Raw genomic sequence first — 110,681 nt, 5'->3', positions numbered from 1 at the left:
GCGGGCAGGCGGGTGGCAATCCCTTCTCGGGTAATGTCACGGTCCAGCGTGCCGCGCCTCATCCCGTCACGGGCGATCTTTCGGTCAGAACGGCCGATCTCGCCTGGCTGGGAGACGTGATCTACGGGCCGGTGATCGACCCGGAGACCGGCGCGCTGAATGCAAAGCCTCTTGCCATGCCTGCATTCCCGCAGCTCAAGGCGTCGCTTGCCCTGAAAGCGGAAAGCTTCGAGGCTGGCCCCTTCGGCACGGTCACGGGCGTTTCGGCCAAGCTCACGCATGATGCGGGCAGTCTCTCGCTTGACGACGTTGCCGGCACCTTCATGGGCGGCAAGCTCGCCGGACGGCTTGCCATGTCCACGGGCGAGGGTGCGGGCATTTTCCGCAGCAAGATCGCTGTGACCGACGCCAATCCGGAACCGATCCTATGGGCCAATGCCAACGGGCCTGTGGCGACAGGCCGGGTCGCGATTGATCTCACGGCCGAATCGACCGGCAAAAGTGTCGGCGAAATGCTGAAATCGGCCGGTGGTTCGGGTGAAATCCGGGCGAGCGGGCTTGTGCTGAAGGGACTTAGTCCCGGTGCCCTGCCGCCGATCCTGCAAGCGGCCGATGGTTTGCAGCAGCCAATCGATGCGCCCAAGGTGCGGCCGCTGGTGGATCAGAGCCTGTGGCAGGGTGAAATTGCGCTCGGTGATGTGGCACTGCCATTTTCGCTGAATGGTGGTGCGCTTCATTTCAAGAATTTGCGAGCGGGCATCGATCCGGTGACCCTGACCGCCGATGCGACTGTCGACATTGCCGCTTCGACCGTAAATGGCGACCTCGATCTCCTGTTCAATCCCGGCACCGAAACGGTCGCGGGTGCTGAACCTTCCGTGCGTCTCAACTATAACGGCCCGCTTGCCGCGCCTGCCTTGACGACAGATGTCTCTGCGCTCAGCAATTACCTGTCTCTTCGGGCTTTCGAAAAGGAGCGGCGGCGGGTGGAGGCGATGCAGGCCAGCGTTCTTGAAAAGCAGCGCCTGCGCCGCGAAGTGGCGCTCTACCGCTCCCAGGCGGCAGAACGGCAGGCCGAGAAGGAACGGGCTGAGGCGGAAGCCAAGGCCAAGGCCGAAGAAGAGGCACGTTTGAAAGCCGCGGCCAAAGAGCGCCTGCGCCAGGAAAAGGAACAGCAGGAGCGGTTGCAGCAGCAACAGCAACAACAGCCGGCGCCCGAGCGACAGTCCGCACCGGCTCTGGTGGTTCCGCCGACGGAAGACGCCATCCGGCAGCTGGCGCCGGAAAATGCGCCCGCCACGCCGTAAGCTCAGGGACAGGAAAGCCGGTCGTTCTTCAGTTTCGTTGAAGATCGCGCCAAACTCTCCAACGTCATCAACTCTGTTGTAACAAGTCGTCCCTGAGCCTTGCGTTTATGGTCACGACGATCTTTCGCATGGTTGCGGCGATAGCGACGATGGGCGGTTTTCCGTTTCGGATGAGGCGTTCGTAGAAGGGGGCGAACTGTCCCTTTCCCTGTGCTGCACACATTGCGGGCATGAACAATGCGGTTTTGGCCTGGGGTCTTCCGCCGCGCTGTCGCCGTCGACCTTTGGCGTTTCCGCTTTCGCTGGGATGGGGAGCGGTTCCGGCAAGGGCTGCGGCCTGGCGGCGATGCAGGGAGCCGAGTTCCGGCAGCTGGGCGATCAGGTTTGCAGCGCTTAGGGTTCCGACGCCGCTGACCGTGGTGCAGATACGGATGCGCCTGGCAAGCCTGTCGCTTCTTTCGACGAGCGCTGCGATTTGGCCATCGAGGGCGTCGATCTGGCGCTGGATGGCACCGAGCATGGCCTTGAACGAGGCTGCGATAGCCTTTGCGCCAGGGGCTTTAGAGCGGTTCTGCTCGGCTACCCTGAGCGCCACCAGATCGGTCCTGCGCCGCACCAACACCTGCAATTCCACCTCATCGGCATCCGGCGCATGCCATAGCGGCAACCTCGCCCAACGCTCGCAGCCATAGGCAGCCATCTGTCTGGCGTCGATGGCGTCGCTTTTGCCAAGCGTTCCCAGCGAACGGATATAGGCTTTGAGCTTCATCACATCGGCGCGATGGCAGGCAATGCCCACTTTGAGGCATTCCTCCAGCAGCATGAGCTCGTATCCGCCGGTCGGTTCGCAGATGACGAAATCCGGCCGCATCGTCTTGAGCAGCGCGCGGACGCCGCAGCGGTTGTTGTCGACGGTCAGGATGCGGCTACCCTCGCTGGCGACGAGACTGTCCTTGGCGACATCGACACCGAGGCATCGAAGGGGTGGCGTGTGCAAAAAGTCCATAGGTCTGCTATCCTTTGCAGGCTTCGGATTGTTTGCGGGCGTGGCGATCAGCGGCCCAATCAACTCTCCAAGCGGTGAAGCAAAGGCGGCAGGGAACCTTGATGACGTCGGGCGTGATCCCGATCCTTGGACGGTCGCCCGCCGCCGGGACTGCGGGCTGTGAAGGGCCCGCAGTCCCGCACCGACAATACCCGGAAAGCAACAAACAATCCTTGAGCTTCTCCCTGTTATCTGCAACCGATTGATTTTATTCGACGTGATTAGATTCTCGGCACAGGGCCGAGGATGACGCCGAGGGGGTGTTTACCCGTCCCAACGGGCTTCAGGCGTCACTCAAAATTTAAACCTGATAGCAGTGGCTTTGCCTACGGATTGATGGCAATCGTCGTTTCCGGAGACGGCAGAAGCCATGTGTCGCCTCATGATGGAGGCGAGGACTAGACAGTCTGGGAACAATAGTGGGAGGCGAGGACTAGACAGTCTGGGAACAATAGTGGGAGGCAAGGCTACGCAATACGGGAATGCCTTGCAGCGCAGACTAGGCCGCCAATGTTTAATGAATGCTTTCACGGCGTTATGAGTTTTCGGCGGGAATTTTTGTAGTCGGATGAGGGCGCACCGTATCGCAGTCTGCGATCAATGTGACATGACGGCCGCGCCTGCCTGAATCAGCGGGTCTTCAGCCAGTTCAGTACGTAAACCCGCAGCGATGACGACAGATTGCTGTCGGCCGGGCGGCTGTCGTCTATTTCGGCAAGCAAGGCCGCGAAACTGACCTTGCGTCTTTCGGCGATGATTTTCAGCTCGTCCCAGAAGGCATCCTCAAGCGAGATGCTGGTGCGGTGGCCGTGCAAGGTCGCGGAGTGTTTGCGGATCATCAGATCGGTCTCCGGCGGGTCCGGTTGGAAATCTCGATCATGTCTCCCCGGCAAGTCCCTGTTTTGCGATTCTTTTTTCGAATCCCGAAATCCGCTGCGGTGAGTTGGTCCGTCAGTCTTTACCGGCCCCGTCATCGCCTTTTTCGAGCCGCCCCTGATCCAGCGCCTTTTCGGCTTTGTCGTTCAGGGCCGAGGTGAGGTTCTTTTCCGTCTTGGTGCGGCCGTGAGACAGGCGGTTCTGCTCCGCCTGTTTTTCTTTTTCGCTACGCGCCTTTTGTTTGCGAAACTGACGCAGATTGACGATATCGGCCGCCATGGGGATATGTCTCCTTGAGTTTCACGAGGCTGGGTTTCACGAAGCCCGGGCCAGAAGCCGTTATTGCTTCTTGCGGAAAGCATCCAGCGAAACGACGGAGCCTTCCTTCTTTTCCTCACCCGATTTGGGTGTTTCGGAAGCGGGCTTCGCCTCGTGGGAAACGGGGTAAGCGGTGATTTCCGCTTCTTCCATTTCTTCCTCTTCGGCCAGAGGCACATCGAACTCAAGCTCGAAATTGACGGAAGGATCGTAGAAGCCTCTGATGGCATTGTAGGGAATAACAAGCTTTTCCGGCGTATCGGAGAAGGAGAGGCCGATTTCGAATCCGGTTTCCGTCACCTTCATATCCCAGAACTGGTGCTGGATGACGATGGTCATCTGTTCGGCGTATTTCGACTTGAGGTGCTGGGAAATCCGCACTCCCGGCGCGCCGGTCAGGAATGTGATGAAGAAGTGATGGTCGCCGGGCAGGCGGCCGGTAGCGGCCACTTCACCCAAAACCTTACGAATAACGCCGCGAAGGGCATCCTGTGCGAGAATGTCGTAACGGATATGATCCTGCCCCATGCGGTCCTGTCTTTCCCTTATTCGAACGTCTTTTCATGCGTGGCGCGGCTTGCGCGCCCGGGACGCTGTAACACTTTGAATCTTCGCGCAATCCTTGAGCCGGGATCATTTTCGATCCTGACGGCTACGCGTTGTCCAAGTATACGCAATGTCCCGAACGGCAGCAACGGAAAAGCCGATGCCGTTTGCAAGTCAGCTATCATATAATCAATTCAGGCAAAATGGAGAAGGTGGAGGTTTCTGTTGCCAGGTACCTCCGAACCCCGCCTTACGGGGCTAACCGTAAGGACTTAGAGCGGAATTCCCGCACCGCCATTAGGCAGCGAGAGCGTATTCCTTAGCGTTGTTGTCATTTGCAACTACACTTGTGACCCGATAACGGCGGTATCATGCCGAGCAAAAGTTCGATCTTTACGCCCTTGTCGATCCTATTTCGCCCCCATCAAAAGCCGGCCTCATCTTGAGATCCCGCCGGTTTTTGGTGGAGGCGCCGGGTACCGCCCCCGGGTCCAATAGGTTTATTACACCGACCGTTTATCGCCATAGCCGGGTTGCCCCGGCAAGGCTTATATAGGCGTTTCGCCGGCCTTAGAAAAGGGGGGTGATGACAATTCCATGAAAAGGTTTCGTCATTGTGGTCCGTAATTTAGACTATTCTTGACGACGGGAGATTGCTGTCCCATTCTCCTGCAACCGGTCACCAGAAGTAACGTTGCGCCGGGGACACACGAAGGAGTTGATATGACCGACTATCTCGCAGATGTGAAGAAATACGACGCAGCAGCCGACGAAGCCGTGGTCGGCAAGATCGTCAAACATCTCGGCATTGCCCTGCGCAACCGGGATTCGTCTCTGGTGTCCGCTTCCGATCCAGAAGAGCTTGCGCGCGTGAAGGCTAGCTGGTGCGGCAAGAAGCTCGGGGTCACCGACGACAGCGCGGACAAGGCAATCGCCACTGTCGCAAAAGCCATGGCTGCGGATCGCTCCAAGTCTCGCGTGACCTTCTATTATCTGGTGGCCAAGGAACTGGGCAAGCTTCAGTCGCTTTGATCTGAGCCGGGGATAAACCCGCATTAGGTGATTGGTTCTGCCGCCCTGTGCTATTATATTCCCTTGATATCAGGGAATCGGCGGCAGAACGCATGAAACAATATCTCGATCTTCTCCGGCATGTGATGGAAACCGGCTCCGACCGCGGAGACCGCACCGGCACCGGCACGCGTTCGGTATTCGGTTACCAGATGCGTTTCGACCTTTCCGAAGGTTTTCCGGTTCTCACCACCAAGAAACTGCATCTGCGCTCCATCATCCATGAGCTGCTGTGGTTCCTGAACGGCGATACCAATATTGCCTATCTCAAGGAAAACGGTGTTTCCATCTGGGATGAATGGGCCGATGAGAACGGCGATCTCGGTCCGGTCTATGGCGCGCAATGGCGGTCCTGGCCGGCGCCTGATGGCCGCCATATCGACCAGATCGCGCTTCTGATCGAGGCGCTTAAAACCAATCCCAATTCCCGCCGCCATATCGTTTCGGCCTGGAACCCGGCGTTGGTGGATGAGATGGCGCTGCCGCCCTGCCATTGCCTGTTCCAGTTCTATGTGTCTGATGGAAAGCTCTCCTGCCAGCTTTACCAGCGCTCGGCCGATATTTTCCTCGGCGTGCCCTTCAATATCGCGTCCTATGCGCTGCTGACGCTGATGGTGGCGCAGGTCGTGGGCCTCAAGCCCGGCGATTTCGTTCATACGCTTGGTGATGCGCATATCTATGCCAACCATTTCGAACAGGCGCAGCTGCAGATGACGCGTACGCCGAAGGCCTTGCCGACCATGCGCCTCAACCCTGACGTGAAAGACCTTTTCGGCTTTAAGTTCGAGGACTTTACGCTGGAGAATTACGAGGCCGATTCAAGCATCAAGGCACCGATCGCGGTATGAGTGAGCCGCGCGTCACCATCATCGTTGCGGTCTCCGAGAACGGCGTCATCGGCCGCGATCTCGACATGCCATGGAAGCTGTCGACCGATCTGAAGCGCTTCAAGGCGATGACGATGGGCAAGCCGCTCATCATGGGCCGCAAGACGTTTCTGTCTGTCGGCGAACGTCCCCTCCCGGGCCGTCCGCATATCATCGTCAGCCGCAATGCCGATTACCGGCCTGAAGGCGTCGACGTCGTTTCGTCGCTGGACGAGGCCGTGAAGCTTGCAAAAACGAAGGCTGTGGAACTGGGCGTGGACGAGGTTTTTGTCGCCGGCGGTGGCGAGATTTACCGTCAGGCCATGCCCTTTGCCGATCAACTTTCCGTCACCCATGTGGCGGTAAAACTCGAGGGCGACACTTTTTTTCCGGAAATTGATCCCGCCGTTTTTGAGAAAACCGAAGAAAAGGCCGCGCCCGCAGGGGAAAAGGACAATTATCCGGTTCTGTTTACCACTTATGTGCGACGAGCCGCGGCAAAGTGAACTATTTACCTCGATTGGGTATTTAGTTACCACCTCTGCGTTGAAACGGACGCTTCTCCTTCCTATAACGGGTCGATATTCCCGCCGCACGCGAGCAATCGCTTACGAACGGAATCGGGAGAGGCTTTTATAAAGAGGTATTGATGCCCTGGAGCAATCAGAATGGCGGCGGCGGCCCGTGGGGCGGCGGCGGTGGAGGAAACAACCAGGGCGGCGGTGGCGGCCCATGGGGGCAGGGGCCTAACCGGCCTCGCGGCGGTGGCGGCGGCAATGGCGGCCCACCCGATCTGGAAGAGATCATCCGGCGCAGCCAGGACCGTTTCAAAAATGTGCTGCCCGGCGGCTTCAATGGCGGCGTGGTCGCCATCGTGGTTCTCGTCGTTCTGGTTTTCCTCGGCATCCAGTCCATCTACACCGTCCAGCCGGACGAGCGCGGCGTCGAGCTGCGTTTCGGCCGTCCGAAGGACGAAATCTCGATGCCTGGCCTGCATTTCCATCTGTGGCCGATCGAGACGGTGGAAATCGTCAAGGTGACCGAGCAGCAGCAGAATATCGGTTCGCGCGCCTCGTCGTCTTCGTCGAGCGGCGTGATGCTGACCGGCGACCAGAACATCGTTAACGTTCAGTTCTCCGTGCTCTATACGGTCTCCGATCCGAAGTCCTATCTCTTCAACGTCGACGCCCCGGCGGAAACGCTGCAGCAGGTTTCCGAAAGCGCCATGCGCGAAGTCGTTGGCCGTCGTCCGGCGCAGGATATCTTCCGCGATAACCGTCAGGCGATTGCGGCGGATGTGCGCAGCATCATCCAGTCCACCATGGACGGTTATGGTGCCGGCATCTCCATCAATGCCGTGGCGATCGAAGATGCGGCTCCGCCGCGCGAAGTGGCCGACGCCTTCGACGAAGTGCAGCGTGCCGAACAGGACGAAGACCGCTTCGTTCAGGAAGCCAATCAATACGCCAACCAGAAGCTCGGTGCCGCACGCGGTCAGGCCGCGCAGATCGTCGAAGAGGCGAACGCCTACAAGTCGCGTGTCGTCAACGAGGCGGAAGGTGAGGCGCAGCGCTTCATTTCCATCTATGACCAATATCGCACGGCGCCTGAGGTCACCCGTCAGCGCATGTTCCTAGAAACGATGGAGCAGGTCCTGAAAGGTTCCAACAAGATCATCATCGACGAGAAACAGGGCGTGGTGCCTTATCTGCCTCTGAACGAGATCATGCGCAACAATCCGGGCGCAGCACAGCAGGGAGGCAATTGATATGGGTAACCGTCTTACGGCCGTTCTTGTCGGTCTCGCCGTCCTGCTTTTCCTCGGTTATTCGTCGATCTTCGTCGTCAACGAGCGCCAGCAGGCCATCGTCGTCCGCTTCGGTCAGATCCAGGATGTGAAAACGGCGCCGGGCCTCTATTTCAAGCTGCCCTTCGCCTTCATGGATGCCGACCGCGTGCAATATGTCGAGAACCGGGCGCTGCGCTTCGATCACGATAATATCCGTGTTCAGGTCTCCGGCGGCAAGTTCTACGAGGTCGATGCCTTCGTGGTCTATCGCATCACGGATGCGCGCCGCTTCCGGCAGACGGTCTCGGGTGACCAGATGTCGGCGGAATCGCGCCTGCGTACCCGTCTCGACGCATCGTTGCGCCGGGTCTACGGTCTGCGCGGCTTTGAATCCGCACTTTCGGATGCGCGTGCATCGATGATGCAGGAAGTGCGTGACGATCTGCGTCCCGATGCGGAATCGCTCGGTATCAGCATCGTGGATGTCCGCATCCGTCGTACCGATCTGACGCAGGAAGTGTCGCAGCAGACCTTCGAGCGCATGAAGTCGGAACGTCTTGCCGAAGCCGAACTTATCCGCGCACGCGGTAATGAGGCGGCGCAGCGTCGCCGGGCCGTTGCCGACCGTGAGGTGGTGGAACTCGAGTCCACGGCTCAGCGGCAGTCCGAAGTGCTGCGCGGTGAAGGCGATGCCGAACGCAACAAGGTCTTCGGTGTGGCTTTCCAGCGCGATCCTGATTTCTTCGAGTTCTATCGCTCCATGTCTGCTTACGCCAATGCGTTGAACGGTAACGGCACGACGCTGGTCCTGTCCCCGGATTCGACCTTCTTCCGTTATTTCAACAATATCAACGGTGCGCCACCTGCGGCTCCCGCCGCACCTGCGCCAGCGCCGGCGAACTGATAGCGGATCAACTGATTTGGGAGGGGCCGGTTTTTACCGGCCCTTTCTTTTTGAAGCGTGTGCACCGTGAAATTCATAAAATTGTGGGTCAACGACACTACTCTTCGGTTTTCACAATCTGGAAGAACGGAAGATGCTGCGCGCGCTTCGGCATGATAGAGACAGTTACTCAGTCGCCATTGTTTTCGCCGTACTTGGATTCGCAGCTTTTTCATTGATGGACGCTGTTTCCAAAATTCTCAGCAGTTCACACTCTCTTCCCCAAGTGCTTTTTTTCTCCGGTGTTTTTGCCGTCATCTTCAGCTTGTTGCTTTCCAGGCCGTTGGGTGGCTTTAAGATTCACTCGGCAAAGGGATGGGCAGTGGTGTCCGCCCGGGGTGTCATGTCCGCTGGCATGATATGGCTCACACTATATGCGATTTCGCGTATGTCGATTGCGGACGTTTATTCGATCCGCTTTACGAGCCCTATCATTACGATATTGCTGGCTTTGGTGTTTTTGAGAGAGCGTCCCATCAGCCTTCAATGGTTGTCTGCTGTTCTGGGTCTCGCAGGTGTCCTGATCGTTCTTCAGCCGAGTGGCGCGATGGACAGCCTAGCCGCTGTCATGGCCTTTGCTGCCGCTTTGGCGCACTCCGCATCGACAGTCATGGTGAGGCGGTGGAGGGCCCAGTCAACGCCGCTGGCAGATACCATGCTGCCTGTCGTCATCCTGGTTCTCATCACCGGAGCCCTTTTGCCCGAACGCTTTATTGCACCGATACCGATTGAGTGGCTGTTCTATGTCGGGGCAGGTGCTTTGCTTGCATTGGGAAGACTATGCCTGACGCTTTCGATTCGAATGGCGCAGTCCTCTTTCATCGCGCCGGTTCAATATACCCAACTGTTCTGGAGTTTATTATTCGGCTACCTATTCTTCTCCGCGCAGCCGACACTGGTGTCGTGGATGGGTTACGTTCTTGTTCTCGCAAGTGGTGTTGTTGGGATGATGGCGAGCAGGAAGGCGTCGCCCGAGCGATAGTGTCCCCATATTTTCAGCGTTCTTTCCTGGAAATGATCACAATTGACAATAGGTGTTTGCCTCGCTCACGCTTTTCTGTACGGCTTTGAGGCGCGCGAAGAGGTTCCGGAATCAATTGCCTGTTCACGAAAAGGTATTTTTACACTTCATCATTCCGCCTTATGCTTTGACGATATAAGCAGGGCATGACGATTTGAAACGCGAGGACGCTTATGGCCGTGACCCTTCTTTCGCCTTTTCGCAGCAGCATTGCCGCAGTTGCGGGCATCGCGCTTGTGGCGGGCAGCCTTTCGGCGCCGGTTGCGGCAAGAGCGCAGAGCCATGGGCCGGAATCGGTGGCTGATCTTGCCGAGCCGCTGCTCGATGCGGTGGTGAATATTTCGACGTCCCAGAACGTCAAGACCGAGGGCAAGGGTCCAGTTCCGCCGAAGCTGCCGGAAGGTTCGCCCTTCCAGGAGTTCTTCAAGGATTATTTCGACAGCCAGAAGCCGGAAGGCGGCGAAAAGGTCAATTCGCTGGGGTCGGGTTTCGTGATCGATCCGGCTGGCTATGTCGTGACCAACAACCACGTCATCGAGGGTGCTGATGCCATCGAGGTGATTTTCCCGAATGGCTCGAAGCTCAAGGCGACGCTGGTCGGCACCGATACCAAGACCGACCTTTCGGTCCTGAAGGTGGAGCCGAAAACACCGCTGAAGGCCGTGAAGTTCGGCGATTCGCGCAGCATGCGCATCGGCGACTGGGTGATGGCTGTCGGCAATCCGTTCGGGCTTGGCGGATCGCTGACCGTGGGCGTCATTTCCGCGCGCGGCCGCAATATCAATGCCGGCCCCTATGACAATTTCATCCAGACGGATGCGGCCATCAACAAGGGTAACTCCGGTGGCCCGCTCTTCAACATGAAGGGTGAGGTGATCGGCATCAATACGGCGATCATTTCGCCGAGCGGCGGTTCGATCGGTATCGGTTTCGCCGTGCCGACGGAGCTCGCCCAGAATATCGTGCAGCAGCTCATCGAATTCGGCGAGACCCGCCGCGGCTGGCTCGGCGTTCGCGTTCAGCCTGTTACTGATGACGTGGCAGCGAGCCTCGGCATGGAAAGCGCCAAGGGCGCGCTGATATCAGGCGTGGCCAAGGGCGGCCCGGTGGAGAACGGCCCGATCCAGGCCGGTGATGTCGTCCTGAAATTCGACGGCAAGGATATCAATGAAATGCGCGATCTTCTGCGCATCGTGGCGGAAAGCCCTGTCGGCAAGGAAGTCGATGTTGTCGTTTATCGCGACGGCAAGGAGGAGACCGTCAAGGTCAAGCTCGGGCAATTGCAGGATACGACCGACGAGAAGGCCTCGACCGACGACCCGCAGGGTGAAGACGGTGATGGCAGCATGGTCGCCCCCGACGATAAAGACAGTGGCGACGATCAGGCGCAGGACCAGACGCCTGAAGTGCGCGAAGCACCGCAGACCGTGCTTGGAATGAATCTGGTGGTGCTGAGCAATGAATTGCGCACGGAGAAGGGCATTGCCGAAAGCGTGGAAGGCGTGCTTGTCGCAAGCGTCGATCCCGGTTCTCCCGCCGAACAGAAGGGCATGAAGGCCGGTGACGTTATCGTCGAGGTGGGACAGGATTTCATGGAAGTTCCCGGCGACGTGCTGGTGCGTGTGAACGGCCTGAAGTCCGAAGGCCGCAAGAATGCGCATATGATGGTGGCCGATGCTCAGGGCAATCTGCGCGTGGTGGCGTTGCCGCTGGAATAAACGCTTTTCGCTCGATCCGTCAGGAATCGGGTGGTTGCGGCCCCGTCAGGTCCCTATCCCTTGGTCTCCATCAAACGGAGGCCAAGAATATGAAATTACTCGAAAACAAGGTTGCCATCATCACCGGCGCGTCATCCGGCATCGGCCGGGCGACGGCCATGCTGTTCGCCACGCAAGGCGCGGCAGTTGTCATCAATGCGCGCGGTGAAAAGGCGCTGCAGGAGGTTGCAGCCGACATTCGTGATGCCGGGGGCCGTGTCCACGCGGTTGCGGGCGATGCGGGTGTTGCGGAAACCCATTCCCGGTTGGCGGATGCGGCCGTGGGCATTTTCGGTGGCCTCGATATCGCCATCAACAATGCCGGGGCGGTGGGGGCCATGAAGCGGCTGGCGGAGATTTCGCCCGAGGAGTGGGATCATGTCCTCAACGTCAATCTCACCTCTGCCTTTCTGGGGGCGCGTTACCAGATTCCGCCGATGCTGAAGCGGGGCGGCGGTTCCATCGTCTTTACGTCAAGCTTCGTCGGCACCAGCGCCGGCATTCCTGGCATGTCGGCTTATGGAACCGCGAAGGCAGCGTTAATGGGGCTGGTGAAGGGCATTACCGCCGATTATGCGATCAATGGCATTCGCGCCAATGCCCTGCTCCCCGGCGGGGTCGATACACCGGCCGCAGGAGACGCGGCGCAGAAGGAATGGGCTGCCGGCCTGCATGCGATGAAGCGCATTGCCCAGCCAGAGGAAATTGCGCAGGCCGCTCTTTTCCTCGCAAGCCCTATGGCAAGCTTCGTCGCCGGAGCGGCGCTGTTTGCCGATGGCGGCAATGCCGCGGTGAAATGACTTTCGGAACTGACGGGTAGGCGTTTTATCGCGCCCGCCATTCCTCCAGCGTCAGCGCATAGGTGACGTGGGGCCGCAGATGCGGGTGCGTCTCTTCCGGCACGCGCGGGTGGTCGAAATCGCGGGAAGGATCACGCCTCAAGCCGATGCGTTCCATGACCGCCGTCGAACGATGGTTGTCGTGGACGGCGAAGGAGACGATTTCCGGCGTCTCCTTTTCATCGAAAGCCATGACGAGCAGCGATTGCGCAGCTTCGGTGACATAACCGTGCCCCCAGAAGCGAGTGGCGAGCCGCCAGCCGATTTCCATGGTGCCGATCGGGAAGGGCGGATCGAGGTTCATGACAGGCGATATGCCGCAGAACCCCATCACTTCACCGGTTTCTCGCAGCTCCATGGCATAAAAGCCATAGCCGCTGCCGCGGATCATGCCATTGATGGTTTCCAGCACCGCGTCCGCTTCCGCATGGCTGCGGCGGAAGGGGAAAAATTCCATGACCTTTTCGTCCGCGTTGATTTCGCGGAACAGGTCGCGGTCGCTCTCCTTCCATTCGCGCAGAATGAGTCTTTCTGTCTCACGAATGATCATGGAATGACAAAATCCGTCTTGCGATAGCCCTGGATGTAGAGAAGCGCGGTCAGGTCGCCATGGTCGATGCGCATCTGCGCTTCGGCGGCCACGGCGGGCTTGGCGTGCAGGGCAACGCCTGCACCGGCCACATGCAGCATGCCGAGATCATTGGCGCCATCGCCGACTGCCATCGCCTCTTCAGACGAAATGCCGAGCTTTGCGGCAATATCGTTCAGCGCGTCGACCTTGGCCTGTTTACCGAGAATGGGTTCGGCAACGGTGCCGTCAAGTTCGCCATCGGCTTCGCCGAGCAGATTGGCGCGGTTCTCGTCGAAACCGAGCATCGCAGCGACGCGGTTGGTGAATACGGTGAAGCCGCCGGAAACGAGGGCGGTGTAATAACCCTTCGCTTTCATGGTGGCGATCAGCTCCTTGCCGCCTGATGTCAGCGTGATGCGCTTTTCGATGACGTCATCGATGACAGAGACCGGCAGGCCCTTCAGCAGCGCCACGCGCTCACGCAGAGCCGGTTCAAAAGCGATCTCGCCATTCATCGCACGGGCGGTGATGGCGGAGACCTTGTCCTTCAGCCCGACTTCGGCCGCCAGTTCGTCGATGCACTCCTGGCCGATCATAGTTGAATCCATGTCGGCGATCAGCAGCTTCTTGCGCCGCTGGTCCTGTTCCTGGATGACGATATCGATGGGTTTTCCGATAAGCGCGGCCGCAATAGCGCTGCGCGCCTGTTCGGCTGCGGTGCCCAGGGGCAGGGCTATATCGCAGGCGATGCCGTCGGCCAGCCAATAAAGGCCCGATGCATTGACCGCCTTTGCGGCGGCTTCGCCGAAGGCTGGTGTCAGAACAGGATTTGACGGATTGGCGATAAGCGTGGCAACCAGAGCCATGATGAAAAACCTTGATCAGAATTTTGATGCGATCCTGATAACCGGCCCGACGGCAAGCGGCAAGTCCGCGCTTGCGCTTCGTCTGGCGCGGGAGCGGAACGGTGTGGTCATCAACGCCGACAGCATGCAGGTTTACGACACCTTGCGGGTGCTAACCGCCCGGCCTTCCGATGAGGAAATGGAGGGCGTGCCGCATCATCTCTACGGCCATGTGCCTGCTAACAGCGCCTATTCAACCGGTGAATGGCTGCGGGATATTTCCGGCCTGCTTTCGGATCTGCGCGGTGAGGGGCGTTTTCCTGTTATCGTCGGTGGTACGGGGCTTTATTTCAAGGCGCTGACTGGTGGCCTCTCCGACATGCCCGCGATTCCCGATGGCATTCGCGAGGGGCTGCGCGCCCGGTTGATCGAAGAGGGAGCGGCAAAGCTACACGCCGAATTGGTGAGCCGCGATCCGCCCATGGCGCAGATGCTGCAGCCGGGAGATGGCCAGCGTATCGTCCGGGCACTGGAGGTGCTCGAAGCGACGGGGAAATCGATCCGCGATTTCCAGCGTGCCAGCGGCCCGATGATCGTCGATCCCGAGCGGGCGCAGAAATTCATCGTCCTGCCGGAGAGACCGGTGCTGCATGACCGTATCAACCGCCGTTTTGAGGCGATGATGGACAGTGGTGCGGTGGAGGAGGTCCAGGCGCTTCTTGCGCTCAATCTAGCGCCCGATGCAACGGCGATGAAGGCGATTGGCGTTGCTCAGATCGCCGATATGCTGGCCGGGCGCATGGGTGCGGCGGAGGTGATAGAAAAATCGGCGGCTGCGACCCGCCAATATGCCAAACGGCAGATGACCTGGTTCCGCAACCAGATGGGGGATGACTGGACGCGCATCCAGCCGTGAAAGGGGCCTAATCCTTGCGGTAGAGGCTGCCGAGCGGTTTTTTCAACAGGCTTTCGCGCAACGAGGGGCGCGTCTCACCGGGCGGCGGGCCATTCTGCGCCTGCATCTGGAAACCCGCCTTGCGCAGATCGTTGACGGCGCCGGCGGTGGGGTCCATTGACGCCGCATTGGATGGCACAGGCGGTGTGCGTCCGGGCAGCATATCCGGGCGGTAGGGTTCATATCCCTCCGTTGCGGGCGTTCCCAATTCTCGCTTCCAGCGATCGATATCGTCTGCCGTCTGGAATACGGCCGGTTCCGGCTGGTCGGAAAAAGCCGCTTCCACGCTTTGCTGGAAGCCGGTGATAACGGGTTTGGCCGTGGCGCGCATGCGGGTGACGATGCTGTTCAGGTCGACCGTGTCAGGGGTTTCATGGTTCATATGGCTGGACGTGCCGCTCGCCTTCGGCAGCTTGGCCGTGGTGACACGGTCGAAGCGCATGCGCATCGGCACATTCACGGCCTCACCGAAGGCGATGGCTTCGCCATTGCCGATGGAGGAGAGAAAGCTCGTAGTCGAGGTCGAGGCGTTCGGCACGGCGGAGAGAATGATCTTCTGGTCGATCTCGTTCGACAGCCGCATGGCGAACACGGTCGAGCATTGCGACAGGATGGTCTGGTCCAGCTCGCTTGGCCGCTGACTGATGACGCCGAGGGAGATGCCGTATTTGCGGCCTTCCTTGGCGATCTGGGCGATGGATTGCCGGGTGGGGAAAAAGCCGCGCTCGGGATCAGCCGGAACATAACGGTGCGCTTCCTCGCAGACGATAAGCATATGCAGCGAACCGCGCGCCAGCACCGCCAGTTCGAAGGACATGCGGCAGAGCACCGAGACCACCGAATTCACCACTTCGGAGGGGATGCCTGACAGTTGGAAAACCGAAATCGGCTTGCCTTCCCCGGGGATGCGGAAGATATGCGCGACCGTCTCGAGAATGTTGTCGTTGATCGTATTGCTCGAGAACATGAAATTATAGCGCGTATCGTTGACGGCCGAGAGGATGCGGCCCTTCAGCGTGCGCAAGGCGGGTTTTTCGCCGCGGCCTTCCAGTCGGCCGATACGTTCGTCGATGAGGGCGAGAAGATCGGCGATGCGGTATGGCACCGGCGTATCCGGCGTGATCGCGCTCTTGTCGGATGTACGGCGGACGGCGGAACCTTCGGTGCCGCGAAATGCCTTTTTTGCTTCGGGAATGAGGTCCCGGAGGAAATCCATCTCTTCCGGCACGGGCTTGCGGCCGCGGAAAATCACCTCGGCAAATTCCTCGAGCCGCATCAGCCAGAAGGGAAGGTCCAGCGTATCGGTATCGATGACGACGGAATGATCGGGAAAAGCAGCCGCGAATTCATTATGCGGATCGAGAATGAGGACGCGCAGTTTCGGGTCGGTCTCGATCGCCTTGTTCAGAAGCAGCGAAACGGCGGTAGTCTTGCCCACGCCCGTCGATCCGACGACGGCGAAATGTTTGGCAAGCATCTGAGGAATGCTGATCGCCGCGTTGATCGTGTCGTCCTGCGTCAGCTTGCCGATGACACAGGCATCACGTCTGCCGCTGTCGTAAATCTTTGCAAGGTCGCTGGTGCGGATGCGGTGCGCCACCGCGCCGAGATAAGGGTAACGGGAGATGCCGGTGGAAAAACGTTCGCTGCCGTCTTCGGTGCGATACACTTCACCCACGAGTTCCACGTCGATCAGCAGCCTGTTTGGCTTGTCCGCTGCCCAATGGTCTTCGCCGGTGCGCATGGAAAAGACCAGCGCAGTGACACGGCTCGTGCCCATTTCGATGGAGATCAGGCGTCCGACGGACCAGAGCTGCGACACGTCGGTGGAGCCGGGTTCCGTTTCTGCGGCAATGGTGGCGTGCGCGCCGTTACACGCGATGACGCGGCCGAGCATGCGGTTTGCCGGTTGCTCGCCGGATCGCCGTTCGTTTTCGTCCATGCGGGACGCGTTATGAGACGTGTCGTTATTCACATTTTTTCCCGGTACATGCGGATGATCGCGGTGGTTCGGGCAGCATCTGCGCTCTCGAGATTAAAAGATTATGCTTAACAACAGGTGTATCGGCCGCGTTCGAAAATTTCGCCAAAGCCCCCTGCGGGGTAATAAAAGAAGGCGGCGGTGATTTTTTCCCGCAATATGCGTTGACGGCTGGGGCGTTTGTGGCTAACACTCCGGCCCATGAAAAATCTTAACGTACTTATCGTGGTGGGACGGCGCATGGGCAGGATGGTGTAACCATCCGGCGAAAGCACCCATGCGCTGAACGAGGCTCCTCTAGGGGCCTTTTTTTATGTCTTCAAACAGGCCCTCGGGCTCCTCGATATCCAAAGCCAAAGCGGGACGGAAACAGGCAATGACGGATAAGGACAATACGGAAAACAGCAATCGCATGACAGGTGCGGAGATCGTTCTGCAGGCGCTGAAGGATAACGGTGTCGAGCACATCTTCGGTTATCCCGGCGGTGCCGTTCTTCCGATTTATGACGAGATTTTCCAGCAGGAAGACATTCAGCACATCCTCGTGCGTCACGAGCAGGGTGCCGGCCACGCCGCTGAAGGGTATGCCCGCTCCACCGGCAAGGTCGGCGTCATGCTTGTTACCTCCGGTCCCGGCGCCACCAATGCGGTGACGCCGCTGCAGGATGCGCTGATGGATTCCATTCCGCTCGTCTGCCTGTCCGGCCAGGTCCCGACATCGCTGATCGGTTCCGATGCGTTTCAGGAATGCGATACCGTCGGCATCACGCGCCCCTGCACCAAGCACAACTGGCTGGTCAAGGACGTCAACGAACTGGCCGGCATCATCCATGAAGCCTTCCGCATTGCGCAGACTGGCCGTCCCGGCCCTGTCGTCGTCGATATTCCGAAGGATATCCAGTTTGCCACCGGCACCTATACGCCGCCTTCTGCCGCCATCCAGCAGAAGAGCTACAAGCCGAAGGTCCAGGGCGACCTCAACGCCATTCACGCCGCCATCGACCTGATGTCCAAGGCGAAAAAGCCTGTCTTCTATACCGGCGGCGGCGTCATCAATTCCGGTCCGGAGGCAACCCGTCTGCTGCGCGAACTGGTCGAACTCACCAATTTCCCGATCACCTCGACGCTGATGGGTCTCGGCGCCTATCCGGCTTCCGGCAAGAACTGGCTCGGCATGCTGGGCATGCACGGTTCCTACGAAGCCAATATGACGATGCATGATTGCGATGTCATGGTCTGCATCGGCGCGCGTTTCGATGACCGTATTACCGGTCGCATCAATGCGTTTTCGCCGAATTCCAAGAAGATCCATATCGATATCGATCCGTCCTCGATCAACAAGACCGTGCGTGTCGACGTGCCTGTTATCGGCGATGTCGGGCATGTTCTGGAGGACATGGCTCGCCTGTGGCGCGCTTTGCCGAAGAAACCGGAAAAAGCGCAGACGGCCGACTGGTGGTCGCAGATTGAGCGCTGGCGCGCCCGTAATTCCTTCGCCTACAAGAACTCCAAAGATGTCATCATGCCGCAATATGCATTGCAGCGGCTTTATGAGGCGTCGAAGGGACGCGACACTTACATCACGACAGAAGTCGGCCAGCACCAGATGTGGGCGGCGCAGTTCTTCGGTTTCGAGGAGCCGAACCACTGGATGACCTCGGGCGGTCTCGGCACCATGGGTTATGGCCTGCCGGCGGCTATCGGCGTGCAGGTCGCGCATCCCGAAGCGCTTGTCATCGACATTGCCGGTGACGCATCGATCCAGATGTGTATCCAGGAAATGTCCTGCGCCATCCAGTACGGCCTGCCGGTGAAGATTTTCATCCTCAACAACCAGTATATGGGCATGGTGCGGCAATGGCAGCAGTTGCTGCACGGCAACCGTCTGTCCAACTCCTATACCGAAGCCATGCCTGATTTCGTCAAGCTGGCGGAAGCCTATGGTGCGGTCGGCATGTATTGCGACGACCCGAAGGAACTGGACGACAAGATCGCCGAGATGATTGCGGTCAACAAGCCGGTCATCTTCGATTGCCGCGTTGCCAATCTCGCCAATTGCTTCCCGATGATCCCATCTGGTAAAGCCCATAACGAGATGCTGTTGCCGGATGAGGCGACGGATGAAGCTGTTGCCAACGCCATCGATGCCAAGGGCCGTCAGCTAGTCTGAGCCGGGAGAGGAAAAGGACATGAACGCACACCTACAACCCACCGGCTCCGCCTATTTCATCCAGAAGGAAACGGCTGCCGTTGAAAATCACACGCTGTCGGTTCTCGTCAGCAACGAGCCGGGCGTTCTCGCCCGGGTCATCGGCCTGTTTTCCGGCCGTGGCTACAACATCGAAAGCCTGACGGTTTCGGAAACGGAACATGAGGCGCATCTGTCGCGCATCACCATCGTGACGCGCGGCACGCCGATCGTGCTGGAGCAGATCAAGGCGCAGCTGGAACGCATTGTGCCGGTGCACCGGGTTCTGGACCTTACCGTCCGCGCCCGCGAACTGGGGCAGGAACGGCCGATCGAGCGCGAAGTGGCGCTCATCAAGGTTGCAGGCACGGGCGAAGTCCGTGCCGAGGCGCTACGGCTTGCCGATGCGTTTCAGGCCAAGGTGGTGGATGCGACGGTGGAGCATTTCATCTTCGAGATCACCGGCAAGTCATCCAAGATCGACCAGTTCGTGGCCATCATCAAGCCGCTCGGCCTGATCGAAATCTGCCGCACGGGTATTGCCGCCATGAACCGCGGTTCGCAGGGTATGTAATTCGTCTCCAAGCGAAATCTTCCATAAAGCCCGCGGTTCGCCGCGGGTTTTTTTATGGAATCCGCTTGGGATCGATATTCAACCATATGGTTGACATTCCGCGGCGACCGGCTATATTCAACAACATGGTTGAATTATCCGCTTCACATCTCGATACCGTCTTTCATGCCCTTGGCGACGCAACGCGACGCACGATGCTGCGTGATCTTTCCCGTGGCGAGCGAACGGTGAGCCAGTTGGCTCAACCCTTCGACATATCGCTCGCGGCAGCCTCGAAGCATATCAAGGCGCTGGAAAATGCGGGGCTTATCCGCCGCGAGGTGAGGGGGCGCATCCATGTCTGCCGCCTTGCGCCCGAACCCCTGGCGGAAGCGCATGAATGGCTGGATTTCTACCGGCAGTTCTGGGGCAATCGCCTCGATGTTCTTGAGCAGATGCTCAGGGAGGAAGATCAGGGAAAATCCCCTGCAGATGGAGGAAATGACAATGGCTGATATCGCAATGCCTGAAACCTATGGCCGTCTCGTCGAGCCAACGACCCTGAAGATCGAGCGGCTGTTGCCCGGACCGATCGAGCGGGTCTGGGCTTATCTGACCCAAAGTGACCTTCGCCGCCGCTGGCTCGCCTCCGGCGAAATGCGGCTTGCGCCCGATGCGCCCTTCGAACTGGTGTGGCGCAACGACGAGCTTTCCGATCCGCCGGGCCACCGCCCGGAAGGCTTTTCCGAAGAGGAAAAGATGGCGTCCCGCATCATTACCGTCGTTCCGCCGCATCACCTTGTCTTTAGTTGGGGTGAAAGCGGAGAGGTGTCGATCGAGCTTCAGGCTCTGGGCAAGGATGTGCTTCTGACGCTGATTCATCGCCGGTTGGTTGGCAGGAAGACCAAGCTCGATGTCAGCGCCGGCTGGCATGTGCATCTCGATATTCTCGCTGCCCGTCTTCAGGAAAAGGAACCGGGCCCTTTCTGGGATACGTGGCTGGCGCTGAAAGAGGAATACGAGCCGCGCATACCGTCATAAAGCCCCGGGGCTATCTGACCGACGGCGCGGCTTGCCGCGCCGTTATTGCAATCTTTATTGCGGGCAGTTCCCGGTTCTCACATTCCGATTCAACCGCTTCAGCAGCTGATTCCGAAATGCCCGCTAACGCCCTGTTATGTCAGAGCATTTCTAGGGACGTCTTGCGCGTCGGTGGCGGGAAGGCGGCGTCGAGGGCGGTCCAGTCTTCCTCGGTTAGTTCAAGATCGGTGGCGCCGCGATTTTCCACGATACGGGACGCGCTGGCGGATTTTGGAATGGCGATGACGCCGTCCCTGTCCAAAAGAAAGGCCAAGGCCAGCTGCGCCGGGGTTGCCTGATAGGCCTTGGCGATGCGAATGAGTTCGTGGTTCTTCAGGATGCGGCCCTGCTCGATGGGGGAATAGGCCATCAACGGCACGCCGTGCTCCTGGCACCAGGGCAGAAGGGAAAATTCAGGTCCGCGCCGGGAGAGGTTATAGAGCACCTGATTGGCGGCGCAGTTTTTGCCCTCTGGAACGGTGAAAAGCTCCTCCATATCGTCGGTATCGAAATTGGAGACGCCCCAGTTGCCGATCTTGCCGTCGCTCTTCAGCCTTTCGAACGCGGCCACGGTTTCGCCAAGCGGGTGCTCGCCGCGCCAGTGCAGCAGATAGAGATCGATGTGGTCGGTGCCGAGCCTTGCGAGGCTGCGCTCGCAGGCTTCCGCGGTGCCTCTTGCACTGGCATTCCACGGATAGACCTTGCTGACCAGAAACACCTCGTCGCGGCGGCCGGCGATTGCCGTGCCGACCACTTCTTCCGACCGGCCGTCGGCATACATTTCCGCGGTGTCGACCAACGTCATGCCCAGATCGATCGCCTTGCGGATGCTTTCAATCTCGTCGTCTGCCGATGACCTTGTCTCGCCCATATTCCAGGTGCCAAGTCCGAGGGCTGGAACCTCTTTTCCAGAGGGCAGGGTGACGGCAGGAATATCCTCATGCATGGTTTTGCTCCAGCGGTTGTCGATTGGACAATAGTCTTTTGTGTCGACTTCTCAAACCCATGGCGGAGACGATCGATCCATCAAAAAATTTCACCTCGTCCTTCGGTGCGTTGCTGCTGTTTGCCTTCCATCACGCAGATGCTGACGTCGTCACTCGCATTCCGCGGCCCCTGCTGGCCTCACGTCGGAAACTGCCGGTAACATTCCTCGGCGATTGCCTGCACCTCGTCGCGCGACAGTTCGGCGGAAACGGCATAACCCAGCTCGTTGTCGATCCAGTAGAAGGTTTCGACACCGTCGGCGCTGGCCATGCGGAAGCTGGTGGTGCGGTTTTCCTCGTTGTGGCCGACCAGCACCGTCACCCGGCGGCCGGTCTTGTCCTGATACATCAGCATCGCGCCCGGCTTGCCGCTGACGGGGATGAGACGCCCGCCGACGAGGTCATATCCGATCTTCGACAGATCGGGGATGGCGAAGGGATAACCGAGCCGCTTGCCAAGCCAAGTCGCAAGATGCTGCTGCTCGCCGGCGCCGACCTCGACGGGGTGACGCACCTCGCTTGCATAGATGAGATAGGCGGATTTCGCCTGTGCCGGAATATCCGTCGTCAGCGATGCCAGGGTCACGTCCTGCGGCGTCGAAAAGGAGGAGGGCAGCAGCCTGCCGGCTGCGGCGCCCGCTACGAAGATCAGCAGGGCCGCCGCCGTCCGCAGGAGGGCGGGTTTCAGCCGCCATCTGCGATCCCTCTTTTGCGGGCCGAGCATCGAGGCGTCATGCGGATGTGCGGCGGCATAGGAGGCGAACGCATTGCGCAGAATGTCGGCCTGTTTTTTCCATGCCTGCACGCGGCTCTGGTCTTCCGGTCTTTCAGCCAGCCAGCTCTCGACAGCCGCGCGGTCGTCGTCGGAAAGAAGTCCGTCGACATAGGCGTGCAGATCGTCTTCGGTTATGGCATCGGGCCGTTTCATCGTGGTCTCCGCAGGGGTATGATATTATCCTCCGCCAGATGCTGGCGAAGTGTTTCGCGGGCGCGAGACAGCCTGGACATGACGGTGCCGAGCGGGATCGCCAAGGTCTCGGCCGCCTCCTGATAGCTGTAGCCTTCCACCGTCACCAGCATCAGCACTGCCCGCATATCCGGTGAAAGAAGTGCTAGCGCGCCATGCAGCCGGTCGTTCTCCAGCGTGTCGGAAAGCGTGTCCGGGATGGCAATGGTCTCGTGGCCGTCGAGGCTTTCGGACGGATGACGTTTCTCGGCGCGGTGGCGGTTGCGATAAAGATTCGTCATTATCGTGTAAGCCCATGTTTTCAAACCCGTTCCGCGCCATTGCCTTTTGTTGGCAAGTGCCTTTTCCACGCAGTCCTGCAACAGGTCCTCGCCATCGGCATCGGAACGGGAAAGGCTGCGGGAATAACGGCGCAGCATGGGTATCAACGCCAGCATCTCCGTTTCGAAGCTGCCGGTTGCGGGGGAGTGGCTCCCCCGCTTTTCACCATTCATGCCATCAGGGTTTTGCGGCATCCCATACACCGTTCATACCGTCGCCGGTGGCGTCGCCCTTTTTCGTGTCCTTGACCCAGTAATAAAGCGGCATGCCGTCCTTTGCCCACTGCATCTTGCCGTCCTTGCGCTTCAAGAGGGAATAGGCGCCCTCGGCCTTGTCACTGGCGGCTGCAAAAAACGGCGGCCAGTTCACCGCGCATTTGTCGTAACAATTGGATACGCCCTTCTTGTCGTTCTTGAAAGTGTAGAGCGTCATGCCTTTTTCGCCGGCAAGCACATTGCCTTTGTCGGTTTTGACCGTTTCGACCGCCGGCGCTGCATAGGCCGTTCCGGCAAAAGCCAGAACGAGGGCGGGAACGATAAAGCGGATTTTCATGGACATATCCTCCTTGGTTCGGGCGGGCTCAAGCCGCCAGCACATCAAGAGACACCGTCGCGCGCCGGTTTATTCCCCGTTGCGAAATATTTTTTAAACTTATCCATTGAGCTAAGTGTTTTCCCATGATAGTTAGCTTTATGGAAAACTATTCAGACGCGCTCAACGATATCTTCCAGTCTCTCGCCGATCCGACCCGAAGGGCCGTGATCCTGCGGCTGGGCGGCGGAGAGGCGAGCATTGGAACGCTGGCCGAACCCTTCGATATGGCCCTGCCATCCTTCATGAAACATATCCGCCAGCTGGAGGAGGCGGGGCTGATCGTGACACGCAAGCAGGGGCGTGTCCGGTTCTGCTCGCTGGAGAAACAGAGGTTTTCCATGCTCGATGGCTGGCTTTCGCAACAGCGCGCTGTCTGGGAGGGCCGCACCGACCGGCTCGAGCAATTCGTCATGGCACAACAGGACAGGATGTCCAGCAAAGGGGAGAATGACCAATGACCGAGACTTTCAATCCCGATCTCGACCTGAAGATTTCACGCATCATCAAGGCGCCGCGCAGGCTGGTCTGGAATGCCTGGACGGACAAGACCAGCCTGGAACAATGGTGGGTGCCGCATCCCGGCCAGTGCCGGGTGGACAAAATGGAGCTTCACCCCGGCGGTGCTTTCGAGACGCGCTACAGCGAAGACGGCAGGGAATTTGGCCAGCATATCAGCGGCTGTTTCCTGGCGGTGGATCATGAGCAGCGCCTCATTTTCACCGATGCGCTGACGGCGGGTTTCCGGCCCTCCGCCCAGCCGTTCCTCACCGCCGTGATGACGTTTCGCGATCATCCTGATGGCATGGAATATGAGGCCTATGCCATGCACAACAACCTTGCCGACCGCGACAGGCACGCGGAGATGGGGTTCTTCGACGGCTGGAACACGGTTGCGGAGCAGCTGGCGCAGCTTGTCGAGAAGCAGGCGGCGCATTGAGGTCATCATTCTCATTGCGCGATTCATCTTTCGTTCTTTTTCTGTTGCGCATCAGGCTCGAATCCTGCGATGAGGACGCATGTTATTTTCACCGCAACAGGACGAAGCGCTCAAGGCTGTTTCCCGCTGGCTGAAAGAAGGCCGGACGCCGGTTTTCCGGCTGTTCGGTTATGCCGGAACGGGCAAGACGACGCTTGCCAAGCATTTTGCGGAAAATGTCGATGGCGAGGTGCTGTTTGCGGCCTTCACCGGCAAGGCGGCGCAGGTGCTGCGTTCGCGCGGGGCGACCAATGCCCGCACCATTCATTCGCTGATCTACCGCCCACGCGGTGAAGAAACGGTCGAAGACGAGGAAACCGGCAAGACCTCTGTTGCGCCGATGTTTTCCATCAACCGCCAGAGCCCGCTCGCCAAGGCAGCGCTGATCATCATCGACGAATGTTCGATGGTGGACGAGCAGCTTGGCAAGGATCTGATGAGTTTTGGCACGCCGATCCTCGTGCTGGGTGATCCGGGCCAGCTGCCGCCGGTTTCGGGCGGCGGCTTTTTTACCGAGCAGGAGCCGGATTTTCTGCTGTCGGAAATCCACCGCCAGGCCAAGGACAACCCCATCATCCATCTTGCCATGGATGTACGCGAAGGCCGCGAGATCATGCGCGGCGATTATGGCTCCGCGCAGGTGATTTCCAAGTCTGAAGTGACGCAGTCGCTGGTGCTGGAGGCCGATCAGGTTCTGGTAGGCACCAATCGCACCCGCCGCCGCTACAATCAGCGGCTTCGTGAGCTGAAGGGTTTTTCCGCCGATTATCCACAGTCAGGCGACAAGCTGGTCTGCCTTCGCAACGATCCTGCCAAGGGCCTGCTCAACGGCTCGCTATGGCAGGTGATGAGTTCATCGCGCGAGACGGTGAAACCCGGCATCAACCTGATGATCCGGCCGGAAGATGACGATATGGATCGCGGTGCGGCCAAGATCAAATTGCTGAAGGCGGCCTTCGAGGATGTGGAGACCGAAATTCCCTGGTCGACCCGCAAGAGGTACGACGAGTTCGATTTCGGTTACGCGCTGACCGTGCACAAGGCACAGGGTTCGCAATGGAACAATGTGGTTCTCTTCGACGAGAGCTATGCTTTCCGTGATTCTCGCGAAAGATGGCTTTACACTGCCATCACCCGCGCGGCCGAAACCCTGACGATCGTTCGTTGATCAGGCACGGATGACGCCGAGCAGAACCGCCTTGGCGACCGCCTGAAAGCGGTTGCTGGCACTGAACTTGCCGATGATCTTTGCCTCCAGCGTGTTGAGATCGCTGCCTGAAAGGCCAAGGGCGCGGGCAAGCCGCACTGGCGCATAACCCTCCGCCATCAGTTCCAGGCATTTGCGTTCGGTGTCGGTGAGGGCGATGTCCTTTGCCGGTGCCCGCTCAGTGCCATCCATGCCGTCCGCATCCGTCTCCGTCACCAGCAATTCCTCGATCTGCTGGGCCTGACGCTGGAGGGTGGAAAGCTCGGAGGTCAATTCTCTCTTCCGCTGCCGCAATGCGGCGTGGAATATGTCGTCCGCCTCTTCCTGCGAGAGCGACCGGACGAGTTTTTCCATGATTTCGGTAATCGCGGCAACGGAGATGCCCACTTCGCGACAGACGTTGATGACGGCCATGCGCTGAACGTTGCGGTGGGTATAAACGCGCATCTGGCCGATGCGCTTCGAGGTCAGCAGTGCCTTTTCCTCGTAAAAATGCAGTGTCCGGTGGGTCACTCCGAAAATATTGGCCATGTCGGCGATGGGAACCGGTTCGGCGGGCAGGGAGGAAGGCAGGCTCACATCCGGTAGAAAGCTGCTGATCCTGAGATTGGGTTTGTCCTCGTCGCCGTGTTCAAACGGCATCCTGCCATCCTGCATCGTCTCCCCCTTCACGCTTTTTGACAGTGTGCCTGCTTTTTATGGCATCCGTTATTCGTTCCCCCGTCGCGGGCCCGTCTTCTGATCAAGACATCATGCCAAACGCAGCAAAAAAACCATAACGTGTATTGCCTGCTTTCGTTCCCGCAGCTTTAAAAAATTTTATCGGCCTCCTTGCGGTCGGCGTCAACCTGCGTGAAACAAGGTATCAATTCCGAACCGGAGCCCGATGCCATGCCTGCAAAACTTTCCGTCAATTTGAATGCAATTGCCATGTTACGCAACCGCCGCGATCTTCCCTGGCCTGATGTCGCGCATTTCGGGCAGATTGCGCTCTCGGCGGGTGCAAGCGGATTGACTGTACACCCGCGGCCCGACCAGCGCCATATCCGCTTTTCGGATCTGCCGGTGCTGCGGGCGCTGATCGATGATCGTTTCCCCGGCGCGGAATTCAACATCGAAGGGTATCCCACCGAGGATTTTCTCGTTCTCTGCGAAAAGACCCAGCCGGAACAGGTGACGCTGGTGCCTGACGACCCGTCGCAGGCGACGTCAGACCATGGCTGGGATTTCCGCAAACATGCTGTTTTTCTCAAAGATGTCGTCGGGCGCCTGAAGGCCGGTGGCATGCGCGTTTCACTGTTTGCCGATGGCGACGGGGAACGCGAGCCCGTGGAGCTGGCGGCCGAGACGGGGGCCGCCCGCATCGAGCTTTACACCGGCCCTTATGGCGGCTGTTTTGACGATCCGCAAAAGGCTGACCTGCTTGTCGAGAAGCTTGGGCAGACGGCGGATCATGCCGCAGCACTCGGGCTTGCTGTCAATGCCGGCCATGATCTGACGGTCGCAAACCTGCCCAAGCTGATGAAACGTATCCCCAATCTCGCTGAGGTATCGATCGGCCACGGGCTGACGGCAGATGCCATGGAATATGGCATGGCTGAAACAGTCCGGCGTTTTTGTCAGGCCTGCGGTCAGCCTAATTCATAACCAAAGTCAATTTTTTCGCCTATGCTTTGCCTTGCGCATGCTCCGTGCGCAGATTTTGGAAGGCAGAGACATATGCAAGAACATCATGTTGTCGTCGTGGGTGGAGGCTTCGGCGGTTTACAACTGGTGCATGGGCTGGAGGGGGCCCCTGTCCGCGTTACATTAATCGACCGTCGCAATCACCACCTGTTTCAGCCCCTGCTGTATCAGGTTGCGACGACGGCGCTGGCGACATCCGAGATCGCCTGGCCGATCCGCCATCTTTACCGCGACCGCAAGGAAGTGACGACCCTGCTTGCGGAGGTGACCGGCGTGGACCGGGCGGCGCGGACCGTGCAGCTGAATTCGGGCCAGGTGATCGGCTTCGATACGCTGGTGCTGGCCACCGGCGCGCGTCACGCCTATTTCGGTCACGACGAATGGGAGCGTTCCGCCCCCGGCCTCAAGACGCTGGAAGATGCAACAACGATCCGGCGCCGCCTGCTTCTGGCCTTCGAAAGGGCCGAACTTGCCACCAGTGAAGAGGAGCGGCAGGCGCTGCTGACTTTCGTCATCATCGGTGCCGGCCCGACCGGCGTGGAAATGGCGGGCATGATCGCCGAACTCGCCCACAGGGCGCTGCCGGCGGAATTCCGCAATGTCGATACGACAAAGACCCGCGTATTGCTTGTAGAGGCCGGCCCTCGCGTCCTGCCGGTCTTTACGGAGGATCTTTCGACCTATGCCAGGCAAGCGCTTGAGAAGCTCGGCGTCGAGGTTCTGCTCGGCACGCCGGTAACGGCTTGCACGGATGAGGGCGTGACGGTGGGCGAGACATATTATCCCTGCCGCACCGTCGTCTGGGCCGCCGGCGTGCAGGCGTCTCCCGCCGCGAAGTGGCTAGGGGCGGCGGCCGACAGGGCAGGGCGTGTCATCGTCGGGCCTCAGCTTCATCTCGAAGACGATGCTGATATCTTCGTCATCGGCGATACCGCCGCGGTCAATCAGGAAAACGGCAAGCCGGTGCCGGGCATCGCGCCCGCGGCAAAGCAGCAGGGCGCTTATGTGGCAAAGGTCATCGAGGCGCGACTGGAGGGCAAGCCGGTGCCGGCACCCTTCCGCTACAGCCATCAGGGCAATCTCGCCACCATCGGCAAACGCGCGGCGGTGATCGATTTCGGCCGGTTCAAGCTGAAGGGCGTGCTGGCATGGTGGATATGGGGGCTTGCCCATATCTACTTCCTGATCGGAACGCGCTCGCGGCTGGCCGTGGCGTGGAGCTGGCTGTGGATTTATCTGAGCGGCCAGCACAGTGCGCGCCTGATTACCCAGAAAGAGACGCTGAAGGACGAGGCCTGAAGTAACAAAGGAAAGGGCGGGAAGCATGGCTTCCCGCCCTTGTTTATTTGGTCGTCTCTACGCGTATCAAGCGTCGAGCGAGGCCATGTCGATGACGAAGCGGTAACGCACGTCGCTCTTCAGCACGCGCTCATAGGCTTCGTTGACGTCCTTGATGCCGATCGTTTCGATTTCCGAAACGATGTCGTGCTTGCCGCAGAAATCCAGCATTTCCTGGGTTTCCTTGATCGAGCCGATCATCGAACCGGCGAGCGAACGGCGGGCGGGAATGACCGAGAATGCGTGCACCGGGATCGCATGTTCCGGCACGCCGAGCAGAACCATCGTGCCGTTGACCTTGAGCAGGTTGAGGTAGGCGTTCCAGTCGATTTCGGCCGAGACTGTGCACAGGATCAGGTCGAAGGTGCCGGCGAGTTTCTCAAAGGTCGAGGCGTCGCTGGTGGCGTAATATTCCTTCGCGCCGAGCTTGAGGCCGTCTTCCTTCTTCGACAGCGTCTGCGAGAGAACGGTGATATCAGCGCCCATGGCCGAGCCGATCTTCACGCCCATGTGGCCAAGGCCACCCATGCCGACGATAGCCACTTTCTTGCCGGGGCCTGCATTCCAGTGCTGCAGCGGCGAATAGAGCGTGATGCCGGCGCAGAGAAGCGGCGCGGAGGCATCGAGCGGCAGGTTGTCCGGGATGGACAGGACGTAGTCTTCCCTGACCACGATATGGTCGGAATAACCGCCCTGGGTCGCGCTCTTGCCGTCCCGTTCAACGGAATTGTAGGTCTGCACGAGACCCGGCATATACTGCTCGTTGTCGACATCGCGGGTGGCGCAGCCAACGCAGGAATCGACAAAGCAGCCGACGCCGACATGGTCGCCGACCTTGAACCGCGTGACCTTGGAACCAACGGCCCGCACGACACCGGCGATTTCGTGGCCCGGAACGATCGGGTAAACGGCATTGTGCCATTCGTTGCGGACGGTGTGGATGTCCGAGTGGCAGATGCCGGCATATTTGATATCGATGACGACGTCGTCATCATTCGGCTCGCGGCGTTCGAAGGTGAACGGGGTAAGCGGCTTCGACGCGTCGGTCGCAGCATAACCTCTTGCAATAGCCATCTGAATATCCTTTCGGGAGTTGGGGACGGCGGAATATGCAATGGAACTGCAAAGAGGCGTTAGAGCGATCCTCCGAGCTTTTTGCACGATCCTGCAAAAAATACCCCGCGTGCTCTTTGCGGATGGCGGGCGGCTTTCTAGATAAGCAACATCCAATACATCTCTTCTTTCAGTTAAGGGATTTCCCCCATGTCCTTGCCGTTCAATGTCTATCAGGAGATCGCCGCCATCGCCGCGCGGCACGCCACCCAGGACGGTGAGGTGCGGACGGCGATCGAATCCCTCGGCATCAGTCGGCGCACGATCCCCAGCGCACCATGCCACGGCAGTTACCGCCCCTGTCTCGCTATGGTAATCCAGGGGTCGAAAAGCGTGCAATTGGGCACGGACACCATAAATTACGGCGCGGGTGATTATCTTCTGACATCGCTCGATCTGCCTGTTGCATGGCGGGTGGTGGAGGCGAGCCGGGAGGTGCCGCATTTCTGTATTGCCCTTGCCATCGATAGTGAAAAGCTGCTCGATCTCATGCGCCGCATACCGATCGATCCATCTTCTGAGCCGGCGAATGCGCAGCGCGGCATCGTCGTCAACAGGGCAACACCGGAACTTCTCGATGCGGCCATACGGCTCCTGCGCTTGCTCGATCGTCCAGCCGACATCGCCGCCATGGCGCCGCTGATCGAGCAGGAGATCCTCTATCGCATCCTGACCGGACCGGCCGGAGGGCAACTGATGAACGTCATCGCGGCCGGCAGCCATGGCAACCGCATCGCCCGCGCCATCGCCTGGCTGCGCGAGAATTTCGCGCGCCAGCTCCGGATCGAAGAGCTGGCCGAACAGATCGGCATGAGCGTTTCGTCCTTCCACCATCATTTCAAGACGATTACGGCCATGACGCCGGTGCAGTATCAGAAGCAGTTGCGGTTGCATGAGGCGCGCCGGCTGATGCTGCTGGAGCGGCTGGATGCGGGTACTGCCGGTCATCGCGTCGGTTATCAGAGCCCGTCGCAGTTTAGTCGGGAATATAGCCGGTTTTATGGGTTGTCGCCGTCGCGGGATGTGGACGCTTCGCGGGAGATCGCGGCGGGGTAGGTGGGGTGTCCATTCACGGCAGATCTGTGGTGCGTGGGGCTTTACCCCCCTCTGCCCTGCCGGGCATCTCCCCCTCAAGGGGGGAGATCGATATGCGGCAAGGTCTCGGCCATCTCGAAGTCCGGGAATGAAGCGGCAAGTGGGCCGCTTGCTGATCTCCCCCTTTGAGGGGGAGATGCCCGGCAGGGCAGAGGGGGGTAAAGCCACACCCACCTTTGGTTATCTGACAAACGCACAACCTCCTTAAGGCTCCCCCAGGCTTCCCTTCATACTACAGGGCAAAGCGCCAATTCTCGTCTCCCTCTAAAGAATCCGCTTGACCCCGTCGCTGCCTCCGCTTAAATGGCGCTCGAACCGTACCGTACGGTACATCAATCTAGCCCCTGGAGTGGAAAGACTTGGCTTCCGACCCGATCACAACGCAGGAATTTTCGCCGCGCCAGAACGCCGTTCTGGACCAGGCATTGCGTCTATTGGTCGAGGGCGGCGAGAAAGCGCTCACCACATCCGGGCTGGCGCGTGCCGCCAACTGTTCGAAGGAAAGCCTCTACAAGTGGTTCGGCGATCGCGATGGCCTGCTGGCGGCGATGATCACCTTCCAGCAGAGCAAGGTTCGCACCTTCGAGAAAGCCGGTGACCGCGTCTCCGCGCCGCAGCTTGCCGATCATCTCGAGGTTTTCGCACATGATCTGCTGGACGTGCTGGCGGGGGATGTATCGCTGGCGCTCAATCGTCTTGCCATCGGGCAGGCGAGCCGCGACGGTTCGAAGCTTGGCGATCTGCTGCTGGAACGCGGCCGTCGCCAGATCGATCGCCGCGCCCGTGGATTGATCGAAGCGGGTCGCCGTTCCGGCTACCTGCGTTTCGATGACGCCGAAGAGGCGTATCGCAGTTTTTACGGTCTCATCGTCTCGGATCTGCATGTGCGCATGCTGCTGGGCGAGGCGCCGGACAAGGATTTTTCCGCCCGGGCCAAGAAGGCGGTCGTCGCCTTTCTGACGCTTTACGGGACGGAAAAGGTGCATTCGGAACTGGGCGGCAAGGTCGCTTAAGGTTCCGGTTAAGACAATAGAGACAAGCATTAGGGAAGGACCATAAAATGCGCGTTTATTATGATCGTGATGCAGATCTCAATCTCATCAAGTCCAAGAATGTCGTCATCGTCGGTTACGGCTCCCAGGGCCGCGCCCATGCGCTGAACCTCAAGGATTCCGGAGCCAAGAACGTCGTTATCGCTCTTAAGGCCGGCTCGCCGACCGTCAAGAAGGCTGAAGCCGATGGCTTCAAGGTGATGACCGTTGCCGAAGCCGCCAAGTGGGGCGACCTCCTGATGATGGCGACGCCTGACGAATTGCAGGCCGACATCTACAAGGCCGATATTGCCGGCAACATCCGTGATGGCGCAGCCATCGCTTTCGCACACGGCCTCAACGTTCACTTCGGCCTCATCGAGCCGAAGGCTTCGCTCGACGTCGTCATGATCGCGCCGAAGGGCCCCGGCCACACGGTTCGCGGCGAATACCAGAAGGGCGGCGGCGTACCCTGCCTCGTTGCCGTTCACCAGAACGCTTCCGGCAACGCCCTTGAACTCGCTCTCTCCTACGCCTGCGGCGTTGGCGGCGGCCGTTCGGGCATCATCGAAACCAACTTCAAGGAAGAGTGCGAAACCGACCTCTTCGGCGAACAGGTCGTTCTGTGCGGCGGTCTCGTCGAACTGATCCGCGCCGGTTTCGAAACGCTGACCGAAGCCGGTTACGCACCCGAAATGGCCTATTTCGAGTGCCTGCACGAAGTGAAGCTGATCGTCGACCTGATCTATGAAGGCGGCATCGCCAACATGAACTACTCGATCTCCAACACGGCCGAGTGGGGCGAATACGTCACCGGTCCGCGCATCATCACCGCTGAAACCAAGGCTGAAATGAAGCGCGTCCTGCACGACATCCAGACCGGCAAGTTCACCTCGGACTGGATGCAGGAATACCGTTCAGGTGCTGCACGCTTCAAGGGAATCCGTCGCATGAACGACACCCACCAGATCGAAGAAGTCGGCGCCAAGCTGCGCGGCATGATGCCCTGGATCGGCAAGAACAAGCTGGTCGACAAGGCCGTCAACTAAGCTTCATTGCTTGGTGGAAGATATGGAGGCCGGGGCGAAAGCTCCGGCCTTTCTTGTTATCGAAGGACCGTTCCGCCTTACACGATGGTGTCGTTTTCCTCGATAACGACCGAAACGGGGAAGTGATCGGAAAACCCGCCGAGATTGACGTTTTTGACCGCGTCGCCCTTCGACAGGCCGAAGCGGATAGGCCCCTCGTTTTTGCTGTGGCTGACCATGGCGGCGATGGCTTCGACTTTGGCGGTTTCCTCACGCACGCTGAAGCCGCTGGTGCCGCTCAGAAGTGATCTGGAAACGAGGATCTGATCGAAGATATTGGCGTCACCATTGAAATAGAGCGTGCCATAGAGCGTTCTCGCCGAACCGACGGAATCCATCACCGGCTGGCGCAGATAGTTCCAGGCGAGATTATAGAACATCGCCGACTGTGAGCTTTCCACATCGTCGCGCTCGCGCGTCGAATTGGCGTGGTGACGCAGGGACGCATCGGACGGATCGTCATTGAAATCACCGAAGGCAATGACGGCGATATCGTTTCCTTTTTCCTCGCGTATGCGCTGATGCCAGTAGCCGAGCGTTTCGCCGGCGGTCATGCGAAAGCCGGCGCTTTCCACCGCGCCACCCGAACGCGATGGCCAGTGATTGGAAAGCGCAATGAACTGGCGGCCGCCTTTGGTTATGAAGGTGCATTGAGTGATATCGCGGGTACCGGTGCGGCGCATCACGAAATGGCTGAAAATCTCGTTCTCGTTGATCAGCAGCTTTTTGCTGTCATAGATGAAGGCGGTGTCGATGCCGCGCTGGTCCTTGCTGGAATCGGCGTGCACGACACGATAGGCACGCTCGGGCATGAGATCGTTCAGGTGTTCTGCAAGCGTCTCCAGTACGAAACGGTTCTCGACCTCGCAGACGCCGAGCAAATCCGGCCCGGCACCGCCGATCCGCCGGATGATGATGCCGAGCTGCCTGATCTTGGTCCTGAACAGATCCTCCGTCCAGCCCTTCAGATCGTTCTTCAACCGCTCGGCAATCCACGGCTCGCGCGCAGGATAACCCTCCGGCGCAAACAGGTTTTCGACATTCCAGAACGCCAGGACATATTGGGTCATGATCCGCACACCTCCGGTTGGTTTTCAAGCCTAGTAGAGGTTTTTGCCACAACAACTTGAAATTGTCATGAAGGTCGGCGGCTAGCGAAATTTCCCGCCTCCGGCTTATTTCGCCGGCGGGATCACACCCTTCGTCAAAAGGAAGCAACCGTAGAAACGCGTCTCGCCTGTCGTGATGACGCAATAGGCCTGCTTGGCCTTTTCGTAGAAAGCAAAACGCTCGATGCCATACATGGGAGCGGACTTTCCCTCGGCCGCGTCGATTTCCTGTTGCACTGCGACCTGGACCGGTTCCAGCTGATCGGGTGCGCCCATCACTTCCATGCGGCCGACCGAAGGCTGCAACGGCGTATCGAGCGGCAGCACGGACAGGATTGCCCTCATGGCGCGGGCGGCCGAGACATTGTCGATGTGCAGCACCTTGCCGACCGTCGTGTGCCGGGCAACCGAATCGGACGGGAAATTGGTGTCCGATATCACCAGCGTATCGCCGTGACCCATGGCGCGCAGCGCGTGCAGAACATCGGCATTCAGCGCCGGGTCGATATTTTTCAACATGTCTTCGAACTCCCATCATGGTCATGCCGTCTGCGGCACCGGCGCGCAATCCAGCCGGAAAAGCGTGCGGCGTCAATCGCAAACGGAAGATTGTTAAGCCTTCTCAGAGGGTGTATCTGGCTTTGTCCGGAAAAACGGCCGCGAATGCGGGGCTGTGGCGGACACCGTGCAGGGAGGCAGAAATAATTCGAAAAACTGATAAGTCAGTATTGCTGACATATCGACATTTCTGTAAAGATGCGCGCATAAAAACGACACAAGAGGAAACGTACCCATGCTTGATTGGGAACAAATTTTCGCCACGCGCTCTTCGCGCATGAAAGCGTCTGAAATCCGCGAGCTGCTGAAGCTGCTCGAACAGCCCGATATCATCTCCTTTGCCGGCGGCATTCCGGATCCGGCTCTCTTCCCCGCAGAGGAGTTCCAGCAGGCTTATGCGGAAATTTTTTCCGGCGCGCAGGTCAACGCCGCCCTGCAATATTCTGTCAGCGAGGGTTACAAGCCGCTGCGCGAATGGCTGGCGGGCGAAATGGCCGAAATCGGCATCGACTGCACCGCCGACAACGTCTTCATCGTTTCCGGTTCGCAGCAGGGTCTCGATTATCTCGGCAAGCTGTTCCTGTCGCCGAAGGATACGGCGCTGGTGACATGGCCGACCTATCTCGGCGCGCTTTCCGCCTTCAACGCCTATGAGCCGAATTACGACCAGCTTAATCCGGGCGGCAACCGCACGCCTGAAGCTTACCGCGAAACAGCGGCCAAGCTCGGCGGCGCGGTGAAGTTTGCCTATCTCTCGGCTGATTTCTCCAATCCGACCGGCGAAACCGTCGATCTTGCCGGCCGCGAAAAGGTTCTGGCACTGGCCGACGAGCTTGACATCGCCGTCATCGAAGACGCTGCCTATCAGTCGCTGCGTTACGACGGCGAAGCGGTTCCGCCCATCATGGCGCTCGACATTGCCCGTTCGGGCGGCATCGAGAACACCCGCACCATCTACTGCGGCAGCTTTTCGAAGACGCTCGCCCCCGGCCTTCGCGTGGGTTACATCGTTGCTTCCGCGCCTGTTATCCGCAAGCTGGTGCTGATGAAGCAGGCCGCCGACCTGCATTCCTCGACGATCAACCAGATCGCCATCGAACGCGTCGCCTCGAGCGGCTTCGATAAGCAGGTGGCCAAAATCAAGGCAGCCTACAGCGCGCGCCGCGATGCGATGCTCTCCGCGCTCGAGAAGTACATGCCGAAGACCACCAGCTGGACCAAGCCGGAAGGCGGCATGTTCATCTGGGTGACGTTGCCTGAGGGCATGGATGGCGCCGCACTGCTGGCAAAATCCATCGCCACGGAAAAGGTGGCCTTCGTTCCGGGTCGAGCTTTCTTTGCGGATGGTTCGGGTACGAACACGCTGCGCATCAGCTTCTCCTGCGCCAACGAGGCGATGATCGAGGAGGGTATGAAGCGGCTTGGCCGGTTGATTACGACGGCGCAGGCGGAAACCAGTGAGGTGCTTGCGGCGATTTAATAGGGGAATGGCGGAGGCTGGGGCTTCACCCCCCTCTGTCCTGCCGGACATCTCCCCCACAAGGGGGGAGATCGACCCGTGGCGAGGTATCGCCCATCTCAACGTTTGAGAATGAAGTTGTGAGAGAGCGTCTTGCCGATCTCCCTCCCTGTGGGGGAGATGCCCGGCAGGGCAGAGGGGGTGAGCCCCAAGTACCAACGAGCACTATTACTCCCCCACTCAGCACCCCTAAAATCCTGCCTGTCACATACATGTTATGCAATCATGTTTTAGCGGTCCCACCAAACAACAGGGACCGACCCCATGAAAACGCTGCTTTCCGCTTTCACCGCCATCGTATCGCTCGGCTTCATCGCCACCGCCGCCAATGCCGCCGATCTGGTGCTTTATACCAGCCAGCCGAATGAGGACGCGCAGGCGACCGTTGATGGCTTTAAGGCTGCCAATCCCGGTATCGAAGTCGAATGGGTGCGTGACGGAACGCCGAAGATCATGGCCAAGCTGATGGCCGAGATCAATGCCGGCAATCCGGTGGCCGACGTGCTTCTGGTCGCTGACACGGTTACCTTGGAGCGCATGAAGCAGGCTGGCCAGCTTCTGGCCCATAAGTCTGCCGAAGCCAAGAATATAGATGCTTCGCTTTATGATGCGGACGGCTTCTATTATTCCACCAAGCTCATCACGACCGGCATCATGTACAACACCGCCGCTGCGATGAAACCGACGAGCTGGAAGGATCTTGCCAAGGCCGAAGCCAAGGGTCTCGTGACCATGCCGAGCCCGCTCACCTCGGGTGCGGCGCTGATCCACGCGCAGACGCTTGCCGCTGCCAACGGACTCGGCTGGGATTATTACAAGCAATTGAAGGCCAATGAAGCCATTGCCGGCGGCGGCAACGGTGCGGTTCTGAAGTCCGTTGCTTCAGGCGAGAAGGCCTATGGCGTCGTCGTTGATTACATGCCGATCCGCGAAAAGGCCAAGGGCGCTCCGGTCGAATTCGTCTTTCCGGAAGAGGGCGTTTCGGCCGTTACCGAGCCGGTCGCGATCATCAAGGGCACCAAACACGAGGAAGCCGCCAAGAAGTTCGTTGACTACGTGCTTTCGGAAAAGGGCCAGCAGGGCTTCGTCAAGCTTGGCTATATCCCCGTGCGCGCCGATGCCGGCATGCCGGAAGGTTTCCCGGCCCGCGACAAGATCAAGGTTCTGCCGCTCAGTGCCGCTGACGCGCTGAAGAACTCCGAACAGGACCTCAAGACCTTCTCCGATATCTTCGGCTCCAAGGGCTGATATAGGGGAATGACCCGTTCCAAAGCTTATGGAAGCAGCCAGCCGCGCTGGCTGTTTCCTTTTGTGGTGAGTGTCGTTTTTGCGCTGAGCGCCCTGCCGCTCGGGCGGCTGGCCTATACCGGCATCGTCTCGTCACTGAATGGTGACATATGGCGGCTTCTGGCCGATCCCGCTCTCTGGGATGCGGCGCTGAACACGCTCTCCACCTCGTTTTTCGGCATGCTGATCTCGCTGGCAATTGGCGGCGCCTTCGCGCTTTCGCTGACGCTTTGTGACATTCGTGGCAAATCGATTTTGAGCTTCCTGTTCATGCTCCCGATGATGATCCCGCCGCAGGTGACGGCGCTGTCGTGGATCGGCATGACCGGCCCGTCTAGCACGCTGTTGAAGGCCATCGGCCTTGCGCCGCCGATGGGATCGCCGCAGCCGCTTTATTCGATTGCGGGCATCGCGCTGCTACTCGGCGTGCAGCATGCGCCGCTGGTTTATCTGTCGCTGCGCGCCGGTCTGCTTGCGCTGCCGCAGGACGGTATCGAGGCCGCCAAGCTTTCCGGTGCTTCGCCGCGCCGCGTGCTGTTCGATATCATCCTGCCGCTTTCCACGCCTGGATTGATCGCGGGGGCGGCGATTTCTTTCGTGTCCAATGTCGGTAATTTCGGCATACCGGCGATCCTCGGCATACCTGGCTCGATCTTTACCCTGCCGACGCTGATTTACAGCCGTTTTGCCAGTTTCGGCACCAGCACCTTCGGCGATATCGCCATTCTCTCCACCATGATCGCCATCATCTCGGTCGCCGGGCTTGCGCTGCAGGAACGGGCGATGAAGGGCAGGGACTATCGCATCATCGGGCTTTCCGGCAAGGCGGCGACTTTCGGGCTGGGGCGGTGGCGTGTGCCGGCGGAGCTTGCCCTTTGGCTCGTGCTGCTCTTCATGCTGGTCGCGCCGCTGACGGCACTGGTGGCAAGCTCGCTCGCTCCCGCATACGGCGTGCCGCTCAGCCTCAAGACCGCGACGCTGCATGCCTATGAGGAACTGCTTTACCGGCAGAGCGTCACCCGCACGGCCTTCCGCAATTCACTGTTTCTGGCAACCGCCACGTCGCTTTGCCTGCTGGCGGTGACGGTGCTGACGGCTTACTTTCTGGTGCGCGGCAAGAGCCGTTTCATGTTTCTGCTCTCGGCGCTGGTGGATATTCCCTATGCGCTGCCGGGCGTGGTGATCTCAGTTTCCTTCGTGCTGCTCTTTGCGGCCCCCATTCCGCTGCTGGGAGTGACGCTCTACGGCACGATCTGGATCATTCTGCTCGCCTATTTCTCCTCCTTCTTCGCCGTCAGCCTGAAACCCATGGTCAGTGCCTTCCTGCAATTTGATCCATCGCTGGAAGAAGCGGCGCGGCTCTCCGGCGCCGGTTTCTGGCGGCGGCTGAAGGATATCATTCTGCCGCTGGTCGGGCCGGCGGCTGGCGCTTCCGTCATTCTCGTTTTCCTGATCGCCTGCAACGAGCTGACGGTCTCGGCGCTCCTGTGGTCGGCCGGCACCCAGACCCTCGGCGTCCTCATCTACAATCTCGATGACAGCGGCAGTTTCGATCTTGCGTCCGCGCTTTCGGTGCTTGTCGTCATCATGGTCATTATCCTCATGCTGCTGCTCGAAATTCTGGGGCGCTATCTGCCGAAAGGAGTCGTCCCTTGGCGAAACTGATCCTCAACCGCCTGTCGAAAAACTTTGGTGCCGGTTCCAGACCTGCCGTGGACGACGTATCGCTGACGGTGCGTGAAGGCGGGTTCCTGGCGCTGCTCGGGCCTTCCGGCTGCGGCAAGACGACGGTGCTGCGCATGATCGCCGGTTTCGAACAGCCGACCGATGGTTCCATCCTGCTCGGCGAGCGGGTGCTGGCCGATGCCGGCAGCATGGTGCCGCCGGAGCGGCGCAACATGGCGATGGTCTTCCAGTCCTATGCGCTGTGGCCACACATGTCGGTGGCCGACAATGCTGGATATCCTCTCAAAGTGCGCGGCATCTCAGGCGAGAAATATCGCGAGAAGGTCCGTCAGGCGCTTGCCGCCGTTCGCCTCGAGAGCTTTGCAGATCGCCGTCCCGCCGAACTCTCCGGTGGCCAGCGACAGCGCGTGGCGCTCGCCCGCTGCCTCGTCACCGAGCCTGACGTGGTGCTGCTCGATGAGCCGCTCGCCAATCTCGACCGGCATCTGCGGCAGGAGATGGAGGAGACGTTTCGCGATTTCCACGCCCGTTCTGGCGCGACGATGATCTATGTCACCCACGATCAGGCCGAGGCCATGGCGCTGGCAACCGATGTCGCTGTCATGTCGCAGGGCAGGCTGTTGCAGGTCGCGGCGCCGGCGGAGCTTTATGCGCGGCCGGAGGGCAGGCTGGTCGGTTCGCTGGTGGGGCAGGGTGCTATCCTCCGCCTTCCGGTGCCGGATGGGGCGTCGCGCGATCTCGACTGGGCCGGGCTTCGGGCAATGATGGAGAGCGGCGCGCCATTACCGCTGGCAGATATTCTCGTGCGGCCGCAGGATGTGTTGCGGGATGCGGATGGTATCGATTGCACCGTCACCTCGGTTCTCTACGAGGGGGAGCGGTATGCCCTTCGTCTCGATCTGCCGGATGGGCAGGCGCTCCGGGCCTATTCACGGGAAGCCGTGGCCATAGGCGACCGGTTGCCGGTTGCAATTCGTGCGGCATGGCGGCTTTAGGCTATTGGCGAGGCAGGGTTTGAGCGGCTAAGCTTTCCGTCCAGCAACAGGAATGAAACATGTCGCTTCGGCTCGCCACCTTCAATATCGAAAACCTTCTCACCCGTTTCGATTTCACCGGCTTTCGCAACCAGACGCGGCGCGACAGGGCGATCCAGCTTTTCGATATCAGGGACGAGGCCACCTATCAGGCGTTGGAAAGCGCGCGCATGGTGTCTTCCACCGATGATACCCGCCAGCTTTCAGCGCTCGCCATTGCGGATGCGGATGCCGATATCCTTTGCCTGCAGGAAGTCGACAACATGGCGGCGTTGCAGGCCTTTGAATATGGTTATCTCTATCGCATGGTCGGCAATGGCTATCTGCAGAAATATCTGGTCGAGGGCAATGACAGCCGCGGCATCGATGTCGCCGTTGTCATGCGCGAAGAGACGCGCGACGGTGACAAGATCGAGGTGGTCGACATCAAGAGCCATGCGGCGCTGACCTATCGCAACCTCGATCTCTTCAATCCCGCACTCGCCGCGACCAACCAGATCGATGACAAGATTTTCAAACGGGATTGCCTGGAAATTGACCTCCGGATCGGCGGCAAGCCGCTGACCCTTTACGTCACGCATTTCAAATCCATGACCAATGCCCGCGATCCGGTGGATGCGCGGATCGCGACCATGCCGATCCGCGAGGCTGAAGCCATGGCGGTTCGCCGCATCATCGAAAACCGCTGGGGGGTGGGCAATACCCGCAACAAGAATTTCGCGATCTGCGGCGATATGAACGACTATCAGGAGCGCGTTGCGATTTCCGGCGACAGGCGCAGCGGCTACAGCTTCACGCCCGTCGAGGAGGAGCGCAGTGCGCTCGATATCTTCACGGCCGATGGCTTCGTGGTCAATCCGATGACGCGCCGCGACGTCATGGATCGCTGGACGCTCTACCATTCGCGAGGGCCGCAGGAGCAGCATCTGTGCCAGCTCGATTATGTCTGGCTTTCCCCGCGCCTGGCGGAAACGAGCGCTACGCACGTTCCTGAAATCATCCGCAACGGGCAGCCTTTCCGCACGGTTTTCCCACCGGGGCAGGAGGTGGAGCGTTACCCCCGCACCGGCTGGGATCGCCCGAAGGCGTCCGACCATTGCCCTGTCGTGATGACGCTGGACCTGATCTAGGCGCGGCGGAATTTGTGACCGGCGATGCCGTCTAGCCGTTCGCGACCTTCGGAAAATAGGTTGCCCACACCCGGTTGCGGCCCGCGCGCTTGGCTTCGTAAAGCCGGTCGTCGGCGATGGCGATCAACTCGTCCCAGCTGTTGATTGCGCGCGCCTCCTGCCAGACGACGCCGAAACTTGCCGTCAGTGACAAACCTGTTTGTTCATCGAAGGTCTGAACTTCTATCAGGCGGCGAAGGCGGTCGGCGGTGGCGGTCGCCGTGGCGTGGCTGACATCCTGCAATACGACGACGAATTCCTCGCCGCCGTAGCGGGCCAGAATATCGGTCTTGCGCAAGGCGCCCTTTAAAAGGCTTGCCGTCTTTTGCAGCGCAAGGTCGCCCATGGCGTGGCCATAGCGGTCGTTGATCGACTTGAAGTGATCGATATCGATGATCATGACGCCGAGGGATTGATAGTCCTCATCGCCGCTCAGAATGGCTCGAACGGACTTTTCCAGCGCGCGGCGATTGAAGACGCCGGTCAGCGCATCGGTTTCGGACAGCGTGCGGAGCTGTTCTGACAGTGCGCGCTGTTGTTCCTCCATTTCTCCCTTTTGCCGAAGCTGCTCGCGCAGGAAATCCAATTCCCTGAACATCTTCGTCACTTCCGGGGCAACGCCGGTCTGGCGCTGAGCCTCGGAAAGATCGCCAGCCGCTATCGCGGAGATTTGCGCCAGGACAGACTGCATGGGCTGGAACAGCGCCGTTTTATAGACAGACGTGAGGCGCAGCAGGACCAGAACGGCGATCAAGGCGAGAAAGAGTGAGGCCAGGCCATTGATAAGCGCCTGTTGCTTGTTCTTTTCGATTCTCGCGCGGGTTTCGGCGAGGATAAGGTCACGCAGCTGATCTGATGACCGCATGCCCTGAATGTAGTTTTCGGAAAAATCGCGGATGCTTGGAAGTGCCGAGGGTACGACGATGGCAATCGTATTCTGCGCGTAGCGAAGCGACTGGCCGAAATAATAGGTGTCGAAATCGCGAAACGCGGCGTCAAGACGCGGTGTCGACAGATAGGCGGCGGTGTAGTTCCACAGCGAGGATTTCACCAGCATGACGCTCTGCATCTCGGTGTCGAACTTCGCGCGATAACTTAATCTGTCCTGCCTGTTTGCCTGCAGGCTCATCACCACGTAGGAGCCGAGGCGACCGATCCTGTCGCGCATGACACCGGCCGTGCCGGTCATTGCGATATCGATTGCGACATCGGGGGTTTTCGTGATGATGGCGCGGGCGGCTTTGCCGCGGAGCAGGTTGACGCTATCGGCTGCCGTGAACATCGATTGAATGGCGTTGGCCATGGCGCTGTAACTGCGCGCTTCCGCGGGAAGAGCGGCAACCGCGTCTACGGCCTCTCGCGATTGCGCGAGTTTCTGGCGGGTTTCGGCAAGTGACTTCGCCAGGCGGGGCTGCGCTTTGATTTCTTCGGCGAAGGAGGTCTCCACCTGAGACAACTTGTCGTCTGTCGCCTTGCGCGCGACGGTCAGACGCTCGACCAGGCTTGCATCGGCAGAAGTGGCCGCCATCAGATTATTGGCCGGGCCGCGCTCGGCCGAGACCAGCCATGCGGATTGCAGCGCGGTTTCAAAGCGGTTCAGTTGCTGTGCGTTCGTTCGATAACGAAGATAGTTGGAAACGCTGGGCAGCGCGGCAAGTGTGGCCAGCAGGATGGCGCTTACGGCAATAACGATTGTGCCTGTCAGCTGGATTTTCTGTATGCTCGCGCGCATCGGGTGCGTTATTCTCGCTGGAATGGTTATGGTCTGTCACCATGTTAGCTTCGCCGCGTAAACACTTCGCTTATTTTATGGGCCTTTTGCTCTAATAGCGATCGGACGGATACGTCGGCGAGATTACGGTGTGGAAAAGAAAGCTGGCTGATGAGCCGCAGACAGTTTTTGCTTTACACCAAGTCAGAATCTGATAGTTGGCAAGGCACTGGCTTGCCCTTGTAGCTCAGTTGGTAGAGCACCTGATTTGTAATCAGGGGGTCACGAGTTCGAACCTTGTCGGGGGCACCAGTATTTCTCTTAATAATCAACTATTTGGTGGTTATCTGCGGATGTGCGGACACTAAGCGTAAATCGGTGTCCGCTCCAGGTCCGTAAAATCACTGTGCAAGCGATCGTGCCTTTTCAAATTCCGCTTTGGCCGAATTTAGATGCTTTCCCAGGCTGTTCATTCCGAATTGTAGGGCATTGGCCTCTGTTCGTAGGTTCTCATCGCCGCTCATTGATTCCAACGCATAGTTCATCAGATCAACAATCGAGCGGGCTGCATCGATATTGTCGGCGCCTTTGATCAGAGCCGACGACAACGCCGACTGGCCAACACAGATGTCCGTCTCAAATCTAGGCTCGAAACGGGTCGACGCTGGGAAGACCATCAGGGTTGCTGGCTGCGCTTTCCTATCCAAGAGATGCGAGATTTCTTTTCCCAGCTCGGCGATACGCTTTTCGACGTGAATTTCAGACATACCTTCGGCGGTGGCCGGAATCGATGTGTTCAGCATGATGACTTCTCCTACGTTTTAACATGCATATTTATTACCACATTTAATTATTTGTCAATAATTATTGTAGTAATTATTGCATGCGACAGTCGTCCGCTGTATTTTTCCCATCATTAGGAGATATCTTTCATGGGTAGACCCCCGGTGCCTGCGCGCCTAAAGCGCGACAAAAGACTCGTTGTAATGTTGACTGAAGAAGAAGCTGAAACGCTTTCGGATGCCGCGAAGAACGCCGATGCTGCCTCAGTCAGCGACTGGGTAAGGGAAACGCTTCTGGATGCTGCGAAGAGGGGCGTATGATCGATTTCAGAAAGATCGGCTTTCGTCGTAAGCTGTCGATTACCCGCGCGATCAGTTGGCGCTCGAAATGTTCGCTGCCTTCAATGGTGTTTCCGTCGAAAAGCTGCCGATTGAATTTAGGTACTTTCCCAACGCATCCACCAGAGACGCCGGGAACCGCGTAGCTGAGGCGGCATATCGCTTTGTTCAGCCAGGCATGATAGATAGTTTCTGTAACGCCGTACGTCGTCTTGCTACCGAGATCAGCCTTGTGATCGCTCCACCCGCCTTCCCATTTGGCTGTGATGTTGTGGCATATGGTAAAGCGGTCGGAAATGCGGCATCCCTCGATTTGGTGCCGTCATACTCCGCATTTACTCAAATCACCGCAAAGCACAAGCCGTGCTGGTCAGGCCTTTTGTAGTATCACTATACCAGGCAAAACATGCATCGAGGCAATTTCGGAAAAATCAAATGATGACCGAGTGTCCCATCCGGCAACATGATCCACCAGTGATTTCACGAATCCAACCATTCCGTAGTCATGGGATACAAGTCGATCACCGACCACATCCAGAGGCTTGTAGGCTTGCCCATCCGGACGATCACTCCAATAGCCCGTTCCCCAATCCTCAATGGCATATAGACCACCAGACTTCAGCAATGGGAAAAGGATTCCAAATGTCGCCAATGATAAACAACCCTCGTGTGAAGCATCATCTATAATTATATCGACCCCACTCGCGGCATGACGTTCCACAAGATCGGTCAGAAACGGCGCGTCGGACTGATCACCCTGATACAGAGTGATGTTATCGAAGCCCGTCAGATCGATGTTGTGGAGATCGAAATCAACCCCAACGATATTGGCCCGACTGAAATACTCGGCAAAAACTTTTGTGCTTTCACCGCGGTAGACCCCGATTTCAAAAAATGACAGCGGCTTCTCACGAAGAGAACCGAAAAACCGCTCATATGACTCGTAATAGTGGTCAGGCTTGGAAATTTGGTCACGGCTTGGAGCGCGAGCATGGGCCAACTCAACAAGCGACGGCACAACCATCTTGGGCTTTCTGAATCGACTAAACAATGACACACCTCACTTGCTTTAATCTTGCGAATCTAGGTTGCATGCCCCGGATAATTTGTCCAGAAGTTGGCCCCTTATTGCGTCCTCCAAGGGGTGTATTTTTCGGGAGCATTCGATGGCCCGGTCAACGAGGCAAAATCGGAAACGAAATTGCCGTCGACAAAGGCTGAGCCGTTCCATTTCTGGACATACAAAGCGCTGCTGCCGGCATCCCCGGAAACGCGAAAGATTCCATATGATGGGCGCAGATAGTTTCCGATGCTTGGGCCTCCTCCGGAAAACTGAACGCGCATGACGCGCGGCGCGCGATGCAGCATGTGAAATGCCCGTCGCCAGTCGACGACAAAAATACCCTGACCGTTCGCCAGGATCCAATTGCGTATGCTGCCATGGATGACGAGAGCAACGCCGAGGGAATAAGTCGCGGCATTTTCAATTGCGAGTTCGTTGAGCGCGAAACTGCGCCCTTCGAACAGCGCGATTTGCTCATTGAAAGGGCACCAGAGGACCACGTCTTCGGGCTCTTTGAAAACAAGCCAAGAGTGCCCGTGTTCCATCTCTTCAAAACGTCCATCTGCGGCGCGGAAGCCGCGGAACACGCCAGAGCTGAGGTCTTTTGCTCGATCTTTCCACCGCTCTATCATCGCGCCACCTCACTACACTCTGCGCAGGAGAAGGGGCCGGCGGATTCGGCGATAGTGATGCGGATTTTGCGACGGTGGCCGTGACGGCAGGAAACTACTTTCGTCATCATGGTGTCGACAGGAATGGAGGCCACATCAGCCCTGAGCTTGTCCTTGTTTTTCTTCTTCTTACGAATTTTTGTGGGGATCAGATTACCGCCGGCGCGGGGCTCGTAACCGTACCGGGAGATGGCTTGCTCCTTGCGGAGATTCTCGAAATTGCGCCCAGTCATATCAGGCGCTCCGGCGGCGAGGATTGGGCCGTGTCTCTTTCGAGCGTATCCAGTGACGGACGCTTTCGACGTTGAATAGGAGACGCCCACCGAGACCCGAAGCGTGCGCTTATGCACGCCTAGTTCTTGCGCCAGTTGCTCTCTCGTCAAGTATCCATCTAGTAGGGCCATCACTGCATCTCCGTGTTGATTGGCGATGCATGAACGGTACTAGAAAATGATATTTCTGTCGGACGGAACAGATCGGAAACTAGTTTCCGACCCCAGCGCTTAAGTTGGCGATGAGGTTCCTCACACGATCTCTAATGGCCGATTCTTTAAGCGGAGTGATCAGGGCTAGGCATGCCGCCTTCCTCGATCACCTTCAAACGAAACGCATCTTCAAGTGCGCCGTCGTCAATTTTCGAAGGACGCCCTTCACCCTCCTGGCAGGTGGCCACGCCCCGGCGGGTTAGGCCACCGCCGATCCAACTCATACGGATTGATAAGAAGTGGCTCTGGTCGATCTTCTGGGGTGCGGCGGCCGACTATTCGCTGCGGCACAATTATTGTCCCAACGTCGATATTGATCTCGGGTGAAGAGAGCCAAAGCGTTGCGCCGTTGCGGATTGTAACGGCGTTGCAGAGTGCCCAAAGTCGATTCATGCCACTATGGCGCGTTTCGCGGATGAGGGTGGACAGAGCCTCGACAGGCTCTACATCGCGCTGTCGCAAAACTTTAGCGGCCTCGCTCGTGGGCATCCAAGGTCTACGCTTCATCACGGGCTACCTTGAGTGGCACAATTTCCGCGCTGTCGTCTGTCGCCGTAGAAACGGGGGATACGATATTGCCAATTCGTTCGGCGGCAGCGCGGAGTGGATCCAACCCCAAATGATCATAACGATGGGTCGTCTGCGCTTGCGTATGGCCGAGCAGTCTTCCAATCAAAGGAAGCGACATCCCCTCTGCAACGAGTAATGACGCAAAGCTATGTCGCAGATCATGTATGTGGAGGTTTTTCAGTTCTGCGGCTTTTAGGGCCGCCGCCCACTGGTTCTTCACATTGCTCCGATATGGACGCGGCTCCTTGGTGCTCTCCTTTGTCGAGGCAAACTTCGCCGGAAAAACATATTGTGACTTCTCATCGCCGGAAGTTTCGAAAATCTCCGAGAGAAGCTGACGCGCTGGCGCTGAGACCGGTACTCTATGTGGAGGGGGTCACGAGTTCGAACCTTGTCGGTGGCACCAGCATTTTCAAAGGCTTAGCCTTTTCTCTTCCCCATTTTCATCTCTGTTTTGATGATCCTATGGCTTTATGTGATAAAGCTTGTGCACGATCGACCAGCTGCCGTCGCGTTCCAGCAGGGACAGATATTCGTAAAAATCCATGCCGTCGAAGCGGGTTGTGAGCTTTACCGAGGCGCTGTCGCCCTCCTTGTCGATGCCCATGATTTCGAAGGCGGGATCGTGGCCGGGCAGCCCGCGTTCGCTCTTGCGCATCTGGCCGACGAAATCTTCAAGCGACAGCCATTCGATTTCACCTTCGAAGGTGCCGACGATGCTGGCGCGAGGATCGAATACGTCCCGCATCAGGCCCTCATCCGCATAGGCCATGGCATGGACGTAGTCCGTGACGGTCTGGGTAATCGTTTGCGGCATCGGATCGTCCTCCCTTCGGATCCAAAAGCCGAGCTTACACCCGTTGGCGACTTTCCACCATAAGGCCCTGAAAATGCGCCTATATGCTCTTTTGAAAGATATTCTCACAGGGCAGCGACAAACAAGGTGCCGGATGGGGCGGCATGTTTTGCCATCGCTTTCCACAATTTTGTCCCGCCCATCATTATAGTCGCCTTCTGTCCGACAAATTTGGGCATCAAGGGCCTTTCCGTCCGGTGCACCCAGAGGCTTTGTGTGGGATTTGCCGGTTTAAAAGCCGGCGCGGGGTGCCGCACGGGGCGGAATTGGCCTATGATCCGGCGGCAGGCCTCATGAGCGGGGCATCGGGCATGCGGGTAACAGTTTGCGTTTGAAGGTGTTTTTGTGATCGATCCCTATGTTTTGCTTGGCGTGGAGCGCGATGCCGACGAGGCGGCGATCAAGACGGCCTACCGCAAGGTGGCCAAGGCCGCGCATCCCGACAGCGGCGGTGATGGCGAGCAATTTGCGCGCCTGCAAACGGCTTATGAGCTTCTGAAGGATCCGGTGCGCCGCAGGGTGTTCGACGATACCGGCTATGATCCGCAGCTTGCCGACGCCAAGGATCTCAAGGGCCTGCTGATGCTTGAAACGCTGGTCAATGAATTCATTCTGGATGAGCGCGAGCCCGGCAGTTTCGATCCCGTGGCGGCCATGCGCCGCAAGCTGACGGACGATATTCTGAAAAGCCGTTTCCATATTCTCGAGCTGGAACGGCACCGCACGCGCGTGCGCAAACACATGGACCGCCTGGGCCGCAAGCCGGAGACTGATGTGCTGAGTTCCATGCTGCGTGCCCGCAGCCAGTCCATCGCCGAAGCTATCCGCAACGCCGAAACCCAGATCGAGGCGATCGAGCAGGCCTATACGATGCTGGAGGGTTATTCCTACGAGCTGGAGACCGTGACGCTAGCGGAACCTCTCTTGAAAGGCGAAGCGGCGGAATAAGTCCGGCCGCTCAGGGGCCGTTTGCCAGCGCGAGGATGAGCTGGTGCACCCGCCCGCCCGGCGAAAGCTCGTCGCGGTCGAAATCGCGGCCGCGCTGGCGCTGCTCATTGGAAAGCTCGCCCAGACGCTGCTGCAGAACCACACGCACCTTCTGGCATTTGGGATCGTTCTCCGCCCTCAGCCCAGTGCTGAAGGCTTCGATCTTCTTCACCATATCGAGAATATGCTCGCCATGGACGCGCTCATGGGTTTCCACGCCGGAGATGAAGGTTTTCCAGCTGGCGGCGACGGCGGGCGGCAGATTGGACGGCGCTTTTGGCCAGGTGTAGATGATGGTGAGATTGGGCCTCGCCGTGGCGAGCACGCAGGCACCATCCGGCTGCGGACGATAATCCCGCCGCCATGTCAGCTTGAAGGTGGTGTGGGCAATCGCCTGCACACCGGCCGTCGGGCCGCGTTCACCGATGGACTGGTAAAGCCCGCCGCCGGTATTGCCGCTGATGGCATAGGTTTTGATCTGTTCGGCGGGTTTCCAGCCGGCGGACTGGGCTGGCAGCGGAACGGCGCTTAGCAACAGGGCGGCGCTGATGGAAAGGGAAAAGAGACTATGGGCGGGCACGCATCGATCCTTGGTGATTTGCGCGCCGAAGATAGGCGAGGGCCGGGCTCCTAGGCAAGTGTCTGTCAGGCAAGTGTCTGTCAGGCAAGGGTCTGCCGGGCGAGGATAGCCGGTTGCTGCGCGGAATGATCATACGAAAACCCCCGCGCCTCGGCGCGGGGGAAACAAGTGAACAACCGCAGGGGTAATCAGTCGTCCAGCTTGTCGTAATCGAGCTTGGGAGCGTTCTGCAGAGCGTCCTTGGTGGTGTCGACATAGGCCTTCCAGGTGCCGTTGTCGTTGTGAATCGCGACGGATGCCGGGTCGAGCACCACATAGCTCTTGTCGATCCCGAGGAAGCCGCCAACGCTGGCGACGAGGCCGATCACCGACTTGCCGTCGCCAATCACCACATCCTCGATCTCGCCGATGTTTTCGTTTTGGGCGTTATAGATGTCCATGCCGTCAAGCTGGGAGGCGGTGAGATCGGTCTTCTGGACGTTGACGAACTTCAGCGGGCCGCTGGCCTTGGTGCCCATGGTGATGCCGGGGCCGGACAATGTGGCATCCGCGCCGGCAGCAGGGGCCGTGGTTGCCGTCTGGGCAAAGGCCACGGAAGAGGTAAGCGCTGCTGCGGCAGCGAGAGCGATGACATTGATTTTCATGATGTTTCTTCCCTTTGTATGCTGAACATTGCGTTCGGGGAGAAAACGGGGGGAGGCGGATTTGGTTCCGCATGGGAGGGGAGGAAAATTTGGTCTATATTGAAAGTTGAGACAGAGCCACGGCGAAATCGGGAGGGCATCATGGCAAAAACGGTGACGGAAAAAGATGCGGAGGAGACCGCAACATCTGAGGTCATCGACCGTAAAATCGCGGAGCTGGACGATTGGCGCGGTGATATGCTCGCACGCATCCGCGCGGTGATCCTGAAAGCCGATCCCGAGGTGATTGAAGAGGTGAAATGGCGCGGCGTGCCGGTCTGGTCGCATGCCGGTATCCTCTGCACGGGTGAAACCTACAAGAGCGCCGTGAAGATGACATTTGCGAAGGGCGCTTCGCTTGATGACCCGGTGGGCCTGTTCAATTCCAGCCTGGAAGGCAATACGCGGCGGGCGATTGATTTTCACGAGGGGGATGTCGTGAATGAGGAGGCGCTGGCGGTGCTGATACGGGCTGCGGCGGCGTTGAACCTTGCGGGAAAGAGCGGAAAAAAGCGAATCGGAAAATGAACGGTGTGTCTGGTTTGAGAGGGCGGGTCGCGCCTCAATCACCGGCGGCGTCCGCTGCCCTGTCCCATTCCCCATCGATGAACTTCAACGCATCGATGATCGAAACCTTCCATACCGACCAGACATGATCACCATCGGTCACCCGCAACTCGGATTTGCGCTTGTCGGCCTGCAACGTCTCATGCAAGGCGATGGCGCCGCGCCAGAGGAAGAAGCCGTCATCGTCGCCGACGGTCAAGTAAGTGGCAGGCAAATCCTCGCTTTCGGCGACGTGCTGGGCGACGAGGGTAAAGACGTTCTTTTCATTAAAGAGCCTGGCATCGAATGGCGTGCCGAAGGCGCCGGAAAAATGATCGCCGGTTGAAGGCAGCACGATACCGCTGGTGACGGTGGTGCGGTCGACCCGGTGGAAAAAGGCGCTGTCCTGGATGAGCTTGAGTTCGGCGGGCGTCCTGTCGAGATCGGAGGCGGGAACGTTCTGCCAGATGGCACCGGACAGGCTGGCCACGGCGCCATAGAGATCCTCATGGCCATAGGCCAGATGCAATGCGCCGAAACCGCCCATGGAGAGGCCGGCAATGGCGCGGCCTTCACGATCCTTGCGAACCGGCAGGGTTTTTTCGATCTGGTGGCGCAGGTCGCCGGTCAAGGCGGTTTCGTAATCGCCGGGGCCGCCGACAGCGGCGGAATCCACGTACCAGCTGTTCTTGACACCGGGCATGACGACAACCAGCGGCCGGATAGCGCCGGCTGCGATGAGCGTATCGAGCGTCTTTTCGATATTGCCGAGATCGAGCCAGCTGTTCTGGTCTCCATCATGGCCGTGCAGAAGATAGAGCACCGGCCAGCCGTTTTCGGGCGGTGCGCCATCCGGGCGGTAGATGTTGACGGGAAGCGGCGCGTTCAGGGCTGGGCTGTGGAAGGTAGCGTCTTCGATCTGCCCGGCAAGCGCTGCGTTGCAGGATAGGAAGAGGCACAGGGCCGCCAGATTTTTTCGAACCATGCCGTGTTTCCCTGTTGGCTATTTTATAAATGCAAGCGACGGTCGGATCGATGGCGAGTTGGGGCCGGAGCCAGTGGCTTATCGCCCCGGCCGCCCGGTCTTGCCCTTCGTCCGGCTTTTGCGCTTCTGCTCCCCGGCATCCTCGTAGGAACCCGCACCGATCTTGCCGCGGACCAGCGGTCTCGGATCATCGGCGGCACGCTCGGGCTGGCCTTCCAGTAGCGGTGAGAACCGTTTGCCGGCTTCTGTTCCGGGCTTGTCGGGCACCGCGCCGCGCACGGGCTTTTCGGTTCTTCCCACCGTCATTTCGTCCAGCGAGTTTCTGCGGAAAAGCGGCTTTCCGGCGTCCGAGCCGGGGCCCATTTCGTCCAGAGAGGGTTTGGCGAAGAGGGAGTTGGAGGTTGCCGGGTGTGGCTTACCCCCCTCTGTCCTGCCGGACATCTCCCCCTCAGGGGGGGAGATCGACTCGTGGCGGGCGCTCGTTCCGCTTTTCCGGGGCTTGCCGCCACCCTCGAGCGATTTTGCCTCTTCCTTGGCCATGGGGTCGTCCATGGTGGCGAGTTCGGCGGCCTTGAGGCGTTTGATCTCGTCGCGCAGGCGGGCGGCTTTTTCGAAGTCGAGGTCGGCTGCGGCGTCACGCATGGATTTTTCCAGTGCGTTGAGATGGGCCTGTAGATTGTTGCCGACCAGATGGCCGCCATCGGCGAAGCCCTTGCCGGAACCGCCAGAAATATCGGCCCTTACGTGGTCGCGCTCATAAACAGAATCAAGAATATCGGAAATCTTCGCCTTGACCGATTCCGGCGTGATGCCGTGTTCGGCGTTGTAGGCCATCTGCTTCTCGCGGCGGCGGGAGGTTTCCTCCATCGCCCGCTTCATCGAGCCGGTGATGTTGTCGGCATAAAGGATGACCTTGCCGTCGACATTACGGGCGGCGCGGCCGATCGTCTGGATCAGCGAAGTTTCCGAACGCAAGAAGCCTTCCTTGTCGGCATCGAGGATGGCGACGAAACCGCATTCGGGTATATCGAGGCCTTCGCGCAGAAGGTTGATGCCGACAAGCACGTCGAAGGCGCCAAGGCGCAGATCGCGGATGATCTCGATGCGTTCCAGCGTGTCGATATCCGAGTGCATATAACGGACGCGAACGCCCTGTTCATGCAGATATTCAGTCAGGTCCTCTGCCATGCGCTTGGTCAGCACGGTGCAGAGCGTGCGATAACCCTTGGCGGCGGTTTCGCGGATTTCGCCGAGAACATCGTCCACCTGGCTGCGGGCGGAGCGTACCTCCACCGGCGGATCGATGAGGCCGGTCGGACGGATGACCTGTTCGGCGAAGACGCCGCCGGATTGTTCCATTTCCCACGATCCGGGGGTGGCCGAAACCGCGACGGTCAGCGGCCGCATCGCATCCCATTCCTCGAAGCGCAGCGGGCGGTTGTCCATGCAGGAAGGCAAGCGGAAGCCGTATTCGGCCAGCGTCGCCTTGCGCCTGAAGTCGCCGCGATACATGCCGCCGATCTGGCTGACCGAGACGTGGCTTTCATCGATGAAGAGGAGGGCGTTGTCAGGGATATATTCGAACAACGTCGGCGGCGGTTCGCCGGGATTGCGGCCGGTGAGATAACGCGAATAGTTCTCAATGCCGGCGCAGGAGCCGGTGGCCTCCAGCATCTCGATATCGTAGCGGGTGCGCTGCTCCAGCCTTTGAGCTTCCAGCAGGCGTCCGGCCTTTTCCAGCTCGGCGAGACGAACTTTCAGTTCTTCCTTGATCGACTTGATCGCACCGTTCAATGTCGGGCGCGGCGTGACATAGTGCGAATTGGCGTAGATCTTGACGGATTGCAGGTCGCCGGTCTTCTGGCCGGTCAGCGGGTCGAATTCGGTGATGGAATCGATCTCGTCGCCGAACATCGAGATGCGCCAGGCGGCATCCTCAAGGTGGGCGGGGAAAATTTCGATGGTATCGCCGCGCACGCGGAACGAACCGCGCTGGAAATCCATGTCGCGGCGCTTGTATTGCTGGGCCACCAGATCGGCGAGAAGCTGGCGCTGGTCCAGCCGGTCGCCCACCTGCATCTGGAAGGTCATGGCGGTATAGGTTTCCACCGAACCGATACCGTAAATGCAGGAAACCGAAGCGACGATAATGCAGTCGTCGCGTTCCAAGAGCGAGCGGGTGGCGGAGTGGCGCATCCGGTCGATCTGCTCGTTGATCGAGGATTCCTTCTCGATGAAGGTATCGGAGCGCGGCACATAGGCTTCCGGCTGATAATAATCGTAATAGGAAACGAAATATTCCACCGCATTGTCGGGGAAGAAGTTTTTGAATTCGGAATAAAGCTGCGCCGCCAGCGTCTTGTTCGGCGCAAGGATGACGGCCGGGCGTTGCGTCGCCTCGATCACCTTGGCCATGGTGAAGGTCTTGCCCGAACCGGTGACGCCGAGCAGCACCTGGCTGCGCTCGCCGGAATTGATGCCTTCCACCAGATCGGCAATCGCCGTCGGCTGGTCGCCGGCCGGCTGGTACTCCGAGTCCATGCGGATGGTAACGCCGCCTTCGGATTTGGGCGGACGGGCCGGCCGATGCGGCGTCCACATCTTTCCATCCTTGAACAGCGGATTGCCGCTCTCGATCAATGCCGATAGCGCCTCGACGGTGGCGGTGACGGCACCCGGTGCGAGGTTGGCCGCCTCCTCCAGAGAGACGTCCATGCCAGCTACCGGATTGAGACCGGCGGCGGCGCGGGTTTTCGGATCGCTCGACGCGCCTATGGAAACACCCCGCGCTGTCTTGGAAGCCGTAGTGTTTTTAGCCGTCTTGTTGGCCGCTTTTTCCGCTTCCTTGCGCGCCTCGATCTCGATCTTCTTGCGGTGCTTGCCGGCTTTCGAGGCGATTTCGCGCTGGGTTTCCACCGAGCCCGCCTCGGCTTCTGCCTCGAGCTGCTTCACCCAGTCGGCAACGCTGCCGCTCAGCGGCGCGCCTTCGAATGACGATTGCGGGGCTTCCTCGAAGCCCTGACGCGAGGAGGGGAGATTTTTCGGTGATCTGGCCATGCGCGAAATATGGAGGGAGTCACGCGCAAAGAAAAGGGGAGGCGGTGAAAAAATGAGTACAAAAAGGAAACGAAGCGGCGGAACGAAATTCGGATGGATGCGTTGCGGGCGGCTGGAGACGTGCCTCAGCCGCGATTGTCGTTTTCCGAATATTTCACGCGCGCCTTGCAGATGCGGACATGGTTCTCATCGGCCCATTGCACCAGCAATTGCATCGGCACCAGAAAAGAACGACCGAGATTGGTCAGCTCATATTCCACGCGTGGCGGCACCTCGGCATAAAGCGTGCGGCGAATGAAGCCGTCCTCTTCCAGCCGTTTCAGCGTGCGCGACAGCATCTGCTTGGAAATATCGTCGATCCTGCGGTTCAGCTCGTTGAAGCGCAGAACTCCGCCCTGAAGGGCTTCGAGAACCAGCAGGCTCCATTGATCGCCGATGCGGTCCAGCACGTCGCGGATGGGGCAGGGCTGCTCGAAAGTGAAGATTTCCTTGGTCTGTATATCCGGCATTGTCCTTACCCCTTGCCCGATTTTAGCGCCTTCAAGGTCATCGCCATGTGACCAGATCACCGGCGGCTGACTTCTTGCGGCCAGCCTCGCGATACCATAGCTTTGCTTTACGGTCTATTATTTAGACTAATGACGATAACAGCAGAGGAAACAAGCCATGGCTAAAATCGCACTCATCGGCGCTTCCGGCAATGCCGGATCCCGTATCCTGAAGGAACTTTCCGATCGCGGACACCAGGTCACGGCGATCGCCCGCAACCCCGAAAAGATCGCCGCACTGCCAAATGTGGTGGCAAAGAAGGGTGATGTTTTCGATCAGGCGGCGCTTTCGGAGCTGCTGAAGGGTCACGATGCCGTGATCAGTTCGGTACACTTTACCGCTAGCGATCCTGCAACGCTGATTGAGGCTGTGCGCGCTTCCGGCGTTCAGCGTTATCTCGTGGTCGGCGGCGCGGGCAGCCTCGAAATCGCACCTGGCCAGCGGGTGGTGGACCTGCCGGATTTCCCCGCCGCCTACAAGGCCGAAGCAACGAAGGGTGCGGAATTCCTCGACAAGCTGAAACAGGAAAAGCAGCTCGACTGGACCTTTCTGTCGCCTTCAGCCGAATTCGTGCCTGGCGAAAGAACCGGGAAATTCCGGATCGGCAAGGACAATCTTCTCAGCAACGAGCAGGGCAGCCGTATTTCTTTCGAGGATTACGCCATCGCGCTTGCCGATGAAATCGAGAAGCCGCAACATTCCCGCCAGCGTTTCACCGTCGGTTATTGAGAGGTATCCCCATGAATTTCGTGACACGCCGTCTCGCCATCGCCACGCTTGCGCTCGCACCCGCGCTGATGGCCGCCCCCGTTCTGGCGGAAACCGCCAAGCGCGATCTGGCCCAGGAAGAAACCAACCGCAAGCTGGTGATCGAGTTTTACGACACCGTCTTCAACAAGCACGAGGTGGCGAAGGGCGCAGCCGTCATCGTCGACAGCTACAAGCAGCACAATCCGATGGTGCCTGACGGCAAGAAGCCGTTCGTCGATTATTTCACCGGCTTTTTCAAGGAAAACCCGCAGGCAAAATCCCGGATCGTGCGCAGCGCTACGGATGGCGATCTGGTTTACCTGCATATCCATTCCACGGATAAAGAGGGTGCTCGCGGAGCCGCCATCGTCGATATCTTCAGGGTAACCGACGGCAAGATCACCGAACATTGGGACGTCATCCAGCCGGTGCCGGAAAAGGCTGCAAACAACAATACGATGTTCTAAGGCAGGCTTCTGCTAAAACGTCAGGAATTCAGAAGCACACGGCCGGGATATACTCTCCCGGCCGTATTTTTTCAGGCTGCGCGTTGCTTCTGGCGGGACTGTACGATCTGGTCCAGAACAAGCATGATCAGCAGGCTTGCGCCAACCAGGGGGAACAGGATGCCGCCGATGGCAAGCATGGCGAGCAGGCCGCGCAGGACGCGTTTATCCTGCGGCGAGGGTGGCACGCCGAGCGAACCTCTGGGACGTCGTTTCCACCACATGATGCCGGCGGAAACGGCAAGCAGGACGATGCCGAAACACGCTGCCAGCAGTACGATCTTGTTGGCGAGGCCGAATTGCTGGCCCATATGGACGTTGATCCCCCATTCCAGCGCCTTTCCAAGCGGACCGTAATCGGTGTAGCTCATGTCGATCAGCGGCTCGCCGCTATATTGATCGAGATGGACGACACGCTGCTTTGAAAGGTCGTCGGGATAGACCGAGCCGCTATAGACGCCGGTGGGTTTGGTCGGCAGCGCGACGGTATAACCGGCGGCAAGACCAAATCCGTCGAAACGTGCGATGGCCGCATTTATTCCGATTGGTTGCCCGGTGGCGGATACGGTGGATTCCGGGACCTTCGCCTGTTCCAGCGACCAACTGGTCTTGGCTATGTGATCGAGATGTTCGCCGGACATGGGAACATCGGTCCGCACGCCTGCCGGATATCCGAAATTGCTGCCGTTTGCCCATTCGTTGACCTTGGCGCCCCAGACGCCCGACCAGAGCATGCCGGTGATCGCGAGGAAGACGATGAAAAAGCCGACGAAAATGCCGGTGACGGCATGGGTATCACGCCAGAAGACCCGCTTTTTTGGTGTGCCGCGCACGGTGACGACACCGCCGCTCTGCTTTCGCGGCCACCAGAGATAGATACCGGTGGCGACGAGAAGGACGGACCAGCCCGCGGCGATCTCGATCAGATAACGGGCATAGGTGCCGAAATATTTCAGGCTGTGGAGATAACGGATCGTCCACATGACAGTGCCGCGATCGGGCAGCGAACCGGCAACCTCAGCCGTGTAAGGATTGACGTAAACCGCCTGCTTTCCCTCCACCGTATTGACGGTGATTTCCGTGGAGGCACCCGGATCGGCAGGTGTCGTATATTTGACGGCGGTACCGGGCACGGCCGCCAGCGCTGCGGCGATGATTTCGGAAGGAAGCGCTTTCGGTGCGTTCTGCACCACCTCCACCCGCTTCAGATCGGAATGGATGAGATTGTCGAATTCATCCCGGAAGAGATAAAGCGCACCGGTGACGGCAAGCGATATCATGAAGGGCAGGACGAGCAGACCGGCATAAAAATGCCAGCGCCACACGGCGCGGTAAAGATTGATGGATGAGGACTGCGCAGGTGCGCGCTCGCCCTCGAAAGAGGTCGTGACGGACATGAATGTCTCCGCAAAAGATTGGATTTCCGGCGGGCCGGGGAGGTCTCAAACGTGCGGAGAGGCGGGTGGTGCGCGTGGACGCGATTCCAGATTGGGTGGCGACGGCGGCAATGCGGCGTCGAAGTTCACAAAGGCGACTTCGCCGCTCGCAATGATCCGGTCCGCACGTTCGACTGGTGTGACCGGAAGAGTAGCGATCGTGGCCGATGCCAGTCGGCAGAGCGTGCCGCAGCAGTCGCCGGCGATCTTGCCGGCCGGATCCTGCTTGCCGGCGCTGCCATCAGGCATGTGGCTGGAGCAGATGATTTCATCCGCCGCCAGCGCGGCCATTGCCATGTTGCCGGTGGTCAGGCCACTGGCGAGACCCTGCAACAGGAAAAGCAGAATCGCCAGCGTGGCGATTGCGCCCGCCGAACTCCTGTCCTGCATGATCCTGCGAATGAATCCCATGCAATCGCAATGTCATAATCGCGGCGAAATGTCACCGCGACACAATGACGATACACGGTGGGTCGTTCTTCAGGCCAGCAGGTCGTAGGTGCGGAAAATCCAGGCGATCTGATAGACCAGCGCGAAGATCACGAGAAACCTGTGAAAGCGGCGATTGTCGATGAAGGCGGCCGCTGTGAACAGGACAACGTAAATAGCAGTGCGGATGAGATATTCTGGCCCGAGCGAGGCGAGGTAGTCATGTCCCTTCAGCAGTGTGTCGCCGACGTCAGTGACGAAAAGTGCGGCGAGAAACGCAAAGAACCAGCTTTTGCGGGAAAAGAAATAGTCCTCGTATCCCTTGTACTCTTTCATGTCGGTGGGAAACAGCAGCACGCACAGGAAATAGAACAGTGAGCAGAACAGGATCAGGAACAGGAACGCGCCGAAGCCGAGGACGTGGTTGGCGGCGGAAAGCCGGTGTTCCCACCACCAGAAATGTACCAGCATCAGAAACAGGAACGCCACCCAGCCGATATGCAGAAGATAGATGCGCTCCTTTTTCGGATGCTGCACGAAACCGGCAAGGCCGGTCAGCAGGCGCGCAAGGCTGAGGCCGACCACCATGCCCATGACCGCACGGATATGCGAATAGGCTTCTGCGGCATTGACGGCGGCCTCCATCGTGTTCACTCCGCCGCAGGAATGGGCGTAGGCTGCCCGTTTTCGTCCATCGCCACCATGATGAAGGTACCGGCGGTGACCTTTTCCAGCTTGTCGTAACGCGACCGCTGCGCCCAGGCTTCGACCGTCAGCGTGATCGAGGTGCGGCCGAGACGGGCGATATCTGTATAGATCGACAGCGTGTCGCCGATCTTCACCGGCAGTTCGAAGGCCATTTCCTTGACCGCCGCCGTGACGACGCGACAGCGTGAGCGTTCCGCAGCGCGGATGCCGCTTGCCAAGTCCATCTGGGACATGACCCAGCCACCGAAAATATCACCGGCCGGATTGGCGTCGGCCGGCATGGCGAGTGTCCTGAGCGTCAGCTCGCCGGTCGGTTTGATGGGCAGGTCGGTCATGTCGGGATTTGCTCCTTGCGAACGTTAAAGACGCAGCATGCGTTGCGCTTTGTTATTTCGCAAGGAAGGGTAAGCGTCAGGACGACGCTTTGCCCAGAAATTGCTGCGTTGCATAAAGGGCGATGGCCGCCGCATTCGATACGTTGAGCGATTTGATCTCGCCCGGCATGTCGAGACGGGCGAGCGCCGAAACGGTTTCGCGGGTCTTCTGGCGCAGGCCCTTGCCTTCCGCGCCTAGCACCAGGGCAATCTTTGCACCGGTGAAGGTTTGCTCGATGGGAGCGGGGCCTTCCGAATCCAGACCGACCGAGAAGAAGCCGAGCTTGTGCAGTTCGCCCAATGTATCGGCCAGATTGGTGATCTGGATATAGGGAATGAGTTCCAGCGCGCCGGAGGCGGACTTCGCCAGCACGCCTGACTCCGTCGGGCTATGGCGGATGGTGGTGATGACGGCGCCGGCGTTGAACGCGACCGCCGAGCGCATGATGGCGCCGACATTGTGCGGATCGGTCACCTGATCGAGCACGAGGATCAGCGGGCTTTTCTTCAGCGCGTCAAGCTTCTTGACCGGAAGCGGCCTGGTCTCCAGCATCACGCCCTGATGGATCGCCTCGGGGCCGAGCACCTTGTCGATCTCCTGCGGTGAGACAATTTCGACCGGGAACGGCTGCGCATCCGCCTCGCCGATATCCAGACGCGCAAAGGCATTGAGCGTCACCGACAGCTTGATGAGCTGCCGTTCAGGATTGGAAAGGGCCGCGCGCACGGTGTGAAGGCCGTAAAGATGGACCTGATCCGGCGCAAGCTGCGGCGGCTTCCAGTCGTCCGCGCCACGATTTCGGCGCTTCGGCTGCTGCGGGGTCGGAATTTCGCCCCTCTCGCGTTTGGCATCGCGTACGGCACGGCGCAGTGTGGCGTAGTGCGTATCGCGGGTGGATTTGTCGTTTGGATCGTCTTTGCTCATGGCGCCTTATATCTCCGGGACGCGACGCACACCAGCCCCCGCGATAATCCACAGGGCTGCAAAGCGGATTGAATTTTTTCCCGAAAATTCGTGAAACGGCGTGTTGACAGAAACGAACGAGGCCGTCATATACGCGCCACAGACGACGCAACGGCGCTTCGCCGCAGCGAAATCTGTAGAGCTTGGTCGCTCGATCCTAGCAGAAAGCTGGAGGGATGCCCGAGTGGTTAAAGGGGACGGACTGTAAATCCGTTGGCTACGCCTACGTTGGTTCAAATCCAACTCCCTCCACCATTCTGCACGGATCGAAATCACCACCGCGGGTATAGCTCAATGGTAGAGCAGCAGCCTTCCAAGCTGAATACGCGGGTTCGATTCCCGCTACCCGCTCCAGCGATCTTTTCAAAAAAATCAATCATGTTCGTCAAACGCTGGTTTTCTGGTGTTTTGCCTTTGCGCGCAGTTCGCTTGTCGCCGCCTCGTCAGAGGCGAAAGACTGAACAGCTATGGCTTTGCTCAGACCAAAAATCATACTCTCGCCTTGACGGGTGCCATTTGGCTTTTTGCCGAAACGAGCGTTTACATCCCTGCAATAATAAATAGGTTAGCCGCATCTTTTGAGCAGGTCGAACGTTCTTGCAAAGAGAGCGGCTGGAGAAAGTTATGAGTTCACATACGCCGAAACTGGATAGTTGCGGCGCAGAGCCCATCCACATTCCCGGTGCTATTCAGGAACATGGAGCCCTTCTGGTTCTGTCCGCGCGGGAATTTTCCGTGGTGCAGGCGAGCGATAATCTCGCCGACTATATTGGTGTGGACCTGCCAATCGGGGTCGTTGTCACCGAAGCAATCTTGCCGTTCATCTCCGTACTGTCCGCCTGGTATTCCGGCGAGGAGAGCAATTTCCGATATGCCTGGGCCGAAAAGAAACTCGATGTTTCGGCGCATCGATCCGGGACCTTGGTTATTCTCGAGGTGGAAAAGGCAGGAGAGGGCGAATCGGCTGAAAAGCTGATGGGCGAACTCACCAGTCTGGCGAAATATCTGAACAGCGCGCCGTCGCTGGAGGACGCGCTTTTTCGGACGGCGCAACTGGTGTCCTCGATCAGCGGTCATGATCGTACCCTGATCTATGATTTCGGACTGGACTGGAGCGGCCATGTCGTGGCGGAAGCCGGAAGCGGGGCTTTGCCGTCTTATCTCGGCCTTCGCTTTCCGGCGGGCGATATCCCGCCGCAGGCGCGGCAGCTCTATACCATCAATCGCCTACGGATGATTCCCGATGTCGATTATAAGCCCGTGCCGATCAGACCACAGGTGAATGCGGAAACGGGAGCGGTGCTCGATATGAGCTTTTCACAGCTTCGCAGCGTATCGCCGGTTCATCTCGAATATATGCGCAATATGGGCACTGCCGCTTCGATGTCGGTGTCCATCGTCGTCAATGGCGCTCTCTGGGGCTTGATTGCCTGCCACCACGCGACACCCCATTCGGTATCCCTTGCCGTACGTGAAGCCTGTGATTTTGCAGCGCAACTCCTGTCGATGCGGATCGCGATGGAGCAGAGTTCCCAAGATGCATCCCGCCGGGTGGAGCTTGGCCACATTCACGCGCGGCTCTTGAAAGGCATGGCCGCCGCCGAAAAATGGGTTGATGGCCTGCTGGGAGGCGAAGGTGAAAGAGAAGACCTGCTGAAACAGGTGGGCGCGGATGGCGCAGCACTTGTCCTGGGCGACGACTATGAGCTGGTCGGCAAGACGCCCTCACGCCAGCAGGTTGAAGAATTGATCCTGTGGCTTGGCGAGCGGGAGATCGCCGATGTCTTCGCGACCGACAATCTTGCTGGCAACTACCCCACCGCCGCGGCTTATGCTTCCGTTGCGAGCGGCATTATCGCGATGCGGGTTTCGGAGTTGCACGGCAGCTGGCTCATCTGGTTTCGGCCGGAAGTCATAAAAACGGTGCGCTGGGGCGGCGATCCGCACAAGACAGTGCAGGAGAGCGGGCGCATTCATCCGCGCAAGTCCTTTGAAATCTGGAAGGAACAATTGCGCAACACCTCCTTTCCCTGGTCAGAGCCCGAACTTGCGGCAGCGAGGGAGCTTCGCGGCGCGATCATCGGCATTGTCCTGCGCAAGGCCGAGGAAATGGCGGATCTGACACGGGAGTTGCAGCGCACCAATAAGGAGCTGGAGGCTTTTTCCTACTCCGTTTCGCATGACCTGCGCGCGCCGTTCCGTCATATTGTCGGGTTTGCGCAGTTGTTGCGGGAGCGCAGCGATGCCCTGGACGAGAAGTCCCTGCATTATCTGCAGATGATATCAGAGGCGGCGCTGGGTGCCGGCAGGTTGGTGGATGATCTCCTGAATTTTTCACAGCTTGGCCGAACGCAACTCACCCTGAAACCTGTGGATATGCAGAAGGTGGTGAGCGAAGTTCGCCGCTCCCTTTCACACGCGGTTTCCGATCGCCAGATCGAGTGGCGCATCGGAGCGTTGCCGGTGATATTCGGGGATCCGACCCTGCTGCGGCAGGTCTGGTACAATCTCATTGAAAACGCCATCAAATATTCGTCCCGGGAGCCGGTGTCGATCATCACCATTTCTGCGGTTGAAACCGAGGATGACGTCACTTATTCGGTCGAAGATAATGGTGTCGGCTTCGACATGGCCTATTACAACAAACTTTTTGGCGTGTTTCAGAGGCTGCAGCGGGTGGAGGATTTCGAGGGAACTGGCATTGGACTTGCGCTGGTGCGACGAATTGTCGAACGCCATCACGGTTTGGTCGGTGCCGAGGGAACTGTCGGTGAGGGAGCCACGTTCTCCTTCACATTGCCGGTTACGAAAGTTGAAGAGGAAAAAATTGCCTGAACTCAGACCCATTCTGCTCGTGGAAGATAATCCACGCGATCTGGAACTAACGCTGACCGCTCTAGAGAAATGCCAGCTGGCGAATGAGGTGGTCGTGGCGCGTGACGGCACCGAGGCACTCGACTATCTGAATGTCACCGGCAGCCATCACAACCGGCCAGGTGGTGATCCGGCCGTGGTCCTTCTCGATCTCAAACTCCCGAAAGTGGATGGGCTTGAGGTTTTGCAGACGGTCAAGGGCAGTGATCACTTACGGCACATTCCCGTCGTCATGCTGACGTCGTCCCGAGAAGAACAGGATCTCGTCAAAAGCTACGAACTCGGCGTGAACGCATTTGTCGTCAAGCCTGTGGAATTTAACCAGTTCTTCAAGGCAATACAGGATCTTGGCGTCTTCTGGGCCCTCCTGAACGAACCGCCGCCGGGTGCATATCGCAATGGCGGATGAGACGGTGCTGCGAATGGAGGCAAGCAGGCTTCTTCTCCTCGAAGACAGCTCTGTGGATGCGGAACTGATCGAGGACCAGCTTTCACGACTGTCGCCGCCGCCTGCGGTGACGAGGGCGGTCGGCAAGGCATCGTTCATCGAGGCGCTGGAAAAACAGCAGTTCGATATCATTCTTGCGGATTTCTCCTTGCCCGATTTCGATGGAATGTCAGCGCTCGATCTGGTTATGCGGACCAGACCCGATACACCGTTCATTTTCGTGTCCGGTATTTTGGGTGAGGATGCGGCGATCGATGCATTTCGGCGCGGCGCGACGGACTACGTCCTAAAGCAACGACTTGTGAGATTGCCATCCGCTGTTGAGCGCGCGCTGGCGGAAGCCCGGGAGAAACAGGAGCGAAAACGGGCGGAGCTGCACAAGGAGCTGCTCGTCCGCGAGCTTAGCCATCGTGTCAAGAATACGATGGCAATGGTCGTTTCCATCATTCGCAGAACGGCAAAAGGCAGCACCTCCATCAAGGATTACCAGGAACGGCTGGTGGCGCGCGTGAGTGCTCTTGCGGAGAGCCACGCCCTGCTTTTTCAGAGTAACTGGGGCGAGACAAATCTGAGGGATGTCGTGAAGCGCGCGATCGAGCCGCATAATACCTTTGCGAGCCGGGTCGAGCTCGAGGGTCCGGACGGCGTGCACGTGTCGCCAAAATCGGCGCTGGCGCTCGGAATGATCCTGCATGAGCTGGCAACGAACGCCCAGAAATACGGTTCTCTTTCCGGTGCAAACGGAAAGGTCGAGGTTTTCTGGAAAAAGATTCTGAACGGAGACGGCAACGACTGCATCGACCTGCGGTGGCAGGAGAGCGGCGGCCCCCCTGTTTCCGTGCCGCAGGATACCGGATTTGGAACAACCCTGATAACAAGGGGTGTGCAATACGAATTGCAGGCGGAAAGCGAAATTCGCTATGATCCCGACGGCCTGCAATATCGGGTTATCTTTCCTCTGGACTAAGTCGCGAGACGAAAAAAAGCCGGTTGGAGCACAAGGCCGAGATTGGCCCCGCCCTGGTTGGCCCCGCCCTAGTTGGTCAGTGAAAACTCATTCGCCAGAACACGCGACAGATTGTCGAAATCGCAGGGTTTGGAGACGACCGTCAGCCCGTCGAGTTTCGCGCGAACCCCAGGTATCTCCGCATATCCGCTGCAGATCACGAAGGGTATGTTTGCCGCCTTGAGCTCCTCAATGACGGGTAAGGACAATTCGCCTCGCAAATTCAGATCGATGACGGCGCCATCCAGATCGGTGGCGTTTATTTTCTCCAGGGCGGCACCAATGTGCGAAACCGGCCCGACGACGTTAACCCCCAGATCGGAAAGAAAATCCTCCATATCCATCGCCAGAAGCGCATCGTCCTCCAGGACGAGGATTTGTTTTCCCTGAAAATTATAGCTCATCGTTACCGCATTCTCGTCATTTTGGCTCAGTTCGGATACGTCCAGTCAACCTTGCACAACCCTTAAGTCTCCTGCTGGTTCCCTCCATAAACAAAAAGAAAACAGTCGCCTCCGGTGTCGTCCTACTCTAGTTTGCACAATTAATTCGTGCCTACCGGGAATGTAGTTCTGTGACTGGTTTTTCACCGTTTGCCCAACGAAGCCTTTTGATGCTTGCCGTAGGTGTAGCTATTTTGATTGGCATGGTCTCCATGTCGTTGTGGCTGGTGCAGGTGAATAACCGCTATTCCCAGGAAACAGCGGAACTCCGCCGTTTTCGTGCCGCTGTTTTGGATGTGCTGACGACGATGCAGGACATCGAGACCGGCCAGAGGGGATATCTGCTCACGAATAATCGCGATTATCTGGGGCCTTATGAAGAAGCCCTGCGTGATTTGCCCCAACGCCAGTCAAGACTTTTCGATCTTCTGAAGGAAGAGGAGCAATACAAGCAGTCTCTTTCGGGCCTGAGGCAGGCGATCGATGCGAAGCTGGCTGAGACCCGCGAGACCATCGATCTGCAGCGTTCGGGCCGAATAACGGAGGCGGTTGAGGTCGTCCGCAATAATGACGGCAAACGCTTCATGAACGAGATCAGGATTATTCTGTCGGACTTGCAATCGGATACGGATGATCGGCTGCGGATCATCGTTGCGGATCAACTCGGGGCTGCCAATACGCTGCGCTGGGTAACGGTCGGCGGTGCGTTCGCGATCCTCATTGTGGTCGGTGGTTCGATCTTCCTCGTCTTTACCTATGTCCGTGCCCTGAACAGGTCGCGGGAGGATGTTGGTGAGCTCAATCGTCATCTTGAAGAACGTGTCGAGGAAAGAACGCGGGATCTTCGCCGCGCCAATCAGGAAATCCAGCGCTTCGCCTATATCGTGACGCATGACCTGCGCGCGCCGCTCGTCAATATCATGGGCTTCCTCTCTGAATTCGATACGTCGCTGAAGCCGGTGACACGTTATGTTCTCGCAGATGGCGAGTCGCTGCCGGAGGATGTTATCCGTGAGGCGCGGCTGGCGGTTGAAGAGGATATTCCTGAGGCCATCGGCTTTATCCGCTCGTCCACGCGCAAAATGGATCAGCTGATCAACGCCATCCTGAAAATATCCCGTGACGGCCAGCGAAAGCTGCAGCCGGAAAAGGTCGATATCGAAACGTTGCTTTCGTCGCTGTCCGAGACGGTGCGCCACCAGATCAACGCCAATGGAGGCGAGATCGAGGTCGATACGCCGAAGCTGACGATCGTGACCGACCGGATATCTCTCGATCAGATACTCGGAAATCTCTTCGATAACGCGGTGAAATACCAGATGCCTGGTCGTCCACTGAGACTGACGGCCCGGGCCTATCCGGCCGGACGGGGTGCGATATGCATAGAGGTCGCAGACAATGGGCGCGGTATCGGCGAACAGGATCTCGAACGGGTTTTCGAGCTCTTTCGCCGTGCGGGCAGTCAGGATCAGCCGGGTGAGGGCATCGGTCTCGCGCATGTTCGTTCGCTAATCAGAAATTTAGGAGGTGACATTAAAGTCGAGTCTAAACTTGGTGAGGGCAGCACGTTTGTCCTGCTGATGCCGAGTGACCTCAGACGCGTGACGAAGGAAAGCGAAAAATGAAAGCGACCGGTCAGGAAGTAACGATCGTGATGATCGAAGATGACGAAGGCCATGCCCGGCTGATCGAGAAAAACGTGCGGCGCGCCGGCGTGAACAACGAGATCGTGCCATTTACGCTCGGCGCCAAGGCGCTGGACTTTATATTAGGCGAAAGTCGGGATGGGCTTGTCAGCAAGGACCGTTATCTTCTCGTCCTGCTCGATCTCAATCTCCCCGATATGTCGGGCCTCAATATTCTCGAGCAGATCAAGAGCAATGAATATACCCGCCGTTTGCCCGTGGTTGTTCTCACAACCACCGATGACGAGACAGAAATTCAGAAATGCTATGATCTCGGCGCGAATGTTTATATAACCAAGCCGGTCGATTATGAGGGCTTTGCCAATGCCATCAAAAATCTCGGCCTGTTCTTTTCCGTAATTCAGATACCTTGAAGGCATGATGGCTTTGCGCGTTTTGTATGTCGACGACGACCCGGCTCTGGCGCGGCTTTCCAGCCGCGTTCTTGGTCGTCACGGTATGGAGGTGGTTCACGCCACCTCCGTTGCTTCCGGCCTCGAGCTTTTTCAAAACGGGCAGTTCGATGTGGTCGTTCTCGACCACTATTTCCAGACTGCGACGGGCATGGAATTTCTCGCCGCAATCCAGACGATACCGGCAAGGGCGCCGGTTCTCTATGTGACGGGATCCAACGAGGCCCAGATCGCCATAGACGCACTCAAGGCGGGTGCTGCCGATTACGTCATCAAGAATGTCGGGGACGATTTCTTTCCGCTTCTGCTCACGGCTATCGAGCAGGCATTGGAAAACCATCGCCTGCGCCAGACGAAGGAAGAGGCCGACCGTTTGCTGGTAAAGGCCAAAGAGCACGCGGAAATGATGGTGAAAGAGATGAACCATCGTGTCGCCAACAGCCTCTCGCTGGTGTCGGCCATGATCCGCCTGCAAATAAACACCGTGAAATCGCAGGAAGCGGAAACCGCTTTGTTGGAAACGCAAAGCAGGATTTCAGCCATCGCCGGCGTGCATCGCAGTCTTTATAATACTGCCAATGTCGGTCTCGTATCTCTGAACTCCTATCTGACTTCCATCATCGGCGACCTGTTTCAGGCGGTGCCCGGCTCTTCTTCCGTCACGGTCGAGACGTCGCTTTGCGAAATCGATCTCAAGGCGGATCATGCCGTTGCGCTTGGTGTCATCATTACCGAGCTTCTGACCAATGCGCTGAAATACGCCTATCCCGACCAGACCGGCGTGGTTCGCGTCAATCTCTCTGAAGAAAACGGGCAATTTGTCCTCGTCGTCGAGGATGACGGGGTTGGCGTTCAGCCCGAGTCGACACCCCGCGGCACCGGCCTTGGTACCAAGTTGATCATGGCGATGGCGCAGAATATCGGTGCCCGTGTCGAGCAGACCCATACGCATCCCGAGCTAAGGCAGGGAACGCGTTTTGCGATGATATGGCATGAGAAGCGGTAAGGATTGATTTTCCCGCCTTTACCAGCACCAATGATGAGCGGCGCATAAGCTTCTCTCAAGTGATGCTAAAACCGGTTTGAAACCTCACAAATGCCGTGCGGTGCCGACAGCGATGACCGGGCCGGTTGCCTGACCCGTCGGCGAGCCTCCAAAGGGTTCCACGCTGATCGCGAAGGTCGTACCATCCGTTATGTTGCCGCGCATGTCGGCGGGAATGATGAGGTCGCCGTTCGTGCCGGGCTGGAAAACGCCAAGCGAGCGTGTCTTGCCGCCATCCATGACCAGCCACAATTCCAATGATTTTTCGTCCGTCTTGCCGGTTGCGACGGGCACGATGTGCATTCTTCCCGATTCCGAATCATAGGAAGCGAGAAGATTGACCTGGCTGTCGGTTGTCGCGAGTTCGGCCACAAGCGGCGTGGTGCCCTGCCATTGGTCGGGGAAGGCAGCATAAACGACGGCAGCCACGGCGGTTGCGCTGGTGGCCACTGATATCCAGCGCCAGAAGGACGCGGAGTTCCAGAGACTGCCATTGGTATTGACAGCCCTGCTGCCAAACAGGCGCTCTTCGATGCGGGCGAGGACGGTCGGGCTCGGCGTCTGTTCCAGATATTCGGCGTTGAAGTCGGAGAATTCCGCTTCCCAGCGCCGCACGAGTTGCGCGAAGGCTTCCTCGTCCTGAATGCGCCTTTCCACCTCGCGACGCTTTTCGAGCGACAGAACGCCCAGCACATATTCGCCGGCGAGGATTTCATCGCGCGCGTGCATTCCGCCGCTCTGGTCGCCCGTTGTCATCGCTGCATGCACTCTCTGAGTTTGAGAAGACTGCGCCGCAGCCAGGTTCTGACCGTGTTCAGCGGTACGCGCAATTCATCGGAGAGTTCAAGATAGCTCAAACCTTCGACATAGGCACGACGTACTGCCTGTGCATGTACAGTCTCAAGTTCCCGCATGCAGTCATCAATCCTGCGGCCTTCATCCACCAGAACGACCTGCTGCTCCGGATCACGGATGCTCTCGTCGACAAGATCATAGGCCTCGTCGATGTCATCGCTTGCGGGCTTACGCGCACGGATGGTGTCTATCGCGTGGTTGCGGGCGATGGTGGCAAGCCATGTCGCCGGTTTGCCGGCACTCACGGCAAATGTTCGGGCGCGCTGCCAGACCTTGATATAGATTTCCTGCAGCGCCTCTTCGGCCTCCGTTCTGTCCCGCAGGATTTTCAGGCAGATCGCAAAAAGCTTCGGACTTGTAGCCTGGTAAAGCGAGACGAATGCCGAACGATCACCCATGCCGACGCGGTTGATAAGCGTTGCGATCTCTGTGCCCTGCATTCGAACCTTCCTTGCTATCCTTTCTTTATAGGGTCGTCTTTCGGAGGAAGACAAGAGATGCTTGGGGTCTTCGCTATAGACGCGCCCTTTTAGCGTCGAGTGCAAGCCGCAGGTTATGACAAGTGTCATGACAGGCCCGCCGAGTTTTCAAGCGGGCCGACGAGGCGCACCGTGACGAGATAACCGATGACGGCTGCTGCCGCGGACACGAAGGTTCCCCACAGTAGATCGGCAACAGTCAGGGTGGTGGACCAGTTCTTCAACGTCGCCTGATTGGTGAGGTCATAGGTGGCATAGGCCATGAAGCCGACCGCAGCGCCATAAAGCAGAGCCGTGGTCCATTCGCCCGAAATCAGAGCCGGGCGCACGGCGAGAAAAGTGAGGCCGGCGGCGTAGATCAGATAAAAGACGATCGCCGGGGCAAGGCGGAAATTATCCGCCAGAAGATCGCCGATGGCCGGCCGATAAAGTCGCGACGCCATGGTACTCAGCCAGATGAAATCGATTACCAGAAAGGCAACGAGAGTGAAGAAATAGGCGACAAGATAGGTCTTCATCAGTGTTTTCCTTTACGAGGCATTGAGAAAGCGGCGAGCGCTAGTCGATCCTGGTCCAGCTTATGCCCTTGCATAGCAGGCCGGCGACGATGCAGCCTTTCGTGGTCATGTTATTGCCCGCGACCGTTACTGTTATCTTGTAGGATTTGTCCCGTTGCGGGTCGAAGGCGGTGCCGGAATAACTGCCCGCCTCGCTCTGTTTGATATCCATGATCAGGCGGTCGCCGGTCTTTTCTTTTGCGGTGCCGGGTTTGATCCATGTGTTCGTCGCACATATTTTCTCGCCGCAGGGAGCGATCAGCACTTTCGCCTTGCCGTCGCCGCGCGCCCAGTTACCGTCGATTTCGCCTGCTGCCGCACTGAGGCCCACCAGCGTCGGGAGGAGGGCGGATACAATTGCCAATATACTGATTATCATCGTCTTTCTCCGCTTGTTCGCCCCGCCTCATCCGTGTTCTATCGTGTACAGGCCGACATTTATGGTTCCCTCGGCAAAACCCGCTTCGCAGTAGCAGAGGTAATAATCCCAAAGCCGCCGGAAGCGTTCATCGAAGCCTAGCAGGGAAATCGTTTGCCACCGGGCGTGGAAACGCTGGCGCCATTCTGCCAGTGTGAGCGCATAGGACTGTCCGAAAAGCTCCGTCTCCGTGAGTTTCAGGCCGGCTTGTCCGACGGCTTTTTCAAGCGCTGAATCGGATGGCAGGAAACCGCCCGGGAAGACGTATTTCTGAATGAAGTCAGCCTTGCGCCGATAGGTATCGAAGCGGCTTTCGTCAATGGAGATGATTTGCAGCACCGCACGGCCGCCGGGTTTCAGGCAGCGTTTCAGCGTTTCGAAATAGCTTGGCCAATAGGATTCGCCGACGGCCTCAAACATCTCCACCGAGACGATATTGTCGAATTGACCCTGCACGTCGCGGTAATCCTGCAGCCGAAGATCGATCCGGCCAGCCTTACTTTCTTTCTCTGCTGCATTTTCTGCCCAGCGCAACTGGGAGGGGGAAAGGGTGATGCCGGTCACATCGGCATTCTGTTGCGTGGCGAGGTGGATGGCGAGTGCACCCCAGCCGCAGCCGATTTCGAGTACGCTGTTATTTCCGGTTAGCTGCAGCTTCTCGGCAATACGCTCGAGTTTCTTTCGTTGTGCGGCTTCGAGGGTGGGCGTGGTGTCGTCGAAAATCGCCGAGGAATAGAGCATCGAGGGATCCAGCCATTGCCGGTAGAACTCGTTGCCGAGATCGTAATGTGCTTCGATATTACGGCGGCTGCCGCGTCTGGTATTGGCGTTCAGAGCATGTGCCATGCGGTTGATGAGGCGCATTGGCAGGCTGCCGCGCGTCGACCTTGCGAATGCATCTTGATTCTGAGCGGCGAAACGGATGAGTGCCGTCAGATCAGGCGTAGACCAGTCATTTTCGATGAAGCCTTCCGCGAAGCCGATATCGCCATTGACGAGCACCCTGCGGATGGCCCGCCAGTTGTGCAGAACGAGAATGGCCTCGCTACCTTCCTGATGCCCCGATTTTTCGATGGTTCCACCGCCGGGAAGGGTTACACGCAGGCGTCCGCGCTCGATATTGTTCAGCAGCCGGTTGATGAGCCATGTGCCCATGCCAGCACGACCGTTGAAGCGCGTGTTCTGTGCAGGTAGTTCCGAGAGATTTTCAAACGGGGTCATGAATTCTGGCCTCGATTTGCGACGATGAAGGATGAACGAAAGAGACAGGCTCGGCGGGCGGTAGCGGACGTTTTTTGAGCCGCACGCCCTTCAGCCAGATTTTAAGGGCTTCCCAGTGAATGCCGAGAACGACTTTCAGCGTCAGGAAGGGGATCGTCGCGAAGGCTTTCAAAAGCGCGCCATCGGTGAGTTCGACACGCCGGCCAAGGTGCCGGGCGGTGAGGACGATGCCGTCATCGTCGAAAGTTTCGATGACAATCTTAAGCCTGTCACCTGGCGGGACGACGCGAAAAACATAACGGAGGTCCATGTCCATGAAGGGCGAGACATAAAAAGCCTTGTCGCATCGCTGGACGATCTCGGTCTCTTTGCCGATTTCCACCGGGATCAGATAGGAATGCCGTTGCCCGAAAGTGTTATCCACCTCCCAGAGGATGGCTTTCAACGACATGTCGCGTCCGTAACAGAAGAATACGCTGAGAGGGTTGAAAGCCCAGCCGAGCAGGCGCGGCATGGTGAGAAGGCGAATAGGCCCTCCATCCACGGCGATACCCGCCGCCGTCATCGCCGTCTCTATCTGTCGGCGCAAGCCAATCGCGCTGCCGTCGCCACGGTCCCTGCGATGAAATGAAAACAGGTTGAACCGGTCTACGGAAAAAAAACGCAGGTTCCGGTCGAGCGTCTCCAGCTCATCGAGATCGAGAAGCAGCGAATAGATCCGGTAGGCCAGTTTGTGGGTTTTCGGCTTGAAGCGTGCATGGGTCACATGGCCCGGAAAAAGCGCTGACGTGAGGGGAGGTGTCATGCTGTCGCCTCCATGAGTTCCGTGTCCGTCGCAATTGTTTTCAAATTCAGGCGAATGATCCGGCTGCTATCGTCGGCAACCTCCCAGGGCCGTGTCACCCCGCCTAAATCTTCGGCGACCGCAAGGCCGGCCTGAAGCCCGTCCTCGTGAAAACCCGATCCGAAATAAGCGCCGCAGAACCAGCTGTTTCGCAGGCCCTGCAGAGCCCAAAGTTCCTGACGCATCCGTTCGGTGCCGGCGTCAAAAACGGGATGGTGATAGGTTTCTTCGGCGATGATCTTTCCTTGATCCGGTTCCCGGACCGGGTTCAGCGTTACGAAAATATCCGGGATTTCGCCCAACGGCTGAAGCCTGTTCATCCAGTAGGTGATGCTTGGCTGGCCCGCTTCAATGTGCGTATCGGCCAGATAGTTCCAGCTTGACCAGGCGGCGCGGCGACGTGGCATGAAACTGCTGTCCGTGTGAAGCACGGCGCGGTTTTTCGTATAGCCAAAGGCTCTGAGGATGCGCTGCTCCGCGGGCGAAGCGTCCACGAGCATGTCCAGCGCCTGATCTGCATGGGTTGCGATCACCACGTCATCGAAGCGGGCAGTTTTTCCGTCAGCCATGGTGAGTTCGACGCCGTGCGGCAGGCGGCGAATGCGCGTCACCGGTGTCGAGAGGCGAATTCGTTCGGCAAACGGTGCCGTAATGCGTTTTACATATTCGCGTGAGCCACCGACAACGGTACGCCAGACCGGCCGATTGCGCAGCAAGAGCAGGCCGTGATTGCGGCAGAATTTGATGAAATGCGCTGCGGGATAACGGCCGACCTCCATCGCAGGCGTGGACCATATGGCTGCCGCCATGGGGTAAAGATGATCGTCGCGGAACGCCGATCCGTACCGGTTGTGTGTGAGATATTCGTCGAGCGATATATTGCCCATCAAATGCAGGTCGCGGGGGGCATTGCGGTAAAACCGGAGGAGATCCGCCAGCATCGCCCAGAAACGTGGTCTGAGCACATTTCTCTTCTGCGCCAGCAGGCCAAGCCCGGTTCCGCCGGAATATTCAAAGTCGCCATTGTCCAAGGAGATGGCGAAAGACATGTTCGAGGCCGCGGTCGGTACGTCCAGCGTTTTGAAAAGCGCGGTGAGATTGGGGTAGGTCCACTCATTATAGACGATAAACCCGGTGTCGACATGAACCGGTCCATTATCCGTATCGAATCGCACCGTGTTGCTGTGGCCCCCGACGCGATCGGCCGCTTCGAATACCGTGACATCGTGCCGTTTCGACAAAAGCCAGGCTGCCGACAGACCGGAAATACCCGTTCCGACAATTGCGATGCGGCGCCGGCTATCTTTTTGTCTCGCTTCCTTGTCGGTCATCTATCCTCGCTATCGCATTACAGAAATTTGTCGTGGGACAGCGCAGATACGAGGCAGGAGTCGGATAAGTTTCAGGGGTCCGGTGTTTTTTAGAATCTTTTCCGAAACCTGAAACTCTTTTGCCGGTTCGATCGTATATGCCATCACGAAACCCGGTCTCCATCTGTTCAAACGGTGAGCGAAGTAGTGATGTTGTCTGTGATACTGACGCTTGCCATTCTCATGTCGCTTCTTATGGCAGGCGCGTGGGCGCTGCAGAGAGCAACCGGTTCGAGCGGCTGGATCGATACCGTCTGGTCGGCGAGTGTCGGGCTTGGCGGCGTTCTGGCTGTTTTATTCGCGGAAGGAGATGGCTGGCGGCGTGCGGTCGTATTTTTCCTTGTCGTGGTCTGGTCGTTGCGGCTTGCCGGTCACATCGGCATGCGCACGCGAGGCGGTGGAGAAGATCCCCGTTATGCCAAGCTGATCGAGGAGTGGGGGAGGGCCGCCTCTCTCAGACTTTTCATCTTCCTCCAGATACAGGCCATCGCCGCCTTCATTCTCGTTCTCGCGGTTTATCTCGCTGCCGGCAACGGCCAGGTTTTCCCGCGTGTCATCGATGTTTTCGCCACGGTGGTCGCTTTGACCGCACTGGCCGGTGAAGCGCTCTCGGATGCCCAGCTTTCAAAATTCCGGAGAACGCCGGAAGCGAAGACGGGTGTCTGCGAAACCGGCCTCTGGCGTTATTCCCGCCATCCCAATTATTTCTTCGAATGGCTTTTCTGGTGCAGTTTCCCGCTGCTTGCCATTCAGGAACAGGTCTTGTCCTGGGCGTCGCTCGCCGCACCCGTCATGATGTACTGGCTGCTCGTCCACGTCTCCGGCATTCCGCCGCTTGAAGAGCACATGCTGAAATCGCGCGGAGAGAAATTCCGCGCCCTGCAACGCCGCGTCAACGCCTTCTTTCCGGGGCCGCGCAAGAACGAGGAAACGCCATGAACATGCTTGCCTTCGCCATCAATGCCGCAGAACGCGCACCGCTCAATGACGGCGTCACGCTGGCTGGTATAGATATGCTCTGCGCACGAACGAAACGGCGGCTTGCAAATACTCCCGATGATGCCGAATTGGCCTTTGCAAAGGATATGGCGCAGTTTCCCATCGCCAGCCATACGGACGATGCAAACAGACAACACTATGAAGTCCCAGCCGAATTCTTTTCGCTCGCTCTCGGATCGCAGCGCAAATATTCCTGCTGTTATTATCCCGATGCCACGACGACGCTCGATGAAGCCGAGACTACGGCGCTCTCCGAGACTGTGGCCCATGCGGGGCTGCTCGATGGCATGGATATCCTCGAACTCGGCTGTGGGTGGGGCTCGCTCTCGCTCTATATGGCAGGCTGTTTTCCCAACGCCCGGATCACGTCGGTTTCGAATTCCGCATCGCAGCGCGACTACATCATCGGCTGCGCCCGGGAGCGGGGCTTTTCCAACCTTTCGGTGGTGACCGTCGACATGAATGATTTCACGACCGCCAATCGTTTCGATCGTGTCGTCTCGGTGGAAATGTTCGAGCACATGTCGAACTGGCAGAGCCTGTTTGAGCGCGTCCGTTCCTGGCTGCAGCCGGAAGGCAGGTTCTTCCTTCACGTCTTCAATCACCGTGACCGATCCTACCGCTTTGACCACAATAATCCGGCCGACTGGATCGCGCAGCATTTCTTTACCGGCGGCATCATGCCCGCTTTCGATCTGCCTCATCGTTTTGGGGAGATTTTCACCGTGGAACAGGATTGGCGATGGTCCGGTCTACATTACCGACGGACAGCTCTTGATTGGCTGGCGAATTTTGACCGGGAGATCGACCGTATCCGGCCGATCTTGAAGCGCGTTTATGGGAACGACGCGCGACTGTGGGAACGTCGCTGGCGACTTTTTTTCCTCGCAACCGCCGGACTTTTCGGGCATCAGGGTGGCGAGGTCTGGGGTGTAGGGCACTACCTTCTGGCGCCGACCTGAACCGTGAAGGGAACGGACGGCTCGCGAACGGGCCGGGTTCCGACCCGCTTCAACCAACCTCGAGAACTGAGTGTATTCGTTGCTTTTCCGCGTCGAGTTCACTCAGACGCACCATATGCGCCGTGATCTTCTCAAAGATCGAGGAGCGATCTTCTGTGGCAACACGTTCCAGGTGACGCAGGGCTGCGATGACCTCGATCAGGTCGATGCGCTCCTGTTCAAGTTTTTCAATATTCCACAGCATGTTTGCATGTCCCATTGGCATGCTTTTCAACGGCCTCTGCGAATAAAGGTTCAAATCATTAGAATTTAAGGTAAATTTTATCCTATCGGCTGCGGCACCGCATGCCGCGGCCGGTTTATTGGCAAATCGATCAATGGGGAGAGCGACACTGCTCCCGCGCGCCTGCCGCTGCCATAAAACTATTATCTGTCGGATGGTATGAGGCGTATCGCGCTGCACACCATTTGACGTGGTTGATTTCGGTCTGTGACAGGGCATAACCGTTGGCGGTAGCTTCTTCACCCTTACCCGCAGCAAAGGCGGATGCGGAATTAGCGCGGCCATTTGTGTTGTCTGCCTGTTCCTGCTGCTGATAGGCCGGTTGTATAAGGCTCAGCGCGTGGGCAGGCACGGTGGCGGCGGTAGATATCGCGACGCCAAGAGCGAGCGCGGAGATGGTCTTCGGCATCCTCAACATCGATAAATCCTCGTTATTCGTTCGAGATGCTAACGAAAACTTAGGAAATTCGTTCCGAAGAAGGGTTGACCGCACACGAATACGTGATTCTCAAGGCGAGCGCCTATCGCGCTCGCGACGATAGAACCCGTGTTGTCACAGGTGGCTGACAGAGGGCGCTGATGGCGACGGCGTGAGGGCGTCGTCTGGATAAATATGACGCGCCAGGTGAGCGCATGTCGTTTGCCGTCAATCGGACTTTTTTCCTTACCGCACTGCTCGTTGACAAGTGGAAAATCCGGTCGGATAGTCGGCCGGCAATCATGCAACCGGGAGTCTTCAATGTTTAACAGGGTTGTCATTCTCTCATCATTTGCGCTGCTGGCATCGGCGGCGTTTGTCTCCCCCGCAGCCGCACTCACCATGAAGGAGTGCAGCGTGAAATATCAGGCCGCGAAAGCCGACGGGTCCGCCAAGGATGTCAAGTGGAACGACTATCGCGCAAAGTTCTGTGGCAGTGACGCAGCCGCTGAAGATGCCGCCGATGACAAGCAGGTCGCGGCCACCACCGAAAAAGAACCCGCAAAAGCGACGATAAAGGCCCCAAAGGGGGTCGCTTTTCCGAGTGCTGTCGATAAGAAATATTCAAGCGAGACGCCCGGAAAGGCCCGCCTGAAGACCTGCGTCGACTCCTATCACAAGAACAAGAATGACGGCACGCTCGGTGATCTGAAATGGATCCAGAAGGGCGGCGGCTACTGGAGCCTCTGCAATACCGCTCTCAAGAGCTGAGACGGGCAGGAGCGGCGGCCAATGGTCGTTGCTCCGGCATCGCTGCGTTTCCGAAACGGCCTTGGCTAACGCATGTGCCGAATCGGCTGCGATTATTCGCGCATGAGGTTTTGCCGGCATAGCTTGAACATGAGGATATCTTGCTCATCCGTAATCAGGAGCTGATCGCGGATGAGCGGGTTTCTTGTGGGCCGGAAACCACGGCATGGGCAACCCCGTTTTCGGGCGGGTAAAATCTGCGAATGGGTTAGGATTCAGTCTCTTGATAGAAAGAGTTGATCCTGCGGCTCGATCCGCATCCAGCAATTTAAACGACAGCGGCTGTCCGATGCGGCTGGTCGGCAATGTGGGCGGATGACCAGACGATTTCGAAATTATCTCACCGTGCTGGCCATATCGCTGCTGATGTGGACGGTGATACTCGGCGTTGTCTATTGGCTGTTTCGATAATTGCGCCGCAGCTTGCGGGCCGCGGTGAGAATGCTGCGATACGGATGCTGTAACCAACTCTGACGATACTTCCGCCGCGTATCCGCAAAAATCTGACCTGTGACGGGCGGCCGCCTCATTTCGGCTTTGCCGCCGTGTCCCTATGGTTCGGTACAATCAGGAAAGGGTCGTCATGAAAATAACCGTTGCCGCACCATGTGCTGCCGCCTTTGCTTTATCGATTGCTACCGGCGCTGTGGCGGAAGACCTTGTGATTCCGCTTCCGAAAGACACGGCGGTCGAGAAGGTGGAGACCACCTATCAATGTGCTGCCGACCGGGTGGAAGCCGTCTATTTTAATGCCGGCGATGTCAGCCTCGTGCGGCTGGGGCTGAAAGATGGTGTCACCGTCGCTGCAAATGTCATTTCCGGGTCGGGCGTCAAATATCAGGGCGGCGTTTATGTTTGGTGGTCGAAGGGTGACGAAGCCGATCTCTATGATCTGATGGCCGATCCGGACATGAAGAGGCCGGTTCACTGCGTGGACGTCAAGAAGTCCTGATCGCCGGAGATATTCCCCTTGAAGGAGCGGCGGCAGGGCGGTTTCTGAAAACCTTGCCATGCCGCCGGTCAGCGTGGGAGTGCGGCGCGTTCAGCCAAGAACGAGCGACGCAAGAAGCGCCAGCAGGATTAGAGAGCTGGCGACAACGCCAAGCTTCATCCGGCGAAGGCGGCGGGTACGCCCGCCGCTCCAGTCATAAGCCATTGGCAGCTCTACCTTTCTTTTTATTATTATGACTTATTGCCTAGCTCCCTAGGCTTGCCTGTGGCTGACCTCAATTGGCAGAATCCATCGGCGAAAAATCACGATTTCCCTGTTTGATCATGATGTTGCAGCAAGTGCTGCGATTGATTCCCGCCCTTTGTGAGTGCGGCGGCAGGAGGTGCTGATCCAACGGGCGCGCGTCATGAAAAAGGCCCGGAAACTGGTGTTTCCGGGCCTTTTCGGGAAGCATTGCTGCTGGCGGTCTCAGCCGAGATAGGACTGGATATAGGGCAGAACCTCTAGCGTGCCGTGATACAGCATGTTGAGCGCCACATAGATGATGACGATGAGGCCGAGATAGGAAATCCAGCGATAACGGTGCAGCAGCTTGGCGACGAAGTTGGCGGCGAGACCCATCAGCGCGATCGAAACGATGAGGCCGATGATCAGCACCGTCACATGTTCCTGCGCGGCCCCGGCGACGGCAAGCACATTGTCCAGCGACATCGAGACGTCGGCGATGACGATCTGGGTAGCGGCCTGGAAGAAGGTCTTGTGGCCCTTGGTCAGGTCGGCCTCTTCGTCCGTCACCTCGTCTTCGATGGAGCCTGCCGCCTCGCGCAGTTCCGTCCACATCTTCCAGCACACCCAGGCGAGCAGCAGGCCGCCGAACAGTTGCAGGCCGACGATGGCGAGGAGCTGCACGGTGACTGCGGCAAAACCAATGCGCAGAACCGTGGCGGCAATGATGCCGACCAGAATGGCCTTGCGGCGAAGATGGGCGGGAAGACCCGCGGCGGCAAGGCCAATGACGATGGCGTTGTCGCCCGCCAGAACGAGATCGATCGCAATGACCTGTAAGAATGCCGTGAAGCCGGCGGCTGTGAAGATTTCCATGGAATGGTCCTGAAACGGATAATAAGGACACGGGGGAAAGCGAAGGATCGATATAGAGCTCGGGCGGCGTGCCCTGCGTTTCGTTCCAATCGACCGTCTCCCCCGGCGATGGAATGTCCTTAAGCCATCATGCTGGTGCCGGTAAAGAAGTTGTGATGCAAATATCTCAATTAGTGATCGGCAATGCTTGGGGAGAGGGGTCGTCGGGCCTACCCCGACACACCCTCTCCAGGGGTTTAAATGTCGCAAAACATATACCATATACGCGGCTCGGGGCACGCTTGGAGCGCGCGTCAGGACGCTTTCACAATTAAGTCTTGCGCATTCGCTTACAAAGCCTTAAACGGCGACACCAAACCGGTTCGCCGGGAAATCGACTTCACGTTCACAGGAAGCAATTCACATGGCAAAGAGCAAGTTTGAGCGCAATAAGCCGCACGTCAACATTGGCACGATCGGTCACGTCGACCACGGCAAGACGTCGTTGACTGCTGCGATCACGAAGTATTTCGGCGAGTTCAAGGCGTATGACCAAATCGACGCCGCTCCTGAAGAAAAGGCTCGTGGTATCACGATTTCGACGGCGCACGTTGAGTATGAGACGCCTGCGCGTCACTACGCCCACGTTGACTGCCCCGGCCACGCCGACTACGTGAAGAACATGATCACCGGTGCTGCCCAGATGGACGGCGCGATCCTGGTTTGCTCGGCTGCCGACGGCCCGATGCCGCAGACCCGCGAGCACATCCTGCTTGCCCGTCAGGTTGGCGTTCCGGCCATCGTCGTGTTCCTCAACAAGGTCGACCAGGTTGACGACGCCGAGCTTCTCGAGCTCGTCGAGCTTGAAGTTCGCGAACTTCTGTCGTCCTACGACTTCCCGGGCGACGATATCCCGATCATCAAGGGTTCGGCACTTGCTGCTCTTGAAGATTCTGACAAGAAGATCGGTGAAGACGCGATCCGCGAGCTGATGGCTGCTGTTGACGCCTACATCCCGACGCCTGAGCGTCCGATCGACCAGCCGTTCCTGATGCCGATCGAAGACGTGTTCTCGATCTCGGGTCGTGGTACGGTTGTGACGGGTCGCGTTGAGCGCGGTATCGTCAAGGTTGGTGAAGAAGTCGAAATCGTCGGCATTCGTCCGACCTCGAAGACGACTGTTACCGGCGTTGAAATGTTCCGCAAGCTGCTCGACCAGGGCCAGGCCGGGGACAACATCGGTGCACTCGTTCGCGGCGTTACCCGTGACGGCGTCGAGCGTGGTCAGATCCTGTGCAAGCCGGGTTCGGTCAAGCCGCACAAGAAGTTCATGGCAGAAGCCTACATCCTGACGAAGGAAGAAGGCGGCCGTCATACGCCGTTCTTCACGAACTACCGCCCGCAGTTCTACTTCCGTACGACTGACGTTACCGGTATCGTTTCGCTTCCTGAAGGCACGGAAATGGTTATGCCTGGCGACAACGTCACTGTTGAAGTCGAGCTGATCGTTCCGATCGCGATGGAAGAAAAGCTGCGCTTCGCTATCCGCGAAGGCGGCCGTACCGTCGGCGCCGGCATCGTTGCTTCGATCGTCGAGTAATTTTCAGGCCTGAAACGGCTTGAAGGAAACCCCGCTGGAAACAGCGGGGTTTTTTGTTTTGTATTGGGGCTTGGAAGAGGGGTGGCTTTCGCTCTTCGGCCCGGGCTGCTACTTCATTGCTGGGGAGATGATGAGGAGTATCATGAAAAAGCGCATTCTATTTACCGGCGGTTCCGGCAAGGCTGGCAGGCATGTGATCCCGTGGCTCATCGACAGGGGTTACGAGGTCCACAACATCGATCTTGTCCCGCTCGACAAGCCGGGTGTTACCAATCTCATCGTCGATATCACCGATAGCGGGCAGGTCTTTAACGCCCTGGCCATGCATCGGGACTTCTCGGAACTTGAAAGCGGGAAGGGTGTGTTGCCTTACGATGCGGTGATCCATTTTGCCGCGGTTCCGCGCATCCTGATCAAGCCGGACAACGAGACGTTCCGCATCAATACGATGGGCACCTATAACGTTATCGAGGCAGCCGTGAAGCTTGGCATCCGCAAGATCGTGATCGCATCGAGCGAGACCACCTACGGCGTTTGTTTTGCCGAGGGTGAGAAGGATTTCCATCATTTCCCGCTTGAGGAGGATTATGACGTCGATCCGATGGATTCCTACGGCCTCTCCAAGGTTGTCAATGAAAAGACGGCGCGGGCGTTTGCCGAACGAAGCGGATGCGACATTTACGCGCTTCGAATCGGCAATGTCATCGAACCCCATGAATATGAGAAATTTCCGGGCTTTTTCGCCCGTCCCGAGACGCGCAAACGCAACGCCTGGGGTTACATCGACGCACGCGACCTCGGCCAGATCTGCCATCTGTGCATCGAAAAGAGCGGCCTGGGCTATCAGGTCTTCAACGCGGTCAATGATACGGCTACGGCGACTGTTCCCACACGCGTGCTTGCTCAGACCTATTTCCCCAATGTGGTTTTCCGGCGCGAGATCGGAGACCATGAGGGATTGATTTCGAACCGCAAGATCCGCGACGTGCTGGGTTTCAGGGAAGAGCACGACTGGCGCAAATACGTCAAACCCTGAGAGGTGAGGGCTTTTTGGGGACCAGAGTGGAAAAAACAAAAAACACACTTGCCATTCTTTTCCCGGCGTCTTAAAGGAGCGCATACCGAATTGGCCAAGCGATTTTCGCGGCCGGTTCCGGTGTTTAAGGGGTATAGCTCAGTTGGTAGAGCGGCGGTCTCCAAAACCGCAGGTCGTAAGTTCGAGCCTTACTGCCCCTGCCACTTTCCATTCGCAAGCGCGGTTTTCGCTGCATGGCAGATGGGGCCGGATTTCCGGCGAATTTCGCCGAATGTCGATTTCCTCTTGTTAAAAGTGGAATCGGTGTTTATGTAGGTCAAAACAGACACGCGGTGCGTGGGGCTGATTAGTTCGGCTTTACGTGCCGTAATTGCGTGGGCAGTCAATGGCATCCAAAACTAATCCGTTTACGTTTCTGCAGCAGGTTCGCGCCGAAGCGTCAAAGATCACTTGGCCGTCGCGCCGCGAGACCATGATTTCGACGGCTATGGTGCTGGTGATGGTCATTTTTGCGGCTCTGTTCTTCTTTGCTGCGGACCAGCTCATTGGCTGGCTGCTTAGCCTGGTGTTGAACGTCGGCCGGTAACGGCACGGTCAAAGGCCCGGTAGAAGGATCGAACGGAGAATAAAATGGCAGCGCGCTGGTACATCGTTCACGCATATTCGAATTTCGAAAAGAAGGTCGCTGAGTCGATCGAGGAAAAGGCCCGTCAGAAGGGTCTGAGTCATCTTTTCGAGAAAATCCTCGTGCCGACCGAAAAGGTGGTCGAGGTGCGTCGCGGCCGCAAGGTCGATAGCGAGCGCAAGTTCTTTCCGGGTTACGTGCTGGTGCGCGCCAACCTGACGGATGAGGCCTATCACCTCATCAAGAACACGCCGAAGGTCACCGGTTTCCTCGGTTCGGACAGCAAGCCTGTTCCGATCCCGGATTATGAAGCCGATCGCATCCTCGGCCAGGTTCAGGAAGGTGTCGAGCGTCCGAAGTCTTCGGTATCGTTCGAAATCGGCGAGCAGGTTCGCGTCTCCGACGGTCCGTTCGCGTCGTTCAACGGCGTGGTGCAGGATGTCGATGAAGAGCGTTCGCGCCTGAAGGTGGAAGTTTCGATTTTCGGCCGCGCTACGCCGGTCGAGCTGGAATACAATCAGGTCGAGAAGGTCTGATTGGAGGGGCGAAGCCCTAAACGCGTGGAAGGCTAACTGGCTCTTTAAGCCGGGGCAGGGCGCCGCACCACGCAACCGCAGCCGCCGGAGCGATCCGGCTCGAAGAGAAGCCGGGTAACCGGTTTGAATTGAAAGGCAGAGAGATATGGCTAAGAAAGTTGCAGGCCAGCTCAAGTTGCAGGTAAAGGCTGGGTCGGCCAATCCGTCCCCGCCGATCGGTCCGGCACTTGGTCAGCGTGGCATTAACATCATGGAATTCTGCAAGGCGTTCAATGCCGCCACGCAGGAAATGGAAAAGGGTATGCCGATCCCGGTCGTCATCACCTATTACCAGGACAAGTCCTTCACCTTCGCGATGAAGCAGCCGCCGATGACCTATTGGCTGAAGAAGGAAGCGAAGATCACCTCCGGTTCCAAGACGCCTGGCAAGGGCGCCAAGGTCGGCTCCATCACCAAGGCTCAGGTCAAGACGATCGCTGAAGCCAAGATGAAGGATCTGAACGCAGCCGACATCGAAGGCGCAATGGCAATGGTTGAGGGCTCCGCCCGTGCCATGGGCCTGGAAGTGGTAGGTTGATCATGGCCAAGGTAGCAAAGCGCATTCAGAAGATCCGCGAAGGCGTGGATCCCAACAAGCTTTACGTTCTCACCGACGCCATTTCGATGGTCAAGGAACGTGCGGTTGCCAAGTTCGACGAAACCGTTGAAGTTTCGATGAACCTCGGCGTTGACCCGCGCCATGCGGACCAGATGGTTCGTGGCGTTGTCAACCTGCCGAACGGCACTGGCCGTGACGTTCGCGTCGCCGTTTTCGCCCGTGGCGTCAAGGCTGACGAAGCTGCGGCCGCCGGTGCTGACATTGTCGGTGCGGAAGAGCTGGTTGAAATCGTTCAGGGCGGCAAGATCGACTTCGATCGTTGCATCGCGACCCCGGACATGATGCCGCTCGTCGGCCGTCTCGGCAAGGTACTCGGCCCGCGTGGCATGATGCCGAACCCGAAGGTCGGTACGGTGACGATGGACGTTGCCGGCGCCGTCAAGGCTTCCAAGGGCGGCGCTGTCGAGTTCCGCGTCGAAAAGGCCGGTATCGTACACGCTGGTATTGGCAAGGCTTCGTTCGACGCCAAGGCTCTTGAAGAAAACATCAAGGCTTTCGCCGACGCCGTCATCAAGGCAAAGCCGACCGGTGCCAAGGGCAACTACGTCAAGCGCGTCGCGATTTCCTCGACCATGGGTCCGGGCGTCAAGATCGAACCTTCGTCGGTTACGGCTTAATCAATTCTCGCGCTTCCTTATCGGGAGCGTGACTAAAAGAATTTCCGGCTCTCAGGGAGCCGGAAATTTCCGGGGAAACCCGGAACTCCTGTCCGAGATTGTGGGTGGCCTTGTCTTTCGGGATTTGGCCTTAATCATTCAACCTGCATGAGACGGGTGAGGCTGGATTTGAGGCATCTTTGGATGCCTGACTGTCCGGTTCGAACCTGGTGTGCCTGTGCCTGAAGCCGTTTGCGGCGACAGAGCGGGGGACAGGATCCTCGAGCGTCGCTCGGGATCTTTGTAAAAAGGTCCCTTGGGGCAAAGGCAAACCCGACGGGTTCACATAATGTGGTCCCGTCTACTGGAGACAGACAGTGGAAAGAGCGGAAAAACGCGAATTCGTCACGGAGCTGAACGAAGTCTTCAAGGCTTCCGGTTCGGTTGTCGTGGCCCACTATGCTGGTGTCACCGTTGCGCAGATGAACGACTTCCGTTCCAAGATGCGCGCTGCCGGAGGCACCGTCAAGGTCGCGAAGAACCGCCTGGCCAAGATCGCTCTTCAGGGCACGGAGTCGGAAGGGATGACAAATCTCTTCAAGGGCCAGACGCTGATTGCATACAGCGTCGACCCGATGATCGCTCCGAAAGTCGTCATGGACTTCGCAAAGACCAACGATAAAGTCGTTGTTCTCGGCGGTTCCATGGGCGCAACCACGCTCAACGCCGAAGCAGTCAAGTCGCTCGCGACCCTGCCTTCGCTGGACGAGCTGCGCGCAAAGCTGCTGGGCCTTCTCAATGCCCCGGCAACTCGCGTCGCTACGGTTGTCGCAGCACCTGCAAGCCAGCTTGCACGCGTGTTCTCGGCTTACGCCAAGAAGGACGAAGCCGCTTAAGGCGGTTTTTCGCTGTAATTATTCAAACTGGTTCGAACTGAACAAAAGGAACTATCAAAATGGCTGATCTCGCAAAGATCGTAGAAGACCTCTCCACCCTGACCGTTCTGGAAGCTGCAGAACTGTCGAAGCTTCTTGAAGAAAAGTGGGGCGTTTCCGCTGCTGCTCCGGTAGCTGTTGCTGCTGCTGGCGGTGCTGGCGCTGCTGCTGCTGTTGAAGAAGAAAAGACTGAATTCGACGTCGTTCTGGTTGACGCTGGCGCCAACAAGATCAACGTCATCAAGGAAGTCCGCGCTATCACGGGTCTCGGCCTGAAGGAAGCTAAGGACCTCGTTGAAGGCGCTCCGAAGGCTGTCAAGGAAGCTGTTTCCAAGGCTGAAGCTGCTGACCTCAAGAAGAAGCTTGAAGACGCTGGCGCCAAGGTCGACGTTAAGTAATCTTGCGATTGCTGGCGGGAAGGGGCTTAACGCCCCTTTCCGTCGTTATCGTTTTTAAAACTCATTACCCAAAAGCCGCGTGAAAATGGCTTTTGGGTAATGGGTTCTTCAAGAGAATGGTTCCGAACCGGCTCATCTAGGCAATCCGGCCTGATCGATCCGGGATGTGGAACGAGATTGATGACACCCATTGCTTGACGGGATCGACTGGCCATCGGTTCCCGTCCGTTGCAGGCCCGGATGCAATTTTTAAAGGAGCGACGATGGCTCAGACCCTTTCGTTTAACGGTCGCAGGCGCGTACGCAAGTTTTTCGGCAAAATTCCAGAAGTAGCGGAAATGCCGAACCTCATCGAGGTTCAGAAGGCTTCGTATGACCAGTTTCTCATGGTTGACGAGCCCAAGGGTGGCCGTCCCGACGAGGGATTGAATGCCGTATTCAAATCCGTATTCCCGATCACCGATTTTTCCGGCGCCTCCATGCTCGAATTCGTGTCTTACGAATTCGAAGCGCCGAAGTTCGACGTCGAGGAATGCCGTCAGCGCGATCTGACCTATGCAGCGCCGCTGAAGGTGACGCTGCGCCTCATCGTGTTCGATATCGACGAAGATACCGGCGCGAAGTCCATCAAGGACATCAAGGAACAGTCCGTCTACATGGGCGACATGCCGCTCATGACCAATAACGGCACGTTCATCGTCAACGGCACTGAGCGCGTCATCGTTTCGCAGATGCACCGTTCCCCGGGCGTGTTCTTCGACCACGACAAGGGCAAAAGCCATTCTTCCGGCAAGCTGCTTTTTGCTGCCCGCGTGATCCCGTATCGCGGTTCCTGGCTCGACATCGAGTTCGACGCCAAGGACATCGTCTATGCGCGTATCGACCGTCGCCGCAAGCTGCCCGTGACCTCGCTGCTGATGGCGCTCGGCATGGATGGCGAAGAAATCCTGTCGACCTTCTACACCAAGGCGACCTATGAGCGCTCCGGCGATGGCTGGCGCATTCCGTTCCAGCCTGAAGCGCTGAAGAATGCCAAGGTCATCACCGACATGATCGACGCCGACACCGGCGAAGTCGTTGTCGAAGGTGGCAAGAAGCTGACCCCGCGCCTCATCCGCCAGCTCGTCGACAAGGGCCTGAAGGCGCTGAAGGCGACCGACGAAGATCTCTACGGCAACTACCTGGCCGAAGACATCGTCAATTACTCGACGGGTGAGATCTATCTCGAAGCCGGCGACGAAATCGACGAGAAGACGCTCGGCCTCATTCTGCAGTCCGGCTTTGACGAGATTCCGGTTCTCAACATCGACCACGTCAATGTTGGCGCCTATATCCGCAACACGCTGTCTGCGGACAAGAACCAGAACCGCCAGGAGGCGCTGTTCGACATCTACCGCGTCATGCGTCCCGGCGAGCCGCCGACCATGGATTCGGCGGAAGCGATGTTCAACTCGCTGTTCTTCGATGCCGAACGTTACGATCTCTCGGCTGTTGGCCGCGTGAAGATGAACATGCGTCTCGACCTCGACGCGGAAGATACCGTGCGCACGCTGCGTAAGGAAGACATCCTCGCGGTCGTGAAGATGCTGGTCGAACTGCGTGACGGCAAGGGCGAAATCGACGACATCGACAACCTCGGCAACCGCCGTGTTCGTTCTGTCGGCGAGCTGATGGAAAACCAGTATCGTCTGGGCCTTCTGCGCATGGAACGTGCGATCAAGGAACGTATGTCCTCGATCGAAATCGACACCGTGATGCCGCAGGACCTGATCAACGCGAAGCCGGCAGCAGCCGCCGTTCGCGAATTCTTCGGTTCCTCGCAGCTGTCGCAGTTCATGGACCAGGTGAACCCGCTTTCGGAAATCACCCACAAGCGCCGTCTTTCGGCTCTGGGACCGGGTGGTCTGACCCGTGAGCGCGCCGGCTTCGAAGTCCGCGACGTTCACCCGACCCATTACGGCCGTATTTGCCCGATCGAAACGCCTGAGGGCCCGAACATCGGTCTGATCAACTCGCTTGCAACCTTTGCCCGTGTGAACAAGTACGGCTTTATCGAAAGCCCGTACCGCAAGATCATCGACGGCAAGGTGACAACCGACGTGATCTACCTCTCCGCCATGGAAGAGGCCAAGTACTACGTCGCACAGGCCAATGCCGAACTCGATGGCGAAGGCGCCTTCACGGAAGAGTTCGTTGTTTGCCGTCATTCGGGCGAAGTCATGCTCGCACCGCGCGACAACATCAACCTGATGGACGTTTCGCCGAAGCAGCTCGTTTCGGTCGCAGCGGCTCTCATTCCGTTCCTGGAAAACGACGACGCCAACCGCGCTCTCATGGGCTCGAACATGCAGCGTCAGGCCGTTCCGCTTCTGCGCGCCGAGGCACCGTTCGTCGGTACCGGCATGGAGCCGATCGTTGCCCGTGACTCCGGCGCTGCCATTGCAGCCCGTCGTGGCGGTGTTGTCGATCAGGTGGATGCGACCCGTATCGTTATCCGCGCTACGGAAGATCTCGATGCCGGCAAATCCGGTGTTGATATCTACCGTCTGCAGAAGTTCCAGCGTTCGAACCAGAACACCTGCGTCAACCAGCGTCCGCTGGTCTCCGTCGGTGACGCCATCTCCAAGGGTGACATCATCGCGGACGGTCCGTCGACTGACCTCGGCGATCTGGCGCTCGGCCGTAACGCGCTCGTCGCGTTCATGCCCTGGAACGGCTATAACTACGAAGACTCGATCCTGATGTCGGAGCGTATCGTTTCCGACGACGTGTTCACCTCCATCCACATCGAAGAATTCGAAGTGATGGCGCGTGACACGAAGCTTGGTCCGGAAGAAATCACGCGCGACATTCCGAACGTTTCGGAAGAAGCGCTGAAGAACCTCGACGAAGCCGGTATCGTCTACATCGGTGCGGAAGTTCAGCCGGGCGACATCCTCGTCGGCAAGATCACGCCGAAGGGCGAAAGCCCGATGACGCCGGAAGAAAAGCTTCTGCGCGCCATCTTCGGTGAAAAGGCTTCCGACGTTCGCGACACGTCCATGCGCATGCCTCCGGGCACGTTCGGTACGATCGTGGAAGTCCGCGTCTTCAACCGTCACGGTGTGGAGAAGGACGAGCGCGCGATGGCTATCGAGCGCGAAGAGATCGAGCGTCTGGCGAAGGACCGCGACGACGAGCAGGCAATTCTCGACCGTAACGTCTACGGCCGCCTGATCGACATGCTGCGTGGCCACGTTTCCATCGCCGGTCCGAAGGGCTTCAAGAAGGGCGTCGAGCTTTCCAACGCCGTCGTCTCCGAATATCCCCGCTCGCAGTGGTGGATGTTCGCGGTCGAGGACGAGAAGGCCCAGTCCGAACTGGAAGCACTTCGCGGCCAGTACGACGAATCCAAGTCGCGTCTTGAACAGCGCTTCATGGACAAGGTCGAAAAGGTCCAGCGCGGCGATGAAATGCCTCCGGGTGTCATGAAGATGGTCAAGGTCTTCGTCGCTGTGAAGCGCAAGATCCAGCCGGGCGACAAGATGGCTGGCCGTCACGGTAACAAGGGCGTCGTCTCGCGTATCGTTCCGGTCGAGGACATGCCGTTCCTCGAAGATGGCACGCATGTCGACATCTGCTTGAACCCGCTCGGCGTGCCTTCGCGCATGAACGTCGGCCAGATCCTCGAAACCCACCTCGCATGGGCATGCGCAGGCATGGGCAAGAAGATCGGCGAGATGCTCGAAGAGTATCGCAAGACGATGGACATCAGCGAGCTTCGCAGCGAGCTGACGGAAATCTACGCGTCCGAAGCCAATGACGAGGTTCAGCGTTTCGATGACGACTCGCTGGTGAAGCTTGCCGAAGAAGCCAAGCGCGGTGTTTCCATCGCGACCCCGGTTTTCGACGGTGCGCATGAGCCTGACGTCGCCGCGATGCTGAAGAAGGCAGGTCTGCATGAATCCGGTCAGTCCGTCCTTTACGACGGCCGTACCGGTGAGCCGTTCGACCGCAAGGTCACCGTCGGCTACATGTACATGATCAAGCTGAATCACCTTGTCGACGACAAGATCCACGCTCGCTCGATCGGTCCTTACTCGCTCGTTACCCAGCAGCCGCTGGGCGGCAAGGCGCAGTTCGGCGGACAGCGCTTCGGGGAAATGGAAGTCTGGGCTCTGGAAGCATACGGCGCGGCTTACACGCTGCAGGAAATGCTCACCGTCAAGTCGGACGACGTTGCCGGCCGCACCAAGGTCTACGAAGCGATCGTCCGTGGCGACGACACCTTCGAGGCCGGTATCCCTGAGAGCTTCAACGTTCTCGTCAAGGAAATGCGGTCGCTCGGTCTGTCGGTCGAACTGGAGAACTCGAAGATCGAGAACCAGTCCGAGGACCAGCTGCCCGACGCGGCGGAATAAACACGATAGAGGCGGGCGCCTTCCAGGGCGCCTGCCGGTTTCCCCGTCAGCCCGGCTGGCGTGGGACACTTTCGCCGCATTGTGCGGTTAAATCCGTATTTAAAGCTCTGGACGGTGACCCGGGAAGAAGCCGGTCCAGATGCAAACAGGGGCAGCAGCTAGCCTCTCAAGGAGACAAGGCATGAACCAAGAGGTCATGAATCTTTTCAATCCTCAGGTGCCTGCGCAGCATTTCGATTCCATCCGGATTTCGATCGCTTCGCCGGAAAAAATCCTGTCGTGGTCCTACGGCGAGATCAAGAAGCCGGAAACCATCAACTACCGTACGTTCAAGCCTGAGCGTGACGGTCTTTTCTGCGCGCGCATCTTTGGACCGATCAAGGATTATGAGTGCCTGTGCGGCAAGTACAAGCGCATGAAGTACAAGGGCATCATCTGCGAAAAGTGCGGCGTCGAAGTGACGCTGTCGCGCGTTCGCCGTGAGCGCATGGGCCACATTGAGCTCGCAGCGCCGGTTGCCCATATCTGGTTCCTGAAGTCGCTTCCCTCGCGCATCTCGACCTTGCTCGACATGACGCTGAAGGATGTCGAACGCGTTCTCTATTTCGAGAACTACATCGTCACCGAGCCTGGCCTCACTTCGCTGAAGCAGAACCAGCTTCTGTCTGAAGAAGAGTACATGATCGCCGTTGACGAGTTCGGCGAAGACCAGTTCACCGCCATGATCGGCGCTGAAGCCATCTATGAGATGCTGGCTTCGATGAACCTCGAAAAGATCGCCGGCGACCTGCGCGCCGAGCTTGCTGAAACGACTTCTGACCTCAAGCAGAAGAAGTTCATGAAGCGCCTGAAGATCGTCGAGAACTTCATGGAGAGCGGCAATCGTCCGGAATGGATGATCATGAAGGTCGTTCCGGTCATTCCGCCGGACCTGCGTCCGCTGGTTCCGCTGGATGGCGGTCGTTTTGCGACGTCCGACCTCAACGATCTCTATCGCCGCGTCATCAACCGTAACAACCGTCTGAAGCGCCTGATCGAGCTTCGTGCGCCTGGCATCATCATCCGCAATGAAAAGCGTATGTTGCAGGAATCCGTCGATGCGCTGTTCGACAACGGCCGTCGCGGCCGCGTCATCACGGGTGCCAACAAGCGTCCGCTGAAGTCGCTCTCCGACATGCTCAAGGGCAAGCAGGGCCGTTTCCGCCAGAACCTTCTCGGCAAGCGCGTCGACTATTCCGGCCGTTCGGTTATCGTGACCGGTCCGGAACTGAAGCTGCACCAGTGCGGCCTGCCGAAGAAGATGGCGCTCGAACTGTTCAAGCCGTTCATCTATGCCCGTCTCGACGCCAAGGGTTACTCCTCGACCGTCAAGCAGGCCAAGAAGCTGGTTGAAAAGGAAAAGCCGGAGGTCTGGGATATCCTCGACGAGGTCATCCGCGAACATCCGGTTCTTCTGAACCGCGCACCGACGCTGCACCGTCTGGGTATCCAGGCTTTCGAACCCATGCTGGTCGAAGGCAAGGCCATCCAGCTGCATCCGCTCGTCTGCACGGCCTTCAACGCCGACTTCGACGGTGACCAGATGGCTGTTCACGTTCCGCTTTCGCTGGAAGCCCAGCTGGAAGCGCGCGTGCTGATGATGTCGACCAACAACATTCTGCATCCGGCAAACGGCCACCCGATCATCGTTCCTTCGCAGGACATGGTTCTCGGCCTGTATTACCTGTCGATCATGAACCAGAACGAGCCCGGCGAAGGCATGGCCTTCTCGGATATCGGCGAATTGCATCACGCGCTTGAAAACAAGGTCGTGACGCTGCATGCCAAGATCCGTGGCCGCTTCAAGACCGTGGATGCCGACGGCAAGCCGGTTTCCAAGATCCATGAAACGACGCCCGGCCGTATGCTCATCGGCGAACTTCTGCCGAAGAACGTCAACGTGCCTTTCGACACCTGCAACCAGGAAATGACCAAGAAGAACATCTCCAAGATGATCGACACGGTCTACCGTCATTGCGGCCAGAAAGACACGGTCATCTTCTGCGACCGCATCATGCAACTCGGCTTCAGCCATGCCTGCCGCGCCGGCATTTCGTTCGGCAAGGACGACATGGTCATTCCGGACAGCAAGGTGAAGATCGTCGGTGACACCGAAGCCTTGGTGAAGGAATACGAACAGCAGTACAATGATGGTCTCATCACCCAGGGCGAAAAGTACAACAAGGTTGTCGACGCCTGGGGCAAGGCTACCGAAAAGGTCGCCGAAGAAATGATGGCGCGCATCAAGGCTGTCGAGTTCGATCCGGAAACGGGCCGCCAGAAGCCGATGAACTCCATCTACATGATGTCCCACTCGGGTGCTCGTGGTTCTCCGAACCAGATGCGTCAGCTGGGCGGCATGCGCGGCCTGATGGCCAAGCCCTCGGGCGAAATCATCGAGACGCCGATCATCTCGAACTTCAAGGAAGGTCTGACCGTTAACGAGTACTTCAACTCGACCCACGGTGCCCGTAAGGGTCTTGCAGACACCGCCCTGAAGACCGCAAACTCGGGTTACCTGACCCGTCGTCTCGTCGACGTGGCGCAGGATTGCATCGTCAACTCCGTGGATTGCGGCACCGACAAGGGCCTCACCATGACCGCCATCGTCGATGCCGGTCAGATCGTGGCCTCGATTGGCGCCCGTATCCTCGGCCGTACGGCTCTTGATGACATCGACAACCCGGTCACTGGCGAAAACATCGTCAAGGCCGGCACGCTGATCGACGAAGCCGACGTTGCCATCATCGAGAAGGCTGGCATCCAGTCCGTCCGCATCCGTTCGGCTCTGACCTGCGAAGTGCAGATCGGCGTCTGCGGCGTCTGCTACGGTCGTGACCTTGCACGCGGTACGCCTGTCAACATGGGCGAAGCCGTTGGCGTCATCGCCGCACAGTCGATCGGTGAACCGGGCACGCAGCTCACCATGCGTACCTTCCACCTTGGCGGTACGGCAAACGTGGTCGACCAGTCGTTCCTGGAAGCATCGTATGAAGGTACGATCCAGATCAAGAACCGCAACATCCTGCGGAACTCCGAAGGCGTTCTCATCGCCATGGGCCGTAACATGTCCGTTACGATCCTTGATGAGCGCGGCGTCGAACGTTCCTCGCAGCGTGTCGCTTACGGTTCGAAGATCTTCGTGGACGATGGCGACAAGGTTAAGCGAGGTCAGCGTCTTGCAGAGTGGGACCCCTACACCCGTCCGATGATGACGGAAGTGGAAGGTACCGTTCACTTCGAGGACCTCGTCGACGGTCTCTCCGTTCTGGAAGCCACCGACGAATCCACCGGCATCACCAAGCGTCAGGTTATTGACTGGCGCTCGACGCCGCGCGGTTCGGATTTGAAGCCTGCTATCATCATCAAGGATGCTTCCGGCGCGGTTGCCAAGCTTAGCCGCGGTGGCGAAGCTCGCTTCCACCTGTCCGTGGATGCGATCCTCTCGGTCGAGCCTGGCTCGAAGGTCTCCCAGGGTGACGTGCTTGCACGTTCGCCGCTGGAAAGCGCCAAGACGAAGGACATCACCGGTGGTTTGCCGCGCGTTGCCGAACTGTTCGAAGCCCGTCGTCCGAAGGACCACGCCATCATCGCAGAGATTGATGGTACGATCCGCCTCGGCCGCGACTACAAGAACAAGCGTCGCGTGATGATCGAGCCTGCGGAAGACGGCGTCGAGCCGGTCGAATACCTGATCCCGAAGGGCAAGCCCTTCCATCTTCAGGAAGGCGACTACATCGAGAAGGGCGAATACATTCTCGACGGCAACCCGGCACCGCACGACATTCTGGCGATCAAGGGTGTAGAGGCTCTGGCTTCCTACCTCGTGAACGAAATCCAGGAAGTCTACCGACTGCAGGGCGTTGTGATCAACGACAAGCACATCGAGGTGATCGTTCGCCAGATGCTGCAGAAGGTCGAGATCACCGATGCTGGTGACAGCCAGTACATCGTTGGCGACAATGTCGACCGTATCGAGATGGAAGACATGAACGACCGTCTCATCGAAGAGGGCAAGAAGCCTGCTTATGGCGAGCCGGTTCTGCTCGGCATCACCAAGGCTTCGTTGCAGACGCCGTCCTTTATCTCGGCCGCATCCTTCCAGGAAACCACCAAGGTTCTCACGGAAGCTGCGATCGCCGGCAAGACGGACACGCTGCAGGGCCTTAAGGAAAACGTCATCGTCGGCCGTCTCATCCCGGCCGGCACTGGCGGCACCATGACGCAGATCCGCCGCATCGCCACCTCGCGCGACGACCTCATTCTGGAGGAACGCCGCAAGGGTACGGGTGCAGGCTCTGCGAACCAGATGCTGCAGGACATGACGGACCAGGTTCCAGCCGCCGAATAAGGTCGGGCAAGGGCAGGGGCTTTACGAAGCCCCGCCATGGTTCAGTAAAAACGCCCGGAGCAATCCGGGCGTTTTTGTTTGTGCGGAAGCCTGTGGGCGCCTTTTGACGCTGCGGATCAGCTTTGTTCGCGGATGTTATAGCGCGTCAGAACGGAAAGCCGTCGAACGAGATCGGCCTGGCCGGTGCTGCCGGTTTTCGCGTAGATCGACTTGGCGTTGCTGCGAACCGTTTCGTGGGAGATTTGCAATTGCTTGGCCACGGCGGGGAGCGAAAGCCCCTTCATGATCTCCAGCGCGACGCGGGCTTCGCCCTTAGTGAGGTCATAGAGGCCTTTCAGCAACGTGCCTGCGTCGGCGATGGTGCCCATGGGCTGCGATATCAGCACGATGGCGCTGCCATTGGGTGACAGGTCCAGCGCATTCCTGCGCAAGGGTATGACGTGGAGGATGCAGGCCCCGTCCTCACCGCTGGGGAGGGGGAAAGACCCGACAGCGTGCCCGGCGAGCGCCTTATAGAGCAGCCGGTTTGTTCTTTCATCTGATATGACGATCCTGTCACGGGCGCGGGTGGAAATGGATTTCTGAAGCGACAGAAACAGATCGTTGGCGGAGAGAATGTGGCCGCTTGCCTGTATTACTGCCGCTGGCGCACCGATGACGTTGAGGCCGAGTGTCATGGCATCGGCCTTCTGCCGTTGCAGCCGGGTTGCGAGCGTCAGGCTGCGGGCGATGTGCGGCCTCAACCCGGCTAGCGCCGCCATGGTTTCCGGCCCGATGACGCCGCTCTCCAGCTTGCGTTCAAAAAGCACCGTCATTTCCGGATGGTCGGGCGGCGCAATCTGGGTGGCTACACCATATCCCAATCCGCGCGGCATCAGGAAATCACGCACGATCGGCAACCCGGCCCATTCATCATGGGTGAAAACGTCGAAATCCTGCACGAAGGAAAATTGTCCCTCACGGATCGCGCGGGTGAGGCGCTCATTGCGGCGGTTCCAGCCGCCTTCGATGAAGGCCTGCATCAGCTCCTGAAAATTGGGCGTATAAAGCCAGGATTCCTCCTCACCCTTGCCCCAGGTGAGGGCGCCACCCCAGAAATCCAGCCGGTGGCCGATGGTGGCAATCACCTTCGCCCAACGATCGGGGAAAAGCGCCGCCTCGTAAATGTCATCGATAATGTCTGCCGACGATATAGTATTCAACCCGTCACCGGAATATTGTGTCGGGATTATCTAAAGCTCATCCTGCGGTATTGTTCAATGGACAAAGCAATAATACTATTGTATTCAAAGTATATAATCTATGCGTGACTTAATATATTAATCAGCTTGCCGAAGGGGTCGCGCAGAAACAACCGTTGCACCCCCCACGCTTCAGTCACGGGTCCGTATTCGATCGGCAGCCCCGCTTTCAGGATCCTGGCATGGACCTCATCGAAGTTGTCGACCTCGATGGAGAGATCCGGCACATCAGTGCCGGACCCGCCTTCGCTTGCGAAACTGACCTGAGCGTGTGCTTCGAGCGGGCTGGCATGGGTAACGATCCAGCCGTGATCCATGGCGACGGGCATGCCGAGAATATCGCCGTAGAAAGCCTGCGCCCCGCGCGGGCTCGGGCGTTGCGATATTGGCGACGACACGTCTGACCGCCATGGGGCTGTACCTCAGGCGAAGCGGATGATGGCGACTTCGCCTTCGAGTGCGCCCTGATAGGCGGACGCGTGCGGTTCTTCATCCGGGATCTCGGTTAGCATGCCGATCTGGTCGAGATCGGCTTCGATGAAGCCTTCCTCGGAAAGCGCGTTCAGCGTCTCGCGCACAGCGGTATCGTCGTCCGGCGCCCGCAGGATGACGTGGATGTCGATGCCCTCGGAATTGTCGGTCTCATAAGCCTTGCCGATGACGATGAAGACCATCGGCTCGTCGCGTCCATTATCATTGTCGGGGAGGGTGCTCATGGCGCGGTTCCTTGATCTTTTGTTGCTGTCTTGCGGGCCGATGGAATCGGTCCCGCGGGCGGCGAAACCGATCCGGCCCGCCCTGAGGGAATCAATAGACGGATTTTATGAAAAGCCAAAGCGCGGAGGTCAAAATCGCTGCCTTCTGCGTCGACTTATGTTAAAGCGCGTTGGAAATGGCCCGGACGTGGGCTTAGCGGCCAAGGGTGGCGGCGCAAAATGTGGATTCACCCTTGACGAAAGCTGGCTAAAACAGTAGTACGCCCGCCATCGGAGCCTCTATCTGTGCTGGCCGTTCGGAAACGTTTTCCCCGAACATCATCTCAAATGAAGCTTCATTGCACGTAGAAGACACGAATGTTGCACGCAAGACGCCTCATCCGGCGTCCTCTGCTCTTGGTGGTCCATCCGTGAAAACGGATCGGGCCACGTTTTGCGCATGAGGATATATGCGTGCATCGTCGCCGGAAACGGCATAGCCGCCACCCGTGAGGGTGGCTAAAGTAGTTTTTGCAAGGGATGGTTATATGCCTACCGTAAACCAGCTGATCCGCAAGCCTCGCCAGGCACAGGTAAAGCGCAACAAGGTTCCTGCTCTTCAGGAAAACCCGCAGAAGCGTGGTGTTTGCACCCGCGTTTACACGACGACCCCGAAGAAGCCGAACTCGGCTCTGCGTAAGGTTGCCAAGATCCGCCTCACCAACGGCTTCGAAGTCATCGGCTACATTCCGGGCGAAGGTCACAACCTTCAGGAACACTCCGTGGTCATGATCCGCGGCGGCCGCGTAAAGGACTTGCCGGGCGTGCGTTACCACATCATCCGTGGTGTTCTCGATACCCAGGGCGTCAAGAACCGCAAGCAGCGCCGCTCCAAGTACGGTGCGAAGCGTCCGAAGTAATTCGGGTTTAAACAAATTCCGGCGCTGCGCGAGGTTCTCCGCGTGGTAAAGCGTCAATAACATTGAGAGACAAAGAATATGTCCCGTCGCCATAGTGCAGAAAAGCGTGAGATCAACCCGGACCCGAAGTTCGGCGATCTGGTCGTCACCAAGTTCATGAACGCCATCATGCTTCACGGCAAGAAGTCGGTCGCAGAAAGCATCGTTTACGGCGCGTTCGACGTCGTTCAGGGCAAGACGAAGCAGGAGCCGCTCGGCGTGTTCCACTCCGCCCTCGACAACGTTGCTCCGCACGTTGAAGTGCGTTCGCGCCGCGTTGGTGGTGCTACGTATCAGGTTCCGGTCGATGTTCGTCCCGAGCGCCGTCAGGCTCTCGCCATCCGCTGGCTGATCACTGCTGCTCGCAAGCGTAACGAAACGACCATGGTCGATCGCCTTTCCGGCGAACTCATGGACGCTGCGAACAACCGCGGTTCTGCTGTCAAGAAGCGTGAAGACACGCACAAGATGGCCGACGCTAACCGCGCATTCTCGCATTACCGCTGGTAATCTTAAACGGTCGCATATCGAAAGGCAGTCCATTATGGCTCGCGAATATAAAATCGAAGACTACCGCAATTTCGGTATCATGGCGCATATCGACGCCGGCAAGACCACGACCACCGAGCGTATTCTTTATTACACCGGTAAGTCGCACAAGATCGGCGAAGTCCATGATGGCGCTGCCACGATGGACTGGATGGAGCAGGAGCAGGAGCGTGGTATCACCATCACCTCCGCAGCCACCACGACCTTCTGGAAGGGTCGCGACGGCAAGATGCGCCGCTTCAACATCATCGACACCCCCGGCCACGTCGACTTCACGATTGAAGTCGAGCGTTCGCTGCGCGTTCTCGACGGTGCCATTGCTCTTCTCGATGCCAACGCCGGTGTAGAGCCGCAGACGGAAACCGTCTGGCGTCAGGCTGAGAAGTACAACGTTCCGCGTATGATCTTCTGCAACAAGATGGACAAGACCGGTGCTGACTTCTACCGCTCGGTAGAAATGATCAAGACCCGTCTCGGCGCAACGGCCGTTGTCATGCAGCTGCCGATCGGCGCTGAGACAGAGTTCAAGGGCGTTATCGACCTGATCGAGATGAACGCACTCATCTGGCGCGACGAATCGCTCGGCGCTCAGTGGGACGTCGTCGAAATCCCCGATGACCTGAAGGCCAAGGCTGACGAATATCGCGAAAAGCTGATCGAGACCGTTGTCGAGATCGACGAAGAAGCGATGGAAGACTACCTGAACGGCATCATGCCTGACAACGACAAGATTCGTGCGCTCGTTCGCCGCGGCACCATCGACGTGAAGTTCCACCCGATGTTCTGCGGTACCGCGTTCAAGAACAAGGGCGTTCAGCCGCTTCTCGACGCTGTTGTCGACTACCTGCCTTCTCCGCTGGACATCCCGGCGATCAAGGGCATCGACTTCAAGACCGAAGCCGAAATCGAGCGTCATGCCGACGACAGCGAGCCGCTTTCCATGCTCGCGTTCAAGATCATGAACGACCCCTTCGTCGGTTCGCTGACCTTTGCTCGTATCTACTCGGGCAAGCTCGAAAAGGGTACGTCTGTTATCAACACGGTCAAGGACAAGCGTGAGCGCGTCGGCCGTATGCTGCAGATGCATTCCAACAGCCGTGAAGACATCGAAGAAGCCTTTGCCGGCGACATCGTTGCTCTGGCTGGCCTCAAGGAAACCACCACTGGCGATACGCTCTGCGATCCGCTGAAGCCGGTTATCCTCGAGCGCATGGAATTCCCCGAGCCGGTCATTCAGATCGCGATCGAGCCGAAGACCAAGGGCGACCAGGAAAAGATGGGCCTCGCGCTCAACCGTCTGGCTGCTGAGGATCCTTCGTTCCGCGTCAAGACCGACGAAGAGTCCGGTCAGACGATCATCGCAGGCATGGGCGAACTTCACCTCGACATCCTCGTTGACCGTATGCGTCGCGAGTTCAAGGTTGAAGCAACCGTCGGTGCTCCGCAGGTTGCCTACCGCGAAACCATCACGCGTCAGCACGAAGAAGACTACACGCACAAGAAGCAGTCCGGTGGTACCGGTCAGTTCGCTCGCGTGAAGATCATCTTCGAACCGAACCCTGAAGGCGAAGACTTCAAGTTCGAATCCAAGATCGTCGGTGGTGCTGTTCCGAAGGAATACATCCCGGGCGTTCAGAAGGGTATCGAAAGCGTCCTGTCTTCCGGTCCGCTCGCTGGCTTCCCGATGCTGGGCGTCAAGGCAACCCTGATCGATGGCGCATACCACGACGTCGACTCCTCGGTTCTCGCCTTCGAAATCGCATCGCGTGCCTGCTTCCGTGAAGCAGCAAAGAAGGCTGGTGCACAGCTTCTTGAGCCGATGATGAAGGTCGAAGTCGTCACCCCTGAAGATTACGTCGGTGACGTGATCGGCGATCTGAACTCGCGTCGCGGTCAGATCCAGGGTCAGGAATCGCGTGGCATCACCATCGTGATCAGCGCACACGTTCCGCTCGCGAACATGTTCAAGTACGTCGACAACCTGCGCTCCATGTCGCAGGGCCGCGCACAGTACTCGATGACGTTCGATCACTATTCGCCGGTTCCGTCGAACGTGGCGCAGGAAATCCAGGCAAAGTACTCCGGTCAGAAGTGATCGGGGTACGCCCCACCAGAGATTTGAAGATTATTCCCGTCAAGGGACAAGAATGGAGAGCCACTAATGGCAAAGAGCAAGTTTGAGCGCAATAAGCCGCACGTCAACATTGGCACGATCGGTCACGTCGACCACGGCAAGACGTCGTTGACTGCTGCGATCACGAAGTATTTCGGCGAGTTCAAGGCGTATGACCAAATCGACGCCGCTCCTGAAGAAAAGGCTCGTGGTATCACGATTTCGACGGCGCACGTTGAGTATGAGACGCCTGCGCGTCACTACGCCCACGTTGACTGCCCCGGCCACGCCGACTACGTGAAGAACATGATCACCGGTGCTGCCCAGATGGACGGCGCGATCCTGGTTTGCTCGGCTGCCGACGGCCCGATGCCGCAGACCCGCGAGCACATCCTGCTTGCCCGTCAGGTTGGCGTTCCGGCCATCGTCGTGTTCCTCAACAAGGTCGACCAGGTTGACGACGCCGAGCTTCTCGAGCTCGTCGAGCTTGAAGTTCGCGAACTTCTGTCGTCCTACGACTTCCCGGGCGACGATATCCCGATCATCAAGGGTTCGGCACTTGCTGCTCTTGAAGATTCTGACAAGAAGATCGGTGAAGACGCGATCCGCGAGCTGATGGCTGCTGTTGACGCCTACATCCCGACGCCTGAGCGTCCGATCGACCAGCCGTTCCTGATGCCGATCGAAGACGTGTTCTCGATCTCGGGTCGTGGTACGGTTGTGACGGGTCGCGTTGAGCGCGGTATCGTCAAGGTTGGTGAAGAAGTCGAAATCGTCGGCATTCGTCCGACCTCGAAGACGACTGTTACCGGCGTTGAAATGTTCCGCAAGCTGCTCGACCAGGGCCAGGCCGGGGACAACATCGGTGCACTCGTTCGCGGCGTTACCCGTGACGGCGTCGAGCGTGGTCAGATCCTGTGCAAGCCGGGTTCGGTCAAGCCGCACAAGAAGTTCATGGCAGAAGCCTACATCCTGACGAAGGAAGAAGGCGGCCGTCATACGCCGTTCTTCACGAACTACCGCCCGCAGTTCTACTTCCGTACGACTGACGTTACCGGTATCGTTTCGCTTCCTGAAGGCACGGAAATGGTTATGCCTGGCGACAACGTGACTGTTGAAGTCGAGCTGATCGTTCCGATCGCGATGGAAGAAAAGCTGCGCTTCGCTATCCGCGAAGGCGGCCGTACCGTCGGCGCCGGCATCGTTGCTTCGATCGTCGAGTAATTTCGACTTTCAAAATTCAGCCCGGCGGCGGTGTCAAGAACACCGTCGCCGGACTTTTAATAAAAAGCCTGGCGGCGTTGCATTTTTAGTGCTTGAAAAATTCGGTGAAAGCGCGTAAACGCGCACTCACACTCACCCGCTGGATTCGCAAGCAATTGCGGAGCGCGGTGTTTTAGCAATACAGACTACTGAAATGATTGGGGTGCAGGGGCATTCCTCTCGATTTTTGAAAATCTGCGGCGCCACGATCAATAGAAGTTCATGTGTTTCCGCGTGCGGAAACGAATAACAAAGAACAAGGACAAGACGAATGACCGGCCAGAATATCCGTATCCGCCTCAAGGCGTTCGATCACCGGATCCTCGATGCCTCTACCCGTGAGATCGTGTCGACCGCAAAGCGCACCGGCGCCAGCGTTCGCGGCCCGGTTCCTCTCCCCACTCGCATCGAAAAGTTTACCGTCAACCGCTCTCCTCACGTTGACAAGAAAAGCCGTGAACAGTTCGAAATGCGGACGCACAAGCGTCTTCTCGATATCGTTGACCCCACCCCGCAGACTGTCGATGCTCTTATGAAGCTCGACCTCGCTGCTGGCGTTGACGTGGAAATCAAGCTCTAAGACCCGGCCCGATCCATCCAAGGTGAGGGCTGAAATAACAAGGAAGGTACGTGGAGCAATCCAACGTCTTCCAAACCGGAGACCGGAAACATCGTGAGATGTCGAAGGGCACTCCTTAACAAAGGCCAGAGAGGGTTTTCCCTTCAAGGCTCGCAAGAGGATGAACCAATGCGTTCAGGTGTGATTGCACAGAAAGTGGGTATGACACGCGTCTATAACGACGCAGGTGAACATATCCCTGTAACAGTATTGCGACTGGATAACGTACAAGTCGTTGCCCAGCGCACGGAAGACAAGAATGGCTACACCGCAGTTCAGCTCGGTGCCGGCCAGTCCAAGGTCAAGAACACGACGAAGGCGCTTCGCGGCCATTTTGCCGCTGCCAATGTCGAACCGAAAGCCAAGCTCGTCGAGTTCCGGGTTTCCCCCGAGAACCTGATCGACATCGGTGCAACACTGACCGCAAATCATTTTCAGTCCGGCCAGCTGGTCGACGTCACTGGAACCACAATCGGTAAAGGTTTTGCCGGTGCTATGAAGCGTCACAACTTCGGTGGTGGCCGCGCTTCGCACGGTAACTCCGTATCGCACCGTGCACACGGTTCGACCGGTAACAACCAGGATCCGGGCCGCGTCTGGAAGGGCAAGCGCATGGCTGGTCATATGGGCCAGACGCGCGTTACGACCCAGAACCTCGAAGTCGTTTCGACTGATGAAGACCGTGGCCTCATCCTGGTAAAGGGTGCAGTTCCCGGTTCGAAGGGTTCCTGGATCATCGTCCGCGACGCCGTCAAGTCGGCTGCGAAGTAAGGGAGCCTTATCATGGAATTGAACGTCAAAACCCTCGAGGGAAAAGACGCCGGCAAGGTTTCTCTGTCGGATGAGATCTTCGGCCTCGACCCCCGCCAGGACATCCTGGCCCGCATGGTTCGCTGGCAGCTTGCAAAGAAGCAGCAGGGAACCCACAAAACCAAGAACCGGTCGGAAGTTTCCCGCACCGGTGCGAAGATGTACAAGCAGAAGGGTACGGGCCGCGCTCGTCACCATTCGGCTCGCGCACCGCAGTTCCGCGGCGGCGGCAAGGCCCACGGCCCGGTCGTTCGCAGCCACGCCCATGACCTTCCCAAGAAGGTTCGTGCGCTCGCTCTGCGTCACGCTTTGTCTGCAAAGCTGAAGGCTGAAGAACTGATCATCATCGATCAGCTCGTTGCATCCGAAGCAAAGACCAAGGCTCTGCTGGGCAGCTTCGCTTCGCTTGGCCTGACCAACGCTCTCGTTATCGGTGGCGCTGAACTTGATGGCAACTTCAAGCTCGCAGCCCAGAACATCCCGAATGTGGACGTTCTGCCGGTACAGGGCATCAATGTTTACGACATCCTGCGTCGTGGCAAGCTTGTGCTTTCCAAGGCTGCTGTAGAGGCTCTGGAGGAGCGGTTCAAATGACGGATCTTCGCCACTACGATGTGATCGTATCTCCTTCGATCACGGAAAAGTCGACGCTGGTATCCGAACAGAACCAGGTCGTATTCAACGTCGCCAAGACTGCTTCCAAGCCTGAAATCAAGGCTGCCGTGGAAGCTCTCTTCGGTGTCAAAGTCACGGCTGTGAACACGCTTATCCGCAAGGGTAAGACCCGTCGTTTCCGTGGGTTCGCCGGTAAGCTTAAGGACGTCAAGAAAGCCGTCGTTACGCTCGCCGAAGGTCAATCCATCGACGTGTCCACCGGACTCTAAAGGTTAGGCCCAAGCGGGCAAAGACCCAAAAGGGAACAAGAATATGGCATTGAAAAGTTTCAATCCGACCACGCCGAGCCAGCGTCAGCTGGTTATCGTGGACCGCGCTTCGCTCTACAAGGGCAAGCCGGTAAAGGCTCTCACCCAGGGCCTCAGCTCCAAGGGTGGCCGCAACAACCAGGGCCGGATCACCGTCCGTTTCCAGGGTGGCGGTCACAAGCGGACCTATCGTCTGGTAGACTTCAAGCGTCGCAAGTTTGACGTTGAAGGTACCGTTGAACGTCTGGAATATGACCCCAACCGCACCGCGTTCATCGCGCTGGTTACGTATACCGACGGCGAACAGGCTTACATTCTCGCGCCACAGCGTCTCGCTGCTGGTGACAAGGTGATCGCCTCCGACAAGGCAGTGGACGTGAAGCCCGGCAACACCATGCCGCTTCAGTACATTCCGGTCGGTTCGATCATCCACAACGTCGAGATGAAGCCTGGTAAAGGCGGTCAGATTGCCCGCTCCGCCGGTACGTATGTCCAGCTCGTCGGCCGCGATGCCGGTATGGCCATCCTGCGTCTCAACTCGGGCGAACAGCGTCTGGTGCACGGCTCCTGCCTTGCATCGATCGGCGCTGTTTCTAACTCGGACCACGGCAACATCAACGACGGCAAGGCCGGTCGTTCCCGTTGGCGCGGCAAGCGTCCGCACGTTCGCGGCGTCGTCATGAACCCGGTCGACCACCCGCACGGTGGTGGTGAAGGTCGCACGTCGGGTGGTCGCCACCCGGTTACTCCGTGGGGCAAGCCCACGAAGGGCAAGCGCACCCGTTCGAACAAGTCGACCGACAAGTTCATCATGCGCTCGCGCCATCAGCGTAAGAAGTAAGAGAGGTAGTCACTAATGGCTCGTTCAGTATGGAAAGGTCCGTTTGTTGACGGCTATCTTCTCACCAAGGCTGAGAAGGTGCGCGAGAGCGGACGTAACGAAGTAATCAAGATCTGGAGCCGTCGCTCCACGATCCTGCCGCAGTTCGTTGGTCTGACGTTTGGCGTCTACAACGGCAGCAAGCATGTGCCCGTCTCGGTCAACGAAGACATGGTCGGACACAAGTTCGGTGAATTCTCTCCGACCCGTACCTATTACGGTCACGGCGCGGACAAGAAGGCAAAGAGGAAGTAATCATGGCGAAGGCTAAGACCGAACGCCGGCTGAAGGACAATGAGGCTCAGGCCATTGCCCGTACGCTCCGCGTCAGCCCCCAGAAACTGAACCTGGTTGCCGCTCTTATCCGTGGCAAGAAGGTTGATCGCGCTCTCGCCGAGCTCGAATTCTCCCGCAAGCGCATTGCAGGCACCGTCAAGAAGACGCTCGAATCTGCAATTGCCAATGCGGAAAACAACCATGACCTCGACGTCGACGCTCTCGTCGTCGCCGAGGCCTATGTTGGCAAGTCCATCACCATGAAGCGTTTCCACGCTCGTGGCCGTGGTCGTGCTTCCCGCATTGAAAAGCCGTTCGCTCACCTCACGATCGTTGTTCGTGAAGTTGAGGAAAAAGGGGAGGCCGCATAATGGGTCAGAAAATCAATCCAATCGGCTTCCGCCTCGGCATCAACCGTACCTGGGATAGCCGCTGGTACGCTGACACCGCTGAATACGGCAAGCTTCTGCATGAAGACCTGAAGATCCGGGCTTACCTGATCAAGGAACTCAAGCAGGCTGGCATCGCCAAGGTCGTCATTGAGCGTCCGCACAAGAAGTGCCGCGTCACGATCCACTCGGCTCGTCCGGGTCTGATCATCGGCAAGAAGGGTGCAGACATCGAGAAGCTTCGCAAGAAGCTTTCCGAGATGACCAACTCCGAAACGCACCTCAACATCGTTGAAGTGCGCAAGCCGGAAATCGACGCTACTCTGGTAGCTCAGTCGATCGCCCAGCAGCTCGAGCGCCGCGTGGCTTTCCGCCGTGCGATGAAGCGCGCTGTTCAGTCCGCAATGCGTCTTGGCGCCGAAGGCATCAAGATCACCTGCGGCGGTCGTCTTGGTGGTGCTGAAATCGCTCGTACCGAATGGTATCGCGAAGGTCGCGTTCCGCTGCACACGCTGCGTGCGGACATCGACTACGGCACGGCCGAAGCTGAAACCGCATTCGGCATCTGCGGCATCAAGGTCTGGATCTTCAAGGGTGAAATCCTTGAGCACGATCCGATGGCTTCTGAGCGTCGCGGTCTCGAAGGCGACGCACAGGGCCCTGCAAGCCGTGAGCGTGGCGATCGTCCCGATCGTCGTCGCGAAAACGCTTGATTGACGCTGGCGAAAGATAAGCTCGGAGAAGTAAGAAAATGTTGCAGCCAAAGCGTACTAAGTACCGTAAGCAGTTCAAGGGACGCATCAAGGGCGTCGCCAAGGGCGGCTTTGACCTGGCATTCGGTGAATTCGGCTTGAAGTCGCAGGAACCGAACCGCGTGAATGCACGCGAGATCGAAGCGGCCCGCCGCGCGATCACGCGTTACATGAAGCGCGCAGGTCGTGTGTGGATCCGCGTATTCCCTGACGTTCCGGTTACGGCAAAGCCGACCGAAGTTCGTATGGGTAAGGGCAAGGGTTCGGTCGAATACTGGGCATGCAAGGTCAAGCCCGGTCGTATGATGTTCGAGATCGACGGTGTTACCGAGGAGATCGCCCGTGAGGCGCTTCGTCTCGGCGCTGCCAAGCTCTCGGTCAAGACGCGCTTCGTACAGCGCATCGCAGAGTAAGGAGCAAGGCACATGAAAGCCGATGAAGTTCGCGGCCTCAGCGCCGACCAGCTCAAGGACAAGCTCGCCGATCTGAAGAAGGAGCAGTTCAACCTGCGCTTCCAGAAGGCGACTGGCCAGCTGGAGAAGTCCTCGCGCATCAACGAAGTCCGCAAGGACATCGCCCGCGTTAAAACCATTGCCCGCCAGAAGGCGGCAGAAGCCAAGGCCTAAGGAAAAATAATATGCCGAAACGCATTCTGCAGGGCGTCGTAGTGTCCGACAAGAACGAGAAGACTGTCGTGGTCCGGGTTGAGCGTCGATTCGCTCACCCGCTCATGCAAAAGACCGTTCGTCGTTCGAAGAAGTACAAGGCACACGACGAGAACAATCAGTATAAGGTCGGCGACGTCGTTTCCATCGAGGAATGCGCACCGATTTCCAAGGACAAGCGCTGGACGGTCGTTGCCGCCCAGGCTTAATTTCATCAGAATCGCGCCAGGTCTCTTGTACTTGGCGCGGAATCCTGTATGAAGCAGCGCAAGGACGCTCGTGACCCGAGCGTCTTTTGCTTTATGCGCACGGAAGGTCCTTTTAGGAAACCACCCTGTCACGACATTTCCGCGCAAAAAAAGATATATTCATAAGCTGGGGCAGGGGGCTCTCTCGAGAGAGTTTGCCCAACCGTTCCAGTAACAACAAGAAGGCGACCTGACATGATTCAGATGCAAACAAACCTCGACGTGGCGGATAATTCCGGCGCACGTCGTGTCATGTGCATCAAGGTGCTGGGCGGCTCGAAGCGCAAATATGCTTCTGTTGGCGACATTATTGTCGTTTCCATCAAGGAAGCTATTCCGCGCGGCCGCGTCAAGAAGGGCGATGTGATGAAGGCGGTTGTCGTGCGCACCGCCAAGGACATCCGCCGCGCTGACGGCAGCGTCATCCGTTTCGATAACAACGCAGCCGTTCTTATCGACAACAAGAAAGAGCCCATCGGCACCCGTATCTTCGGACCGGTTCCGCGCGAACTTCGCGCCAAGAACCACATGAAGATCATCTCGCTGGCTCCGGAAGTACTGTAAGGAGCGTATGCGATGCAGAAAATTCGTAAAGGCGACAATGTTGTCGTATTGACCGGTAAGGACAAGGGCCGTACCGGCGAAGTAATCCAGGTGATGCCGAAAGAAGACCGTGCCGTTGTGCGTGGCGTAAACATGGTGAAGCGTCACCAGCGCCAGACCCAGGCCCAGGAAGCCGGCATCATCAACAAGGAAGCATCCTTGCACATCTCCAACATCGCCATCGTCGACAAGGATGGCAAGCCGACCCGCGTTGGCTTCTCTGTTGTGGATGGCAAGAAGGTCCGCGTGGCCAAGCGTTCGGGAGAAGTGATCGATGGCTGATAAGTACGAGCCGCGTCTCAAGACGGAATACGTGTCGCGTATCCGCGGCGCCATGCAGGAGAAGTTCTCCTACGCGAACGTCATGATGATCCCGAAGCTGGACAAGATCGTCATCAATATGGGCGTTGGCGAAGCAACCGCGGATTCGAAGAAGCCAACGATTGCTGCTGGCGATCTGGCGGCAATTGCCGGCCAGAAGCCTGTCATCACCAAGGCTCGCAATTCGATCGCCGGCTTCAAGGTTCGTGAACACATGCCAATCGGCGCGAAGGTTACCCTTCGTGGCGAGCGCATGTACGAATTCCTTGATCGTCTGATCAACATCGCGCTGCCGCGCGTTCGCGACTTCCGGGGTCTGAACCCCAAGAGCTTTGACGGCCGTGGCAACTTCGCCATGGGCATCAAGGAACACATTGTGTTCCCTGAGATCAACTACGATAAGGTTGATCAGATGTGGGGCATGGACATCATCGTTTGCACGACGGCGACGTCGGACGACGAAGCTCGGGCTCTGCTTACAGAGTTCAACTTCCCGTTCCGTCACTAACCGTAACGACGAGCGTAGAAAAGGAACTCCGATATGGCGAAAACAAGCGCAGTTGAAAAGAACAAGCGCCGCCGCAAGTCGGTCGCCCAGCAGGCTACCAAGCGTGCTGCACTCAAGGCGATCGTGATGAACCAGTCCCTTCCGATCGAAGACCGGTTCAAGGCCACTCTGAAGCTCGCTTCGCTGCCGCGTGACGGCTCGAAGACGCGTATCCGCAACCGCTGCGAAGTAACGGGCCGTCCGCGCGCGTTCTATCGCAAGCTCAGGATGTCGCGTATCGCGCTTCGTGAGCTGGGCAATTCCGGCAAGGTGCCGGGCATTGTCAAGTCGAGCTGGTAAGGAGACGGGCACATGACCATGACTGATCCTTTGGGTGATATGCTCACCCGCATCCGCAATGGTGCTGCTCGCCGCAAGTCGTCGGTAAGCACGCCTGCTTCCAGCCTGCGCGCACGCGTTCTCGACGTGCTGCAGTCTGAAGGCTACATCCGCGGTTATTCCAAGGTCGATTTCGAAAACGGCAAGGCCGAATTCACGATCGAGCTGAAGTACTACGAAGGCGCGTCGGTGATCCGTGAGATCGGCCGCGTGTCCAAGCCGGGCCGCCGGGTTTATGTCTCGGTAAAGTCCATTCCGCAGGTCGCGAACGGCCTCGGCATCACCATCCTTTCGACTCCGAAGGGTGTGATGGCCGATCACCAGGCTCGCGAACAGAACGTTGGTGGCGAGGTTCTTTGCTCGGTCTTCTAAGACCCGAGCAAGGATCTCCATAACGAACAGACAGGATTGAATAATGTCTCGTATCGGTAAAAAGCCCGTTCCGGTTCCAGCAGGTGTGACGGCCAATGTCGACGGCCAGAAGGTTACTGCTAAGGGCCCGAAGGGTGAACTGTTTTTCGTCGCCAATGACGACATTCAGCTGAAGCTCGAAGATAACGGCGTTTCCGTAACGCCGGCTAACGGCACCAAGGAAGCTCGCTCGAAGTGGGGCATGTCCCGCACGATGATCGAGAACATCTTCAAGGGTGTTAAGGACGGCTATGAGCGCAAGCTCGAAATCAACGGCGTTGGTTACCGTGCCGCCCTGCAGGGCAAGAACCTGCAGCTGGCTCTCGGTTTCAGCCATGACGTTGTTTATGAGCCTCCGGTCGGCATCACCATTGCCGTGCCGAAGCCGACGGAAATCATCGTTTCCGGCATCAACAAGCAGCAGGTTGGCCAGGTAGCCGCGGAAATCCGCGAATACCGCGGTCCCGAGCCCTACAAGGGTAAGGGCGTGAAGTACGCTGAAGAGCGTATTGTCCGCAAAGAAGGCAAGAAGAAGTAAGGATCACGCGAAATGGCTAGCAGGAAAGAAGCACTTGCACGTCGCGCGAGCCGTGTGCGCCGCCAGATCAAGGCGGTTGCCAACGGCCGTCCGCGCCTGTCGGTTCATCGCTCGTCGAAGAACATCTACGCCCAGATCATCGATGACGTTGCTGGCAAGACGCTTGCGTCTGCCTCCACGCTCGAAGCCGATCTGCGCAGCTCGCTCAAGACCGGCGCCGACGTTGCAGCAGCAGCTGTTGTCGGCAAGCTGGTTGCCGAGCGTGGCGTCAAGGCTGGCGTCAAGGATGTCGTTTTCGACCGTGGCGCGTTCATCTATCATGGCCGTATCAAGGCTGTGGCTGAAGCTGCCCGCGAAGGCGGTCTGAACTTCTGATCTTTTTCCGCCCGGACAATGATCCGGGCGGAATTTCACCGGGCCATGCGGATCTCGTCATCGAGGCCGCTGGTCTTTTCGTTTGCCGTTCCACCCGTAAAAGAAAAAGGACAAGGACAATGGCACAGGAAAAAAGAGGTTCTCGCGACGATCGCCAGAACCGTGAAGAGCGCGATAGCGAATTCGTCGACAAGCTGGTCGCGATCAACCGCGTTGCAAAGGTTGTTAAGGGTGGCCGTCGCTTCGGCTTCGCCGCTCTCGTCGTCGTTGGCGACCAGAAGGGCCGCGTTGGCTTCGGTCACGGCAAGGCTCGTGAAGTTCCGGAAGCTATCCGCAAGGCAACGGAAAGCGCAAAGCGCGATCTGATCTTCGTTCCGCTGCGCGATGGCCGCACTCTGCATCACGACGTCAATGGCCGTCACGGCGCAGGCAAGGTTCTGCTGCGTTCGGCCAAGGCCGGTACCGGTATCATCGCCGGTGGTC

The 110,681-nt window shown here is 58.3% G+C and carries 119 protein-coding genes, 4 tRNA genes, 1 other RNA gene and 2 pseudogenes (2 of these 126 cut by a window edge); 78 read left to right on the top strand and 48 right to left on the bottom strand.

The genetic code is table 11. From position 1 onward, the window contains the following. A protein-coding gene (locus tag GSF67_RS09430) for an AsmA-like C-terminal region-containing protein (RefSeq protein WP_006310397.1) crosses the window boundary here: on the top strand, positions 1–1,307 show its 3' end. It extends 2,398 nt beyond the left edge of the window; the window shows 1,307 of its 3,705 coding nt (coding positions 2,399–3,705); the start codon falls outside the window, past its left edge; its stop codon occupies positions 1,305–1,307. A gap of 67 nt (positions 1,308–1,374) precedes the next feature. On the opposite strand, the gene GSF67_RS09425 is transcribed toward GSF67_RS09430, so the two are convergent. The 5 genes from GSF67_RS09425 to ssrA all read right to left on the bottom strand — a co-directional run bounded on the left by GSF67_RS09425 (position 1,375) and on the right by ssrA (position 4,674). Continuing rightward, positions 1,375–2,313: an IS110 family transposase gene (locus tag GSF67_RS09425; protein WP_006314745.1), complete on the bottom strand. Its 939-nt coding sequence runs from the start codon at positions 2,311–2,313 to the stop codon at positions 1,375–1,377. 668 nt (positions 2,314–2,981) lie between these two features. Beyond that, positions 2,982–3,191: a ribbon-helix-helix domain-containing protein gene (locus GSF67_RS09420; protein WP_006311773.1), complete on the bottom strand. Its 210-nt coding sequence runs from the start codon at positions 3,189–3,191 to the stop codon at positions 2,982–2,984. Positions 3,192–3,303: 112 nt separating this feature from the next. Continuing rightward, positions 3,304–3,507, bottom strand: a complete 204-nt coding sequence (locus GSF67_RS09415; protein ID WP_006311774.1) for a DUF4169 family protein — start codon at positions 3,505–3,507, stop codon at positions 3,304–3,306. 60 nt (positions 3,508–3,567) lie between these two features. Continuing rightward, entirely contained in the window at positions 3,568–4,074 is a 507-nt protein-coding gene (locus tag GSF67_RS09410) for an SspB family protein (protein ID WP_006311775.1), read from the bottom strand. 229 nt (positions 4,075–4,303) lie between these two features. Continuing rightward, positions 4,304–4,674: a transfer-messenger RNA gene (gene ssrA / locus GSF67_RS09405) on the bottom strand. 141 nt (positions 4,675–4,815) lie between these two features. Here ssrA and GSF67_RS09400 point away from each other — a divergent pair. The 8 genes from GSF67_RS09400 to GSF67_RS09365 all read left to right on the top strand — a co-directional run bounded on the left by GSF67_RS09400 (position 4,816) and on the right by GSF67_RS09365 (position 12,339). Further along, positions 4,816–5,124, top strand: coding sequence for a DUF2853 family protein (locus tag GSF67_RS09400; protein ID WP_006311776.1), 309 nt, complete (start codon positions 4,816–4,818; stop codon positions 5,122–5,124). Between the two features lie 92 nt (positions 5,125–5,216). Next, positions 5,217–6,011: a thymidylate synthase gene (locus GSF67_RS09395; protein WP_006311777.1), complete on the top strand. Its 795-nt coding sequence runs from the start codon at positions 5,217–5,219 to the stop codon at positions 6,009–6,011. Continuing rightward, positions 6,008–6,535, top strand: coding sequence for a dihydrofolate reductase (locus GSF67_RS09390; protein WP_006311778.1), 528 nt, complete (start codon positions 6,008–6,010; stop codon positions 6,533–6,535). The genes GSF67_RS09395 and GSF67_RS09390 overlap by 4 nt, the downstream gene beginning before the upstream one ends. 143 nt (positions 6,536–6,678) lie before the next feature. Further along, positions 6,679–7,797 (top strand): FtsH protease activity modulator HflK, encoded by a 1,119-nt coding sequence (gene hflK, locus GSF67_RS09385; RefSeq protein ID WP_006311785.1) that lies wholly within the window; start codon positions 6,679–6,681, stop codon positions 7,795–7,797. Position 7,798: 1 nt separating this feature from the next. Further along, positions 7,799–8,722, top strand: a complete 924-nt coding sequence (gene hflC / locus GSF67_RS09380; protein WP_006311787.1) for a protease modulator HflC — start codon at positions 7,799–7,801, stop codon at positions 8,720–8,722. A 133-nt stretch (positions 8,723–8,855) separates the two neighbouring features. Then, positions 8,856–9,743 (top strand): DMT family transporter, encoded by an 888-nt coding sequence (locus GSF67_RS09375; RefSeq protein ID WP_006311788.1) that lies wholly within the window; start codon positions 8,856–8,858, stop codon positions 9,741–9,743. A 212-nt stretch (positions 9,744–9,955) separates the two neighbouring features. Next, positions 9,956–11,500, top strand: a complete 1,545-nt coding sequence (locus GSF67_RS09370; protein ID WP_006311789.1) for a Do family serine endopeptidase — start codon at positions 9,956–9,958, stop codon at positions 11,498–11,500. 89 nt (positions 11,501–11,589) lie between these two features. Beyond that, positions 11,590–12,339 carry an SDR family oxidoreductase gene (locus GSF67_RS09365; RefSeq protein WP_006311790.1) on the top strand — a complete coding sequence of 250 codons (750 nt, stop codon included), beginning with the start codon at positions 11,590–11,592 and terminating at the stop codon, positions 12,337–12,339. Positions 12,340–12,364: 25 nt separating this feature from the next. Here the strand turns inward: GSF67_RS09365 and GSF67_RS09360 are convergent, their stop codons facing one another. Both GSF67_RS09360 and serB read right to left on the bottom strand, forming a co-directional pair. Next, entirely contained in the window at positions 12,365–12,928 is a 564-nt protein-coding gene (locus tag GSF67_RS09360; RefSeq protein WP_006311791.1) for a GNAT family N-acetyltransferase, read from the bottom strand. Then, positions 12,925–13,815, bottom strand: coding sequence for a phosphoserine phosphatase SerB (gene serB / locus GSF67_RS09355; RefSeq protein ID WP_006311793.1), 891 nt, complete (start codon positions 13,813–13,815; stop codon positions 12,925–12,927). The genes GSF67_RS09360 and serB overlap by 4 nt, the downstream gene beginning before the upstream one ends. Between serB and miaA the strand changes: the two genes are divergently transcribed. After that, the gene (miaA, locus tag GSF67_RS09350; protein ID WP_006311792.1) at positions 13,814–14,710 is read left to right on the top strand and encodes a tRNA (adenosine(37)-N6)-dimethylallyltransferase MiaA; all 897 of its coding nucleotides are present in this window, start codon (positions 13,814–13,816) and stop codon (positions 14,708–14,710) included. The genes serB and miaA overlap by 2 nt on opposite strands. A 7-nt stretch (positions 14,711–14,717) precedes the next feature. Here miaA and GSF67_RS09345 read toward each other — a convergent pair whose 3' ends face one another. Next, positions 14,718–16,724: an ATP-binding protein gene (locus GSF67_RS09345; RefSeq protein ID WP_083815814.1), complete on the bottom strand. Its 2,007-nt coding sequence runs from the start codon at positions 16,722–16,724 to the stop codon at positions 14,718–14,720. A gap of 382 nt (positions 16,725–17,106) precedes the next feature. On the opposite strand from GSF67_RS09345, the gene GSF67_RS09340 reads away from it, so the two are divergent. The 4 genes from GSF67_RS09340 (at position 17,107) to GSF67_RS09325 (ending at position 20,512) form a co-directional block, all read left to right on the top strand. Beyond that, entirely contained in the window at positions 17,107–18,900 is a 1,794-nt protein-coding gene (locus GSF67_RS09340) for an acetolactate synthase 3 large subunit (protein WP_006311799.1), read from the top strand. 19 nt (positions 18,901–18,919) lie between these two features. Continuing rightward, positions 18,920–19,492: an acetolactate synthase small subunit gene (ilvN, locus tag GSF67_RS09335; protein WP_003507555.1), complete on the top strand. Its 573-nt coding sequence runs from the start codon at positions 18,920–18,922 to the stop codon at positions 19,490–19,492. 125 nt (positions 19,493–19,617) lie between these two features. Then, on the top strand, positions 19,618–19,986 hold the full coding sequence (locus tag GSF67_RS09330) for a helix-turn-helix transcriptional regulator (RefSeq protein WP_010972013.1): 369 nt from the start codon (positions 19,618–19,620) through the stop codon (positions 19,984–19,986). After that, the gene (locus GSF67_RS09325; protein ID WP_035214950.1) at positions 19,979–20,512 is read left to right on the top strand and encodes an SRPBCC family protein; all 534 of its coding nucleotides are present in this window, start codon (positions 19,979–19,981) and stop codon (positions 20,510–20,512) included. Before GSF67_RS09330 ends, GSF67_RS09325 begins: the two co-directional genes overlap by 8 nt. A gap of 139 nt (positions 20,513–20,651) precedes the next feature. Here the strand turns inward: GSF67_RS09325 and GSF67_RS09320 are convergent, their stop codons facing one another. The 4 genes from GSF67_RS09320 to GSF67_RS09305 form a co-directional block, all read right to left on the bottom strand. After that, positions 20,652–21,497: an aldo/keto reductase gene (locus GSF67_RS09320; protein ID WP_006311806.1), complete on the bottom strand. Its 846-nt coding sequence runs from the start codon at positions 21,495–21,497 to the stop codon at positions 20,652–20,654. A gap of 179 nt (positions 21,498–21,676) precedes the next feature. Further along, a complete protein-coding gene (locus GSF67_RS09315; RefSeq protein WP_006311807.1) occupies positions 21,677–22,465 on the bottom strand; it encodes an anti-sigma factor in 789 nt (262 codons plus the stop codon). Then, positions 22,462–23,019, bottom strand: coding sequence for an RNA polymerase sigma factor (locus GSF67_RS09310; RefSeq protein WP_035214952.1), 558 nt, complete (start codon positions 23,017–23,019; stop codon positions 22,462–22,464). The genes GSF67_RS09315 and GSF67_RS09310 overlap by 4 nt, the downstream gene beginning before the upstream one ends. Then, positions 23,003–23,383 (bottom strand): hypothetical protein, encoded by a 381-nt coding sequence (locus tag GSF67_RS09305; RefSeq protein ID WP_006311809.1) that lies wholly within the window; start codon positions 23,381–23,383, stop codon positions 23,003–23,005. The genes GSF67_RS09310 and GSF67_RS09305 overlap by 17 nt, the downstream gene beginning before the upstream one ends. 134 nt (positions 23,384–23,517) lie before the next feature. On the opposite strand from GSF67_RS09305, the gene GSF67_RS09300 reads away from it, so the two are divergent. From GSF67_RS09300 to GSF67_RS09290, 3 genes are all read left to right on the top strand, one after another. Beyond that, the gene (locus GSF67_RS09300) at positions 23,518–23,877 is read left to right on the top strand and encodes a helix-turn-helix transcriptional regulator (protein ID WP_006311814.1); all 360 of its coding nucleotides are present in this window, start codon (positions 23,518–23,520) and stop codon (positions 23,875–23,877) included. After that, positions 23,874–24,356, top strand: a complete 483-nt coding sequence (locus GSF67_RS09295; RefSeq protein ID WP_006311822.1) for an SRPBCC family protein — start codon at positions 23,874–23,876, stop codon at positions 24,354–24,356. The genes GSF67_RS09300 and GSF67_RS09295 overlap by 4 nt, the downstream gene beginning before the upstream one ends. Positions 24,357–24,435: 79 nt before the next feature. Beyond that, positions 24,436–25,563, top strand: a complete 1,128-nt coding sequence (locus GSF67_RS09290; RefSeq protein WP_006311823.1) for an ATP-dependent RecD-like DNA helicase — start codon at positions 24,436–24,438, stop codon at positions 25,561–25,563. Here the strand turns inward: GSF67_RS09290 and GSF67_RS09285 are convergent, their stop codons facing one another. Next, positions 25,564–26,259 carry a MerR family transcriptional regulator gene (locus GSF67_RS09285; RefSeq protein WP_006311825.1) on the bottom strand — a complete coding sequence of 232 codons (696 nt, stop codon included), beginning with the start codon at positions 26,257–26,259 and terminating at the stop codon, positions 25,564–25,566. A gap of 234 nt (positions 26,260–26,493) precedes the next feature. Between GSF67_RS09285 and GSF67_RS09280 the strand changes: the two genes are divergently transcribed. Then, the gene (locus tag GSF67_RS09280; RefSeq protein WP_006311827.1) at positions 26,494–27,249 is read left to right on the top strand and encodes a pyridoxine 5'-phosphate synthase; all 756 of its coding nucleotides are present in this window, start codon (positions 26,494–26,496) and stop codon (positions 27,247–27,249) included. 72 nt (positions 27,250–27,321) lie between these two features. Beyond that, positions 27,322–28,587 (top strand): NAD(P)/FAD-dependent oxidoreductase, encoded by a 1,266-nt coding sequence (locus GSF67_RS09275; RefSeq protein WP_006311838.1) that lies wholly within the window; start codon positions 27,322–27,324, stop codon positions 28,585–28,587. 66 nt (positions 28,588–28,653) lie between these two features. Here the strand turns inward: GSF67_RS09275 and GSF67_RS09270 are convergent, their stop codons facing one another. Next, positions 28,654–29,700 carry an NAD(P)-dependent alcohol dehydrogenase gene (locus GSF67_RS09270; protein ID WP_006311839.1) on the bottom strand — a complete coding sequence of 349 codons (1,047 nt, stop codon included), beginning with the start codon at positions 29,698–29,700 and terminating at the stop codon, positions 28,654–28,656. A gap of 189 nt (positions 29,701–29,889) precedes the next feature. On the opposite strand from GSF67_RS09270, the gene GSF67_RS09265 reads away from it, so the two are divergent. The 3 genes from GSF67_RS09265 to ilvC all read left to right on the top strand — a co-directional run bounded on the left by GSF67_RS09265 (position 29,890) and on the right by ilvC (position 32,914). Then, positions 29,890–30,795, top strand: a complete 906-nt coding sequence (locus GSF67_RS09265) for an AraC family transcriptional regulator (RefSeq protein ID WP_006311840.1) — start codon at positions 29,890–29,892, stop codon at positions 30,793–30,795. Between the two features lie 398 nt (positions 30,796–31,193). Then, a complete protein-coding gene (locus tag GSF67_RS09260; RefSeq protein ID WP_006311841.1) occupies positions 31,194–31,847 on the top strand; it encodes a TetR/AcrR family transcriptional regulator in 654 nt (217 codons plus the stop codon). Between the two features lie 47 nt (positions 31,848–31,894). Beyond that, positions 31,895–32,914, top strand: a complete 1,020-nt coding sequence (gene ilvC / locus GSF67_RS09255) for a ketol-acid reductoisomerase (RefSeq protein ID WP_006311843.1) — start codon at positions 31,895–31,897, stop codon at positions 32,912–32,914. Positions 32,915–32,991: 77 nt separating this feature from the next. On the opposite strand, the gene GSF67_RS09250 is transcribed toward ilvC, so the two are convergent. Then, the gene (locus GSF67_RS09250) at positions 32,992–34,023 is read right to left on the bottom strand and encodes an endonuclease/exonuclease/phosphatase family protein (protein ID WP_006311845.1); all 1,032 of its coding nucleotides are present in this window, start codon (positions 34,021–34,023) and stop codon (positions 32,992–32,994) included. A 105-nt stretch (positions 34,024–34,128) separates the two neighbouring features. Beyond that, positions 34,129–34,581 (bottom strand): RbsD/FucU family protein, encoded by a 453-nt coding sequence (locus GSF67_RS09245; protein ID WP_006311847.1) that lies wholly within the window; start codon positions 34,579–34,581, stop codon positions 34,129–34,131. Between the two features lie 274 nt (positions 34,582–34,855). On the opposite strand from GSF67_RS09245, the gene GSF67_RS09240 reads away from it, so the two are divergent. The 5 genes from GSF67_RS09240 to GSF67_RS09220 all read left to right on the top strand — a co-directional run bounded on the left by GSF67_RS09240 (position 34,856) and on the right by GSF67_RS09220 (position 41,276). Then, the gene (locus GSF67_RS09240; protein WP_006311848.1) at positions 34,856–36,100 is read left to right on the top strand and encodes a PLP-dependent aminotransferase family protein; all 1,245 of its coding nucleotides are present in this window, start codon (positions 34,856–34,858) and stop codon (positions 36,098–36,100) included. Positions 36,101–36,403: 303 nt separating this feature from the next. Then, entirely contained in the window at positions 36,404–37,387 is a 984-nt protein-coding gene (locus GSF67_RS09235; protein WP_006310614.1) for an ABC transporter substrate-binding protein, read from the top strand. Between the two features lie 9 nt (positions 37,388–37,396). Then, on the top strand, positions 37,397–39,091 hold the full coding sequence (locus tag GSF67_RS09230) for an iron ABC transporter permease (RefSeq protein WP_006310615.1): 1,695 nt from the start codon (positions 37,397–37,399) through the stop codon (positions 39,089–39,091). Next, a complete protein-coding gene (locus tag GSF67_RS09225; protein WP_006310616.1) occupies positions 39,079–40,107 on the top strand; it encodes an ABC transporter ATP-binding protein in 1,029 nt (342 codons plus the stop codon). Before GSF67_RS09230 ends, GSF67_RS09225 begins: the two co-directional genes overlap by 13 nt. Positions 40,108–40,166: 59 nt before the next feature. After that, positions 40,167–41,276 carry an endonuclease/exonuclease/phosphatase family protein gene (locus GSF67_RS09220; protein ID WP_006310617.1) on the top strand — a complete coding sequence of 370 codons (1,110 nt, stop codon included), beginning with the start codon at positions 40,167–40,169 and terminating at the stop codon, positions 41,274–41,276. A gap of 31 nt (positions 41,277–41,307) precedes the next feature. Here the strand turns inward: GSF67_RS09220 and GSF67_RS09215 are convergent, their stop codons facing one another. After that, complete coding sequence (locus tag GSF67_RS09215) at positions 41,308–43,047, bottom strand: GGDEF domain-containing protein (RefSeq protein WP_006310618.1); 1,740 nt, start codon at positions 43,045–43,047, stop codon at positions 41,308–41,310. 215 nt (positions 43,048–43,262) lie between these two features. Between GSF67_RS09215 and GSF67_RS09210 the strand changes: the two genes are divergently transcribed. Next, a tRNA-Thr gene (locus GSF67_RS09210) sits at positions 43,263–43,338 on the top strand. Positions 43,339–43,427: 89 nt separating this feature from the next. Here GSF67_RS09210 and GSF67_RS09205 read toward each other — a convergent pair. The 7 genes and pseudogenes from GSF67_RS09205 to GSF67_RS09175 all read right to left on the bottom strand — a co-directional run bounded on the left by GSF67_RS09205 (position 43,428) and on the right by GSF67_RS09175 (position 47,753). Then, positions 43,428–43,829 (bottom strand): hypothetical protein, encoded by a 402-nt coding sequence (locus GSF67_RS09205; protein ID WP_006310619.1) that lies wholly within the window; start codon positions 43,827–43,829, stop codon positions 43,428–43,430. 247 nt (positions 43,830–44,076) lie between these two features. Continuing rightward, the gene (locus GSF67_RS09200) at positions 44,077–44,415 is read right to left on the bottom strand and encodes a glycosyl hydrolase 108 family protein (protein ID WP_246706528.1); all 339 of its coding nucleotides are present in this window, start codon (positions 44,413–44,415) and stop codon (positions 44,077–44,079) included. A gap of 102 nt (positions 44,416–44,517) precedes the next feature. Next, positions 44,518–45,171 (bottom strand): class I SAM-dependent methyltransferase, encoded by a 654-nt coding sequence (locus GSF67_RS09195; RefSeq protein ID WP_006310621.1) that lies wholly within the window; start codon positions 45,169–45,171, stop codon positions 44,518–44,520. Between the two features lie 101 nt (positions 45,172–45,272). Next, entirely contained in the window at positions 45,273–45,842 is a 570-nt protein-coding gene (locus tag GSF67_RS09190) for a hypothetical protein (protein WP_006310622.1), read from the bottom strand. Beyond that, complete coding sequence (locus GSF67_RS09185; RefSeq protein WP_128822024.1) at positions 45,839–46,114, bottom strand: hypothetical protein; 276 nt, start codon at positions 46,112–46,114, stop codon at positions 45,839–45,841. Before GSF67_RS09185 ends, GSF67_RS09190 begins: the two co-directional genes overlap by 4 nt. A 748-nt stretch (positions 46,115–46,862) precedes the next feature. Further along, a pseudogene (locus tag GSF67_RS09180) lies at positions 46,863–47,291 on the bottom strand (tyrosine-type recombinase/integrase); the annotation flags it as partial. A gap of 108 nt (positions 47,292–47,399) precedes the next feature. Then, a complete protein-coding gene (locus GSF67_RS09175) occupies positions 47,400–47,753 on the bottom strand; it encodes a nuclear transport factor 2 family protein (protein ID WP_006310625.1) in 354 nt (117 codons plus the stop codon). Between the two features lie 384 nt (positions 47,754–48,137). Between GSF67_RS09175 and GSF67_RS09170 the strand changes: the two genes are divergently transcribed. Further along, positions 48,138–48,740 (top strand): J domain-containing protein, encoded by a 603-nt coding sequence (locus GSF67_RS09170; RefSeq protein ID WP_006310627.1) that lies wholly within the window; start codon positions 48,138–48,140, stop codon positions 48,738–48,740. A 10-nt stretch (positions 48,741–48,750) separates the two neighbouring features. Here the strand turns inward: GSF67_RS09170 and GSF67_RS09165 are convergent, their stop codons facing one another. Both GSF67_RS09165 and GSF67_RS09160 read right to left on the bottom strand, forming a co-directional pair. Then, positions 48,751–49,359, bottom strand: a complete 609-nt coding sequence (locus GSF67_RS09165) for a DUF922 domain-containing Zn-dependent protease (protein ID WP_006310628.1) — start codon at positions 49,357–49,359, stop codon at positions 48,751–48,753. A 188-nt stretch (positions 49,360–49,547) separates the two neighbouring features. After that, entirely contained in the window at positions 49,548–50,003 is a 456-nt protein-coding gene (locus GSF67_RS09160) for a PRC-barrel domain-containing protein (RefSeq protein WP_006310629.1), read from the bottom strand. 141 nt (positions 50,004–50,144) lie between these two features. On the opposite strand from GSF67_RS09160, the gene GSF67_RS09155 reads away from it, so the two are divergent. Beyond that, on the top strand, positions 50,145–50,570 hold the full coding sequence (locus tag GSF67_RS09155) for a DUF1801 domain-containing protein (protein WP_006310630.1): 426 nt from the start codon (positions 50,145–50,147) through the stop codon (positions 50,568–50,570). Between the two features lie 34 nt (positions 50,571–50,604). Here GSF67_RS09155 and GSF67_RS09150 read toward each other — a convergent pair whose 3' ends face one another. The 3 genes from GSF67_RS09150 to GSF67_RS09140 all read right to left on the bottom strand — a co-directional run bounded on the left by GSF67_RS09150 (position 50,605) and on the right by GSF67_RS09140 (position 55,139). Further along, complete coding sequence (locus tag GSF67_RS09150) at positions 50,605–51,573, bottom strand: alpha/beta hydrolase family protein (RefSeq protein WP_006310631.1); 969 nt, start codon at positions 51,571–51,573, stop codon at positions 50,605–50,607. A 78-nt stretch (positions 51,574–51,651) separates the two neighbouring features. Then, positions 51,652–54,630 (bottom strand): excinuclease ABC subunit UvrB, encoded by a 2,979-nt coding sequence (uvrB, locus tag GSF67_RS09145; RefSeq protein WP_176072023.1) that lies wholly within the window; start codon positions 54,628–54,630, stop codon positions 51,652–51,654. Between the two features lie 125 nt (positions 54,631–54,755). Then, positions 54,756–55,139 (bottom strand): helix-turn-helix domain-containing protein, encoded by a 384-nt coding sequence (locus GSF67_RS09140; protein WP_006316392.1) that lies wholly within the window; start codon positions 55,137–55,139, stop codon positions 54,756–54,758. Between the two features lie 157 nt (positions 55,140–55,296). On the opposite strand from GSF67_RS09140, the gene GSF67_RS09135 reads away from it, so the two are divergent. Further along, entirely contained in the window at positions 55,297–55,908 is a 612-nt protein-coding gene (locus tag GSF67_RS09135) for an NAD(P)-dependent oxidoreductase (RefSeq protein WP_006316393.1), read from the top strand. A gap of 11 nt (positions 55,909–55,919) precedes the next feature. Next, positions 55,920–56,396, top strand: a complete 477-nt coding sequence (locus tag GSF67_RS09130; RefSeq protein WP_006316394.1) for a nuclear transport factor 2 family protein — start codon at positions 55,920–55,922, stop codon at positions 56,394–56,396. 71 nt (positions 56,397–56,467) lie between these two features. Here the strand turns inward: GSF67_RS09130 and GSF67_RS09125 are convergent, their stop codons facing one another. The 5 genes from GSF67_RS09125 to rlmB form a co-directional block, all read right to left on the bottom strand. After that, on the bottom strand, positions 56,468–57,832 hold the full coding sequence (locus GSF67_RS09125; protein ID WP_006316395.1) for a PepSY domain-containing protein: 1,365 nt from the start codon (positions 57,830–57,832) through the stop codon (positions 56,468–56,470). A 45-nt stretch (positions 57,833–57,877) separates the two neighbouring features. Beyond that, positions 57,878–58,282 (bottom strand): DUF2946 family protein, encoded by a 405-nt coding sequence (locus GSF67_RS09120; protein ID WP_006316396.1) that lies wholly within the window; start codon positions 58,280–58,282, stop codon positions 57,878–57,880. Positions 58,283–58,351: 69 nt separating this feature from the next. Next, positions 58,352–58,945 (bottom strand): hypothetical protein, encoded by a 594-nt coding sequence (locus tag GSF67_RS09115; protein WP_006316397.1) that lies wholly within the window; start codon positions 58,943–58,945, stop codon positions 58,352–58,354. Positions 58,946–58,950: 5 nt separating this feature from the next. After that, entirely contained in the window at positions 58,951–59,343 is a 393-nt protein-coding gene (locus GSF67_RS09110) for an acyl-CoA thioesterase (RefSeq protein WP_006316399.1), read from the bottom strand. A gap of 76 nt (positions 59,344–59,419) precedes the next feature. Continuing rightward, positions 59,420–60,307: a 23S rRNA (guanosine(2251)-2'-O)-methyltransferase RlmB gene (gene rlmB, locus GSF67_RS09105; RefSeq protein WP_006316400.1), complete on the bottom strand. Its 888-nt coding sequence runs from the start codon at positions 60,305–60,307 to the stop codon at positions 59,420–59,422. 209 nt (positions 60,308–60,516) lie between these two features. On the opposite strand from rlmB, the gene GSF67_RS09100 reads away from it, so the two are divergent. The 5 genes from GSF67_RS09100 (at position 60,517) to GSF67_RS09080 (ending at position 64,635) form a co-directional block, all read left to right on the top strand. Beyond that, positions 60,517–60,601: transfer RNA gene (locus GSF67_RS09100), tRNA-Tyr, on the top strand. 25 nt (positions 60,602–60,626) lie between these two features. Further along, positions 60,627–60,700 (top strand) — tRNA-Gly (locus GSF67_RS09095). 270 nt (positions 60,701–60,970) lie between these two features. Then, positions 60,971–63,181 (top strand): ATP-binding protein, encoded by a 2,211-nt coding sequence (locus GSF67_RS09090; RefSeq protein ID WP_006316402.1) that lies wholly within the window; start codon positions 60,971–60,973, stop codon positions 63,179–63,181. After that, positions 63,174–63,629, top strand: coding sequence for a response regulator (locus tag GSF67_RS09085; RefSeq protein WP_006316403.1), 456 nt, complete (start codon positions 63,174–63,176; stop codon positions 63,627–63,629). The genes GSF67_RS09090 and GSF67_RS09085 overlap by 8 nt, the downstream gene beginning before the upstream one ends. Further along, entirely contained in the window at positions 63,619–64,635 is a 1,017-nt protein-coding gene (locus GSF67_RS09080) for a sensor histidine kinase (RefSeq protein ID WP_006316404.1), read from the top strand. The genes GSF67_RS09085 and GSF67_RS09080 overlap by 11 nt, the downstream gene beginning before the upstream one ends. A gap of 68 nt (positions 64,636–64,703) precedes the next feature. On the opposite strand, the gene GSF67_RS09075 is transcribed toward GSF67_RS09080, so the two are convergent. Further along, positions 64,704–65,078 carry a response regulator gene (locus GSF67_RS09075; protein ID WP_006316405.1) on the bottom strand — a complete coding sequence of 125 codons (375 nt, stop codon included), beginning with the start codon at positions 65,076–65,078 and terminating at the stop codon, positions 64,704–64,706. 209 nt (positions 65,079–65,287) lie between these two features. Here GSF67_RS09075 and GSF67_RS09070 point away from each other — a divergent pair, with 209 nt between their 5' ends. Genes GSF67_RS09070 through GSF67_RS09060 form a run of 3 tightly spaced genes read left to right on the top strand, consistent with a single transcriptional unit; the run spans position 65,288 to position 68,221 of the window. Beyond that, entirely contained in the window at positions 65,288–66,742 is a 1,455-nt protein-coding gene (locus GSF67_RS09070) for a CHASE3 domain-containing protein (protein ID WP_006316406.1), read from the top strand. After that, positions 66,739–67,176, top strand: a complete 438-nt coding sequence (locus GSF67_RS09065; RefSeq protein ID WP_006316407.1) for a response regulator — start codon at positions 66,739–66,741, stop codon at positions 67,174–67,176. The genes GSF67_RS09070 and GSF67_RS09065 overlap by 4 nt, the downstream gene beginning before the upstream one ends. 4 nt (positions 67,177–67,180) lie before the next feature. After that, entirely contained in the window at positions 67,181–68,221 is a 1,041-nt protein-coding gene (locus GSF67_RS09060; protein ID WP_006316408.1) for a sensor histidine kinase, read from the top strand. Between the two features lie 84 nt (positions 68,222–68,305). Here GSF67_RS09060 and GSF67_RS09055 read toward each other — a convergent pair whose 3' ends face one another. The 7 genes from GSF67_RS09055 to GSF67_RS09025 form a co-directional block, all read right to left on the bottom strand. Continuing rightward, positions 68,306–69,016 (bottom strand): anti-sigma factor domain-containing protein, encoded by a 711-nt coding sequence (locus GSF67_RS09055; protein WP_035216843.1) that lies wholly within the window; start codon positions 69,014–69,016, stop codon positions 68,306–68,308. Beyond that, on the bottom strand, positions 69,013–69,555 hold the full coding sequence (locus GSF67_RS09050) for a sigma-70 family RNA polymerase sigma factor (RefSeq protein WP_006316410.1): 543 nt from the start codon (positions 69,553–69,555) through the stop codon (positions 69,013–69,015). The genes GSF67_RS09055 and GSF67_RS09050 overlap by 4 nt, the downstream gene beginning before the upstream one ends. A gap of 125 nt (positions 69,556–69,680) precedes the next feature. Further along, positions 69,681–70,112, bottom strand: coding sequence for a DUF2177 family protein (locus tag GSF67_RS09045; RefSeq protein WP_006316411.1), 432 nt, complete (start codon positions 70,110–70,112; stop codon positions 69,681–69,683). Between the two features lie 40 nt (positions 70,113–70,152). Continuing rightward, positions 70,153–70,530, bottom strand: coding sequence for a DUF2147 domain-containing protein (locus tag GSF67_RS09040; protein ID WP_006316412.1), 378 nt, complete (start codon positions 70,528–70,530; stop codon positions 70,153–70,155). 27 nt (positions 70,531–70,557) lie between these two features. Further along, positions 70,558–71,790, bottom strand: coding sequence for a cyclopropane-fatty-acyl-phospholipid synthase family protein (locus GSF67_RS09035; RefSeq protein WP_006316413.1), 1,233 nt, complete (start codon positions 71,788–71,790; stop codon positions 70,558–70,560). Continuing rightward, on the bottom strand, positions 71,777–72,595 hold the full coding sequence (locus GSF67_RS09030) for a DUF1365 domain-containing protein (RefSeq protein ID WP_006316414.1): 819 nt from the start codon (positions 72,593–72,595) through the stop codon (positions 71,777–71,779). The genes GSF67_RS09035 and GSF67_RS09030 overlap by 14 nt, the downstream gene beginning before the upstream one ends. Then, positions 72,592–73,965, bottom strand: coding sequence for an NAD(P)/FAD-dependent oxidoreductase (locus tag GSF67_RS09025; RefSeq protein WP_006316415.1), 1,374 nt, complete (start codon positions 73,963–73,965; stop codon positions 72,592–72,594). The genes GSF67_RS09030 and GSF67_RS09025 overlap by 4 nt, the downstream gene beginning before the upstream one ends. Positions 73,966–74,154: 189 nt before the next feature. Here GSF67_RS09025 and GSF67_RS09020 point away from each other — a divergent pair, with 189 nt between their 5' ends. Beyond that, positions 74,155–74,943 (top strand): DUF1295 domain-containing protein, encoded by a 789-nt coding sequence (locus GSF67_RS09020; RefSeq protein WP_006316416.1) that lies wholly within the window; start codon positions 74,155–74,157, stop codon positions 74,941–74,943. Next, positions 74,940–75,965 (top strand): cyclopropane-fatty-acyl-phospholipid synthase family protein, encoded by a 1,026-nt coding sequence (locus tag GSF67_RS09015; RefSeq protein ID WP_006316417.1) that lies wholly within the window; start codon positions 74,940–74,942, stop codon positions 75,963–75,965. Before GSF67_RS09020 ends, GSF67_RS09015 begins: the two co-directional genes overlap by 4 nt. A 49-nt stretch (positions 75,966–76,014) precedes the next feature. On the opposite strand, the gene GSF67_RS09010 is transcribed toward GSF67_RS09015, so the two are convergent. Together GSF67_RS09010 and GSF67_RS09005 are read right to left on the bottom strand one after the other, a co-directional pair. Beyond that, entirely contained in the window at positions 76,015–76,209 is a 195-nt protein-coding gene (locus GSF67_RS09010) for a hypothetical protein (protein WP_035216845.1), read from the bottom strand. A 130-nt stretch (positions 76,210–76,339) separates the two neighbouring features. After that, positions 76,340–76,666: a BA14K family protein gene (locus GSF67_RS09005; protein ID WP_006316426.1), complete on the bottom strand. Its 327-nt coding sequence runs from the start codon at positions 76,664–76,666 to the stop codon at positions 76,340–76,342. 321 nt (positions 76,667–76,987) lie between these two features. Between GSF67_RS09005 and GSF67_RS09000 the strand changes: the two genes are divergently transcribed. Together GSF67_RS09000 and GSF67_RS08995 are read left to right on the top strand one after the other, a co-directional pair. Beyond that, on the top strand, positions 76,988–77,437 hold the full coding sequence (locus GSF67_RS09000) for a hypothetical protein (protein WP_006316427.1): 450 nt from the start codon (positions 76,988–76,990) through the stop codon (positions 77,435–77,437). 622 nt (positions 77,438–78,059) lie between these two features. Beyond that, complete coding sequence (locus tag GSF67_RS08995) at positions 78,060–78,428, top strand: MliC family protein (protein ID WP_006316428.1); 369 nt, start codon at positions 78,060–78,062, stop codon at positions 78,426–78,428. 468 nt (positions 78,429–78,896) lie between these two features. Here the strand turns inward: GSF67_RS08995 and GSF67_RS08990 are convergent, their stop codons facing one another. Then, positions 78,897–79,529 (bottom strand): TerC family protein, encoded by a 633-nt coding sequence (locus GSF67_RS08990; RefSeq protein WP_006316431.1) that lies wholly within the window; start codon positions 79,527–79,529, stop codon positions 78,897–78,899. Between the two features lie 403 nt (positions 79,530–79,932). Between GSF67_RS08990 and tuf (GSF67_RS08985) the strand changes: the two genes are divergently transcribed. The 11 genes from tuf (GSF67_RS08985) (at position 79,933) to rpoC (ending at position 94,682) form a co-directional block, all read left to right on the top strand. Beyond that, positions 79,933–81,108 (top strand): elongation factor Tu, encoded by a 1,176-nt coding sequence (tuf, locus tag GSF67_RS08985; RefSeq protein WP_010971964.1) that lies wholly within the window; start codon positions 79,933–79,935, stop codon positions 81,106–81,108. A gap of 142 nt (positions 81,109–81,250) precedes the next feature. Then, a complete protein-coding gene (locus tag GSF67_RS08980; protein ID WP_006316432.1) occupies positions 81,251–82,144 on the top strand; it encodes an NAD(P)-dependent oxidoreductase in 894 nt (297 codons plus the stop codon). A gap of 127 nt (positions 82,145–82,271) precedes the next feature. Continuing rightward, positions 82,272–82,347, top strand: a tRNA-Trp gene (locus tag GSF67_RS08975). Between the two features lie 182 nt (positions 82,348–82,529). Next, positions 82,530–82,730 (top strand): preprotein translocase subunit SecE, encoded by a 201-nt coding sequence (gene secE, locus GSF67_RS08970; RefSeq protein WP_003523719.1) that lies wholly within the window; start codon positions 82,530–82,532, stop codon positions 82,728–82,730. 44 nt (positions 82,731–82,774) lie between these two features. Further along, on the top strand, positions 82,775–83,305 hold the full coding sequence (nusG, locus tag GSF67_RS08965) for a transcription termination/antitermination protein NusG (RefSeq protein WP_006316434.1): 531 nt from the start codon (positions 82,775–82,777) through the stop codon (positions 83,303–83,305). 145 nt (positions 83,306–83,450) lie between these two features. Then, positions 83,451–83,882, top strand: a complete 432-nt coding sequence (rplK, locus tag GSF67_RS08960; protein WP_006316435.1) for a 50S ribosomal protein L11 — start codon at positions 83,451–83,453, stop codon at positions 83,880–83,882. 2 nt (positions 83,883–83,884) lie between these two features. Further along, positions 83,885–84,580, top strand: coding sequence for a 50S ribosomal protein L1 (rplA, locus tag GSF67_RS08955; protein ID WP_035216851.1), 696 nt, complete (start codon positions 83,885–83,887; stop codon positions 84,578–84,580). A 356-nt stretch (positions 84,581–84,936) separates the two neighbouring features. Further along, complete coding sequence (gene rplJ / locus GSF67_RS08950) at positions 84,937–85,455, top strand: 50S ribosomal protein L10 (protein ID WP_003507705.1); 519 nt, start codon at positions 84,937–84,939, stop codon at positions 85,453–85,455. A 59-nt stretch (positions 85,456–85,514) separates the two neighbouring features. Further along, positions 85,515–85,892 (top strand): 50S ribosomal protein L7/L12, encoded by a 378-nt coding sequence (gene rplL / locus GSF67_RS08945; protein ID WP_006316437.1) that lies wholly within the window; start codon positions 85,515–85,517, stop codon positions 85,890–85,892. A gap of 263 nt (positions 85,893–86,155) precedes the next feature. Continuing rightward, positions 86,156–90,292 carry a DNA-directed RNA polymerase subunit beta gene (gene rpoB / locus GSF67_RS08940; RefSeq protein WP_006316439.1) on the top strand — a complete coding sequence of 1,379 codons (4,137 nt, stop codon included), beginning with the start codon at positions 86,156–86,158 and terminating at the stop codon, positions 90,290–90,292. Positions 90,293–90,473: 181 nt separating this feature from the next. Continuing rightward, positions 90,474–94,682, top strand: a complete 4,209-nt coding sequence (rpoC, locus tag GSF67_RS08935; protein WP_006316440.1) for a DNA-directed RNA polymerase subunit beta' — start codon at positions 90,474–90,476, stop codon at positions 94,680–94,682. 116 nt (positions 94,683–94,798) lie between these two features. On the opposite strand, the gene GSF67_RS08930 is transcribed toward rpoC, so the two are convergent. From GSF67_RS08930 to GSF67_RS08920, 3 genes and pseudogenes are all read right to left on the bottom strand, one after another. Next, positions 94,799–95,884: a helix-turn-helix transcriptional regulator gene (locus GSF67_RS08930; protein WP_006316441.1), complete on the bottom strand. Its 1,086-nt coding sequence runs from the start codon at positions 95,882–95,884 to the stop codon at positions 94,799–94,801. 98 nt (positions 95,885–95,982) lie between these two features. After that, a pseudogene (locus tag GSF67_RS08925) lies at positions 95,983–96,334 on the bottom strand (VOC family protein). Between the two features lie 11 nt (positions 96,335–96,345). Continuing rightward, complete coding sequence (locus GSF67_RS08920; RefSeq protein WP_003523731.1) at positions 96,346–96,639, bottom strand: hypothetical protein; 294 nt, start codon at positions 96,637–96,639, stop codon at positions 96,346–96,348. Between the two features lie 527 nt (positions 96,640–97,166). Here GSF67_RS08920 and rpsL point away from each other — a divergent pair. The 23 genes from rpsL to rpsE all read left to right on the top strand — a co-directional run. After that, complete coding sequence (rpsL, locus tag GSF67_RS08915) at positions 97,167–97,538, top strand: 30S ribosomal protein S12 (protein WP_003507760.1); 372 nt, start codon at positions 97,167–97,169, stop codon at positions 97,536–97,538. A 78-nt stretch (positions 97,539–97,616) separates the two neighbouring features. After that, positions 97,617–98,087 carry a 30S ribosomal protein S7 gene (gene rpsG / locus GSF67_RS08910; protein WP_003507761.1) on the top strand — a complete coding sequence of 157 codons (471 nt, stop codon included), beginning with the start codon at positions 97,617–97,619 and terminating at the stop codon, positions 98,085–98,087. Positions 98,088–98,121: 34 nt separating this feature from the next. Then, positions 98,122–100,221 carry an elongation factor G gene (fusA, locus tag GSF67_RS08905; protein ID WP_006316468.1) on the top strand — a complete coding sequence of 700 codons (2,100 nt, stop codon included), beginning with the start codon at positions 98,122–98,124 and terminating at the stop codon, positions 100,219–100,221. A gap of 66 nt (positions 100,222–100,287) precedes the next feature. Then, positions 100,288–101,463: an elongation factor Tu gene (tuf, locus tag GSF67_RS08900; RefSeq protein WP_010971964.1), complete on the top strand. Its 1,176-nt coding sequence runs from the start codon at positions 100,288–100,290 to the stop codon at positions 101,461–101,463. Positions 101,464–101,773: 310 nt separating this feature from the next. Further along, positions 101,774–102,082, top strand: coding sequence for a 30S ribosomal protein S10 (rpsJ, locus tag GSF67_RS08895; RefSeq protein WP_003495158.1), 309 nt, complete (start codon positions 101,774–101,776; stop codon positions 102,080–102,082). 168 nt (positions 102,083–102,250) lie between these two features. Continuing rightward, positions 102,251–102,892, top strand: a complete 642-nt coding sequence (rplC, locus tag GSF67_RS08890; protein ID WP_003507769.1) for a 50S ribosomal protein L3 — start codon at positions 102,251–102,253, stop codon at positions 102,890–102,892. Positions 102,893–102,904: 12 nt separating this feature from the next. Continuing rightward, entirely contained in the window at positions 102,905–103,525 is a 621-nt protein-coding gene (rplD, locus tag GSF67_RS08885) for a 50S ribosomal protein L4 (RefSeq protein WP_006313970.1), read from the top strand. Beyond that, positions 103,522–103,815 carry a 50S ribosomal protein L23 gene (locus GSF67_RS08880; RefSeq protein ID WP_006313971.1) on the top strand — a complete coding sequence of 98 codons (294 nt, stop codon included), beginning with the start codon at positions 103,522–103,524 and terminating at the stop codon, positions 103,813–103,815. The genes rplD and GSF67_RS08880 overlap by 4 nt, the downstream gene beginning before the upstream one ends. A gap of 43 nt (positions 103,816–103,858) precedes the next feature. Continuing rightward, positions 103,859–104,695: a 50S ribosomal protein L2 gene (gene rplB / locus GSF67_RS08875; protein ID WP_003507771.1), complete on the top strand. Its 837-nt coding sequence runs from the start codon at positions 103,859–103,861 to the stop codon at positions 104,693–104,695. Between the two features lie 15 nt (positions 104,696–104,710). Then, the gene (rpsS, locus tag GSF67_RS08870) at positions 104,711–104,989 is read left to right on the top strand and encodes a 30S ribosomal protein S19 (RefSeq protein ID WP_003507772.1); all 279 of its coding nucleotides are present in this window, start codon (positions 104,711–104,713) and stop codon (positions 104,987–104,989) included. Between the two features lie 2 nt (positions 104,990–104,991). Then, positions 104,992–105,381, top strand: coding sequence for a 50S ribosomal protein L22 (gene rplV / locus GSF67_RS08865; protein WP_006313972.1), 390 nt, complete (start codon positions 104,992–104,994; stop codon positions 105,379–105,381). After that, positions 105,381–106,112, top strand: coding sequence for a 30S ribosomal protein S3 (gene rpsC / locus GSF67_RS08860; RefSeq protein ID WP_003495188.1), 732 nt, complete (start codon positions 105,381–105,383; stop codon positions 106,110–106,112). Before rplV ends, rpsC begins: the two co-directional genes overlap by 1 nt. 38 nt (positions 106,113–106,150) lie before the next feature. Then, positions 106,151–106,564, top strand: a complete 414-nt coding sequence (rplP, locus tag GSF67_RS08855) for a 50S ribosomal protein L16 (RefSeq protein WP_006313973.1) — start codon at positions 106,151–106,153, stop codon at positions 106,562–106,564. 12 nt (positions 106,565–106,576) lie between these two features. Next, entirely contained in the window at positions 106,577–106,777 is a 201-nt protein-coding gene (gene rpmC, locus GSF67_RS08850; protein WP_003495193.1) for a 50S ribosomal protein L29, read from the top strand. Positions 106,778–106,788: 11 nt separating this feature from the next. Continuing rightward, the gene (gene rpsQ, locus GSF67_RS08845; RefSeq protein WP_006313974.1) at positions 106,789–107,025 is read left to right on the top strand and encodes a 30S ribosomal protein S17; all 237 of its coding nucleotides are present in this window, start codon (positions 106,789–106,791) and stop codon (positions 107,023–107,025) included. 234 nt (positions 107,026–107,259) lie between these two features. Then, complete coding sequence (rplN, locus tag GSF67_RS08840) at positions 107,260–107,628, top strand: 50S ribosomal protein L14 (RefSeq protein ID WP_003495199.1); 369 nt, start codon at positions 107,260–107,262, stop codon at positions 107,626–107,628. A 12-nt stretch (positions 107,629–107,640) separates the two neighbouring features. Then, positions 107,641–107,949: a 50S ribosomal protein L24 gene (gene rplX, locus GSF67_RS08835; RefSeq protein WP_006313975.1), complete on the top strand. Its 309-nt coding sequence runs from the start codon at positions 107,641–107,643 to the stop codon at positions 107,947–107,949. Next, positions 107,942–108,496: a 50S ribosomal protein L5 gene (gene rplE, locus GSF67_RS08830; protein WP_006313976.1), complete on the top strand. Its 555-nt coding sequence runs from the start codon at positions 107,942–107,944 to the stop codon at positions 108,494–108,496. The genes rplX and rplE overlap by 8 nt, the downstream gene beginning before the upstream one ends. Positions 108,497–108,529: 33 nt before the next feature. Next, complete coding sequence (rpsN, locus tag GSF67_RS08825) at positions 108,530–108,835, top strand: 30S ribosomal protein S14 (protein WP_006313977.1); 306 nt, start codon at positions 108,530–108,532, stop codon at positions 108,833–108,835. 12 nt (positions 108,836–108,847) lie between these two features. Further along, positions 108,848–109,246, top strand: coding sequence for a 30S ribosomal protein S8 (gene rpsH / locus GSF67_RS08820; protein WP_006313978.1), 399 nt, complete (start codon positions 108,848–108,850; stop codon positions 109,244–109,246). Positions 109,247–109,289: 43 nt separating this feature from the next. Further along, positions 109,290–109,823, top strand: a complete 534-nt coding sequence (gene rplF / locus GSF67_RS08815; RefSeq protein WP_006313979.1) for a 50S ribosomal protein L6 — start codon at positions 109,290–109,292, stop codon at positions 109,821–109,823. A 12-nt stretch (positions 109,824–109,835) separates the two neighbouring features. Further along, positions 109,836–110,198: a 50S ribosomal protein L18 gene (gene rplR / locus GSF67_RS08810; RefSeq protein WP_006313980.1), complete on the top strand. Its 363-nt coding sequence runs from the start codon at positions 109,836–109,838 to the stop codon at positions 110,196–110,198. Between the two features lie 119 nt (positions 110,199–110,317). Continuing rightward, positions 110,318–110,681, top strand: partial view of a 30S ribosomal protein S5 gene (gene rpsE / locus GSF67_RS08805; protein WP_003495208.1) — the 5' portion only. The gene runs 206 nt beyond the window's last position; the window shows 364 of its 570 coding nt (coding positions 1–364); it begins with the start codon at positions 110,318–110,320; its stop codon lies off the right edge, out of view.

Source organism: Agrobacterium sp. CGMCC 11546 (genome assembly GCF_013365515.1).
GTDB classification, from domain to species: Bacteria; Pseudomonadota; Alphaproteobacteria; order Rhizobiales; family Rhizobiaceae; genus Agrobacterium; species Agrobacterium fabrum.
Note: the sequence above shows the minus strand (reverse complement) of the source record. Positions and strands in the feature narration are given on the sequence as shown.

Bases quoted from the DNA above. Each gene is read 5' to 3' on its own strand.
- GSF67_RS09190 (WP_006310622.1), bottom strand. From the start codon at position 45,842: ATGATAGAGCGGTGGAAAGATCGAGCAAAAGACCTCAGCTCTGGCGTG.
- GSF67_RS09420 (WP_006311773.1), bottom strand. From the start codon at position 3,191: ATGATCCGCAAACACTCCGCGACCTTGCACGGCCACCGCACCAGCATC.
- GSF67_RS09010 (WP_035216845.1), bottom strand. From the start codon at position 76,209: ATGCTGTGGAATATTGAAAAACTTGAACAGGAGCGCATCGACCTGATC.
- GSF67_RS08920 (WP_003523731.1), bottom strand. From the start codon at position 96,639: ATGAGCACCCTCCCCGACAATGATAATGGACGCGACGAGCCGATGGTC.
- rpsJ (WP_003495158.1), top strand. From the start codon at position 101,774: ATGACCGGCCAGAATATCCGTATCCGCCTCAAGGCGTTCGATCACCGG.
- GSF67_RS09245 (WP_006311847.1), bottom strand. From the start codon at position 34,581: ATGTTGAAAAATATCGACCCGGCGCTGAATGCCGATGTTCTGCACGCG.
- GSF67_RS09410 (WP_006311775.1), bottom strand. From the start codon at position 4,074: ATGGGGCAGGATCATATCCGTTACGACATTCTCGCACAGGATGCCCTT.
- ilvC (WP_006311843.1), top strand. From the start codon at position 31,895: ATGCGCGTTTATTATGATCGTGATGCAGATCTCAATCTCATCAAGTCC.
- rplR (WP_006313980.1), top strand. From the start codon at position 109,836: ATGGCTAGCAGGAAAGAAGCACTTGCACGTCGCGCGAGCCGTGTGCGC.
- rplK (WP_006316435.1), top strand. From the start codon at position 83,451: ATGGCTAAGAAAGTTGCAGGCCAGCTCAAGTTGCAGGTAAAGGCTGGG.
- GSF67_RS08990 (WP_006316431.1), bottom strand. From the start codon at position 79,529: ATGGAAATCTTCACAGCCGCCGGCTTCACGGCATTCTTACAGGTCATT.
- serB (WP_006311793.1), bottom strand. From the start codon at position 13,815: ATGGCTCTGGTTGCCACGCTTATCGCCAATCCGTCAAATCCTGTTCTG.
- GSF67_RS09075 (WP_006316405.1), bottom strand. From the start codon at position 65,078: ATGAGCTATAATTTTCAGGGAAAACAAATCCTCGTCCTGGAGGACGAT.
- rplN (WP_003495199.1), top strand. From the start codon at position 107,260: ATGATTCAGATGCAAACAAACCTCGACGTGGCGGATAATTCCGGCGCA.
- GSF67_RS09175 (WP_006310625.1), bottom strand. From the start codon at position 47,753: ATGCCGCAAACGATTACCCAGACCGTCACGGACTACGTCCATGCCATG.
- GSF67_RS09330 (WP_010972013.1), top strand. From the start codon at position 19,618: ATGGTTGAATTATCCGCTTCACATCTCGATACCGTCTTTCATGCCCTT.
- GSF67_RS09130 (WP_006316394.1), top strand. From the start codon at position 55,920: ATGAATTTCGTGACACGCCGTCTCGCCATCGCCACGCTTGCGCTCGCA.
- GSF67_RS09000 (WP_006316427.1), top strand. From the start codon at position 76,988: ATGTTTAACAGGGTTGTCATTCTCTCATCATTTGCGCTGCTGGCATCG.
- GSF67_RS09050 (WP_006316410.1), bottom strand. From the start codon at position 69,555: ATGCAGGGCACAGAGATCGCAACGCTTATCAACCGCGTCGGCATGGGT.
- ilvN (WP_003507555.1), top strand. From the start codon at position 18,920: ATGAACGCACACCTACAACCCACCGGCTCCGCCTATTTCATCCAGAAG.
- rplX (WP_006313975.1), top strand. From the start codon at position 107,641: ATGCAGAAAATTCGTAAAGGCGACAATGTTGTCGTATTGACCGGTAAG.
- GSF67_RS09015 (WP_006316417.1), top strand. From the start codon at position 74,940: ATGAACATGCTTGCCTTCGCCATCAATGCCGCAGAACGCGCACCGCTC.
- rpoB (WP_006316439.1), top strand. From the start codon at position 86,156: ATGGCTCAGACCCTTTCGTTTAACGGTCGCAGGCGCGTACGCAAGTTT.
- GSF67_RS09280 (WP_006311827.1), top strand. From the start codon at position 26,494: ATGCCTGCAAAACTTTCCGTCAATTTGAATGCAATTGCCATGTTACGC.
- GSF67_RS09340 (WP_006311799.1), top strand. From the start codon at position 17,107: ATGACGGATAAGGACAATACGGAAAACAGCAATCGCATGACAGGTGCG.
- GSF67_RS09135 (WP_006316393.1), top strand. From the start codon at position 55,297: ATGGCTAAAATCGCACTCATCGGCGCTTCCGGCAATGCCGGATCCCGT.
- rpmC (WP_003495193.1), top strand. From the start codon at position 106,577: ATGAAAGCCGATGAAGTTCGCGGCCTCAGCGCCGACCAGCTCAAGGAC.
- GSF67_RS09045 (WP_006316411.1), bottom strand. From the start codon at position 70,112: ATGAAGACCTATCTTGTCGCCTATTTCTTCACTCTCGTTGCCTTTCTG.
- GSF67_RS09375 (WP_006311788.1), top strand. From the start codon at position 8,856: ATGCTGCGCGCGCTTCGGCATGATAGAGACAGTTACTCAGTCGCCATT.
- GSF67_RS09110 (WP_006316399.1), bottom strand. From the start codon at position 59,343: ATGACCGACCTGCCCATCAAACCGACCGGCGAGCTGACGCTCAGGACA.
- GSF67_RS09270 (WP_006311839.1), bottom strand. From the start codon at position 29,700: ATGGCTATTGCAAGAGGTTATGCTGCGACCGACGCGTCGAAGCCGCTT.
- rplF (WP_006313979.1), top strand. From the start codon at position 109,290: ATGTCTCGTATCGGTAAAAAGCCCGTTCCGGTTCCAGCAGGTGTGACG.
- GSF67_RS09220 (WP_006310617.1), top strand. From the start codon at position 40,167: ATGTCGCTTCGGCTCGCCACCTTCAATATCGAAAACCTTCTCACCCGT.
- GSF67_RS09240 (WP_006311848.1), top strand. From the start codon at position 34,856: ATGCTTGATTGGGAACAAATTTTCGCCACGCGCTCTTCGCGCATGAAA.
- GSF67_RS09070 (WP_006316406.1), top strand. From the start codon at position 65,288: ATGCTTGCCGTAGGTGTAGCTATTTTGATTGGCATGGTCTCCATGTCG.
- GSF67_RS09265 (WP_006311840.1), top strand. From the start codon at position 29,890: ATGTCCTTGCCGTTCAATGTCTATCAGGAGATCGCCGCCATCGCCGCG.
- GSF67_RS09125 (WP_006316395.1), bottom strand. From the start codon at position 57,832: ATGTCCGTCACGACCTCTTTCGAGGGCGAGCGCGCACCTGCGCAGTCC.
- GSF67_RS09205 (WP_006310619.1), bottom strand. From the start codon at position 43,829: ATGCTGAACACATCGATTCCGGCCACCGCCGAAGGTATGTCTGAAATT.
- nusG (WP_006316434.1), top strand. From the start codon at position 82,775: ATGGCAGCGCGCTGGTACATCGTTCACGCATATTCGAATTTCGAAAAG.
- GSF67_RS09400 (WP_006311776.1), top strand. From the start codon at position 4,816: ATGACCGACTATCTCGCAGATGTGAAGAAATACGACGCAGCAGCCGAC.
- GSF67_RS09065 (WP_006316407.1), top strand. From the start codon at position 66,739: ATGAAAGCGACCGGTCAGGAAGTAACGATCGTGATGATCGAAGATGAC.
- GSF67_RS09320 (WP_006311806.1), bottom strand. From the start codon at position 21,497: ATGCATGAGGATATTCCTGCCGTCACCCTGCCCTCTGGAAAAGAGGTT.
- GSF67_RS09325 (WP_035214950.1), top strand. From the start codon at position 19,979: ATGGCTGATATCGCAATGCCTGAAACCTATGGCCGTCTCGTCGAGCCA.
- GSF67_RS09290 (WP_006311823.1), top strand. From the start codon at position 24,436: ATGTTATTTTCACCGCAACAGGACGAAGCGCTCAAGGCTGTTTCCCGC.
- rplE (WP_006313976.1), top strand. From the start codon at position 107,942: ATGGCTGATAAGTACGAGCCGCGTCTCAAGACGGAATACGTGTCGCGT.
- rpsG (WP_003507761.1), top strand. From the start codon at position 97,617: ATGTCCCGTCGCCATAGTGCAGAAAAGCGTGAGATCAACCCGGACCCG.
- GSF67_RS09035 (WP_006316413.1), bottom strand. From the start codon at position 71,790: ATGACCCCGTTTGAAAATCTCTCGGAACTACCTGCACAGAACACGCGC.
- rplB (WP_003507771.1), top strand. From the start codon at position 103,859: ATGGCATTGAAAAGTTTCAATCCGACCACGCCGAGCCAGCGTCAGCTG.
- rpsN (WP_006313977.1), top strand. From the start codon at position 108,530: ATGGCGAAAACAAGCGCAGTTGAAAAGAACAAGCGCCGCCGCAAGTCG.
- tuf (WP_010971964.1), top strand. From the start codon at position 79,933: ATGGCAAAGAGCAAGTTTGAGCGCAATAAGCCGCACGTCAACATTGGC.
- rplL (WP_006316437.1), top strand. From the start codon at position 85,515: ATGGCTGATCTCGCAAAGATCGTAGAAGACCTCTCCACCCTGACCGTT.
- GSF67_RS09315 (WP_006311807.1), bottom strand. From the start codon at position 22,465: ATGAAACGGCCCGATGCCATAACCGAAGACGATCTGCACGCCTATGTC.
- GSF67_RS08880 (WP_006313971.1), top strand. From the start codon at position 103,522: ATGACGGATCTTCGCCACTACGATGTGATCGTATCTCCTTCGATCACG.
- rpoC (WP_006316440.1), top strand. From the start codon at position 90,474: ATGAACCAAGAGGTCATGAATCTTTTCAATCCTCAGGTGCCTGCGCAG.
- uvrB (WP_176072023.1), bottom strand. From the start codon at position 54,630: ATGGCCAGATCACCGAAAAATCTCCCCTCCTCGCGTCAGGGCTTCGAG.
- miaA (WP_006311792.1), top strand. From the start codon at position 13,814: ATGATGAAAAACCTTGATCAGAATTTTGATGCGATCCTGATAACCGGC.
- rpsL (WP_003507760.1), top strand. From the start codon at position 97,167: ATGCCTACCGTAAACCAGCTGATCCGCAAGCCTCGCCAGGCACAGGTA.
- tuf (WP_010971964.1), top strand. From the start codon at position 100,288: ATGGCAAAGAGCAAGTTTGAGCGCAATAAGCCGCACGTCAACATTGGC.
- GSF67_RS09140 (WP_006316392.1), bottom strand. From the start codon at position 55,139: ATGCCGGATATACAGACCAAGGAAATCTTCACTTTCGAGCAGCCCTGC.
- rplC (WP_003507769.1), top strand. From the start codon at position 102,251: ATGCGTTCAGGTGTGATTGCACAGAAAGTGGGTATGACACGCGTCTAT.
- GSF67_RS09215 (WP_006310618.1), bottom strand. From the start codon at position 43,047: ATGCGCGCGAGCATACAGAAAATCCAGCTGACAGGCACAATCGTTATT.
- GSF67_RS09415 (WP_006311774.1), bottom strand. From the start codon at position 3,507: ATGGCGGCCGATATCGTCAATCTGCGTCAGTTTCGCAAACAAAAGGCG.
- hflK (WP_006311785.1), top strand. From the start codon at position 6,679: ATGCCCTGGAGCAATCAGAATGGCGGCGGCGGCCCGTGGGGCGGCGGC.
- GSF67_RS09360 (WP_006311791.1), bottom strand. From the start codon at position 12,928: ATGATCATTCGTGAGACAGAAAGACTCATTCTGCGCGAATGGAAGGAG.
- rpsS (WP_003507772.1), top strand. From the start codon at position 104,711: ATGGCTCGTTCAGTATGGAAAGGTCCGTTTGTTGACGGCTATCTTCTC.
- GSF67_RS09285 (WP_006311825.1), bottom strand. From the start codon at position 26,259: ATGCAGGATGGCAGGATGCCGTTTGAACACGGCGACGAGGACAAACCC.
- rpsH (WP_006313978.1), top strand. From the start codon at position 108,848: ATGACCATGACTGATCCTTTGGGTGATATGCTCACCCGCATCCGCAAT.
- GSF67_RS09060 (WP_006316408.1), top strand. From the start codon at position 67,181: ATGATGGCTTTGCGCGTTTTGTATGTCGACGACGACCCGGCTCTGGCG.
- hflC (WP_006311787.1), top strand. From the start codon at position 7,799: ATGGGTAACCGTCTTACGGCCGTTCTTGTCGGTCTCGCCGTCCTGCTT.
- GSF67_RS09115 (WP_006316397.1), bottom strand. From the start codon at position 58,945: ATGGAGGCCGCCGTCAATGCCGCAGAAGCCTATTCGCATATCCGTGCG.
- rlmB (WP_006316400.1), bottom strand. From the start codon at position 60,307: ATGAGCAAAGACGATCCAAACGACAAATCCACCCGCGATACGCACTAC.
- GSF67_RS09295 (WP_006311822.1), top strand. From the start codon at position 23,874: ATGACCGAGACTTTCAATCCCGATCTCGACCTGAAGATTTCACGCATC.
- GSF67_RS09230 (WP_006310615.1), top strand. From the start codon at position 37,397: ATGACCCGTTCCAAAGCTTATGGAAGCAGCCAGCCGCGCTGGCTGTTT.
- GSF67_RS09390 (WP_006311778.1), top strand. From the start codon at position 6,008: ATGAGTGAGCCGCGCGTCACCATCATCGTTGCGGTCTCCGAGAACGGC.
- rplP (WP_006313973.1), top strand. From the start codon at position 106,151: ATGTTGCAGCCAAAGCGTACTAAGTACCGTAAGCAGTTCAAGGGACGC.
- GSF67_RS09160 (WP_006310629.1), bottom strand. From the start codon at position 50,003: ATGAAAATCAATGTCATCGCTCTCGCTGCCGCAGCAGCGCTTACCTCT.
- GSF67_RS09030 (WP_006316414.1), bottom strand. From the start codon at position 72,595: ATGACACCTCCCCTCACGTCAGCGCTTTTTCCGGGCCATGTGACCCAT.
- GSF67_RS09055 (WP_035216843.1), bottom strand. From the start codon at position 69,016: ATGACAACGGGCGACCAGAGCGGCGGAATGCACGCGCGCGATGAAATC.
- fusA (WP_006316468.1), top strand. From the start codon at position 98,122: ATGGCTCGCGAATATAAAATCGAAGACTACCGCAATTTCGGTATCATG.
- rpsC (WP_003495188.1), top strand. From the start codon at position 105,381: ATGGGTCAGAAAATCAATCCAATCGGCTTCCGCCTCGGCATCAACCGT.
- GSF67_RS09025 (WP_006316415.1), bottom strand. From the start codon at position 73,965: ATGACCGACAAGGAAGCGAGACAAAAAGATAGCCGGCGCCGCATCGCA.
- GSF67_RS09195 (WP_006310621.1), bottom strand. From the start codon at position 45,171: ATGGTTGTGCCGTCGCTTGTTGAGTTGGCCCATGCTCGCGCTCCAAGC.
- GSF67_RS09370 (WP_006311789.1), top strand. From the start codon at position 9,956: ATGGCCGTGACCCTTCTTTCGCCTTTTCGCAGCAGCATTGCCGCAGTT.
- rpsQ (WP_006313974.1), top strand. From the start codon at position 106,789: ATGCCGAAACGCATTCTGCAGGGCGTCGTAGTGTCCGACAAGAACGAG.
- GSF67_RS09150 (WP_006310631.1), bottom strand. From the start codon at position 51,573: ATGGTTCGAAAAAATCTGGCGGCCCTGTGCCTCTTCCTATCCTGCAAC.
- GSF67_RS09425 (WP_006314745.1), bottom strand. From the start codon at position 2,313: ATGGACTTTTTGCACACGCCACCCCTTCGATGCCTCGGTGTCGATGTC.
- GSF67_RS09120 (WP_006316396.1), bottom strand. From the start codon at position 58,282: ATGGGATTCATTCGCAGGATCATGCAGGACAGGAGTTCGGCGGGCGCA.
- GSF67_RS09250 (WP_006311845.1), bottom strand. From the start codon at position 34,023: ATGACCCAATATGTCCTGGCGTTCTGGAATGTCGAAAACCTGTTTGCG.
- rplV (WP_006313972.1), top strand. From the start codon at position 104,992: ATGGCGAAGGCTAAGACCGAACGCCGGCTGAAGGACAATGAGGCTCAG.
- GSF67_RS09185 (WP_128822024.1), bottom strand. From the start codon at position 46,114: ATGACTGGGCGCAATTTCGAGAATCTCCGCAAGGAGCAAGCCATCTCC.
- GSF67_RS09365 (WP_006311790.1), top strand. From the start codon at position 11,590: ATGAAATTACTCGAAAACAAGGTTGCCATCATCACCGGCGCGTCATCC.
- rplA (WP_035216851.1), top strand. From the start codon at position 83,885: ATGGCCAAGGTAGCAAAGCGCATTCAGAAGATCCGCGAAGGCGTGGAT.
- GSF67_RS09310 (WP_035214952.1), bottom strand. From the start codon at position 23,019: ATGCCGCAAAACCCTGATGGCATGAATGGTGAAAAGCGGGGGAGCCAC.
- GSF67_RS09090 (WP_006316402.1), top strand. From the start codon at position 60,971: ATGAGTTCACATACGCCGAAACTGGATAGTTGCGGCGCAGAGCCCATC.
- GSF67_RS08995 (WP_006316428.1), top strand. From the start codon at position 78,060: ATGAAAATAACCGTTGCCGCACCATGTGCTGCCGCCTTTGCTTTATCG.
- GSF67_RS09020 (WP_006316416.1), top strand. From the start codon at position 74,155: ATGTTGTCTGTGATACTGACGCTTGCCATTCTCATGTCGCTTCTTATG.
- GSF67_RS09305 (WP_006311809.1), bottom strand. From the start codon at position 23,383: ATGTCCATGAAAATCCGCTTTATCGTTCCCGCCCTCGTTCTGGCTTTT.
- GSF67_RS09080 (WP_006316404.1), top strand. From the start codon at position 63,619: ATGGCGGATGAGACGGTGCTGCGAATGGAGGCAAGCAGGCTTCTTCTC.
- GSF67_RS09155 (WP_006310630.1), top strand. From the start codon at position 50,145: ATGGCAAAAACGGTGACGGAAAAAGATGCGGAGGAGACCGCAACATCT.
- rplD (WP_006313970.1), top strand. From the start codon at position 102,905: ATGGAATTGAACGTCAAAACCCTCGAGGGAAAAGACGCCGGCAAGGTT.
- GSF67_RS08980 (WP_006316432.1), top strand. From the start codon at position 81,251: ATGAAAAAGCGCATTCTATTTACCGGCGGTTCCGGCAAGGCTGGCAGG.
- GSF67_RS09235 (WP_006310614.1), top strand. From the start codon at position 36,404: ATGAAAACGCTGCTTTCCGCTTTCACCGCCATCGTATCGCTCGGCTTC.
- GSF67_RS09005 (WP_006316426.1), bottom strand. From the start codon at position 76,666: ATGTTGAGGATGCCGAAGACCATCTCCGCGCTCGCTCTTGGCGTCGCG.
- GSF67_RS09395 (WP_006311777.1), top strand. From the start codon at position 5,217: ATGAAACAATATCTCGATCTTCTCCGGCATGTGATGGAAACCGGCTCC.
- GSF67_RS09275 (WP_006311838.1), top strand. From the start codon at position 27,322: ATGCAAGAACATCATGTTGTCGTCGTGGGTGGAGGCTTCGGCGGTTTA.
- GSF67_RS09040 (WP_006316412.1), bottom strand. From the start codon at position 70,530: ATGATAATCAGTATATTGGCAATTGTATCCGCCCTCCTCCCGACGCTG.
- secE (WP_003523719.1), top strand. From the start codon at position 82,530: ATGGCATCCAAAACTAATCCGTTTACGTTTCTGCAGCAGGTTCGCGCC.
- GSF67_RS09300 (WP_006311814.1), top strand. From the start codon at position 23,518: ATGGAAAACTATTCAGACGCGCTCAACGATATCTTCCAGTCTCTCGCC.